Origin of the sequence: Nonomuraea sp. NPDC049152 (genome assembly GCF_040648355.1) — a bacterium.
In the GTDB taxonomy this organism is placed as follows: Bacteria; Actinomycetota; Actinomycetes; order Streptosporangiales; family Streptosporangiaceae; genus Nonomuraea.
In genome coordinates this window covers 112,547-226,816 of the sequence record NZ_JBEZDO010000006.1, presented here as the reverse complement: position 1 = coordinate 226,816, position 114,270 = coordinate 112,547, and the positions used below count along the sequence as shown (strand labels likewise).

General features: G+C 69.5%; 103 protein-coding genes and 2 pseudogenes (2 of these 105 only partly in view). 46 read left to right on the top strand and 59 right to left on the bottom strand.

Annotation, left to right across the window (positions count from 1 at the left end; translation table 11 throughout):
* The 5 genes in view from AB0B45_RS14305 to pcaC are tightly spaced (at most 10 nt apart) and all read left to right on the top strand, a layout consistent with a single transcriptional unit that may run on beyond the window.
* A protein-coding gene (locus AB0B45_RS14305; protein WP_358129945.1) for a thiolase family protein crosses the window boundary here: on the top strand, positions 1-537 show its 3' end. It extends 609 nt beyond the left edge of the window; only the last 537 of its 1,146 coding nucleotides appear in the window; the start codon falls outside the window, past its left edge; its stop codon occupies positions 535-537.
* Positions 538-547: 10 nt separating this feature from the next.
* A complete protein-coding gene (gene pcaH / locus AB0B45_RS14300) occupies positions 548-1,288 on the top strand; it encodes a protocatechuate 3,4-dioxygenase subunit beta (protein WP_358129942.1) in 741 nt (246 codons plus the stop codon).
* Positions 1,285-1,821 carry a protocatechuate 3,4-dioxygenase subunit alpha gene (gene pcaG / locus AB0B45_RS14295; RefSeq protein ID WP_358129940.1) on the top strand — a complete coding sequence of 179 codons (537 nt, stop codon included), beginning with the start codon at positions 1,285-1,287 and terminating at the stop codon, positions 1,819-1,821. Before pcaH ends, pcaG begins: the two co-directional genes overlap by 4 nt.
* Positions 1,808-3,100 carry a 3-carboxy-cis,cis-muconate cycloisomerase gene (gene pcaB, locus AB0B45_RS14290; protein WP_358129937.1) on the top strand — a complete coding sequence of 431 codons (1,293 nt, stop codon included), beginning with the start codon at positions 1,808-1,810 and terminating at the stop codon, positions 3,098-3,100. The genes pcaG and pcaB overlap by 14 nt, the downstream gene beginning before the upstream one ends.
* A complete protein-coding gene (gene pcaC, locus AB0B45_RS14285) occupies positions 3,097-4,200 on the top strand; it encodes a 4-carboxymuconolactone decarboxylase (protein ID WP_358129934.1) in 1,104 nt (367 codons plus the stop codon). The genes pcaB and pcaC overlap by 4 nt, the downstream gene beginning before the upstream one ends.
* On the opposite strand, the gene AB0B45_RS14280 is transcribed toward pcaC, so the two are convergent.
* From AB0B45_RS14280 to AB0B45_RS14215, 14 genes are all read right to left on the bottom strand, one after another.
* The gene (locus tag AB0B45_RS14280) at positions 4,182-4,760 is read right to left on the bottom strand and encodes a TetR/AcrR family transcriptional regulator (protein ID WP_358129931.1); all 579 of its coding nucleotides are present in this window, start codon (positions 4,758-4,760) and stop codon (positions 4,182-4,184) included. The two genes, pcaC and AB0B45_RS14280, sit on opposite strands and share 19 nt — an antisense overlap.
* 107 nt (positions 4,761-4,867) lie before the next feature.
* Positions 4,868-6,628: an ABC transporter substrate-binding protein gene (locus AB0B45_RS14275; RefSeq protein WP_358129929.1), complete on the bottom strand. Its 1,761-nt coding sequence runs from the start codon at positions 6,626-6,628 to the stop codon at positions 4,868-4,870.
* Positions 6,629-6,638: 10 nt separating this feature from the next.
* Positions 6,639-6,914 carry a DUF2160 family membrane protein gene (locus AB0B45_RS14270; RefSeq protein ID WP_358129926.1) on the bottom strand — a complete coding sequence of 92 codons (276 nt, stop codon included), beginning with the start codon at positions 6,912-6,914 and terminating at the stop codon, positions 6,639-6,641.
* Positions 6,915-6,916: 2 nt separating this feature from the next.
* Positions 6,917-7,720, bottom strand: coding sequence for a carbohydrate ABC transporter permease (locus tag AB0B45_RS14265; RefSeq protein WP_358129924.1), 804 nt, complete (start codon positions 7,718-7,720; stop codon positions 6,917-6,919).
* A complete protein-coding gene (locus tag AB0B45_RS14260; protein ID WP_358129921.1) occupies positions 7,717-8,655 on the bottom strand; it encodes a sugar ABC transporter permease in 939 nt (312 codons plus the stop codon). Before AB0B45_RS14260 ends, AB0B45_RS14265 begins: the two co-directional genes overlap by 4 nt.
* Complete coding sequence (locus AB0B45_RS14255) at positions 8,652-9,746, bottom strand: ABC transporter ATP-binding protein (protein ID WP_358129918.1); 1,095 nt, start codon at positions 9,744-9,746, stop codon at positions 8,652-8,654. Before AB0B45_RS14255 ends, AB0B45_RS14260 begins: the two co-directional genes overlap by 4 nt.
* The gene (locus AB0B45_RS14250; protein ID WP_358129915.1) at positions 9,739-10,803 is read right to left on the bottom strand and encodes an ABC transporter ATP-binding protein; all 1,065 of its coding nucleotides are present in this window, start codon (positions 10,801-10,803) and stop codon (positions 9,739-9,741) included. Before AB0B45_RS14250 ends, AB0B45_RS14255 begins: the two co-directional genes overlap by 8 nt.
* Positions 10,804-10,940: 137 nt before the next feature.
* Positions 10,941-12,047: a 2-hydroxyacid dehydrogenase gene (locus tag AB0B45_RS14245; RefSeq protein ID WP_358129913.1), complete on the bottom strand. Its 1,107-nt coding sequence runs from the start codon at positions 12,045-12,047 to the stop codon at positions 10,941-10,943.
* Positions 12,044-12,661: a histidine phosphatase family protein gene (locus tag AB0B45_RS14240; protein WP_358129912.1), complete on the bottom strand. Its 618-nt coding sequence runs from the start codon at positions 12,659-12,661 to the stop codon at positions 12,044-12,046. The genes AB0B45_RS14245 and AB0B45_RS14240 overlap by 4 nt, the downstream gene beginning before the upstream one ends.
* Complete coding sequence (locus AB0B45_RS14235; protein ID WP_358129909.1) at positions 12,661-14,166, bottom strand: FGGY family carbohydrate kinase; 1,506 nt, start codon at positions 14,164-14,166, stop codon at positions 12,661-12,663. The genes AB0B45_RS14240 and AB0B45_RS14235 overlap by 1 nt, the downstream gene beginning before the upstream one ends.
* Positions 14,163-15,599: an FGGY-family carbohydrate kinase gene (locus tag AB0B45_RS14230; protein ID WP_358129906.1), complete on the bottom strand. Its 1,437-nt coding sequence runs from the start codon at positions 15,597-15,599 to the stop codon at positions 14,163-14,165. Before AB0B45_RS14230 ends, AB0B45_RS14235 begins: the two co-directional genes overlap by 4 nt.
* 6 nt (positions 15,600-15,605) lie before the next feature.
* On the bottom strand, positions 15,606-16,871 hold the full coding sequence (locus AB0B45_RS14225) for a sugar ABC transporter permease (RefSeq protein ID WP_358129903.1): 1,266 nt from the start codon (positions 16,869-16,871) through the stop codon (positions 15,606-15,608).
* Between the two features lie 64 nt (positions 16,872-16,935).
* Entirely contained in the window at positions 16,936-17,703 is a 768-nt protein-coding gene (locus AB0B45_RS14220; protein ID WP_358129901.1) for an ATP-binding cassette domain-containing protein, read from the bottom strand.
* A complete protein-coding gene (locus AB0B45_RS14215) occupies positions 17,704-18,768 on the bottom strand; it encodes a substrate-binding domain-containing protein (protein WP_358129898.1) in 1,065 nt (354 codons plus the stop codon).
* Between the two features lie 192 nt (positions 18,769-18,960).
* On the opposite strand from AB0B45_RS14215, the gene AB0B45_RS14210 reads away from it, so the two are divergent.
* Together AB0B45_RS14210 and AB0B45_RS14205 are read left to right on the top strand one after the other, a co-directional pair.
* The gene (locus AB0B45_RS14210) at positions 18,961-19,746 is read left to right on the top strand and encodes a DeoR/GlpR family DNA-binding transcription regulator (protein WP_358129895.1); all 786 of its coding nucleotides are present in this window, start codon (positions 18,961-18,963) and stop codon (positions 19,744-19,746) included.
* 81 nt (positions 19,747-19,827) lie between these two features.
* On the top strand, positions 19,828-22,479 hold the full coding sequence (locus tag AB0B45_RS14205; protein WP_358129892.1) for a DUF6493 family protein: 2,652 nt from the start codon (positions 19,828-19,830) through the stop codon (positions 22,477-22,479).
* A gap of 5 nt (positions 22,480-22,484) precedes the next feature.
* Here the strand turns inward: AB0B45_RS14205 and AB0B45_RS14200 are convergent, their stop codons facing one another.
* From AB0B45_RS14200 to AB0B45_RS14165, 8 genes are all read right to left on the bottom strand, one after another.
* Complete coding sequence (locus AB0B45_RS14200; RefSeq protein WP_358129890.1) at positions 22,485-23,294, bottom strand: SAM-dependent methyltransferase; 810 nt, start codon at positions 23,292-23,294, stop codon at positions 22,485-22,487.
* A 49-nt stretch (positions 23,295-23,343) separates the two neighbouring features.
* The gene (locus tag AB0B45_RS14195; protein WP_358129887.1) at positions 23,344-24,231 is read right to left on the bottom strand and encodes an NAD-dependent protein deacetylase; all 888 of its coding nucleotides are present in this window, start codon (positions 24,229-24,231) and stop codon (positions 23,344-23,346) included.
* Between the two features lie 66 nt (positions 24,232-24,297).
* Positions 24,298-26,478, bottom strand: coding sequence for an RICIN domain-containing protein (locus AB0B45_RS14190; protein WP_358129885.1), 2,181 nt, complete (start codon positions 26,476-26,478; stop codon positions 24,298-24,300).
* Between the two features lie 9 nt (positions 26,479-26,487).
* Positions 26,488-27,849, bottom strand: a complete 1,362-nt coding sequence (locus AB0B45_RS14185; protein WP_358129882.1) for a ricin-type beta-trefoil lectin domain protein — start codon at positions 27,847-27,849, stop codon at positions 26,488-26,490.
* Positions 27,850-27,969: 120 nt separating this feature from the next.
* On the bottom strand, positions 27,970-29,145 hold the full coding sequence (locus AB0B45_RS14180) for an ROK family protein (protein ID WP_358129879.1): 1,176 nt from the start codon (positions 29,143-29,145) through the stop codon (positions 27,970-27,972).
* Positions 29,146-29,217: 72 nt separating this feature from the next.
* Positions 29,218-29,433 carry a DUF6817 domain-containing protein gene (locus AB0B45_RS14175; RefSeq protein ID WP_358129876.1) on the bottom strand — a complete coding sequence of 72 codons (216 nt, stop codon included), beginning with the start codon at positions 29,431-29,433 and terminating at the stop codon, positions 29,218-29,220.
* A 274-nt stretch (positions 29,434-29,707) separates the two neighbouring features.
* A complete protein-coding gene (locus tag AB0B45_RS14170) occupies positions 29,708-30,325 on the bottom strand; it encodes a TetR family transcriptional regulator (RefSeq protein WP_358129873.1) in 618 nt (205 codons plus the stop codon).
* Positions 30,326-30,545: 220 nt separating this feature from the next.
* Positions 30,546-32,315, bottom strand: coding sequence for an MOSC and FAD-binding oxidoreductase domain-containing protein (locus AB0B45_RS14165; RefSeq protein WP_358129871.1), 1,770 nt, complete (start codon positions 32,313-32,315; stop codon positions 30,546-30,548).
* Between the two features lie 354 nt (positions 32,316-32,669).
* Here AB0B45_RS14165 and AB0B45_RS14160 point away from each other — a divergent pair, with 354 nt between their 5' ends.
* Together AB0B45_RS14160 and AB0B45_RS14155 are read left to right on the top strand one after the other, a co-directional pair.
* A complete protein-coding gene (locus AB0B45_RS14160; protein ID WP_358129868.1) occupies positions 32,670-33,674 on the top strand; it encodes a zinc-binding alcohol dehydrogenase family protein in 1,005 nt (334 codons plus the stop codon).
* A gap of 107 nt (positions 33,675-33,781) precedes the next feature.
* The gene (locus tag AB0B45_RS14155; RefSeq protein WP_358129866.1) at positions 33,782-35,791 is read left to right on the top strand and encodes a glycosyl hydrolase family 28-related protein; all 2,010 of its coding nucleotides are present in this window, start codon (positions 33,782-33,784) and stop codon (positions 35,789-35,791) included.
* A gap of 44 nt (positions 35,792-35,835) precedes the next feature.
* Here the strand turns inward: AB0B45_RS14155 and AB0B45_RS14150 are convergent, their stop codons facing one another.
* A complete protein-coding gene (locus AB0B45_RS14150) occupies positions 35,836-37,257 on the bottom strand; it encodes a glycoside hydrolase family 6 protein (protein ID WP_358129863.1) in 1,422 nt (473 codons plus the stop codon).
* 33 nt (positions 37,258-37,290) lie between these two features.
* Positions 37,291-39,468: a glycoside hydrolase family 9 protein gene (locus AB0B45_RS14145; RefSeq protein WP_358129861.1), complete on the bottom strand. Its 2,178-nt coding sequence runs from the start codon at positions 39,466-39,468 to the stop codon at positions 37,291-37,293.
* Between the two features lie 223 nt (positions 39,469-39,691).
* Here AB0B45_RS14145 and AB0B45_RS14140 point away from each other — a divergent pair, with 223 nt between their 5' ends.
* The 7 genes from AB0B45_RS14140 to AB0B45_RS14110 all read left to right on the top strand — a co-directional run bounded on the left by AB0B45_RS14140 (position 39,692) and on the right by AB0B45_RS14110 (position 46,729).
* Complete coding sequence (locus AB0B45_RS14140) at positions 39,692-40,990, top strand: extracellular solute-binding protein (RefSeq protein ID WP_358129858.1); 1,299 nt, start codon at positions 39,692-39,694, stop codon at positions 40,988-40,990.
* A 73-nt stretch (positions 40,991-41,063) separates the two neighbouring features.
* The gene (locus AB0B45_RS14135; RefSeq protein WP_358129855.1) at positions 41,064-42,017 is read left to right on the top strand and encodes a sugar ABC transporter permease; all 954 of its coding nucleotides are present in this window, start codon (positions 41,064-41,066) and stop codon (positions 42,015-42,017) included.
* Positions 42,014-42,835, top strand: a complete 822-nt coding sequence (locus AB0B45_RS14130; protein WP_358129852.1) for a carbohydrate ABC transporter permease — start codon at positions 42,014-42,016, stop codon at positions 42,833-42,835. The genes AB0B45_RS14135 and AB0B45_RS14130 overlap by 4 nt, the downstream gene beginning before the upstream one ends.
* The gene (locus AB0B45_RS14125; protein WP_358129849.1) at positions 42,832-44,157 is read left to right on the top strand and encodes a GH1 family beta-glucosidase; all 1,326 of its coding nucleotides are present in this window, start codon (positions 42,832-42,834) and stop codon (positions 44,155-44,157) included. Before AB0B45_RS14130 ends, AB0B45_RS14125 begins: the two co-directional genes overlap by 4 nt.
* 79 nt (positions 44,158-44,236) lie before the next feature.
* Positions 44,237-45,238: a LacI family DNA-binding transcriptional regulator gene (locus AB0B45_RS14120; RefSeq protein ID WP_358129846.1), complete on the top strand. Its 1,002-nt coding sequence runs from the start codon at positions 44,237-44,239 to the stop codon at positions 45,236-45,238.
* Positions 45,239-45,241: 3 nt separating this feature from the next.
* A complete protein-coding gene (locus AB0B45_RS14115) occupies positions 45,242-46,240 on the top strand; it encodes an aldo/keto reductase family protein (RefSeq protein ID WP_358129843.1) in 999 nt (332 codons plus the stop codon).
* 69 nt (positions 46,241-46,309) lie between these two features.
* Complete coding sequence (locus AB0B45_RS14110) at positions 46,310-46,729, top strand: MmcQ/YjbR family DNA-binding protein (RefSeq protein WP_358129841.1); 420 nt, start codon at positions 46,310-46,312, stop codon at positions 46,727-46,729.
* Positions 46,730-46,822: 93 nt separating this feature from the next.
* Here AB0B45_RS14110 and AB0B45_RS14105 read toward each other — a convergent pair whose 3' ends face one another.
* From AB0B45_RS14105 to AB0B45_RS14065, 9 genes are all read right to left on the bottom strand, one after another.
* Positions 46,823-47,407: a hypothetical protein gene (locus tag AB0B45_RS14105; RefSeq protein ID WP_358129838.1), complete on the bottom strand. Its 585-nt coding sequence runs from the start codon at positions 47,405-47,407 to the stop codon at positions 46,823-46,825.
* A 39-nt stretch (positions 47,408-47,446) separates the two neighbouring features.
* Positions 47,447-48,430 (bottom strand): galactofuranose ABC transporter, permease protein YjfF, encoded by a 984-nt coding sequence (yjfF, locus tag AB0B45_RS14100; protein WP_358129836.1) that lies wholly within the window; start codon positions 48,428-48,430, stop codon positions 47,447-47,449.
* The gene (locus AB0B45_RS14095) at positions 48,427-49,440 is read right to left on the bottom strand and encodes an ABC transporter permease (protein ID WP_358129833.1); all 1,014 of its coding nucleotides are present in this window, start codon (positions 49,438-49,440) and stop codon (positions 48,427-48,429) included. The genes yjfF and AB0B45_RS14095 overlap by 4 nt, the downstream gene beginning before the upstream one ends.
* Positions 49,437-50,999: a sugar ABC transporter ATP-binding protein gene (locus tag AB0B45_RS14090; RefSeq protein WP_358129831.1), complete on the bottom strand. Its 1,563-nt coding sequence runs from the start codon at positions 50,997-50,999 to the stop codon at positions 49,437-49,439. The genes AB0B45_RS14095 and AB0B45_RS14090 overlap by 4 nt, the downstream gene beginning before the upstream one ends.
* A gap of 118 nt (positions 51,000-51,117) precedes the next feature.
* Positions 51,118-52,083 carry an ABC transporter substrate-binding protein gene (locus tag AB0B45_RS14085; protein ID WP_358129828.1) on the bottom strand — a complete coding sequence of 322 codons (966 nt, stop codon included), beginning with the start codon at positions 52,081-52,083 and terminating at the stop codon, positions 51,118-51,120.
* Positions 52,084-52,157: 74 nt separating this feature from the next.
* Positions 52,158-52,373, bottom strand: coding sequence for a hypothetical protein (locus AB0B45_RS14080; protein WP_358129826.1), 216 nt, complete (start codon positions 52,371-52,373; stop codon positions 52,158-52,160).
* Positions 52,374-52,594: 221 nt separating this feature from the next.
* On the bottom strand, positions 52,595-53,734 hold the full coding sequence (locus AB0B45_RS14075) for a LacI family DNA-binding transcriptional regulator (RefSeq protein WP_358129823.1): 1,140 nt from the start codon (positions 53,732-53,734) through the stop codon (positions 52,595-52,597).
* A gap of 109 nt (positions 53,735-53,843) precedes the next feature.
* Positions 53,844-55,574 (bottom strand): ABC transporter family substrate-binding protein, encoded by a 1,731-nt coding sequence (locus AB0B45_RS14070; protein WP_358129820.1) that lies wholly within the window; start codon positions 55,572-55,574, stop codon positions 53,844-53,846.
* A gap of 71 nt (positions 55,575-55,645) precedes the next feature.
* Positions 55,646-57,247, bottom strand: coding sequence for a D-aminoacylase (locus tag AB0B45_RS14065; RefSeq protein WP_358129817.1), 1,602 nt, complete (start codon positions 57,245-57,247; stop codon positions 55,646-55,648).
* A gap of 293 nt (positions 57,248-57,540) precedes the next feature.
* Between AB0B45_RS14065 and AB0B45_RS14060 the strand changes: the two genes are divergently transcribed.
* The 9 genes and pseudogenes from AB0B45_RS14060 to AB0B45_RS14020 all read left to right on the top strand — a co-directional run bounded on the left by AB0B45_RS14060 (position 57,541) and on the right by AB0B45_RS14020 (position 64,569).
* Positions 57,541-58,521 (top strand): ABC transporter permease, encoded by a 981-nt coding sequence (locus AB0B45_RS14060; RefSeq protein ID WP_358129814.1) that lies wholly within the window; start codon positions 57,541-57,543, stop codon positions 58,519-58,521.
* Positions 58,514-59,428, top strand: a complete 915-nt coding sequence (locus AB0B45_RS14055) for an ABC transporter permease (RefSeq protein WP_358129812.1) — start codon at positions 58,514-58,516, stop codon at positions 59,426-59,428. Before AB0B45_RS14060 ends, AB0B45_RS14055 begins: the two co-directional genes overlap by 8 nt.
* Positions 59,425-61,535: pseudogene (locus AB0B45_RS14050) on the top strand (ABC transporter ATP-binding protein). The gene AB0B45_RS14055 and the pseudogene AB0B45_RS14050 overlap by 4 nt, the downstream one beginning before the upstream one ends.
* 180 nt (positions 61,536-61,715) lie before the next feature.
* Positions 61,716-62,078: a DUF4345 family protein gene (locus tag AB0B45_RS14045; RefSeq protein ID WP_358129809.1), complete on the top strand. Its 363-nt coding sequence runs from the start codon at positions 61,716-61,718 to the stop codon at positions 62,076-62,078.
* 74 nt (positions 62,079-62,152) lie between these two features.
* Positions 62,153-62,560, top strand: coding sequence for a hypothetical protein (locus AB0B45_RS14040; protein ID WP_358129806.1), 408 nt, complete (start codon positions 62,153-62,155; stop codon positions 62,558-62,560).
* A gap of 122 nt (positions 62,561-62,682) precedes the next feature.
* Complete coding sequence (locus tag AB0B45_RS14035) at positions 62,683-63,423, top strand: acyl-CoA thioester hydrolase/BAAT C-terminal domain-containing protein (RefSeq protein ID WP_358129803.1); 741 nt, start codon at positions 62,683-62,685, stop codon at positions 63,421-63,423.
* A gap of 77 nt (positions 63,424-63,500) precedes the next feature.
* The gene (locus tag AB0B45_RS14030; protein WP_358129801.1) at positions 63,501-63,761 is read left to right on the top strand and encodes a hypothetical protein; all 261 of its coding nucleotides are present in this window, start codon (positions 63,501-63,503) and stop codon (positions 63,759-63,761) included.
* Between the two features lie 53 nt (positions 63,762-63,814).
* Positions 63,815-64,144 (top strand): leucine-rich repeat domain-containing protein, encoded by a 330-nt coding sequence (locus AB0B45_RS14025; protein WP_358129799.1) that lies wholly within the window; start codon positions 63,815-63,817, stop codon positions 64,142-64,144.
* Positions 64,141-64,569, top strand: a complete 429-nt coding sequence (locus AB0B45_RS14020; RefSeq protein ID WP_358129796.1) for a leucine-rich repeat domain-containing protein — start codon at positions 64,141-64,143, stop codon at positions 64,567-64,569. The genes AB0B45_RS14025 and AB0B45_RS14020 overlap by 4 nt, the downstream gene beginning before the upstream one ends.
* 159 nt (positions 64,570-64,728) lie before the next feature.
* Here AB0B45_RS14020 and AB0B45_RS14015 read toward each other — a convergent pair whose 3' ends face one another.
* The 5 genes from AB0B45_RS14015 to AB0B45_RS13995 are packed head-to-tail and all read right to left on the bottom strand — an operon-like array spanning position 64,729 to position 70,305.
* On the bottom strand, positions 64,729-65,691 hold the full coding sequence (locus AB0B45_RS14015) for a dipeptide ABC transporter ATP-binding protein (protein ID WP_358130278.1): 963 nt from the start codon (positions 65,689-65,691) through the stop codon (positions 64,729-64,731).
* Positions 65,688-66,632, bottom strand: coding sequence for an ABC transporter ATP-binding protein (locus tag AB0B45_RS14010; protein ID WP_358129793.1), 945 nt, complete (start codon positions 66,630-66,632; stop codon positions 65,688-65,690). Before AB0B45_RS14010 ends, AB0B45_RS14015 begins: the two co-directional genes overlap by 4 nt.
* Positions 66,622-67,614: an ABC transporter permease gene (locus AB0B45_RS14005; protein ID WP_358129790.1), complete on the bottom strand. Its 993-nt coding sequence runs from the start codon at positions 67,612-67,614 to the stop codon at positions 66,622-66,624. Before AB0B45_RS14005 ends, AB0B45_RS14010 begins: the two co-directional genes overlap by 11 nt.
* Positions 67,611-68,570, bottom strand: a complete 960-nt coding sequence (locus AB0B45_RS14000) for an ABC transporter permease (RefSeq protein WP_358129787.1) — start codon at positions 68,568-68,570, stop codon at positions 67,611-67,613. The genes AB0B45_RS14005 and AB0B45_RS14000 overlap by 4 nt, the downstream gene beginning before the upstream one ends.
* A gap of 25 nt (positions 68,571-68,595) precedes the next feature.
* The gene (locus tag AB0B45_RS13995) at positions 68,596-70,305 is read right to left on the bottom strand and encodes an ABC transporter substrate-binding protein (protein WP_358129785.1); all 1,710 of its coding nucleotides are present in this window, start codon (positions 70,303-70,305) and stop codon (positions 68,596-68,598) included.
* A gap of 214 nt (positions 70,306-70,519) precedes the next feature.
* On the opposite strand from AB0B45_RS13995, the gene AB0B45_RS13990 reads away from it, so the two are divergent.
* The 4 genes and pseudogenes from AB0B45_RS13990 to AB0B45_RS13975 all read left to right on the top strand — a co-directional run.
* The gene (locus tag AB0B45_RS13990) at positions 70,520-72,847 is read left to right on the top strand and encodes an immune inhibitor A domain-containing protein (RefSeq protein ID WP_358129782.1); all 2,328 of its coding nucleotides are present in this window, start codon (positions 70,520-70,522) and stop codon (positions 72,845-72,847) included.
* A gap of 211 nt (positions 72,848-73,058) precedes the next feature.
* Positions 73,059-75,404, top strand: a complete 2,346-nt coding sequence (locus tag AB0B45_RS13985; protein WP_358129780.1) for a M9 family metallopeptidase — start codon at positions 73,059-73,061, stop codon at positions 75,402-75,404.
* 238 nt (positions 75,405-75,642) lie between these two features.
* The gene (locus AB0B45_RS13980) at positions 75,643-76,122 is read left to right on the top strand and encodes a hypothetical protein (RefSeq protein WP_358129778.1); all 480 of its coding nucleotides are present in this window, start codon (positions 75,643-75,645) and stop codon (positions 76,120-76,122) included.
* A 323-nt stretch (positions 76,123-76,445) separates the two neighbouring features.
* Positions 76,446-76,625 (top strand): annotated as a pseudogene (locus tag AB0B45_RS13975) (IS5/IS1182 family transposase); the annotation flags it as partial.
* Between the two features lie 12 nt (positions 76,626-76,637).
* On the opposite strand, the gene AB0B45_RS13970 reads toward AB0B45_RS13975, so the two are convergent.
* Positions 76,638-76,865, bottom strand: coding sequence for a hypothetical protein (locus AB0B45_RS13970; RefSeq protein WP_358129776.1), 228 nt, complete (start codon positions 76,863-76,865; stop codon positions 76,638-76,640).
* A gap of 136 nt (positions 76,866-77,001) precedes the next feature.
* On the opposite strand from AB0B45_RS13970, the gene AB0B45_RS13965 reads away from it, so the two are divergent.
* The 3 genes from AB0B45_RS13965 (at position 77,002) to AB0B45_RS13955 (ending at position 80,288) form a co-directional block, all read left to right on the top strand.
* Positions 77,002-77,541 carry a hypothetical protein gene (locus AB0B45_RS13965; protein ID WP_358129774.1) on the top strand — a complete coding sequence of 180 codons (540 nt, stop codon included), beginning with the start codon at positions 77,002-77,004 and terminating at the stop codon, positions 77,539-77,541.
* A gap of 140 nt (positions 77,542-77,681) precedes the next feature.
* Positions 77,682-79,061, top strand: a complete 1,380-nt coding sequence (locus AB0B45_RS13960) for a PepSY domain-containing protein (protein WP_358129771.1) — start codon at positions 77,682-77,684, stop codon at positions 79,059-79,061.
* A gap of 741 nt (positions 79,062-79,802) precedes the next feature.
* Positions 79,803-80,288 carry a GNAT family N-acetyltransferase gene (locus tag AB0B45_RS13955; protein WP_358129768.1) on the top strand — a complete coding sequence of 162 codons (486 nt, stop codon included), beginning with the start codon at positions 79,803-79,805 and terminating at the stop codon, positions 80,286-80,288.
* A 78-nt stretch (positions 80,289-80,366) separates the two neighbouring features.
* On the opposite strand, the gene AB0B45_RS13950 is transcribed toward AB0B45_RS13955, so the two are convergent.
* The 5 genes from AB0B45_RS13950 to AB0B45_RS13930 all read right to left on the bottom strand — a co-directional run bounded on the left by AB0B45_RS13950 (position 80,367) and on the right by AB0B45_RS13930 (position 84,354).
* Positions 80,367-81,788, bottom strand: coding sequence for a PLP-dependent aminotransferase family protein (locus AB0B45_RS13950; protein WP_358129765.1), 1,422 nt, complete (start codon positions 81,786-81,788; stop codon positions 80,367-80,369).
* 384 nt (positions 81,789-82,172) lie between these two features.
* Positions 82,173-82,304 (bottom strand): hypothetical protein, encoded by a 132-nt coding sequence (locus AB0B45_RS13945; protein ID WP_358129762.1) that lies wholly within the window; start codon positions 82,302-82,304, stop codon positions 82,173-82,175.
* Positions 82,305-82,558: 254 nt separating this feature from the next.
* Entirely contained in the window at positions 82,559-83,011 is a 453-nt protein-coding gene (locus tag AB0B45_RS13940; RefSeq protein ID WP_358129761.1) for a DUF1801 domain-containing protein, read from the bottom strand.
* Between the two features lie 144 nt (positions 83,012-83,155).
* On the bottom strand, positions 83,156-83,821 hold the full coding sequence (locus tag AB0B45_RS13935) for a glyoxalase (RefSeq protein WP_358129758.1): 666 nt from the start codon (positions 83,819-83,821) through the stop codon (positions 83,156-83,158).
* Positions 83,822-83,997: 176 nt separating this feature from the next.
* Positions 83,998-84,354 carry a VOC family protein gene (locus AB0B45_RS13930; RefSeq protein ID WP_358129756.1) on the bottom strand — a complete coding sequence of 119 codons (357 nt, stop codon included), beginning with the start codon at positions 84,352-84,354 and terminating at the stop codon, positions 83,998-84,000.
* Positions 84,355-84,499: 145 nt separating this feature from the next.
* Between AB0B45_RS13930 and AB0B45_RS13925 the strand changes: the two genes are divergently transcribed.
* The gene (locus AB0B45_RS13925; RefSeq protein WP_358129753.1) at positions 84,500-87,298 is read left to right on the top strand and encodes a LuxR C-terminal-related transcriptional regulator; all 2,799 of its coding nucleotides are present in this window, start codon (positions 84,500-84,502) and stop codon (positions 87,296-87,298) included.
* A gap of 181 nt (positions 87,299-87,479) precedes the next feature.
* Here AB0B45_RS13925 and AB0B45_RS13920 read toward each other — a convergent pair whose 3' ends face one another.
* The gene (locus AB0B45_RS13920; protein WP_358129751.1) at positions 87,480-88,430 is read right to left on the bottom strand and encodes a winged helix-turn-helix domain-containing protein; all 951 of its coding nucleotides are present in this window, start codon (positions 88,428-88,430) and stop codon (positions 87,480-87,482) included.
* 58 nt (positions 88,431-88,488) lie between these two features.
* Between AB0B45_RS13920 and AB0B45_RS13915 the strand changes: the two genes are divergently transcribed.
* From AB0B45_RS13915 to AB0B45_RS13905, 3 genes are all read left to right on the top strand, one after another.
* On the top strand, positions 88,489-89,670 hold the full coding sequence (locus AB0B45_RS13915; RefSeq protein WP_358129748.1) for an MFS transporter: 1,182 nt from the start codon (positions 88,489-88,491) through the stop codon (positions 89,668-89,670).
* A 414-nt stretch (positions 89,671-90,084) separates the two neighbouring features.
* Positions 90,085-91,278, top strand: a complete 1,194-nt coding sequence (locus AB0B45_RS13910) for a hypothetical protein (RefSeq protein WP_358129745.1) — start codon at positions 90,085-90,087, stop codon at positions 91,276-91,278.
* Between the two features lie 720 nt (positions 91,279-91,998).
* Positions 91,999-92,736: a serine protease gene (locus tag AB0B45_RS13905; protein WP_358129743.1), complete on the top strand. Its 738-nt coding sequence runs from the start codon at positions 91,999-92,001 to the stop codon at positions 92,734-92,736.
* Between the two features lie 18 nt (positions 92,737-92,754).
* Here AB0B45_RS13905 and AB0B45_RS13900 read toward each other — a convergent pair whose 3' ends face one another.
* The 4 genes from AB0B45_RS13900 to AB0B45_RS13885 all read right to left on the bottom strand — a co-directional run bounded on the left by AB0B45_RS13900 (position 92,755) and on the right by AB0B45_RS13885 (position 95,798).
* A complete protein-coding gene (locus AB0B45_RS13900; RefSeq protein ID WP_358129740.1) occupies positions 92,755-93,006 on the bottom strand; it encodes a hypothetical protein in 252 nt (83 codons plus the stop codon).
* Between the two features lie 33 nt (positions 93,007-93,039).
* Complete coding sequence (locus tag AB0B45_RS13895; RefSeq protein ID WP_358129737.1) at positions 93,040-93,888, bottom strand: M55 family metallopeptidase; 849 nt, start codon at positions 93,886-93,888, stop codon at positions 93,040-93,042.
* Between the two features lie 2 nt (positions 93,889-93,890).
* A complete protein-coding gene (locus tag AB0B45_RS13890) occupies positions 93,891-95,324 on the bottom strand; it encodes an MFS transporter (protein WP_358129735.1) in 1,434 nt (477 codons plus the stop codon).
* Positions 95,325-95,387: 63 nt separating this feature from the next.
* Positions 95,388-95,798 (bottom strand): hypothetical protein, encoded by a 411-nt coding sequence (locus tag AB0B45_RS13885; protein ID WP_358129733.1) that lies wholly within the window; start codon positions 95,796-95,798, stop codon positions 95,388-95,390.
* 66 nt (positions 95,799-95,864) lie between these two features.
* Between AB0B45_RS13885 and AB0B45_RS13880 the strand changes: the two genes are divergently transcribed.
* From AB0B45_RS13880 to AB0B45_RS13870, 3 genes are all read left to right on the top strand, one after another.
* Positions 95,865-97,184 carry a M14 family zinc carboxypeptidase gene (locus AB0B45_RS13880; RefSeq protein WP_358129730.1) on the top strand — a complete coding sequence of 440 codons (1,320 nt, stop codon included), beginning with the start codon at positions 95,865-95,867 and terminating at the stop codon, positions 97,182-97,184.
* 328 nt (positions 97,185-97,512) lie between these two features.
* Positions 97,513-97,818: a sensory rhodopsin transducer gene (locus AB0B45_RS13875; RefSeq protein WP_358129727.1), complete on the top strand. Its 306-nt coding sequence runs from the start codon at positions 97,513-97,515 to the stop codon at positions 97,816-97,818.
* Positions 97,819-98,313: 495 nt separating this feature from the next.
* Positions 98,314-98,625 (top strand): AbfB domain-containing protein, encoded by a 312-nt coding sequence (locus tag AB0B45_RS13870; protein WP_358130275.1) that lies wholly within the window; start codon positions 98,314-98,316, stop codon positions 98,623-98,625.
* Here AB0B45_RS13870 and AB0B45_RS13865 read toward each other — a convergent pair.
* A complete protein-coding gene (locus AB0B45_RS13865; protein ID WP_358129724.1) occupies positions 98,600-98,941 on the bottom strand; it encodes a hypothetical protein in 342 nt (113 codons plus the stop codon). The genes AB0B45_RS13870 and AB0B45_RS13865 overlap by 26 nt on opposite strands.
* A 671-nt stretch (positions 98,942-99,612) precedes the next feature.
* Here AB0B45_RS13865 and AB0B45_RS13860 point away from each other — a divergent pair.
* Both AB0B45_RS13860 and AB0B45_RS13855 read left to right on the top strand, forming a co-directional pair.
* Positions 99,613-99,849 carry a hypothetical protein gene (locus tag AB0B45_RS13860; RefSeq protein WP_358129722.1) on the top strand — a complete coding sequence of 79 codons (237 nt, stop codon included), beginning with the start codon at positions 99,613-99,615 and terminating at the stop codon, positions 99,847-99,849.
* 127 nt (positions 99,850-99,976) lie between these two features.
* The gene (locus AB0B45_RS13855) at positions 99,977-101,200 is read left to right on the top strand and encodes a serine hydrolase domain-containing protein (RefSeq protein ID WP_358129719.1); all 1,224 of its coding nucleotides are present in this window, start codon (positions 99,977-99,979) and stop codon (positions 101,198-101,200) included.
* 215 nt (positions 101,201-101,415) lie between these two features.
* Here AB0B45_RS13855 and AB0B45_RS13850 read toward each other — a convergent pair whose 3' ends face one another.
* The 3 genes from AB0B45_RS13850 to AB0B45_RS13840 all read right to left on the bottom strand — a co-directional run bounded on the left by AB0B45_RS13850 (position 101,416) and on the right by AB0B45_RS13840 (position 104,834).
* Positions 101,416-102,255, bottom strand: coding sequence for a hypothetical protein (locus AB0B45_RS13850; RefSeq protein ID WP_358129717.1), 840 nt, complete (start codon positions 102,253-102,255; stop codon positions 101,416-101,418).
* 1,033 nt (positions 102,256-103,288) lie between these two features.
* On the bottom strand, positions 103,289-104,401 hold the full coding sequence (locus AB0B45_RS13845) for an ABC transporter substrate-binding protein (RefSeq protein ID WP_358129714.1): 1,113 nt from the start codon (positions 104,399-104,401) through the stop codon (positions 103,289-103,291).
* A gap of 121 nt (positions 104,402-104,522) precedes the next feature.
* The gene (locus tag AB0B45_RS13840) at positions 104,523-104,834 is read right to left on the bottom strand and encodes an HAD hydrolase-like protein (RefSeq protein WP_358130272.1); all 312 of its coding nucleotides are present in this window, start codon (positions 104,832-104,834) and stop codon (positions 104,523-104,525) included.
* On the opposite strand from AB0B45_RS13840, the gene AB0B45_RS13835 reads away from it, so the two are divergent.
* Positions 104,757-104,990, top strand: a complete 234-nt coding sequence (locus AB0B45_RS13835; RefSeq protein WP_358130270.1) for a UTRA domain-containing protein — start codon at positions 104,757-104,759, stop codon at positions 104,988-104,990. The two genes, AB0B45_RS13840 and AB0B45_RS13835, sit on opposite strands and share 78 nt — an antisense overlap.
* Positions 104,991-105,121: 131 nt before the next feature.
* Positions 105,122-105,598 carry a hypothetical protein gene (locus tag AB0B45_RS13830; protein WP_358129711.1) on the top strand — a complete coding sequence of 159 codons (477 nt, stop codon included), beginning with the start codon at positions 105,122-105,124 and terminating at the stop codon, positions 105,596-105,598.
* A 298-nt stretch (positions 105,599-105,896) separates the two neighbouring features.
* Here AB0B45_RS13830 and AB0B45_RS13825 read toward each other — a convergent pair whose 3' ends face one another.
* The 4 genes from AB0B45_RS13825 to AB0B45_RS13810 all read right to left on the bottom strand — a co-directional run bounded on the left by AB0B45_RS13825 (position 105,897) and on the right by AB0B45_RS13810 (position 111,286).
* Complete coding sequence (locus tag AB0B45_RS13825; RefSeq protein ID WP_358129710.1) at positions 105,897-106,721, bottom strand: hypothetical protein; 825 nt, start codon at positions 106,719-106,721, stop codon at positions 105,897-105,899.
* Positions 106,722-107,552: 831 nt separating this feature from the next.
* Positions 107,553-108,764, bottom strand: a complete 1,212-nt coding sequence (locus tag AB0B45_RS13820) for an acyl-CoA dehydrogenase family protein (RefSeq protein ID WP_358129708.1) — start codon at positions 108,762-108,764, stop codon at positions 107,553-107,555.
* Between the two features lie 440 nt (positions 108,765-109,204).
* Complete coding sequence (locus AB0B45_RS13815; protein WP_358129706.1) at positions 109,205-109,954, bottom strand: helix-turn-helix domain-containing protein; 750 nt, start codon at positions 109,952-109,954, stop codon at positions 109,205-109,207.
* A 153-nt stretch (positions 109,955-110,107) separates the two neighbouring features.
* Entirely contained in the window at positions 110,108-111,286 is a 1,179-nt protein-coding gene (locus AB0B45_RS13810) for an MFS transporter (RefSeq protein ID WP_358129704.1), read from the bottom strand.
* Positions 111,287-111,359: 73 nt separating this feature from the next.
* Here AB0B45_RS13810 and AB0B45_RS13805 point away from each other — a divergent pair, with 73 nt between their 5' ends.
* Entirely contained in the window at positions 111,360-111,935 is a 576-nt protein-coding gene (locus tag AB0B45_RS13805; RefSeq protein WP_358129701.1) for a TetR family transcriptional regulator, read from the top strand.
* 13 nt (positions 111,936-111,948) lie between these two features.
* On the opposite strand, the gene AB0B45_RS13800 is transcribed toward AB0B45_RS13805, so the two are convergent.
* Both AB0B45_RS13800 and AB0B45_RS13795 read right to left on the bottom strand, forming a co-directional pair.
* The gene (locus AB0B45_RS13800; RefSeq protein WP_358129699.1) at positions 111,949-112,539 is read right to left on the bottom strand and encodes a class I SAM-dependent methyltransferase; all 591 of its coding nucleotides are present in this window, start codon (positions 112,537-112,539) and stop codon (positions 111,949-111,951) included.
* Positions 112,540-112,608: 69 nt separating this feature from the next.
* The gene (locus tag AB0B45_RS13795) at positions 112,609-113,535 is read right to left on the bottom strand and encodes a glucosyl-3-phosphoglycerate synthase (RefSeq protein ID WP_358129696.1); all 927 of its coding nucleotides are present in this window, start codon (positions 113,533-113,535) and stop codon (positions 112,609-112,611) included.
* Positions 113,536-113,723: 188 nt separating this feature from the next.
* Between AB0B45_RS13795 and AB0B45_RS13790 the strand changes: the two genes are divergently transcribed.
* Both AB0B45_RS13790 and AB0B45_RS13785 read left to right on the top strand, forming a co-directional pair.
* A complete protein-coding gene (locus tag AB0B45_RS13790; RefSeq protein WP_358129693.1) occupies positions 113,724-114,224 on the top strand; it encodes a methylated-DNA--[protein]-cysteine S-methyltransferase in 501 nt (166 codons plus the stop codon).
* A gap of 30 nt (positions 114,225-114,254) precedes the next feature.
* A protein-coding gene (locus AB0B45_RS13785; RefSeq protein WP_358129690.1) for a 2OG-Fe(II) oxygenase crosses the window boundary here: on the top strand, positions 114,255-114,270 show its beginning. Its footprint extends 695 nt past the window's final position; the window shows 16 of its 711 coding nt (coding positions 1-16); its start codon is at positions 114,255-114,257; its stop codon lies beyond the right edge, outside the window.

Genomic DNA, 114,270 nt, shown 5'->3' with positions numbered 1-114,270 from the left:
GTCGGCGAGGTGGTGCGGGACGAGTCGATCCGCGACGACACCTCGATGGAGGCGCTGGCCGGGTTGAAGCCCGCCTTCAGGCAGGGCGGGACGGTCACGGCGGGCAACTCCTCGCCGCTCAACGACGGGGCGGCCGCCCTGCTGCTGTGCGATCGGGAGGGGCTGGCGCGCATCGGGCGCGAGCCGCTGGCCAGGATCACCGCGAGCGCGGTCAGCGCCATCGAGCCGCAGTACTTCGGCCTGGGGCCGGTCGAGGCGATCAGGAAGGCGCTGCGGGGCCGCGAGCCGTCCGTCGTCGAGCTGAACGAGGCGTTCGCCGCCCAGGTACTCGGCTGCCTGGCCGAGCTGCCCGAGTTGGACCCCGAGATCGTCAACCCGCGCGGCGGCGCCATCGCCGTCGGGCACCCGCTGGGCGCCTCGGGCGCGAGGATCACCGGCGCGGTCGCCCACCAGCTGGCCGCCCGGGGCGCGGGCGTCGGTGTCGCGGCGCTGTGCATCGGCGTCGGCCAGGGCCTGGCCGTCGTACTGGAACGCTGAGGAGCCCCCTATGACGCAAGAGCGGATCTCCGCGGAGATCGCCGACCTGCACGAGGCGTATCTCAAGGAGGGCGTCGAGCGGCACCACTCGGCGCGCGACTTCGCCCCCTACCGCAGCAGCGCCCTGCGCCACCCGCACCAGCCGCTGGTCGTGGTCGACGATCCCGACGCCGCCGAACTGGCGGGCCCCGTCTTCGGCGTGACGGACGTGACGGCGCTGGACGCCGACCTGACCCGTCAGCACCTTGGCGAGCCGCTGGGTGAGCGCATCACGATCACGGGGCGGGTGCTGGACAGGTCGGGCCGTCCCGTGCGCGGCCAGCTGGTCGAGGTGTGGCAGGCCAACGCCTCTGGCCGGTACGCCCACCAGCGCGACGACCATCCGGCCCCGCTCGACCCCAACTTCACGGGGGTGGGCCGCTGCCTGACCGACGACGAGGGCCGCTACTCCTTCACCACGGTCAAGCCCGGCGCCTATCCGTGGCGCAACCACCTCAACGCGTGGCGGCCCGCGCACATCCACTTCTCGCTGTTCGGCACGGCGTTCGCGCAGCGGCTGATCACGCAGATGTACTTTCCCGACGATCCGCTGTTCCCCTACGACCCGATCTTCAACTCGGTGCTGGACGAGCGGGCCCGCCGGCGGCTGATCGCCGCCTACGAGCACGACCTGTCGGTGCCCGAGTGGTCGCTCGGCTACCGGTGGGACATCGTGCTGGACGGCCCCTCTGCCACCTGGACGGAGTCATGACGCAGCCCACGCCTTCGCAGACCGTCGGCCCTTTCTACGGCTACGCGCTGCCGTTCGCCGGCGGCGGTGACGTCGCGACCGGCGGCATCGTCGTCCACGGTCACGTCTACGACGGCGCGGGCGAACCCGTGCCCGACGCGCTGCTGGAGTTCTGGCAGGCCGATCCCGCAGGGGGGTTGAGCGGCGCGCCCGGAACGCTGCGCCGCGACCCCGTCACCGGCCGGATCATCGGCAGGCACGGGCTGGACTTCACCGGGTTCGGCAGGGTCGCCACCGACGCCGACGGCCACTGGATACTGCGCACGCTCGCGCCGGGCCTGCCGTACATCTCGGTGTGCGTCTTCGCGCGCGGGCTCGGCCACCACCTGTACACCCGCGCCTACCTGCGCTTCGACGAGTCGGACCGGCTGCTGGCCGGGCTGAGCCCCGAGCGGAGGGCGACGCTGCTGGCGCGGGAGGAGCGGCAGGGCGTGTACGTGTTCGACGTGCGCCTGCAGGGCGCGCGGGAGACGGTGTTCCTTGACTTCGGCTGATCTGGGGCTGCTGTCGGCGGGGCGCGCGGGCTCGGCCGCCGAGGCGGCGACGGGTGACGCGGCGCTCCTGCAGGCGCTGCTGGACGCCGAGGCCGCGCTCGCCCGCGCGTGGGCCGCGGTCGTGCCCGCAGTCCCGTCAGGCGCGGCGCGCGCGGTGTCGGAGGCGGCCCGCGCCGACCGCTTCGATCTGGCCTCGCTCGTCCTGCGCGCCCGCGAGGGCGGCAACCCGGTGATCCCGCTGGTCGCCGACCTGAGGTCCGCAGTGGGCGCGCCGGCCGCGCCCTACGTGCACCTCGGCGCGACCAGCCAGGACATCATGGACACCGCGCTGATGCTCGTCGCGCAGCGCGCGCTCGGGCCCGTGCTCGCCGACCTCGGCCGTACGGCTGCCGCGCTCGCCGCACTGGCCGCCGAGCACCGCGCCACGCCGATGCCCGGCCGCACGCTGACGCAGCACGCGGTGCCGACGACGTTCGGGCTGAAGGCGGCGGGGTGGCGGGCGCTGACCTTGGACGCCCTCGACCGCCTCGCCGCCGTGCGAGCCGCGCTGCCCGCCCAGCTCGGCGGCGCGGCGGGGACGCTGGCCGCCTTCCACGCCCACGCGCTTGCGCTCTCCCCCTCCTCGCCGCCCGCGCCGGACGTCGGGCTCACGCTGGCCGGGGCCTTCGCGAGGGAGGTGGGGCTGGCCGAGCCCGCGCTGCCGTGGCACGTGCTGCGCACGCCGGTCGCCGACCTGGGCGGCGCGCTCGCCTTCACCGCGGGGGCGCTCGGCAAGCTCGCCGCCGACGTGCTGGTCCTGTCCCGCACCGAGCTCGGCGAGGTGTCGGAGGGCGCGGGAGGAGGCTCCTCGGCCATGCCGCACAAGAGCAACCCGGTGCGCGCCACCTGGATCGCCGCCGCGGCCCGCCAGGCGCCGTCGCTCGCCGCCATCCTGTACGGCTCGCTCGCCGCCGAGGACGAACGGCCCGCGGGCGCCTGGCACGCCGAGTGGCAGCCGTTGCGCGAGCTCCTGAGAGTCGCCGGCGGCGCCGCGCGGGACGCGGCCGACCTGGCCGAGGGCCTGCGCGTCCACCCGGAGCGGATGCGCGCCGATCTCGACGCGACAGGTGGCCTGATCGTCTCCGAACGCGTCGCCGCCGTCATGGGCAGGGAGCCGGCCGAGTCCAAGGACCTGCGGCAGGTGGCGGACGCCGACCTGCTCGACCCCACGACCTACCTGGGCTCGGCGCCCGAGCTCGTCGACAGGGCGCTGCGCCGTACCGCGATGGAGACCCCTTGATCCTCCCGCACCACCTGCTCGACGGCCCCGCCGGCGGGCAGCCGATCATCCTCGGCCCCTCGCTCGGCACGTCGCTGCGCGTGTGGGAGCCGCAGGTGACCGCCCTCGCCCGCCGCCACCGGGTCCTGCGCTACGACCTGCCGGGTCACGGCGGGTCCGCGCCCGCTCCCGTGGACGGCGTCGCGGGCCTGGCCGGCCTCGTGCTGCGGCTGGCCGACCACCACGGCTGGGACCGCTTCCACTACGCGGGGATCTCGCTCGGCGGCGCGATCGGCGCGCACCTCGCCCTCCACCACCCCGCCAGGGTCACGACGCTGACGCTCGTCTGCTCCTCGGCCAGGTTCGGCGAGCCCGCCGGCTGGCGGGAGAGGGCCGCCCTGGTACGGGCGCACGGCACCGCTCCCCTGTTGGAGGGCGCGGCCGCCCGCTGGTTCGCGGGCGAGCCCTTCCCCGCGCTCCTCGACGACCTGGCCGCGGTCGACCCCGAGTCCTACGCGGCCTGCTGCGACGCGCTGGCCGGCTACGACCTGCGGGCCGACCTGCCGGGGATCGGCGCGCCGACCCTGGTCGTCGCGGGGCGCGCCGACCCCGCGACCCCGCCCGTCCACGCGAGGGAGCTGGCCGACGGCCTGCCCGACGCCACGCTGGTCGAGCTGCCGCGCGCCGCCCACCTCGCCAACCTCGACAGGCCCGAGCACGTCACCGCCGCGCTCGAGGCGCATCTGGGCAGGGCGAACGGCATGGAGGTACGGCGGGCCGTGCTCGGCGACGAGCACGTCGACCGGGCGATCGCCCGCACCACCCCGTTCACCCGCGACTTCCAGGACCTCATCACCCGTTACGCGTGGGGCGAGATCTGGACCAGGCCGGGGCTCGACCTGCGCACCCGCAGCTGCGTCACGCTCACCGCCCTCGTGGCGCGCGGCCACACCGAGGAGCTGGCGATGCACGTGCGCGGCGCGCTGCGCAACGGGCTGACCCCGGACGAGATCGGCGAGGTGCTGCTGCAGAGCGCCGTCTACTGCGGCGTTCCCGCGGCCAACGCCGCCTTCGCCGTCGCCCAGCGGGTCCTTCAGGAGCTTCAGGAGGAGGGCCTGTAGCCCACCTGCCTGAGCACCGCGTCGAAGTAGGCCTTGATGTCGGCCATGCTGTCGGTGTCGGGACGCGAACCAAGGTGCTGCAGGATCGAGCCGTTGAGCACCTGCTGGAGGATGCCGAGATCGGTGTCGCGCGGCAACTGCCCGCTGTCGAGTGCGGCGGCCAGCGTGGCGTGCTCGGCCGCCGCCCGCCGCAGGCCGTTCTGGTCGCGGTAGGCCTTGAGCAGCTCGGGGTAGTCGTCGGCCGCGCCGTACAGGCGGCGCAGCATCCTGCGGTTGCGCGGATCGCTCAGGTAGCGCGCCCAGTCGGTCAGCATCGCGTCGACGCTCGGCCAGTCGATCGCGCCGGGCTCGTGGTCCTGGTGCACCGACTCGATCGCCTGGACCAGGAGCGCGGTCTTGTCGGCGAACCTGCGGTAGACCGTGGCCCTGGTCACGCCCGCCCGCTGGGCGACCTGCTCGATGCTGGTCTGGCTCGCGCCGTACTCGATGAGCAGGTCGAGCGCGGCGGCGAGGATGGCCGCGTCGACCTCCTGGCTGCGCGGCCTTCCCGGTGCTCTCACCACTCGTCCGCCCCCGACTACTCGCTGGTAGCCGACAGGGTAGCGCGGTCCGGGCGGCTTCGATGCCTGCCGTAGCCCGCTCGGGGGCTACGGCAGGCGATCCGGCGTCAGTCGGCGTTCTTCCACTGGGCGAGCAGCTTGTCGTAGTCGAGCGTCTCCGGCTTGCCCCGCTCGTCGGCGAGCTTCGGCGCGGGCGCGCCCGGCTGGTCGAGCCAGTACTGGGCGTCCCTCTCCTGGTTCAGTTTGGGCGCGCAGGCGCCGCCGTACCCTCGCCGCTCCAGCCTCGACAGGATGTCGTCCTGCTGTTTGGCCAGGTTGTCCATCGACTGCTGGGCGGTCGTCTCGCCGGTGACGGCGGTGGCGACGTTCTGCCACCACAGCTGGGCCAGCTTCGGGTAGTCGGGCACGTTCGTACCGGTCGGCGTCCACTGCTCGCGGGCGGGCGAGCGGTAGAACTCGATCAGCCCGCCGTACTTGGCGGCGTTGTCGGTGAAGTAGTCGCTCCTGATGTCGGAGTCGCGGATGAAGGTGAGGCCGGTGATGGACTTCTTCAGCGAGACCGTCTTCGAGGTGACGAACTGGGCGTACAGCCAGGCCGCCGCCCGCCGTTCCTGGGGCGTGTTCTTCAGCAGGGTCCATGCCCCGGCGTCCTGGTAGCCCAGCTTGTTGCCGTCCTTCCAGTACGCGCCGTGCGGGCTGGGCGCCATCCGCCACTTCGGCGTCCCGTCGGCGTTGACGACGGGCAGGCCCGGCTTGGTCAGGTCGGCGGTGAACGCCGTGTACCAGAAGACCTGCTGGGCGATGGCGCCCTGCGCGGGCACGGGGCCCGATTCGCTGAAGTTCATGCCCGCCGCCTCCTTCGGCGCGTACTTCTTCAGCCAGTCCACGTATTTGTTCAGCGCGTAGACGGCCGCGGGGCCGTTGGTGTCGCCGCCACGGGTCACCGACGAGCCGACGGGCCTGCAGTTCTCCACCCTGATGCCCCAGTCGTCCACCGGCAGGCCGTTGGGGATGCCGGGGTCGCCGTTGCCCGCCATCGACAGCCACGAGTCGGTGAAGCGCCAGCCGAGCGACGGGTCCTTCCTGCCGTAGTCCATGTGGCCGTAGACCTTCTTGCCGTCGATGGTGCCGTCGCCGTTCACCTTGTTGGTGAAGAAGTCGGCGATGTCCTCGTAGGCGGCCCAGTTGACGGGGACGCCAAGGTCGTAACCGTAGGCGTCCTTGAACTGCTTCTTGATCTTCTCGTCGGTGAACCAGTCGTAGCGGAACCAGTAGAGGTTGGCGAACTGCTGGTCGGGCAGCTGGTACAGCTTCTTGTCCGGCCCGGTGGTGAAGCTGATGCCGATGAAGTCCTGCAGGTCGAGCGTGGGCGAGGTGACGGCCTTGCCCTCCTCGGCCATGTAGTCCGACAGCGGGAAGACGTAGTCGCCGCGCGAGTGGGTGCCGATGAGGTCGGAGTCGTTGACGTAGGCGTCGTAGATGTTCTGGTTGCCCTGGATCTGGGTCTGAAGCTTCTCTACGACGTCGCCCTCCTGGATCAGGTCGTGCTTGAGCTTGATCCCGGTGATCTCGGTGAAGGCCTTGGCGAGCTTCTGCGACTCGTACTCGTGGGTGGTGATCGTCTCGGAGACGACGTTGATCTCCATCCCCCTGTACGGCGCGGCCGCCTTGACGAACCAGTCCATCTCGGCCAGCTGCTGGTCTCGGGAGAGCGTGCTGGGGGTGAACTCCTCGCTGACCCATCGGCGGGCCGCGGCTCTGCCGTCCTCCTCCCTGAAGTCGCTCGCGCTCCCACCTCCCCCGCCGGTGCTGCAGCCCGCCACCAGCAGGATGAGTACCGCACCCACCCGGTTGAGCGTTGACGACATCGTCCCTCCTTCATCCCCAGATGCCGATGACCAGCGCCACCAGCAGCGCGCAGCCCAATGCCAGCCACATGGACAGGTCGGTGACGGCGATCCACCCGGCCAGCACGACGGCCGCGCTGATCAGGCCGATGTACAGCCGGTCGCCCCTGTCGGTATCGATGCGCAGGAATCCCCGGCGCGCCACGGGTGGCGAGAGCCTGGCCCACACCGCCATCCCGCACAGCAGCAGGCCGAGCCCGACGAACACCAGGGCTGTGGGCGGGGTCCACACCATCCACTCGAGCATGGTCAGACCCTCCCCATGGAGAAGCCCTTGGCGATGTAGTTCCTGACGAACCAGATGACGATCGCCCCAGGGATGATCGTCAGCACGCCCGCCGCCGCCAGCAGCCCCCAGTTGACGCCCGCCGCGCTCACGGTCCGCGTCATCGTCGCGGCGATGGGCTTGGCGTTGACGGAGGTGATGGTCCTGGCGATGAGCAGCTCGACCCAGCTGAACATGAAGCAGAAGAAGGCGGTGACCCCGATCGCCGAGCGGATCATCGGCAGGAAGATGCGTATGAAGAAGCGCGGCAGCGAATAACCGTCGATGGCCGCCGTCTCGTCGATCTCACGCGGAATTCCCGACATGAAGCCTTCGAGGATCCATACGGCCAGCGGCACGTTGAAAAGCATGTGCGCGATGGCGACGCCGAGATGCGTGTCGAACAGTCCCACGCTCTGGTAGATCTGGAAGAACGGCAGCAGGAAAACGGCGGGCGGCGCCATTCTGTTCGTCAGCAGCCAGAAGAACAAATGTTTGTCACCGGCGAATCTGAAACGCGAGAAGGCGTACGCCGCGGGCAGCGCCACGATCAGTGACATGACCGCGTTCATGGACGTGTAGAGGATCGAGTTGAGATAACTCGAATACCACACCGAGTCGGTGAAGAACGTCTCGTAGTTCTCCAGCGTCACCCGCTGCGGAATGAGCGAGAAACTGCCGAGGATGTCCTCGTTGGGCCTGATGGACATGCCGAACATCCACAGCAGCGGCAGCATGAGGGTGGCGGCGTAGAGCCAGAACACGGCGCGCGCCCATGGCAGCCTCATCGGCCGCTCCTCGTCAGCACGGTGAAGAAGACGTACGAGATGATCTGGACGATGAGGAAGTAGAGCAGCGAGAACGCGCCCGCGGGACCCAGGTCGAACTGCCCGACGGCGATCTTCGACAGCAGGATGCTGAGGAACGAGGTGGCGTTGCCGGGACCGCCGCCCGTGACCACGAACGGCTCTGTGTAGATCATGAAGCTGTCCATGAAGCGCAGCAGGATCGCGATCGTCAGCACGCCGCGCAGCCGGGGCAGCTGGATGTGGCGGAAGGTCGCCCACGCGGAGGCGGCGTCGATCTGCGCGGCCTGGAAGTAGGGGTCGGGGATGGAGCGCAGTCCCGCGTAGGCCAGCAGCGCGACCAGTGGCGTCCAGTGCCAGACGTCCATGAGCAGGACGGTGATCCAGGCGTCGGTGGAGTCGAGGGTGTAGTTGAAGCCGATCCCGAGGACGTTGTTGATCGTCCAGCCGCCCAGCCCGATGTCGCCGCGGGCGAAGATCTGCCAGATGGTTCCCACCACGTTCCACGGGATGAGCAGCGGCAGCGCGACGACGACCAGGGCCACCGACACCCAGAAGCCGCGGCGCGGCATGCACACCGCGATCGCCACGCCGAGCGGGATCTCCACCAGCAGCACCTGGGCGGAGAACAGCAGGGTCCGCACGAAGGCGGCGCGGACCTCGGGGTCGCGGGAGACGGACCTGAACCAGTCGAGGCCCACGAAGATCCGGTCGGTGGGGGTGAAGATGTCCTGCACGGAGAAGTTGACCACGGTCATCAGCGGGATCACCGCGGTGAACGCGACCGACACCACGACGGGGAGCACGAGGAGCCAGGCGCGGTTGTTCTTCGGTTTGAGGTCGGCCTGTCTGACGCTCTCCTTCTCGCGCGGCGCGCCCGCCGCCGTCACGGACTCGTCGGCCACCTGGCTGGTCACGGTTCCCGCCTCCCTTCGAGCGGCGCGATCGACCCGCACCTGACCTCGTCCCTGAACAGGAACGCCGCATCGGCGGCGAAGTGGAAGAACTCGATCGCGCCGGTCGTGTGCGCGGAGCCCGCGTCCACCTTCGCGACCAGGTCGTGGCCGCCGACCTCGGCGTGGACCAGGTGGTAGGCGCCCATGCGGTCCACCCCCGTGATCCTCGCCTTCAGGCCTGGCGGGTCCTGGGCGGCGGTGATCCGTACGAACTCGGGCCTGACGCCGACGCGCACGGGACCCGCGGGCAGCTCGCCCACGGCCCTGCCGACGACCGCGTCGCCGACCCTGACCAGCCCGTCGGCTATTTCGGCGGGCAGCACGTTCATTCCGGGCGAGCCGATGAAATGGCCGACGAACTCGTGCGCGGGCGACAGGAACAGCTCGGCGGGCGTGCCCGACTGGACGATCTCCCCGTCCTTGAGCACGACCACCTCGTCGGCGAACGTCAGCGCCTCGGTCTGGTCGTGGGTGACATAGACGAGGGTGTGCCCGGTGTCGCGGTGGATCTCCTTCAGCTTGCTGCGCAGCGTCCACTTCAGCGCGGGGTCGATCACCGTGAGCGGCTCGTCGAGCAGCACCGCCGCGACCTCCGAGCGGACCAACCCGCGGCCGAGGCTGACGATCTGCTGCCTGCCCGGGTCCAGCCTGCGCGACCTGCGGCCGAGCTGGTCGTCGAGGCCGAGCAACCGCGACACGGTGCGGACCCGCTGATCGACCTCTGCCTTCGGGTACCTGCGGTTGCGCAGCGGGAAGGCGAGGTTGTCGTAGACCGACATCTCCTCGTACAGGACGGGGAACTGGAAGACCTGCGCGATGTTACGGCCGGCCGTCGGCACCGCGGTCACCTCGCGCTCGCCGAACCAGATCCGCCCCACCGTCGGCGAGAGCAGGCCGGAGATGATGTTCAGGAGCGTGGTCTTGCCGCAGCCGCTCGGCCCGAGCAGCGCGTAGGCTCTGCCGTCCCGCCAGGTCCAGGTCAGCGGCTTGAGCGCCCACGTCCGGCCGCCGTCGTAGCTGTGCCCGACGCCTTCGAGGCGGATGTCAGCCATGCAGATCGACCTCCGTCGCCGAGCCCGCCAGCAGGCCGCCGCCCGCCTCGTCGAAGACCAGGACGTGGGCGGGGTCGACGTAGGCGGTCGCCTGCTCGCCCGGGGTGAACAGGCGCGTTCCCTTCAGCTGGGCGACGAGATGCCTCTCGCCCGGCAGCAGCAGGTGCAGGAACGTGGCGCTGCCCGTCACCTCGGCGAGTCTGATCTCCGCGGGGAAGGCGAGCGCGCCGGGCCCCGCGCTCTCGATGCACACCTGGTGCGGGCGCACGCCGAGGACGACATGCTGGCCAGGGGCCTGCGCCCGGGGAGCGGGAAAGGAGGCGCCCATGCACTCGATCCAGCCGTCGCGCACGACCCCCGGCAGGAGGTTCAGCGGCGGGTCGCTGAGCGTGGCGGCGACGGCCAGCGTCGGCGGGCTGTCGTACATGTCGGCCACGTCCCCGACGTGGCGGACCCTTCCCTCGCCGAGGACCACGGTCGGCGCGGCGAAGCCGAGCGCCTCGGCGGGGTCGGCGGTGGAGTAGACGACCACGCTCGGCGAGCGCGCGAACATGCTTTTGAGGTCGCCCCTGAGCTGCTCTCTCAGCTTGTAGTCGAGGTTGGCCAGCGGCTCGTCGAGCAGCAGCACGTCGACCGGCCTGGCCAGCGCCCTGGCGATGGCGGTGCGCTGCTGCTGGCCGCCGGACAGCTCGGCGGGCCTGCGCCCGAGCAGGTCGCCGATGCCCATGAGCTCGGCGACCTCACGCACCCGGCGTTCGACGTTCTCCTTCGGAAAGGCGGAATCGAGCCGGAGCGGAGAGGCGATGTTCTCATGGACCGTCAGCGACGGATAGTTGATGAATTGCTGGTAGACGAAGGCCACCGAGCGCTTTCGCACCGAAATGGTGGCCACGTCTTTTCCATTGACAATGACACGACCCGTGGTAGGGGGATGCAGGCCGGCCATGACGCGCATCAGCGTCGTCTTGCCCGCGCCCAGTGGTCCGATGAGGACCGTCATTCCACTGGATAATTCCAGGTCAATGCCGTCGAGCCAGATCTCGTCACGTCGTCGCACGCCAACACCGTCAAGAACCAGCGCCATCCTGCCCGGTCCTCTCTCCCGGTGCGTGATCGTTTACCGCGGTGGCTCCTCCATCTAACATGACAAGTCAGTGCGTGCCTAGAGTAAATGTCTGGTACGAATTCCGCGGTTTAACGGAGCCGGAATACCTCCGGGTTCGCGCAGTGGGCGAGCGGCTCTCCGCGCAGGTGGCGGCCCACGTCGGCGGCCACGATGCGCGCGGCCTTCTGCGCCGTCTCCTTGCTCGCGCCCGCCAGGTGCGGGGTCATGACCACGTTCGGCGCGGTGAGCAACCGCGAGTCCTTCGGCAGCGGCTCCTCGGGGAAGACGTCGAACGCCGCCCCGAACAGGTGGCCCGACTCCAGCGCGTCGCACACCGCCTCGTAGTCGACCAGGCTGCCGCGCGCGCAGTTGACCAGGACCGAGCCCGCGGGCATGGCGGCGAGCTGCGCGGCGCCGATCATGCCGCTGGTCTCCGCGGTGGCGCGGGCGTGCAGCGAGACCACCGTCGAGCGCGACAGCAACTCGTCGAGCGAGGAGACCCGCTCGGCGTACCCGTCGTCGGCTGCGTAGGGGTCGAACACCAGCACCCGCGCCCCGAACCCGGCCAGCATCCTGGCCACCTTCCCGCCGATCGCGCCGTAGCCGACCAGGCCGACGGTGCCGCCGTCCAGCTCGGGGCCGACGCTGTCGTAGGTGTAGTAGTCGCCGCGCCACACGCCGGACATGAGCTCGCCGTGGGTGGAGGGGATACGGCGGACCGCGGCGAGGATCATACCGAGCGTGTGCTCGGCGGTGGCGGTGGCGTTACGGCCAGGCGCGAACGTGACGGCCACGCCGTGCGCGGTGGCGGCCTCCAGGTTGGCGTTGACGGGGCCGCCGCGGCTGACGCAGAACAGGCGCAGGTCGGGGCAGGCGGCGAGCACTCGCTCGGTCAGCGGGGCCATCTGGGTGAGGCAGATCTCCGCCCCGCGCAGCGCCTCGATCAGCTCGTCCTCGCTGCCCGACGCCTCGCGGACCTCGGCGACGGGACCGAACGGCTCGACGGGCCACGGCAGGGTGAGCTCGGCGATGTCCAGCCCGGTGACGTCCAGCTCGGGGAGCCCCGGCTCGCGGAGGCCCGGCGCGGGGAGGCCCGGGTTCGCGGGATCCGCGGGGGCGCCGAGCTCCCGTAGGGCGTCGACGAACAGGCGGTTCAGGACGAAGTGGTCGCCTGCGGCGAGGATGCGGACGGTCATGAGGGGGCTCCGGGAAGCGGCGAGTTGAACTCGAGGACGGCGGTGTGGTCGTCGTACAGGCTGATCTCGGTCAGCGCGCAGTTGCGCAGGAAGGGGAACAGCCGCCGATACTCCCGCAACGGCACCCCGATGAGCTGGCACAGCGCGAGCCTGATGACCGTGGTGTGCGCGACGACCAGCACACGCTCGCCGGGATGCTCGGCGGCGATGTCGCGCAGGCACTCGGTGAAGCGCGTGGCCGCCTTGACCGGGTCCTCGCCGCCCGGCAGGTGGTGGGCGACGGGATCGGCGCGGAAGTCGTCGCGCGCCTGCGGGAAGCGCAGGCTCATCTCGTCGGCGGTCAGGCCTTCCGCGTCGCCGAAGGCCAGCTCGCGCAGCCGTTCGTCGGTTCGCAGCGGCGCGCCGACCGCCTGCGCGCACGGCTCGGCGGTGCGGATCGACCTGGACAGGGTGGAGGCCCACACGCTCGACAGGCCCGCCTCTCCCGCCCATCCGGCCAGCCAGTCGGCCTGCCGGACGCCCAAGGGGGTCAGCGCGATGTCGCTGATCCCCGCGTAGCGGTTCTCGGCGTGCCACACCGACTCACCATGACGGACCAGGACCAGGCGGGTCATCATGTTGTCCTTTCGTGTGCGTGGGCGGCCACCGCCGCGGGAAGCCACTGCCGGTGCGCCAGCTCGTCGATCAGGCGCAGGTAGGCGTCGTCGAATCGCCCCGAGGAGCCTGGCCTGGGGTCGATCCTGTCGCGCACGCGCACCATCTCGGCGGCGACGTCGGCGATCCTGCGCCCAGGCGAGGCTGCCAGGACCGCCATGCCGAGGGCGGGTTCGGCGTTCTCGGGGAGCGTCACCTGGCGGCCGAGCACGTCGGCGCGCAGCCCGCACCAGTACGCGCTCCTCGTCGCGCCGCCGGTCAGCGTGAGCGGCCCGTCGACGGGCGCGCCCAGCAGGTCGAGGTAGTCGAAGCAGAGCCGCTCGACGAAGGCGACGCCCTGCAGGAGAGCGGCGAAGTGTTCGGCCTCGTCGGTCGCATCGCCGAGCAGGAAGCCCCTGGCCTGCGGCGCGACGAAGGGGAAGCGCTCACCCGCCGAGACGAGCGGGTAGGCGACGGGCCCCGCGGGTTCGTGCGCGGCGGCTCTGGCGGTCAGGTCGTCGAGGTCGCGGTCGGGGAAGTCGCGGGCGATCACGCCCGAGCCCGTGCTGGACGCGCCGCCTGGCAGCCAGTCGCCGTTGGGCGCTTTGTGGGAGTAGACGGCGCCGAGCGGGTCCATGACCAGGTCGCGGGTCACGCCCTTGAGCACCAGCGTGGTCCCGAGCACCGAGTTCCAGCTGCCTGGCGTCAGTGCGCCGGCGCCGAGCTGCGCGGCGCAGCCGTCGGTGGCGCCCGCGATCACCGGCGTGCCCTCGGGCAGGCCGGTGTCCCGCGCGGCGATGGCGCAGACCTGGCCGATCACCGTTCCCGAGCGCACCAGAGGAGGCAGCGCCTCGGAGGGGACGCCGAGCACGTCGAACACGTCGGCGGGCCAGGCCTCGTCGATGAGGTGAGCGCCGGTCTTGAGCGCGCTGCTCAGGTCGCTCGGTACCGCGTGCCCTGTCAGGCGGGTGTTGACGAAGTCGCTCTGGTGCAGCAGCCGAACATCGCGCGTCTTCTGAACGGCGTGCATTCCGTGCTCACCGCCCGAGCCGCAGACGCCGAACTCCTTGAGGAGCCACAGCAGCTTCGGCAGCGCCCACGCGGCCTGCATGCGCTGGTAGCCGAGCCTGGCCCAGACCGCTCCCCCGACGTCGTTGATCCGTTCGACCTCGTCGGCGGCGCGGGTGTCGTCGTACATCAGACCAGGGGTGAGCGGGCGGCCTGCGGCGTCGGCGAGGAGCACGGTGCCCGAGGTGGCGTCCACCGCCACTCCGCGCACCGCGCCTGCGGGGACCTCGCGCAGCGCCTCGGCGCAGGCCGTGGCGACCGCGCTCCACCACTGCTCGGGGTCCTGCTCGTGCCGCACCCCTTCGCGCCTGCTGGTCAGCCTGCGCGTGCCCATGCCGACGACCTCGCCTGAGCCGGTGACGGCGAGCGCCCTGACGCTCTGCGTGCCGAGGTCCAGGCCGACCCACACCTCGTTCATCGCTTCCCCCAGGTGGTCGCGACGCTCTGCCTGACCTCGAGGAACCGGTCGAAGAGCTCGTCGTACGGCCCCGCCGCGGGCTCGAGCGCCTGCCGTACCCGGGCGGAGGGGATCTCGGTCAGCGCGCCCGTGGCCAGTCCGCCCAGGACGTAGGCGCCCCTCGCGCCCGCCTCGGCGTCGGCCGAGCGCAGCACCGGCAAGCCGACGACGTCGGCGATGAGCTGCGACCAGACCTCGCTGGCCGCGCCGCCGCCGCAGACCCGCAGCTTGGTCGGCCTGACGAGGGAGGCGGTCAGGCAGTCCCTGATGACCATGGTGAGTCCTTCGAGCACCGCACGGGCGAGGTGCTCGCGGCGGTGCTCGAAGGACAGGCCGGCGAACGCGCCCCGCGCGGAGGGGGCGAGGAACGGCGCGCGCTCGCCGGCGGGAGAAAGGTAAGGAAGGAACACCAACCCTTCGGCGCCTGGCGACGCCCGCATGGCGAGCTCACCCAGTTCGCCGGGAGTGTCCAGGCCGAGCATCTCGCACGCCCATCCGATCACCTCGCCGCCGGCGAGCGTGGGGAAGGCCCGCAGCCGCAGGCCAGGCAGCCCGAGGGCCACGGTCAGCCCCGACGCCCGCTCCCCCAGCGAGACGGAGTCGGTGACGACCTCGGTGCACAGCGTCGTGCCGAGGATCGTGCAGGCCTGGCCAGGGCTGACCGCGCCCACGCCGATCGCGGTCGAGGCGATGTCGTAGGAGGACATGACGACAGGGGTGCCGACGGGAAGGCCGAGGCCGTCCGCAGTCAGCGGGGCGGCGCGGGCGTCGTCGTCGAGCAGGCCGGGCAGCAGGCGACCGGCCCACTCCAGGTCGTAGAGGGCCAGCAGCTCATCCGAGTAGCGCCCGGTGGCCAGGTCGGCGAACGGGGTGGAGGCGTCGGAGCTGTCGGCGGCGATCCTGCCGGTGAGCCTGGCGAAGATCCAGCCGCCGCAGGTGAGCGCGGCGGCGGAGCGTTCCAGCCGGTCGGGGTCGTGGACGCGCAGCCAGGCGAGGACGGCGTTGGGCAGCCCCGCGAAGGCGAGCGAGCCGTTCACTCGGAAGGCCTCCTCCAGCACGCCTGCCGCGGTCCACTCGGCGACGAAGGCCGCGGCGCGGCCGTCGTTCCAGAGGACGGCGGGGCCCGTGGGCTCGCCCGCCTCGTCGACCAGCCAGCAGCCGTCGCCCTGCGCGGTGACGGCCACGTAGTCGACGGGCGCGTCCATGGCGGCGACGACCTCGCGCACGCACGAGGCGACCGCCTCCCATACCGCGGTCATGTCCTGCTCGGCCCAGCCGGGGTGAGGCCGGGCCACGGTGGTGGCCCTGCGCGCCACCACCGCCTCCGCGCCCGCCTCGTCGTAGCCGACTGCTTTGATCATCGTGGTGCCCGCGTCGACGCAGACGACTGCCATCGGCCCCTACGCCCTTCCGTGGGAGACCCGCGACCTGCGTGCCACCGAGTCCACGGCCACGGCGAGCAGCAGGACCGCGCCGGTGACCATGAAGCGGAAGGAGGAGTCGAGGTTGAGCAGGGTGAGCCCGCTGGAGATGGACTGGATGACCACGATGCCCAGGAGAGCGGCGAACGCCGTACCCCTGCCGCCGAACAGGCTCGTGCCGCCGATCACCGCCGCCGCGATGGCGTTGAGGTTCACGTCGCCGCCGCCGCTGCTCTGGTTGACGGCCGCCAGTCTGGCGGCGGCCAGCACGCCGCCGACGGCGGCGAGCGTGGTGCACAGCACGAACGCGGAGGTGTAGACGGCCTTGACGTTGATGCCCGCGCGGCGGGCCGCCTCGGCGTTGCCGCCGACCGCGTAGATCGACTTGCCGAACCCGGTGCGGGCGAGCACGTAGTGGACCACCAGCACCAGCGCGAGGAACAGGACGAACATCCAGCCCACACCCCTGGTCTGGTTGAGGTACCAGACCACGACGCCGAGCCCCACGAGCACCAGCGCGCTCCTCGCGATCAGCAGGCGGGTGGAGGTGGCCGACAACGACGCCTGCCTGCGCCGCCTGGCATGGGCGTAGCCGCTGGCGAACAGCGCGGCGGCGGCCGCGACGACGAACACGTAGGACAGCCACGCGGGCACGAAGTCGAGCTGCGCGAAGGCGACCAGCCCCGAGTTGAACGGCAGGTTGATCGAGCCCTTGGCGCCGAGCATCCACAGCTGAACGCCGAGCAGACCGAGCAGACCCGCCATGGTGATGACGAAGCTCGGCACGCCGAACCTGTTGAACACCTGCCCGTAGATCCAGCCGATCGCGCACCCGAGCACGATCGCGCACAGGATGGCCAGCCAGGCCGGCAGGCCGCGGTCCACGAACAGCACCGCCATCACGGCGGAGGTCAGCCCGCTGACCGAACCGACCGACAGGTCGATCTGGCCGACCAGCAGGACGACGACCACGCCGAGCGCGATGATGCCGACGGGCGCACACTCCAGCGTGAGGTTCACCAGGTTCACGCTGGACAGGAAGATCGGGTTGAGCGCCTGGAACACCGACCAGATGACGATCAGGCCGATGACGACGGGCAGCACGCCCAGGTCGCCGCCGCGGATCCGGTCGAGCAGGCCCTCGGCCGCGCCGCGCAGGCCCTGCCTGCCGATCAGGCGTTCGTCCCGCAGATCCGCTGGCGTGTCGAGGTCGGTCTGCTTGATGACCCCACCCCTGTCGGTCATGAGTCCTCCTTCGTCGGCCTCATGACCAAGGTGCTGTGTCTATTGATGACCTCGGCAAGCTCGGTCATGAACGAAGCCTCTCCTGCGATTGCGCGCGGCGCGTCACCACGTTGTCGGTGGCTCCGGTGATCGCCGCGACGATGTCCTCCTGGGACACCTCGCCGACGGCGAAGGTCCCGTTGTTACGGCCGAGCCGCAGCACCGCCACCTTGTCGGCGACGGCCTTCACGTCGGCCATGTTGTGGCTGATCATGATCACGCCGAGTCCTCGGTCGCGCAGCCGTTCGATCAGGTTCAGCACCTCGGCGGTCTGCGCGACGCCCAGGGCGGCGGTCGGCTCGTCCAGGATGACCACCTTGGGGTCGGCCAGCAGCGACCTGGCGATCGCGACGGTCTGCCGCTGGCCGCCGGACAGCGAGGCGACGGGGGTGCGCACCGAGGGGATCTTCGCCGAGAGCTGGCGGAGCAGTTCCCAGGAGCGCACCTCCATGGCCACGTCGTCCAGGCGCAGCTGGCGCAGTTCCTGGCCGAGGAAGAGGTTCTCGATCACGTTCAGGTTCTCGCACAGCGCCAGGTCCTGGAAGACCGTGGCGATGCCGAGCCTGTGGGCGTCGGCGGGGCTGGAGATGTCCACCGCGGCCGACTCGAAGGAGATCGTCCCCGAGTCGGCGGTGTGGACGCCTGAGAGGATCTTGACCAGCGTCGACTTTCCCGCGCCGTTGTCGCCGACGATCGCGACGACCTCACCCGAGTCGATGTCCAGCTCGATGTCGGTGAGCGCGGCGACGGCGCCGAACGTCTTGGTGATCCCGCGCAGCGACAGGATGGTCATCTACTTGATCCCGAGCTTGTCGCAGGCCGCCTTGTAGGCGTCGGTGCAGACTTCGGAGACCTTGAGCGCTCCGCCGGGGCCGAGCAGTTCCTTCTGCGCGTTCTCCCGCGTGACGACCGTCGGGGTGAACAGCTCCGAGGGGGTGTCGAACAGCATGGTCTTCGCGGCGGGCTTCTTGCCCTGGGCGAAGTCGTTCGCGATCACCGCGGCGGCCTCCGCCACGATCTTGATCGGCTTGGAGATCGTGTTGTACTGGTCACCGTTGATGACCCGCTGCACCGCCGCGAGCTCGGCGTCGTTGCCGCTGACGGGCGGCACAGGCGTGTCGGCGGCCTTGAACGCGGCGATCGCGCCGCCGCCCGTGCCGTCGTTGGCGGCGACCACTCCGGCGATCTGTCCGGGGAACTGGGCGATCTGACCGCTGACCCACTCCTGCGCCTTGTTCGGCTGCCATCCGGGCGTGTCGTACTCGGCCAGGAGTTTGAGGCCGCTGGCGTCGACCGCGGTGTGGATGCCCTTCTTGATCAGGCCGGCGGCGGCGTCGGTGGGTGAGCCGTTCACCACGAGCAGGCCGCCCTTGGCGCCCTTCTTCTTCACCTCGTCCACCAGGGACGTGGCGATGAGCGAGCCGATCTTCTCGTTGTCGAAGGAGACGTAGTAGTCGGCCTTGGCGGCGGGAATCGGCCGGTCGTAGGCGATGACGGGCACCTTCTGCGCCTGCGCGGACTGCACGATCGTGGCGGCGGCCGCCGAGTCGACGGGGTCGATCACGATCGCCTTGACGCCCTGGGCCAGGGCGGAGTTGGCCTGCTGTTGCTGCTTGGCCGCGTCGGCGCCCGCGTTCTGGTAAAGCACCTCGCAGGTCGGGCAGAGCTCCTTCATCTTCGCCTTGAACAGCGGCGCGTCATAGAGCTCGTAGCGGGTCGAGGCGATGTCGGGCATGAGGAAGGCGATCTTCGCGCCCTGGGCGGCGGCGCTCTCGCCCTGGCCTGCCGACGTGGTGTTGGACGAACAGGCGGTAGCCGCCGCCAGCGCGACCACCACCGCGAGGGGAAACCTCTTCATGGCTGCTCCTTGGCTCATCGACGAGAGGTCGTCGATGTGAGGAACAAAACACCCAGCGGCCCAAAGATGTCAAGAGTTTGATAACTACAACAGCCCAGGGTGTGAGAATTTCCGCGACTCTCTCGACAAACCTGCCGACAAAGGGGTGTTATCTTTAGCACCGACTTCACACTGATCGGGAGGCGACACAACGTGGCAGACGGCGACCCGGCTCCGAATCCAAGGGAACGCCGCGACCAGATCCGCCAGTTCGTGGCCAGCGAGGGCTTCGTCCGCATGGAGCAGCTCGCCGAGGCCCATGGCGTCAGCCTCATGACCATCCACCGCGACCTCGACGTGCTGCAGAGCGAGGGATGGCTGCGCAAGGTGCGCGGCGGCGCGACGGCGCAGCCGTCGGCGCTCTACCACGGCGACGTGCGCCACCGCATGCAGGCGATGTCCGAGGCGAAGCGCAGGCTCGCCGAGGAGGCGGTGAAGCTGGTCGAGCCAGGGTCGTCCGTCATGATCGACGAGAGCACGACGGGGCTGGCGGTGGCGGGACTGCTGCCCGCCAAGGGGCCGGTGACCGTGATCTCCAACTTCCTCGCCGTGGTCAACCTGCTGGCAGGCGAGGCGGCCGTCGACCTCATCGGGCTCGGCGGCGCCTACTACCCCGCCTACGACGCCTTTCTCGGGATGCGCACGACCGAGGCGATCCGGTCGTTGCACGCCGACGTGCTGTTCATGTCGACGACGGCGGTGACCAACGGGCACTGCTACCACCAGTCGCAGGAGACGGTCGCGGTCAAGCGGGCGCTCATGGAGTCGGCCGGACGGCGGGTGCTGCTCATCGACCACAGCAAGTTCAGCAAGCGAGGGTTGCACCAGCTGGCACCGCTGACCTCGTTCGACCTGGTCATCGTGGACGCCGACACCGCCGAGGCCGACCTCGCCCCGCTGCGCGCGGCAGGCGTCCCGCTCCGCGTCGCCGCCTCCTGACGCCGCGTCAGTCCCGCGACGCGGCTCTGTCCGGCGGCCGCCGAGGGATTCTGTCGGAGGTGATCTCTATGGTTCCCAGCCATGACGCAGGACACAGGAACCCCCGCGGCCGCCTGGGGCGGGATCCGCGACCTCATCGACGCAGGTGAAGCGGACCCTCTCGTGCGACGGCTGCTCGCACTCGACGACGGCGAGCGCAAGCTGGTCGCCGGCGAGCTGCGCGGCCACATCGCGGTCATGCGGGCGCGCACCGAGGCCAGGGAGAGCACCCGCTGGACGGAGGACGGGTGGGACCAGGTGGACCAGCCGTGGGAGAAGTGGCCCGACCTGGTACGGCTGGCGGGCGCGGGCACGCTCAGCGCCGTCTCGGCCGTGGCGTCCTGGGTGACCAGGCGTGACCTGACCCGCCGGCGGCCGTTCTCCGGCCGCGACGGCTTCGGCGACCCCGCTCCCCTCCTCCGCCTGCTGAGTGTCAGGCCCGCCGCGTGGCAGGCCGAGCTGGCCGTACGGCTGGCGGCCAGGCTGCGCGGCCCCCGTGACACGGGCGTCCCGCTCGCGTTGGCGCTGCTGCGGAGCACGGGAGCGCCGCCTCCCGAGCACGATCCGCTGGTCGTGGCGTGGGTGTCGGAGGGGTCGAGGCCTCGTCCCGATCCGCTGCTGCCCGCGCTGATGCCGAGGCTGTTCGAGGCCGAGGGCGTCGGCCGGGTGCTGCGGCACGAGCGCATCGAGCCGCTGTCACCGTGGCTGCGCAGATTACGCGGCCACGGGGACAGGAAGCTGCTGCTCGACGGGTGCGTGCGGCGCTTCCTGCGCGGCGGCAGCGCCCAGGACCTGCGCTTCTTCGTCCGCCTGCACGAGCTGCTCGCCCCCTCGGAGGCCGAGGTGGCCGAGCGGGCGCGCGACTACCTGCGGTTGCTGCCGGCCTCGCCAGGACCTGTCGCCGAGCTCGCGCTGCGCCACCTGCGGCGGATGTCGGCGCACGAGCCCGGCGACGTGGTCGAGGCGATCGAGGGGCTGATGTTCAGGGCCGAGGCCACGCTCGCCCGCACCGGCCTGACCTGGCTGGACCAGAGCGTACGGCAGGCCGTGGTCCACCCCGACGAGATCGCCCCCGCGCTCGCCTCAGCCTTCCACCACGCCTCCTACGAGGTGCAGGGCCGCGCCGCCCAGCTCGCGCTCAAGCACGCCGAGCGGTTCGGCCCGCTGGGCGCCGAGCAGATCGGGAACGCGGTCCCCGCCCTGCCTTCCGCGCTGGGTCAGCGGCTGGTCGCGCGGTTCGGCGGGCAGGCCGCCGTCGAGGAGCCGCCCCAAACCCCCTCGCCGCTTCCCCCCGCTCCCACGCCGCGGGCCTTCCCGCCGGTTCCCGCGACTCCCGGCGAGCTGCGATCACTGGACTGGCCGACGCGGAGCGTGGAGGACGGCGAACGCTGGATGGCGGGCTTCGTCCGGCTCGCGAGCCGTGACAGGCAGGGGTTGTGGTCCGCGCTGGCCCCCGTGGTCGGCTCCGGCCATCCGCACCTGTACGAGATGCGGTGGTGGACCCATGTCGACAACTGGCTCGCCGCGATGGCCATGGAGCTCATCGCGCCCGGCGGCGGCCTTCGTCCCGAACCCGTCCCCGTGCCGCCACGGGACCGGCTGCCCCGGCGGCGAGACGTCTCATCGCCGCACCTGTTCCTGCTGCGCAGGTGCGCGGAGATCCTGGTCGCGCTCAAGGACGGCGCGCTGCCGCCCGTCCTGCTGGCCACGCCGACCCATTCGACCGGCCTGCTCGACCCCGATGTGCTGGTCGCCAGGCTGGAGGAGTGCGAGGCGGCGCAAGCCGTACCGCTGACCGCCGATCTTCTGCAGGCGCTGCTGCGCCTGCCCAGAGGCGCCCACCCCGAGGCCGCGGCACGGGCGGCGACGCTCACCTCGCGGGCCGCTGGTACGGCGGCGCGGTGGCTGGCGGACGGCGGTCCGCCCGACCCGGAGACGGGGGTTCGCTGGCGGTACATCGAGGACTCACGCGAGCGCTTCTTCGACGAGCGGCCCCCTCGCCACGTCGACCACGTCGTGCCCTCGCCCCGGCTGAGCGCGCCGCCGACGGGGTTCGACCTCCTCGACGACCTGCTCGCCCCGCCGCTGGAGTGGAGCTGGAACGAACACGGCCGCTGCATGGACTGGTGGGCGTCGACGCTGCCGTCGCATCGTGAGGTCGTGGCCGTCAACCTGCTGCCCCATCTGATTTCTCTCTGGAACGGCGGTGGCGTCCACTCCTCGCAGGCCTGCCGCCTGGCCGCCGCCGACGGGCCCCCGGGCGCGGCGACGGCGCTCGTCATCGCCTTCTTCCTCGGCCGGCGCGACAGCGCGGACGGCGTGTCGGCCTTCCTCACCATGGCGGCCCGCGGCGATCTTCCGGCCGCCGGCATCGGCGCCCAGCTCGGCATGCTGGTCAGGTGGACCGGGGTGAAGCTGCGGCACGTCGTCGGCGCGCTGGAGAGCGCCGCGGCCGGCGGCGCGCACCGCGAGGTGTGGCAGGTGCTGAGGGCGCTCCTGCCGACCCTCCTGCCCGCGGCGGGTGAGAGGCCGCAGGCCGACCTGGCCAAGGCCGTCGAGCTGGCCGTCACGGTGGCGGGCCCGGCAGGGGCGCGGGAGGAGATCCCCGAGGTGGCGGCGATCGCCGCGCGCAGGAGCGACAGCAGGCTCACCCACGAGTGCCGCCGGCTGCACGAACGCCTCAGCCGCGCCTGACGGCGCTACGGGATCCTGGCGACGCCGCCGAGCAGGCCTGGCTTGGCGAAATCCGGCTTGAGGTCGGGCCATTCGGAGCGCCACGCGTCGATCGGCACCACGCCGGGCTCCAGTAGGTGGAGGCCGTCGAAGTAGGCGCTGACCTGCTCGGTCGTGCGGGGCGTGAGCGAGCCGGCGCTTGCCGCTCGATAGACCGACCTGCCCGTCCTGATCGTCTCGCCCGCCAGGTCTCCGGCGTAGCTGTGCGACAGGGCCAGGTGGCTGCCGCTGACCAGCGGGGCGCGCAGCCGGTTGACGAGCTCGACCGACTGCCTGTGGTCGGGGACGAAGTGGAGGATGGCGAACAGCAGCACGGCCACCGGACGGGTGAAGTCGATGTGGGCGCGGACCTGGGGATCCTCGAGGATCGACGCCGTGTCGCGCAGGTCCGCGCGCACCACGATCGTCTGAGGGGTCTCGGCGAGCAGCGCCCTGGCGTGCACGAGCACGATCGGGTCGTTGTCGACGTAGACGATCCTGGAGTCGGGCGCCGCCTCCAGGGCGACCTCGTGGACGTTCTGCCTGGTGGGCAGCCCGGTGCCGATGTCGATGAACTGGCGCACTCCCGCCGCGGCCAGCATGCGCACCACCCTGATCAGGAAGTCGCGGTTGTCGCGGGCGATCTGCGTGACGTTGGGGACGAGCTGGATGATCTTCTCGGCGGCTTCCCTGTCGGAGGGGAAGTTGTCCTTGCCACCGAGGTAGTAGTCGTACATGCGCGCCACGCTCGGCGTGTTCGGGTCGATGACCGACGGCACCTGTTCGTCGCGCTCCACACCCTCGCCCTTCCTTGGTTCCAGAGGATCGTATGGCAGAGCCGACCCGCTATAGATCGTCTTCGGGATATTTCCTGATCCCTGGCTTATCGGGGAGCTCGTCCAGCAGCGCGGTGAGCGTCGGCCCGAGCGGTGCGTCGAGCGCCACGTGGGCGTCGTCGTCGCCTCGGGTCGGACCCTGGTTGACGATCGCGACGGGGATGGCGTGCTCGACGGCCCGCCGGACGAACCGGTAGCCGGACATCACAGTCAGCGAGGAGCCGAGCACCAGCAGCAGGTCGGCGTCCTCGGTCAGCTCGAAGCAGTCGGCGACGCGGGGGCGCGGCACGTTCTCGCCGAAGAACACCACGTCGGGCTTGAGCACGCCGCCGCAGGAGAGGCAGTCGACGATCGTGAAGGCGTCGATGCGGTCGTCGGAGAGCACCGCGTCGCCGTCGGGGTTGATCGTGCCCTCCGCGCCCTCCCAGCCGGGGTTGGCCACGCTCAACCGCTGGTCGAGCCGCTCGCGAGGGGTGCGCTCGCCGCAGGACAGGCAGCGCACGCGGTGGAGGCTGCCGTGCAGTTCGACCACCCGTTCGGCGCCGGCGGCCTGGTGCAGGCCGTCCACGTTCTGCGTGATGATCCCGGTGACCAGGCCTCGCGCCTGCAGCGCGGCGACGGCGTGGTGGCCGGCGTTGGACGTGGCGTGGGCGATGTGCCGCCAGCCCACGTGGCTGCGGGCCCAGTAGCGACGGCGGGCGGCGGCGCTGCCGACGAACGTCTGGTAGGTCATCGGCTCGGCCTTGCGCATGCGCCCGGTCTCGCCTCGGTAGTCGGGGATGCCCGACTCCGTGGACAGTCCCGCCCCGCTCAGGACCACGACCCCACCGTCGCCGACGAGCTCGACCAGCCTGTCGAAGGATCGGATGCCCGGCCCGTTCTGTCCCACCTGCGTCACGCTTCCATAGTGCCCGACGCCGTCGGCGGGTCCGCGCCCCCGGCCGGGCAGGGGGCGCGGCCCGGTTCACGGATAGCCGACGACGTTGGCGACGTTGGTGCTGGAGTTGGACGGGCCGCCCGTCGTGTTGATGACGTTCCTGATGGTGCCGGTGCCGCCCAGCGAGACGGTCACCATGTCGTGGAAGCGTACGCCGGGGGTGTTGGGCACCTCGAACGCGCGCGCCGCCACCACGCCCGGGTTGACGTTGAAGTAGCAGTAGCTGCCAAGGCCCCACGCCTCGTGGCTGGTCACCGCGTTGGCGACCTTGTAGGCGGCGTAACCCTGGGTGCCGCCGTTCATCCACGCCGCCTGGTTGGGCGGGTCGTAGGGCATCTCGTTCTGGTAGAAGTAGGTCCGCCCTCGCTCGCCGTTCCAGATCGTCTGGTACTTCTGGTAGTGCTCGACGAACAGGCCGTACATGGTCACGTCGGCGCCGTTGACGATGAGGCCGGTGTCGGCGGTGTTGGTGTTCCAGCCGACGCCCGAGCCGTGGTCGGCCCGCCACAACCACAGGTGGTCGCCGATGACGTGCGAGCTGTTGACCACCAGGCTCTGCGTGGCCTTGCCGACCCCGGGGCCGCCGATCCTGATGAACACATCGTGCAGCGAGGTCGGGTTGGCTGCGTGGTTCTGGCTGGAGCCGGCGGCGCCGACCTGCATGAGCACGGGCGAGTTGACGGGGCCGGCGTCGATGAGGACGCCCGCGACCTTGACCCCGTCGACATCGGCGACGCTGAGCGCGGTGACGCCGTTTTCCGGGGTGAGCGTCGCCAGGCCGAGGCCGAGCACGACCGTGTCGGGCCTGGTCACCCTGATCGTGTCGGTGAGGTGGTAGACGCCTGGGGTGAGCAGCAGGTTCCTGCCCTGGGAGAGAGCGGCGTTGATGTCGGCCGCGGTGTGTCCGGGCTTGGCGATGAAGAACTGCTCGATCGGCAGCGAGGCACCATGCGGGTTGCCGCCCGTCCAGGTGGCGCCCGAGGCGTTGGTCCGCAGCGCGGGCACGAAGACCTGGTACTTGCCTGCCTGGTCGATGTACAGGAACGGCTTCTCCCTGATCACGGGGGCCGAGCCGACGCGGGTGTAGGGCGGGTTGGGGAAGTTGCCACCCGGCGGGTTGTTCACTCCGACGAAGACCATGTTCCAGTTGGAGCCCGTCCAGCTGCCCCACTCGGTGTTGCGGGACAGCCACTGCTGCTGCGAGCCCGACCGCACCTGGCCGTCGATCTTGGAGTCGGCGATGAAGCCGCCGCTGGACCAGCCGCCGTCGTCGAGCTGCAGGTTGCCGCGCAGGTGCATCCGCCGGTACGGCGCCGCCTGCGACACGGCCCAGCGGTCGTTCCCTCCCGGCGGGTTGACCGACATGTTCTCCGCGGCCCGCCAGAAGTTCTGGGTGGCGTTGCCCTGGAACCAGTCGGCCTCGACGTGCACGGGGCCGTTGATCGTCACGTCGTCCGGCGTCTTGCCGAGGCCGAGCACCTGGGTGAAGAAGCCGACGTTGACGTCGACGTCGTAGCTGCCGGGCTTGAACAGCAGCGCGAACCTGTTGCCGCCGAACTGGTTGGTCTGCTGCTGGTTGAAGACCGTGTTCAGCCGGTTCTGGATCGTGGCGGCCGGCATGGACGGATCGAAGATGCTGACGTTGGGGCCCAGGTCGGGGTTGTCACCCGAGGGCGGAGGGCCGCCGGACAGGGTGAAGGACTGCGCGGCGGTGCCGTTGCAGGTGTACTGCTGCAGCTGGACGCCGTCGGCGGTGGAGGCGCCCGGCACGTCCAGGCATTTGCCGCTGTGGCGGTTGACGAAGTGGTAGGCGCCGCCCGGCTCCTCGACGGGCTGCCACTGCTGGTTGTCGCCCCCGCCGTACGCCCACAGCTGGACGAGCGCGCCGTCGGCGGTGGAGACGTCGGTGACGTCCCAGGTCTGGGTCTGGCCCGAGACCGCGTTGACGCGGTGGAAGCCGCCGCCGGTGGCCTGGAACTGCCAGCTCTGGGCGCCGGTTCCGTTGCAGGCGTACTGCTGGACGGCGGTGCCGTTGGCGGTCCCCGCCGCGCGGGCGTCGACGCACTTGCCGCTGTTCTTGCTGACGACGGTGACGGGGCCCGCGGGCGGCGCGGCGCTCGCGGGGGTCGCGGCCACCACGCCGAGACCGGTCATCGTCAGGACGAAGGCCGACATCGCGGCGACGGTTCTTGCCCGTAATGCACGCATGTGCGCTCCCTAGAATCCGGCCGTGATGCGGGTGAAGTCCCAGTTGCCCTGGGGGATGCCGCCGCAGCTGTCGGCGACGCCGCCCGAGCATGGGCGGTCGCGGTTGACCGACCAGAAAGCGAACCTGGTCAGCCCCCTGGCCTTGGCCCAGTCGCGGATCTGCGTCCAGGTGCCGGTGGAGGTGACCTCCTGCTGGTCGGACAGGCCGTTCATGCCGGAGATGCCCATGCGGGCGTACGCCTGGGCGTCGCTCCAGCCGAAGGCGTTCTTCAGGGCGTTCTTGAGGCCCTCGGCGGCGTTGACAGTGCTCTGATACATGTTGGCGCCGCCGCCGAAGTTGAAGGGCATGATCGTGTAGTTGTCGATCGGCACGGTCAGCTCACGCGAGCGGTTGATCAGCCTGATCCCGCTGCCGTCGGGCCCTCCCGTGCCGGCGCCGAAGGTGACGGCGATCTTGACGTTCGGGTTGTTCTGCTTGACGATCTTCAGGCCGTTGAGGATGCGGTCCTGGACGGTGTAGTTGTGGTACTCGTCGTTGTTCTCGATGTCGAAGTCGACGACGGCGGGCCCGACGGCGTTGATGACCTGCTGCACGGCGCCCGCGTACGCCTCCGGGGTGGCGCAGTTGGGGCCGAGCTTGTTGCCCGACCAGCCGCCGAAGGACACCTGCACGCTGCCGCCCGCGGCCTTGATCTGCGAGATGGCGGCGGCGTCGGCTCCCCCGGTGAGCGGGCGCGAGCCGTCCCATCGCGGCGTGCAGCCGCCGCCGGACAGGATGAACGCCATGGTGAACGACTTCACCCCGGTGGCGTTCATGACCGTGGCGGGGCTCGGCGGGTTGCCCCAGCCCATGTAGAGGTACGGCGCGCCGGGCATCTTGCCGGCCGGAGGGGTGGGCGGGTCGCCGCCCGGCAGGGTCCACCGCTGGTTGGCGCCGCCCGAGCAGTCCCAGATCTGGAGCGGGGTCCCGTCGGCCGAGCTGACGCCGGTGGCGTCCAAGCACTTGCCGAGCGCGCGGAGCGTGCCGTCCGCCTGGGCCGTCCACTGCTGGGCGGCGGTCCCGTTGCAGTCCCACAGCTGGACCTTGGTGCCGTTGGCGCTGGAGGCGGCCGCGACGTCCATGCACTTGCCCAGCGCGCGGACGGTCCCGTCCGTTTCCGTCGTCCAGGACTGGGCGGCGGTGTCGTTGCAGGTGTAGAGCTGGATCTGGGTGCCGTTCGCGGTCGCGGCTCCCGCGACGTCGACGCACTTGCCGCCGTAGCCGGTGATGCGGCCGGTGGCGGCGGAGGCCGCCGGGGTGACGGCGAGGGCGAGCAGGGCGACGCCCACGAGTAAGGGGATGGTGCGGCGGCCGGAGATGACCGGTGTCATGGGGGGTGTGCCTCTCTCTGAGCAGGGCGAACTCGCCGGACAGCCTTAAGTCCAGCCTTAATTTATGTGTTGATTTAAAACTTCTCACAAGGCTCAGTCAAGACGCGTGACGCCGTTCGTCTACGAACGGGTGCCGCCGCTGAGGAAGTCGTCGAGGACAAGGGCGGCGGCACCGAGCGAGACCGCCTCGGCGCCGAGCCTGCCCCGCTCGATCGAGGCGTGGGCGAAGTGGTACGGCAGTGCGATCTCCCCCGCCGCCTCCCTGAGCTGAGGGAGGAACTCCATGCCGAGCAGCAGCCCCGCCCAGCCGCCCAGCAGCACGCGCTCGGGGTTGAACAGGTTGATCAGGTTGCCGATGCCCCTGCCCAGATGGCGCACGGCCTCCTCCAGCACGGGCCGCGCGGCAGGATCGAACAGCAGCGCGGCGAAGGCGCTGCGCTCGTCGGCGCCCTCCACCGACCTGCCCGCCGCCCGCAGGATGGCCTGGGGCCCCGCGTACGCCTCCAGGCAGCCACGGCCGCCGCATCGGCAAGCGAGCCCGTTGCGCACGACCTTGGTGTGACCCCACTCCCCCGCGCCGCCCATGCTGCCCCGGTAGGTGACGCCGTCGGAGATGATGCTCGCCCCGATGCCGGTGCCGACCAGCGCCATGATCAGGTCTTCGGCGCCCCTGCCCGCGCCGAACCACGACTCGGCCAGGCCCAGCATCTTCGCGCCGTTGTCGATGACGAAGGGCGGCGTGCGGGGGCCCGCGAGCATGGCGCCCAGCGGCACCGCCTTCCAGCCGATCGTCGGGGCGTGCACGAGGGAGGCGGGCTGCCTGCTCACCGTGCCGGGCACGCCGACGCCGACGCCCATGAGCCCGCCCGGCTCCAGCCCCGTCAGCTCGAGCAGACCGTCGAGAGCGTGGACGATGTGCCGCGCGACCTCCTCGGGATCCTCGCCGCCGGGCCGCAGCGGCACCTCGGTCTTGGCGAGCCCGCGCAGCCCGAGGTCGAACAGCTCGACACGGACGCGGCTCTCGCCGACATCGACGCCCGCGAGGTGACCGTGGGCGACGTTGATCGCCAGGAGGATCTGGGGGCGCCCTCCGTCGGAGTCCTTCAGACCCGCCTCCACCACCACGCCCTCGCCCATCAGGTCGGCGACGACGTTGCCCACGGTGGCGGGGCTGAGGCCGGTCAGCCTGGCGAGCTCGAACCTGCTGGCCTCGCGGGCGAAGAAGAGGGTGCTGAGGATGACGGACCTGTTGTTCCGCCGGACGTCACGGACAGTCTCCCGTCGCGGCCGGCTCATGCGCCCCCATCCCCATAATTAGGACCTTAAACTAAATACTGGCACGATGATCGGCCCGGCGGGTAGCTTCCGTCAGGGCGCCGCCGGGATCGTCCGGCAGTCCGCCCGCACGGCTTCTGACAGCAGCGCCCTGGAGAGTTCCAGCAGGGCGGTCGGGAAGCCGTCGGAGCCGTAGAAGGCGTGGCACAGGCCTGTCGCCTGGAGCGCGGGGGCGGCGTTTCCAGCGGGCAGGCGGTCGAACAGGGTGCCGCTGGAGTGGCGGACGGTCTCCCTGCCGAGGTGGGCCACCGCCCACCGGGTCGGATCACCGGGTGGCGCTGGCCCGCACGGTGCTCGACTTCCTGGAGCGGCACGCCGAAGTCGGCTGACCCGCGCAACCGGGCGGAGAGGCCGAGACCGCGGCCCCTGGAGGGAGGCGTCAGGCGGAGAGGTCAAGGCCGGTGACAGGGGACCGCCAGGCGGAGAGGTCGAGACCGGTGACAGGGGACCGCCAGGCGGAGAGGTCGAGACCGGTGACGCGGGACCGCCAGGCGGAGAGGTCGAGACCGGTGGCCGGGGACCGTCAGGCGGACAGGTCGAGGCTGGCGGGGATGGCGCCGAAGGCCCCTTCCAAGCGGTCGACGAGGGCCTGGCGGCCGCCCTCCCCGCCACGGCGGACCCAGTCGCGGCCCGAGACGCTCCAGGCGGTGGTGGTCAGCTCGGCCAGCACGTGAAGCCGGAGATCGTCGGCGTTCAGGCCGAGTTTGTCCGCCAGGCAGTCGATCACCTGCCGCCTGACCCCTCCGCGGTAGTGCTCGACGTAGGCCAGCAGGGCGGGGGCGGTCATGACGAGCCGGCGGGTCGCGACGTAGCGCTCGTCCCACCCGGGCTCCAGCGCGGCGGCCGTCGCGGTGAGGGTGTCACGCAACTCGCCCAGGACGACGCCGGACAGCTCCCGCTCCTGCATCGCGGCCACGTAGGCCGACCAGATCTCGGCCTCGGCCTCGATCGCCACCGCCTCCTTGCACGGGTAGGCGCGGAAGAACGTGCTCTTGGAGACCTCGACCTCCTCAACCAGTTCCTCCAGCGTCACCCCGTCGAAGCCCTTCTCCCCGAACAGCCGCAACGCGGCGTCGGCCAGCGCCCTGCGGGTGCGGAGCTTCTTGCGTTCACGGAGCGGGAGCGCGCGGTCGTCGGTCATGCCGCCATGCTAGCCGAGCTGACCCTCAGGTTCTAAGCAGTCAACGCCTCTTTTAGGGCTTGATAGCAAATGGAACTCAGTCTGACCTAGCGTCGAGACAGCTCGGGACACGCCGGTCAGATCCGGTTGCCGAGGGTGCGGAGCAGCACGGAGCGTCCCGTGATCGGCTCCCATCGCCGCACGGCCCGGCGGCGCCGACGGAGGAGCACCGTCGAGTGGTTCACAGATCGAGGACGACGGCCTCGCTCGGCCTGGAGCAGCAGATCAGGATGTCGCCCTCGGCCGGCGGCTCGACGGGGTCGGGCGAGTAGCTCACCGCGCCCGACATCAGGGCGAGCTCGCAGGTGTGGCAGACGCCCGTACGGCACGACCACCGCACGGGGACGTCGCACGCCTCGGCCAGGTCGAGCAGGGAGCCCTGGTCGTCGTTCCACGGGACGGTCAGGCAGCTGCGGGCGAAGGAGACCGGCGGGCCCTTACCTGCGGCCCCGGCGGGCTGGTGCGGGGCCCGCGCCGAAGTGGCGGACGTGACGCCCGGAGTGAGCGAGGCTCCCGCCCCGAAGACCTCGGTGTGGACCCGCGAGCGCCGCAGGCCGGCGGCCACCAGCGCGTCGGTGACGCCCGCCATGAAACCCACGGGGCCGCAGAGGTAGACGTCGGCGTCGGCAGGCAGGCCTAGCCCGGAGATACGCTCTGGCGACAGCCTGCCGACATCGGTGTAGTCGGTGCCCGCGCGATCCGCGGACGTCGGCCGGCTGTAGTAGACGCGGGTGTGCGCGTGAGGCAGACCGTCGAGCAAGTGACGGCTCTCCGCCGCGAAGGGATGTTCGGTTCCGTTGCGCGCTCCGTGCAGCCACCACACCTGCCGGGGAGAACCCGCACGCGCGAGGGCGTGCAGCATGGCCAGCACGGGCGTCACGCCGACTCCCGCGGACAGCAGCACCACCGGGTTGCTGTCGTCCGTCAGGTAGAACGTGCCCCGGGGGGCGGCGGCGTCGAGGGTGCCGCCGACGCGGGCACGGGCGCGCAGGTAACCGCTGGCCGCGCCGTGGAGTTCCTGCTTCACGCTGATCCGGTACGTGCCCGCGCCGGGCTCGCCGGACAGCGAGTAGCTGCGGATCAACGGCGGTACGCCGCCGTCCGCCTGAACCTTCACCGTGAGGAACTGCCCCGGCAGTGCCGGCGGCAGCGGCGCACCGTCGGCGGCGGCCAGGAACAGGGAGAAGACGCTACGGCTCTCCGGTTGGACGCGCGTGATCGTCAGGGGGCGAAAGCCCGGCCATGCGGGCGGCGGGGCCGTCGCGGCCACGGTGAGGCCCGCGTTGCCCGACTCGGCCGTCCCGCCATCGGCCGCGTCCAGAAGGGTGCGCATGGATCCCTGCCATCCCGGGCTCAGCGCCGGGATGCGCAGTGCCCGCTCGACCTGCTCGCGCGTGCGTCTCTGCAGATAGAGGACCGCGTCGATCTCGGCGACCGTCATCCCCTCAGGCCCCGAGGAGACCTTGACGATCTCCTGCCCGGCCTCGACCTCGCCCTCCTCGATGACCCGGAAGTAGAAGCCGGGCCGCCGACGGGACACCAGCAACGCCGCCATCTGCGGTTCTCCCAGACGGAGCCCCACCCGGTAGCACGTCACGCGTGGCTGCGTCACCTCGAAGAGCGCACCGCCGATGCGGTAGCGGTCGCCGATGCAGACCTCGTCATCGGCGAGGCCGTCGACGGTGAAGTTCTCCCCGAAGTGGCCGGGCCTCAGGTCGTCGCGCCCCAGTTCCTTCTCCCAGAAGCGGTAGGACTCGCTCTGGTACACCAGCACCGCCCGCTGCTCGCCGCCGTGACCGTCCAGGTCACCCTGGCCGTCGCCGTCGATGTTGAGCCGCCGCACCATCCTGGGCCCGGTCACGGTGTGCTTCCACACGCCGGTACGCACGTGCTTGCCGCGCCAGGGGACGTCCTTGGGCAGCCCGACGTTCACGGCGATCAGTGTGGCCAACGTCCTCACCTCGTTCGTCCGTCGCTTTCCACGCCGGCCGGGCTGGACGTCGCGCCGGGCCACACGGCATGCTCCTTGCCATGTGTTCGCGGGGGGCGGTGGACGCTTGCGGGTCCTGGCCCGCAAACCGGGATCGACGGGGCAGCGAACACGTGCGGACGGTTCATGGTGCTCGCGCATCAGGCCGTTCGCCTGTGGATCGACGCGTGTCACGTTACGGAACGAGCCGGTTCCCTGCGTCTTGCCCACGTACACATCCGGTCGATTCTTGGCATGCCCGTCAATCTTCGGCCGGCGCGTGCTGGACCGGCATTCTCGATCGCCCCGTGTGACGATGGGGTGATGGGAGGCACGATGACGGCCTGGGTGGTGCGACGCCCCGGCCCCATGGCGACAGGACCGCTGGAGAAGGTGCGCCTGCCCGTGCCCGAGCCCGCCGCGGGCGAGGTGCTCGTCAAGGTCGAGGTGTGCGCCGTCTGCCGTACCGACCTGCACCTGGCCGAGGGAGACCTGACCCCCCGGCGGCCGGGTACGGTCCCCGGGCACGAGGTGGTCGGGCGGGTCGTGGCCCGCGGCCCCGGCGCCGACCTGCTCCCGGACGGCGCGCGCGTGGGCGTCGCATGGCTGCGCGCCGCCTGTGGAAGGTGCCGGTATTGCCTCCGCGGCGCCGAGAACCTGTGCCCTTACTCGCAGTACACCGGCTGGGACGCCGACGGCGGTTACGCCGAGTACCTGGTCGCTCCGCAGGACTTCGTCTACCGGCTGCCCGAGGAGCGGCCCGCCGACGAGCTGGCCCCGCTCCTGTGCGCGGGCATCATCGGCTACCGGGCGCTGGTCCGCGCCGACCTGCCGCCCGGCGGGCGGCTGGGCGTGTACGGCTTCGGCGCTTCCGCCCACCTCACCACCCAGGTCGCCCTCGCCCAGGGAGCCACGGTGCACGTGATGACGCGGGCCGGCTCCGCCCGGCGGCTCGCGCTGGAACTCGGCGCGGCCTCGGCGAGCCCCGCCTACGACGCTCCGCCCGAGCCGCTGGACGCCGCCATCCTGTTCGCCCCGGTCGGGGATCTGGTGCCGGTGGCGCTGGCGGCGCTCGACCGCGGCGGCACCCTGTCCGTGGCGGGGATCCACCTCAGCGACATCCCGCCGCTGGTCTACCAGGACCACCTGTTCCAGGAGCGCACGCTGCGCAGCGTCACCGCCAACACCCGCGCGGACGGCCGCGCCCTGCTGGCCTTCGCCCACCGGCACCCATTGCGCGTCACCACCGTCCCCTACGGGCTCGACGAGGCCGACCGAGCCCTGTCGGACCTGGCCGCCGACCGCGTGACCGGTGCCGCCGTCCTTCACCTCGGCGACTGACTGCTCGCAAGAAAACAGCAAAGCTATGAGAATATCTGGCAGGGCCTTGTGAATTCTCGAGTGACGGATCTACTGTCACCTCACCCCCCGAGAGAAACGAGCCCTCGATGTCACGGAGCATCACAGCAGCCCTGGCCGCGGCAGCCGTCGCCGTCAGCACGGTGCTCGGCGGCGGGACGGCAGCCCTGGCCCAGAGCGGCGCGACACCCGTCGTCACCCGTGCCGCCCTCGACCCGTCGCTCGTCTGGGGCCGGGGCGCAGCCGTCGGCTTCGTCGAGCAGGAGGCGGAGAGCGCCACCACGAACGGCACCGTCATCGGCCCTGACCGGAACGCGTACACGCTCCCCGCGGAGGCGTCAGGCCGCAAGGCGGTCAAGCTGACCCCGGGGCAGTACGTCGAGTTCAGCCTGCCGAGCGCGGCCAACGCGATCACCGTGCGCTACAGCATCCCCGACGCGCCCGGCGGAGGCGGCATCACCGCGCCGCTCCATGTCACGGTGAACGGCGGCGCCAAGAAGGCCATGACGCTCACGTCGCGGTACTCCTGGCTGTACAACCAGTATCCGTTCACGAACGACCCGAACGCCGATCTGCTGCATCCCGACTGGTGGATCACCGAGTGCTCCTGCGTGCCGGACGCCACGACGCCCGCTCCGACGATCACGAAGCCGTTCCGGCCGTTCCACTTCTACGACGAGCAGCGGCTGCTGCTCGGCAGGCCGTACCGCGCGGGTGACAGGGTGCGGCTCACCGTCCCGGCCGCGAGCCCTGCCGCCTGGACGGTCATCGACCTGCTCGACTCGGAGCTCGTCGGCGCGCCGCACGTCAGGCTCGCCGCGGCGAACGTGCTGGCGTTCGGCGCCGACCCGCTCGGCCGTCGCGACTCCGCCGACGCGTTCGACCGGGCGATCGCCTTCGCCAAGCGCAAGCACCTCAAGGTCTACCTCCCGTCCGGCACCTACCAGGTGAACCGTCACATCGTCGTCGACGACGTGACGATCGAGGGCGCGGGCAGCTGGTACACGATCGTCAGGGGCCGGGAGATCGCCCTCGAGACCCCGGCGCCCGACGGCTCGGTGCACACCGGGGTCGGCTTCTACGGCAAGGCCGCCTCGGCCGGTGGCAGCAGGAACGTCCACCTGTCGGGCTTCGCGATCGAGGGCGACGTCCGCGACCGCGTCGACACCGACCAGGTGAACGGCATCGGCGGCGCGATGAGCGACTCGACCGTCGACGGCCTCCACCTGCGTCACACCAAGGTGGGCATGTGGTTCGACGGGCCGATGACGAACCTGCGGATCACGAACAACGTCATCGTCGACCAGATCGCCGACGCCCTCAACTTCCACGCCGGCGTCACGAACTCGGTGGTGTCGAACAACGTCGTCCGCAACACCGGCGACGACGGCCTGGCCATGTGGTCCGAGAAGAACGCGAACTCCGGCAACATTTTCGACCACAACACCGTGCAGTCGCCGGTGCTCGCGAACGGCATCGCGATCTACGGCGGCGCCGGCGCCACGGTCTCGAACAACCTCGTCGCCGACCCGGTCCGCGAGGGCAGCGCCATCCAGGTCGGGTCGCGCTTCGGCGCCGAGCCGTTCACCGGGCGCCTGTCGATCAGGGACAACACCACGGTCAGGGCGGGCACGTTCGAGCTGAACTGGAAGATCGGGCTGGGCGCCATCTGGTTCTACGCGCTCGACAGGAGCATCGACGCCGAGATCCAGGTGAGCGGTGACCACTACCTCGACAGCACCTACAACGCGATCATGCTGGTCAGCGAATGGTCGGTGAAGGACCTGTACTCGATAGCGAACGTCCGCTTCAAGGACATCAGGGTCGACGGCACAGGCACCTCGGTGGTCAGCGCGCGGGTGAAGGGGTCGGCGTCCTTCGAGAACGTGGACGCTCGCAACGTCGGCGCGGTAGGCGTCAACAACTGCGGGTCGTTCAACTTCCCGCCCACCGGGTCGGAGTTCTCGCTGACGGACCTCGGCGGCAACGACGGCGGCGGGACGACGGGGCCGTGGCTGGCCGCGTGGGAGCTGCCGAACACCATCACCTGCGACGACCGTCCGCCGGTCGTCGTGCCGCCCGCGCCGTCCCCTTGGTAGATGCCCGAGTGGGGCGTCCCCTGCCGGGGGGACGCCCCTGTTGCTCAGGGGCTGCCGTTGATCAGCGCCATGGCGAGGTCGGGGCTGAAGGTTCCGGCCGGGATCGTGCCGCCGATGCCGCACGGGCCGTCGGAGTCACCGGGCACCTTGACCCAGAAGAGGTACTCGGCGCCGGTCGTCTGCTTGACGGGCGGGGTGCCGAGCTTGCGCTGGGGCGGGTTGCACCAGTTGTCCTCGGGAGTGGGGTCCACGTAGGGGCCGTTGCCGTTGCGGCTGGTGTCGATCACGTACGGCTTGGCACCGTACGTGGCGGACAGCTTGTCCTTGACCTGGCCGCCATAGCTCTCGGTGACCGCGGTGGTGTTGTAGTTGGAGACGTTCAGCGAGAAGCCGCGGGTGTTGGCGATGCCCGCCAGACCCAGCCGCCTGGCCGTCTCGTCGGCGGAGTGCCAGGTGGCGTTGCCCGCGTCGAGGTAGACCCAGGCGTTGGGCGCCTGCGCCTTGAGCACCTGGGTGGCGTCCACCAGCATGGCGTACTGGCCGGCGGGGCCGCCGTTCTCCGGCTTCACGCACTCGGCTGCGGGGACCGCGTCGGGCTCCAGCACGACGATCGCGTGCCGGTTGCCGATCGCCTTGGCGAAGTCGGTGATCCACGCGTGGTAGGCGTCCTTGTTGCCCGCGCCGCCGCCCGAGTGGCCGGCGCACGCGTCACGGTTGGGGATGTTGTAGGCGACCAGCATCGGCAGCTTGTCCTGTGCCTGGGCCGCGCCGACGTAGGAGTCCACGGCCAGCGTGATGTCGGTGAACCAGCCGCCGAACCACTCGAAGATCGGCTTGCCTGCGATACTGGTGGAGATGGGCTGCGCCCTGGAATCGCCGGAGTTGGCGGCCGCCCACTTGGCCGGGTTCGACTGGTTGGACACATACAGCGCGGTCGGCCTGGCCGACTGCGTCTCCATCAGCGACACGTTGTCGAAGCGGACCGTGGGGGTGCCGCCGGAGCCGCCGACCTGGAAGGTGACCTCGGCCTTCGTGTCGGTCCCGGCCGTGGCCACGAAGGGGAAGCTGTAGCGCCTGCTGGAGGTGGTGAGGTTGACGTCCTGGGCCAGCGACTGGTTCGTGCTGGGGGTGGCGAGGTACTGCACGGTGGTGACGGCCTTGAAGGCCGTGGTGGAGTAGGCGTCGAAGGAGAGCGTGTAGCTCCTGCCGGGGGTCAGCGTGATGGCGCTGATGGTCGCGACCATGGCCTCCCACGGCTTGGTCGCGCCCGTCCCGACGCTCACCCGCATGCGACCGGACTCGGCCGTCATGGTCGCCTTGTCGATCTGCTTCCAGCCGTTGGTGTTGCTGGTGAAGGTCCCGTTCGCGATCAGCTGGGTCGCGGCCGAGGCGGGTTGCGGGGCGATCAGGACGGCCGCCACGACGGCGGCTAAGGCTGCTGCGGCTTTCCCTGCGATAAATCGCACTGAATCACCTTTCAGTGGGTGGTGTCGTCGGTTTCAGTGGGTGGTGTCGTCGGCGAAGGCGGTGAGCCAGGCCAGGGCGGAGTTCCAGTTGACGGCGACCTCGTTGGTCGCGTAGGAGCCGATGTCGTCGATGTAGCACTTGGCGGGGACGCATCCCTGCAGGTTGCGCTGGGCGACGGGGTCCTGCAGGCCCGAGTTCGGGCCGCCCGCGAGCGAGCCGGGCGCGGGGTACGGCAGGGCCGGGTCGAGCTGGTGTGCCCAGAAGCGGTGGTGCTGGTTCCTGCTGGCGCGCTCGCCGTACCCGGTCACGTAGGACTGGTTGAGGGCGTTGCGCCCGAGCAGGTAGTCGAGCGACTCCACCGCCGCGTCACGATATTTCGGGATCCGGGTGAGGTCGTAGGCGTAGGCCAGGACCAGCGCGGTGTTGGCCGTGGCGCTGCTGGAGCCCCAGACGTACTTGCCGTCGGCGGGCAGGAACGGGTTGGCGTACCCCTGCTCGCGCAGGTCGCTCAGATGCCGGTCGGCCACGCCGGTGACGCGGCGGACGAGCTTGAGGCGATCGAGCGGGCCGAGCCGGTCCCGCACCCTGGCCAGCGCGAGGTCGCCCAGCCCTCCGGTGTCCTTCCACGAGAAGTTCTCCGCGGTCAGGCCGGTGGTGACCTCCTTGAGGTAGGAGCGCCTGCCCGTGGCGGCGAACAGCTCGGCGGCCGCCCAGGAGAACTCGTCGCTCACCTTGGTGTCGTCGTACGGCCCGCCGCCGACGCTCTCCGCCGGCGCGAACAGGGCCGGGTCGCGGTGCGCGGCGGCCCACGCCTTCTCGGCGGCGCCCAGGCACGTCTTGGCGAAATCCCGGTCGAAGGACCGATAGACCCGCGCGCAGCGGGCCCCCACGGCGGCGAGATTCAGGGTCGCGGCCGTGCTGACGGGGAAGAGCAGGCGGGCCTGCGGGTCGGCGTCGGGGCGCAGCGGCAGGCCGGTCCACGCGGCGTCATGGATCTTGTGGTGCACCAGGCCGTCCGGCCGCTGCATGCGCAGGAGGAAGTCCAGCTCCCACCTGGCCTCGTCGAGGACATCGGGCAGCCTGCCGCCCGACTCGGGGATGCGCAGCCGTACGTCGCCGGACTGCTCGTAGGCGTCGATCAGCTGCCAGGCGGCCAGGGCGCCGTTGACCACGTACTTGCCGTGGTCGCCCGCGTCGTACCAGCCGCCGCGAACGTCCATCCGGTAGTCGCAGGCGCCCGGGGCGCAGGGGACGTCGAGGTCGCCCTGGTTGGGCGCGACGCCGAGGTGCCCGGCCGGGCGGGCGTGGTCGGCGCCGACGTACCTCGCCTCGATGGGGGTGCCGGAGCGGTTGTGGTAGAAGTACGCGAGCGCGTCCACGCGCAGCTTGCCGTACAGCTCCTTGCTGATCTCGAACGGCTCACTGACCTCCTCGCCGACCGCCAGCCGGTAGGTGCCGTTCGCGCGGTATCCCGTGAAGTCGGCGAGGTGGACGTGGTCGCCGGACATCGCGTCGTCGCCGTGGACCCGCGTTACGCCGGTGGCGACGGCCCTGCCCGCGGCGTCGAGCAGGCGCCAGGCGAGCGGGCGCGTGGCGGCGGTGACGATGGTGGCCCGCTTGGGCCCGCCGGGCAGGTAGCCGAGCTGGTTGACGCGGACGGGTGAGCCCAGGTCGCGCACGCCGCCCGGCGGGATCACCCCACCGGTGAAGGAGATGTCGTCCAGGCAGAGCGTGTAGGCCTCGGTGGCGCCGCCCATCTGGAAGGCGATCTGCGACTTGGGCTCGGCGATGGTGGATGTGCCGGTGATCTCGAAGGTCCGCGGGGCGGTGGTGACCTGCGCCGAGCCCGCGATCGGCGTCGTGTACGGCGGGCCGCTCATCTGGGCGATGGCCGTGATCGTGACGTCTTTCGTGGCCACCGCCGTGAACGACAGCTTGTACGGCTGGCCGTTCTCCAGCGGGATGTCGTTCTGGCCGATCATCGAGTCCCACGGGTTGGCGGTGCCCGCGGGGACGTCCGCGCAGAGCCTGCCGCCCTCGACCCGGGAAGGGGTGGTCTCGCTGCTCCACCACGGCTCCTTGGAGCCGCCGTCGAACGTGCCGTTGAGCACGCGTTCATAGGTCGCCTCCGCTTCCGCCTGCGAGGGAAGGGCGGGGAGGGTCACCGCCACCGCGGTCAGCGCGCACGCCATCCGCCATCGAAAAGTCATACCGGACCTCTCTCGGTGCGGTCCGGCGGCGTCGGCGCCGATCATTACTGACGGGCAGGGTCATGGTCAAGGTGTGTCGGCTCTGTAAATTTTCTGTGGGGCCTGCCTCTTTTGCTCGGGCTGGATCATGCTCTACCTTCATGGGAGCGCTCCCAATGGAGCTAAACACCGGCCGGCGGCGTCAACACAGGTCAGGTGCTTTCTTCTAGAGAGGTTCCCCCACATGACGACTCAGGTTCGCCGTGGCCTCTTCGCAGCGGTCGCCCTCGCAGGCCTCGTGGCCACGGCCGCCTGCGGCGGTGGCTCCCCCGCGGGCGAGGCCCCCAAAGCCGGCGAGAAGATCGAGCTGGTCGTCAAGACCTTCAGCAAGTTCGGCTACACCGAGCTGTACAAGAAGTACGAGGCCGCGCACCCGAACATCACGATCAAGGAGGAGAACATCGCGCAGCTCGGCGACTACCTGCCGAAGCTGCAGCAATGGATCGCCACGGGCAGCGGTGCGGGAGACGTGGTGGCGCTGGAGGAGGGCATCCTGGTCCAGTTCATGGCCAAGCCCGACAACTTCGTCAACCTCCTCGACCACGGCGCGGGCTCCCTTCAGGACAAGTTCCTGGAGTGGAAGTGGAAGCAGGCGCTCACCCCGGATGGCAAGACGCTGGTCGGCCTCGGCACGGACGTCGGCGCCCAGGGCATGTGCTACCGGCGCGACCTGTTCGAGAAGGCGGGGCTGCCCACCGACCGCGAGGAGGTCGGCAAGCTCTGGCCCACCTGGGAGGCCTACACCGAGACCGGCAAGAAGTTCGTGGCGGCGGCCGGCAAGGACGCCAGGTTCTTCGACTCGGCGGGCAACATCTTCCAGAACATCCTCATGCAGCAGGGTGACCACACCTACTTCGACACCGCCGGCAAGCTCGTCATCGACACCAATCCGGGCGTGAAGGCCGCATGGGACACCACCACGGCCATGGTCGGCGCCGACCTGTCGGCCAAGCTCCAGATGTGGGGCCCGCAGTGGAACGCCGGCTTCAAGACGGGCTCGTTCGCGACCATCGCCTGCCCCGCTTGGATGCTCGGCCTGATCAAGGAGCAGGCGGGGGCCGGTCTGACCGGTCAGTGGGACGTGGCCCGCGTGCCGGGCTCGGGAGCGGTGCGCGGCGGTTCGTTCCTCGCGGTGCCCAAGCAGAGCAAGCACCCGAAGGAGGCCGCCGAGCTGGCCACGTTCCTGACCAGCCCGGAGGGGCAGCTGGCGGCCTTCAAGGCCGAAAGCAACTTCCCCTCCTCGCCGCAGGCCATCGACGACCCCGCGGTGCAGTCCTTCACCAACGCGTACTTCAACAACGCCCCGGTCGGCAAGATCTTCGGCGAGTCGGCCAAGACGCTGAAGCCGGTCTACCTCGGCCCGGACAACCAGGCCGTCGGCGACCGCGTCGGTGAGGCGCTGCTGGCCCTGGAGCAGGGCAAGCTCGACGCCGGGGCCGCCTGGACCCAGGCGATCGAATCCGCCAAGCGCACCGCCAAGTAGCCGCATCGTCAGTTGTCGTACGGCGGGGCCGACGAACGTGCCGACCCTGCCGTACAGCAGCGAGTGAGGGATCGTGAGTATCGAGCTAGGCATGCGGCCCAAGGGCGGGCACGCGAAGAGGGTGGCCGCGTCCAGCCTGCGGTCGCGGATGGACAAGAGCGTCTCGCCCTATATTTACATCGCGCCGTTCTTCGTGCTGTTCGCGATCTTCGGGCTGTTCCCCTTGGGTTACACCGCCTGGGTGTCGTTGCACGACTGGCAGCTGGCAGGCGACAGCACGTTCGTCGGGCTGGACAACTTCGCCGCGCTCTTCGCCGACCCGGACTTCTGGAACGCGGTGGCCAACACTCTGGGCATGTTCGTGGTGGCCAGCGTGCCCCAACTGCTCATCGCGCTGCTGCTGGCGAGCCTGCTGAACCGGCCGCTGCGCGGGCTGACGTTCCTGCGGATGGGCGTGCTGGCACCGATGATCACTTCGATCGCCGCGGTGGCCATCGTGTTCTCGCAGCTGTTCTCGCGGGACGCGGGGCTGGCCAACTGGATGATCGGGCTGGTCGGCGTGGAGCCGATCGACTGGCAGGCCGACAAGTGGTCGTCGTGGACGGCGATCGCGGTGATGGTCGACTGGCGGTGGACGGGCTACAACGCGCTGATCTACCTGGCGGCCATGCAGACGATCCCGCGGGACGTCTATGAGGCCGCCGAGCTCGACGGGGCGTCGAAGGCCAGGCAGTTCTGGCGGATCACGATCCCGATGATCAAGCCAGCGGTGATCTTCACGGTGATCATGTCGACGATCGGCGGCATGCAGCTGTTCACCGAGCCGCTGCTGTTCGGCCAGGGCGAGCTTTCGGGCGGCAGCCTGCGGCAGTTCCAGACGGTCGCGATGTACATGTTCCAGCAGGCCTTCGAGGAGTTCGACTACGGGTACGGCTCCGCCGTCGCATGGATGATCTTCATTCTGATCGTGCTGGTCGCCCTGGTGAACTTCCTGGTGTCGCGCAGGATGAGCGGAGTCGACAAGTGATCAAGCAGAACCGGCTGGTCTACCTGACGCTGCTCATCGCCATCGTGATCTCCGTCTTCCCGCTCTACTGGATGTTCGTCATCGCGACCAGGACCAACGACGTGGTCGGGCAGTATCCGCCGCCGATGACGCCGGGCGGCGAGCTGGGCGCCAACGTCGCCCGGCTGTTCGAGGCCGAGCAGGCCAACTTCGCGCTGGGCATGGTCAACTCGGCCATCGCCTCCGTCGCCGTGACGGTCTCGACCGTGTTCTTCTGCTCGCTGGCGGGGTTCGCCTTCGCCAAGCTGAGGTTCCGCGGGCGCAACGCGCTGCTCGTCCTCATCCTCGGCACGATGATGATCCCGGTCCAGATGGGGATCATCCCGCTCTACATGGTGATGGTGAAGCTGGGCTGGCAGAACACTTTGCAGGCTGTGGTCGTGCCGTTCCTGGTGTCCGCGTTCGGGGTGTTCCTGATGCGGCAGTACGCGCTCAGGGCGGTCCCCGACGAGCTCATCGAGGCGGCCATCGTCGACGGCAGCTCCAGCTTCCGCATCTACTGGAGCGTGGTGCTGCCCGCGCTCCGGCCCGGCGCCGCCGTCCTGGCGCTGTTCACGTTCATGGGGACCTGGAACGAGTTCATCTGGCCGCGGGCCGTCCTCGAGGCGGACAACCCGACGGTCCAGTTCTCGCTCAGCCAGCTCGCCACGGAGTACTACACCGACTACACGCTCATGTTCGCGGGGACGCTGGTGGCGACACTGCCGCTGCTCGCCGTGTTCATCGTGTTCGGCCGCCAGATCATCGGCGGCATCATGGAAGGGGCCGTCAAGGCATGAGTTTTCTTTGGGGCGCCGCGACGTCCAGCTATCAGATCGAGGGCGCGTTCGCGGATGACGGCAGGGGGCCGTCCATCTGGGACACCTTCAGCCGCACTCCCGGCAAGGTGCGGAACGCCGAGAACGGTGACGTGGCCTGCGATCACTACCACCGCTACCTCGACGACGTGCAGCTGATGTCGGGGCTGGGGCTGCAGGCCTACCGGTTCTCGGTGGCGTGGCCGCGGATCGCGCCGGAGCGCGGGGTGGTGAACCAGAAGGGGCTGGACTTCTACCGGCGCCTGGTCGACGCGTTGCTGGAACGCGACATCCTGCCGTGGCCGACGCTCTATCACTGGGATCTGCCGCAGTACCTGGAGGACGCGGGCGGGTGGCCCAACAGGGACACCGCGTACCTGTTCGCGGAGTACGCCGAGGTCGTGCACGCGGCCCTCGGTGACCGGGTGGCCAATTGGACGACGCTGAACGAGCCGTGGTGTTCCGGTCTGCTGGGTTACGCCAACGGGGAGCACGCGCCGGGGCGCAGGGAGCCGTCAGAGGCGGTCAAGGCGGTGCACCATTTGCTGCTGGGGCACGGCCTGGCCGTACCCCATTTGAGCGGAAATATCGGCATTACGTTGAATATGACCCATGTGACGCCCGCCACCACCGCCGCCGCGGACGTGGACGCGGCGCGGCGCATCGACGGCATCCAGAACCGGCTGTTCATCGACCCCGTGCTGCTCGGTTCCTACCCTGCCGACGTGGTCGGGGACCTGGCCCACCTCAGCGACTTCGGCCACGTCCGCGACGGAGACCTGGAGATCATCTCCACGAAGATCGACATGCTGGGCGTCAACTACTACTCCCCCGCCCTGGTCGCCGCCGGCGACCCCGTCCCCTCGGACAGCACGCCGTGGATCGGCGCCGAGTCGGCCCGCTGGGTCGACGGCGGCCGCCCGCGCACCACGATGGGCTGGGAGATCGACGAGAACGGGCTCCTGGAGCTGCTGCAGCGCGTCCACAAGGACTATCCGGCCATCGACCTCTACATCACCGAGAACGGCGCCGCGTTCGCCGACGAGGTGAGCGAGGACGGGGCGGTCCACGACGCGGGCCGGATCGACTACCTTGAGCGGCACATCTCCGCCTGCGCCGAGGCGGTGAACAGGGGCGTGCCGCTCAAGGGGTACTTCGCCTGGTCACTGCTGGACAACTTCGAGTGGGCGCACGGGTACGGTCAGCGGTTCGGGATCGTGCACGTCGACTTCGGCACGCAGAAGCGCACCCCCAAGGACTCGGCGCTCTGGTACGCGGCCCGCATCCGCAAGGGCGGCCTGTAGTGCCTGTCCTTCCGCCGGGGACGGCGCCCCGCGGAGCGGGGTCCCGGGGGCGGGCGCGGGTCTGGGCGGGAGCCCGGCGATGAGCACGCCGCGCAAGCGGGTCACGCTCGACGAGGTCGCGGCCCACGCAGGTGTGGGCAGGGGCACGGTCTCCCGGGTGATCAACGGGGCGGAGAACGTCAGCCCCGAGACCAAGGAGCTGGTCGAGCGGGCCATCGCGGAGCTCAACTACGTGCCCAACCACGCCGCCCGATCGCTGGCCGCCAGCCGTACCGACAGCATCGCCCTGGTGATCGCCGAGCCGGAGGCGCGGCTGTTCTCCGACCCGTTCTTCGCCGGGATCATCCGCGGGATCACCTCCGAGCTGACCGCCACCGGCAGGCAGTTGCTGCTCACCATGGCCGGCACGCCGGAGGAGCGGGCGAACCTGGAGGGCTACCTGTCGGGCGGGCACGTCGACGGCGTGCTGCTGCTGTCCCAGCATCGCGACGACCCGCTACCCGGATTCCTGGTCGACACCGGCGTGCCCACCGTGCAGGGCGGCCGGTCGATAGGTCCGCAGACGGTGCCGCAGGTGGTCGACGTCGACAACCACAGCGGCGCGCACATGGCGGTCAACCACCTCGTCGAGCGCGGCCGGCGCCGGATCGCGACGATCTCCGGGCCGATCGACATGATCGCCGGGGTGCACCGCCTGGGCGGCTACCGGGAGGCGCTGATGCTGGCCGGGCTGCCCGAGTTCATCACCCATGGCGACTTCACCGAGCTGAGCGGCGCCCGCGCGATGAAGGAGCTGCTGCGGCACGACGTGGACGCGGTGTTCGCGGCCTCGGACCTGATGGCGGTCGGCGCGCTGCGCGTCCTGGCCGAGGCGGGCCGCCGCGTGCCGCAGGACGTGGCGGTGGTCGGATTCGACGACTCCAGCCACGCGCAGTTCACCGGGCTCAGCTCGGTGCACCAGCCCATCGAGGACATGGGCAAGGAGATGGTCAGGCTGCTGACCTCCCTCATCTCGGGCGAGCGGCCGTCCAGGGCGGCGCTGGTCCTCACCCCTCATCTGGTCATTCGTGAATCGAGTTGAAGCATGGAATTCCGTCATCTTGGACGCAGCGGCCTCATGGTCAGCGAGATCGCCTACGGCAACTGGATCACCCACGGGTCGCAGGTCGACGAGGACAGAGCCAAGGCCTGCGTCCGCGCCGCGCTGGACATGGGCATCACCACCTTCGACACCGCCGACGCCTACGCCGAGGGCAGCGCGGAGGAGGTGCTCGGCCGCGCGCTGAAGTCCGAGCGCCGCGACGAGGTCGAGATCTTCACCAAGGTCTACTGGCCCACCGGCGACGGCATGAACAACCGCGGCCTCAACCGCAAGCACGTCATGCGGTCCGTCGAGGGCTCGCTACGCCGCCTCGGCACCGACTACATCGACCTGTACCAGGCGCACCGCTACGACTACAGCACCCCTCTCGAGGAGACGCTGCGCGCCTTCGACGATCTGGTACGGCAGGGCAAGGTGCTCTACGTCGGCGTGTCCGAGTGGACGGCCCAGGAGATCGCCGAGGCGCTGCGGATCGCCCGGGACCTGGGCCTCGACCGGATCGTGTCGAACCAGCCGCAGTACAACATGCTCCGCAGGGTGATCGAGCCGGAGATCATCCCCCTGTGCGAGAAGGAAGGCGTCGGCCAGGTCGTCTTCCAGCCGATGGCCATGGGCGTGCTGACCGGCAAGTACCTGCCCGGCGCGGCCGTCCCCGCGGGAACCAGGGCCACCGACCCGGTGGGCGGCCAGTTCGTCACGCGACTGCTCACCGACGACGTGCTGACCCGCGTCCAGAACCTCAAGCCGATCGCCGCCGACCACGGCCTCACCCTCGCCCAGCTGTCGGTGGCCTGGACCCTGGCCAACCCGAACGTCTCCTCCGCCATCATCGGCGCCTCCAGGCCCGAGCAGATCGCCGACTCGGCCAAGGCCGCAGGGGTGAAGCTGGACGCCGACGCCCTGAAGGCCGTCGACGACGTGCTCGGCGACATCGTCGAACGCGACCTGGAAGGCCCTCTCAGCCCCACCGGCCGACCCTGACCCGAAGCCCGTTGACCGATTGCCGGAATCCCGGCCAACTCGGCGGCCGTGCCCCTTAGGCTGGCGACCGTGGCCGGCGGTTGGACGGACACAGACGTCGAACGGGTGCGCGGGCGACTCGTCGAACTGGTCGCCCGCCTGCCTGGGGTGACCACCGAGGACTCCTTCGGGCACATCTCCTTCATGCTGGAGCGCAAGCGGCTCGCATGGCTGTTCATCGACCACCACGGCGATGGAAGGCTCGCCCTGTGCGTGAAGGCGCCGCGTGGCGAACTGGAGACACTGATCGCCGCCGACCCTGACCGGTACTTCCGCCCTGCCTACGTCCACGGGTGGGTCGGCGTCGAACTCCACGACGTCGAGCCGGACTGGGCGGAGATCGGCGCGCTGCTGGAACAGGCCTGGCGCATGCTGGCGAGCAAACGCGCCGTGGGCGCCTACGACGCCGCACAGCAGGGCCGCGCATCGGCGTCGGGCGGAGACCGCTGACCCGTTCTCCGCCTGACGTCCGTATGTGCGCCCGCCGGCCCCGCCGGCTGGGAGTGTGTGGCGGCACGGGCGAGGCCCGGCGAGGTCGGCCGTCTACCGCTGGGAAACGCGGGTGAAGCGGAGGTCGGCAGCCGTGGTGATCTTGCGATAGGTGCGCTTGTCGACGAACCGCATGCTGTCACCCGAGCAGGTGAAGGCCGCGTTCTTGACCAGCGGCGCATCGTAGAGCCCGTCCTCCAGCCCCGACAGGAGAGGCACGGGATCGCCCACCGGCTGCGTGGTGGGGATGAAGTTCCCCGCCTTGCCGGCGTTGCCCGAGGCCCCCTTGGCGATCATGGCTACCCTGCCCTTGGTGTCGCCGACCACCTTGGCACCCATCGTGAGCACTCCCGAGTACTGATGCCAGCCCCGCAGATCCTGCCCGCCACCGGTCCGGGTGAAGGAGGTCTTCTTCGACCCGGTGAAGGTGTACGTCACGCTGGTCGCGGAGAGCACCATCTTGATCAGCGGCTTACCCTTGTGCACGGTCGTCTCGACCCCGCCCTCGGGCAGCGTCTCCCTGTCCACGACCTTCATGGCCGTCAGCGTCCACGTCCCGGCGTAGCAGCCGGTCGCGGCCTCGGCGGGAGCAGCCGTCAACACCCCGGCGACCAAGGCCGCACACATCACGATCTTCATGATCGGATCCTAGAGGCCGCCGCGCGCGGCCCAGCCCCCTCATGTAGGGCTTCGGGCCGAGACCAGGCGCTGGAGCAGGATGAAGACGAAGAGGAGAAGGCCAATGAAGATCTTGGTCCACCAGGAGCTGAGCGTGCCCTCGAAGCTGATGACCGTCTGGATCAGGCCGAGCACCAGCACGCCGAGCACGGTGCCGAACAGGAAGCCGGACCCACCGGTCAGCAGTGTGCCGCCGATGACGACGGCCGCGATGGCGTCCAGCTCCATGCCGACGGCGTGCAGGCCGTAACCCGACAGCATGTAGAACGACAACAGCACCCCGCCGAGCGCCGAGCAGAAGCCGCTGATCGTGTAGACCGCGATCTTCGTCCTGCCCACGGGCAGGCCCATGAGCAGCGCCGACTGTTCGCTGCCGCCGGTGGCGTAGGTGGAGCGGCCCAACCGGGTGTAGTGCAGGACGTAGGCGGCCGCGAGCACGACCACCACCGCGATGATCACGCTCGGTGAGATCCACAGGTCGGCGCCCAGGTCGACCCTGGTCTGCGCGAACGCGGTGAAGGTCGGGTCGTCGATCGGGATCGAGTCGGTCCCGATCGTGTAGCACAGGCCGCGGGCCAGGAACATCCCGGCGAGCGTGACGATGAACGGCTGGATGTCGAAGGCGTGGATGATGGAGCCCATCAGCGCCCCGAGCGCGGCGCCGATGAGCAGCACCAGCGGGATCACCAGGTACGGCGGCCAGCCCGGCCCTGCCATCAGGCTCGCCGAGATCATCGTGGACAGCGCCACGACCGAGCCGACCGACAGGTCGATGCCGCCGGTGAGGATCACGAACGTCATGCCGACCGCCACCACCAGCAGGAAGGCGTTGTCGACGAAGACGTTCAGCAGGACCTGCCCGCTGGCGAAACCCTCGTAGCGGATGCCGCCCGCGACGAACATCGCCACGAACAGGCAGCCGGTGACGAGCACGGGGACGTACTTGGCGGGAACGGACCTGGCCGCGCTCACCAGCGTGGTCATGCGATCACCCTCGCCTTCTCCTCGGCCGCGGGGGCCGGCACGGCCGTACGCCCGCGGCGGGTGAAAGCCTTCGCGCGGAAGGCCGGGGACTGAATCAGGCAGACCACGGTCACCACGAGCGCCTTGAACAGCAGCGTGGTCTCCGGCGGCACGCCGACCGAGTAGATGGTCGTGGTCAGCGTCTGGATGACCAGGGCGCCGAGCACCGTCCCGCCGAGGGAGAAGCGTCCGCCCGACAACGACGTCCCGCCGATCACCACGGCGAGGATGGCGTCCAGCTCGATCCACAGCCCGGCGTTGTTGCCGTCGGCGCTGGAGACGTTCGAGCTGATCATCAGCCCGGCGATGCCCGCGCAGAGCCCCGCGAAGGCGTAGACCACGACGATGATCCCGCGCGCCCTGACGCCGGCGAGCCTGCTGGCCTCGGCGTTGCCGCCGACGGACTCGATGAGCATGCCGAGGGCCAGCCGTCTGGTGAGGAAGGCGGTGACCGCCAGCACCGCCAGCACGAGCAGGATCCCGAAGGGCACGGTCAGCCAGTAGCCGCCGCCGATGAGCTTGTAGGAAGGATCGTTGATCGTGATGATCTGACCGTCGGTGATCAGCTGGGCCAGGCCGCGCCCGGCCACCATGAGGATCAGCGTCGCGATGATCGGCTGGATGCCGACGCCCGCGACCAGGAACCCGTTCCACGCGCCGAGACCGGCCGACAATGCCAGCGCGAGCACGACCGCGCCGAACACGCTCGCGTCCTGGCTGATCTGCAGGCAGGCCAGCGCCCCGGAGATCGCCACCACCGAGCCGACAGACAGGTCGATGCCTCCGGTCGCGATGACCAGCGTCATCCCGAGCGAGACCAGGATCAGCGGGGCGCCGAACCGCAGGATGTCGATCAGGCTCCCGTAGAGGTGACCGTCGCGCAGCTGGATCGACAGGAAGCTCGGCGTGAAGAACACGTTGACGATCAGCAGCACGGCCAGCACGACGAGGGGCCAGAGCAGGCGTCTCACCGTGCCCCTCCGTCCGCATGGCCGGGTCGGCCATGCCTCGCGTCGGCGGCCGCGGCGTCCCCTCCGATCGCGATGGTCTCCATGAGGACCTCCGTGGTCAGGGTGTCGTCGTTGGGCAACTGGGCGACCAGCCGCCGATCGCGCAGGACGCCGACCTTGTGGCTGAGCCGGAGCACCTCCTCCAGTTCGGCGGAGATGAACAGCACGGCCATGCCGCCGTCGGACAGCTCGGCGACCAGGCGCTGGATCTCGGCCTTGGCGCCGACGTCGATGCCGCGGGTGGGCTCGTCGAGGATGAGCAGCCTGGGCTCCAGGATCAGCCACCTGGCCAGCACGACCTTCTGCTGGTTGCCGCCGCTGAGGTTGCGCACCAGGTGCTCGGGGTCGGCCGGGCTGATCTTCAGTGCCTTGATGTACCTGGCCACGAGGTCGTCCTGCTGGTCGCGCGGGACCGGCCTGGTCCAGCCGCGGGTGGCCTGCAAGGCCAGGATGATGTTCTCCCTGACCGTGAGGTCGGCGATCAGCCCGTCCCGTTTGCGGTTCTCCGAGCAGAAGGCGATCCCGTGACCCATCGCGGCTCGCGGCGTGCGCAGCGCGACCGGCGTGCCGCCGACCGCCACCTCGCCGCTCCCCGCGTGATCGGCGCCGAAGAGCAGGCGCGCGACCTCGGTACGGCCGGAGCCCAGCAGCCCGGCGAGCCCGACGACCTCGCCTTCGTGGATGGTCAGCGTGAACGGCTCGACGGCTCCGTCGCGGCCGAGCTCGCGGGCCTCCACGAGCGGCCGGTCGAAGACCTTGACCTGGCCATGGAGCTTCTCGAGGTCCGCGAGCTCCTGGCCGATCATCTTGCCGACGAGCTCGACCTGGCCGAGCTCACTGGTGAGATACTCGCCGACGCGCTTGCCGTTGCGAAGAATCGTCATACGGTCCGAAATCTCGTAGATCTGGTCAAGAAAGTGGGAGACGAAGAGGATCGCGATTCCCTCGCCCCTGAGCCCGCGCATCACCCTGAACAACTGCTCGACCTCACCGGCGTCCAGGCTGGAGGTCGGCTCGTCGAGGATCAGCACGCGGGCGTCGATGTCGATCGCGCGGGCGATGGCCACCATCTGCTGGACGGCCAGCGAGAAGTCCGACAGCGGCGCGGACACGTCGAGTTCGAGCTCCAGCCTGGACAGCAGCTCACCGGCCCTGGCCCGCATCCGCTTCCAGTCGATGCGCCCCATGCGGCGCGGCTCGCGGCCGATGAAGATGTTCTCCGCCACCGAGAGGTTCGTGCAGAGGTTGACCTCCTGGTAGACCGTGCTGATGCCGGCCTGCTGCGCTTCCAGCGGGCCGGCGAAGGCGACGTTCCTTCCGGCCAGCTCGATGGTTCCCGCGTCGACGGGGTGCACGCCGGTCAGCACCTTGATCAGCGTGGACTTGCCCGCACCGTTCTCGCCCATCAGGGCGTGCACCTCGCCCGGCAGCAGCCGGAAGTCGACGCCGTCCAGCGCCTTCACGCCGGGAAACTGCTTGCCGATCCCGCTCATACGCAGGATCGGCGTGGATTCGGCCATCCTCTCCTCTTTCCTCGACTCCGGCCCGGCGCCATGGGACGGCCCCGCCCCGACGCGGGGCGGGGGTCTCACGGCATGCCGTACCTTCATGTCGTCGCCCGCACGGCGGCGGAAGGCGTCAGTACTTACGGCCGGGCAACGCGGTCTTGGCCTGTTCCTGGGTGAACGTCGTCTCCTCGGTCACCACGCGGGCCTCGATGGTCTCCCCCTTGAGTACCTTCTTGGCCAGATCCATCAGCTGCGGGCCGAGCAGCGGGGAACATTCGACGATGTAGTTGATCTTCCCGTCGGCGAGCGCCTGCATCCCGTCCTTGACGGCGTCGATCGTGATGATCTTGATGTCCTTGCCCGGGACCTTGCCCGCGCCCTCGATCGCCTCGATTGCGCCCAGGCCCATGTCGTCGTTGTGCGCGTACAGCACGTCGATGTCCGGGTTGGACTTCAGGAAGGCCTCCATGACCTCCTTGCCCTTGGCCCTGGTGAAGTCGCCCGTCTGCGAGGCGACCACCTTGAACTTGGGGTCGGCCGCGATGACCTCGGCGAAGCCCGCCTTGCGGTCGTTGGCCGGCGCCGAGCCAGTGGTGCCCTGCAGCTCGACGATGTTCACCGGGTCGGTGGCGGACTTGTACTCCTCCACCAGCCACGTGCCCGCCTTGCGGCCCTCCTCCACGAAATCCGAGCCGAGGAAGGTCTTGTAGAGGCTGGTGTCCTTGGAGTCCACCGCCCTGTCGGTGAGAATGACCGGGATCTTGGCGTCCTTGGCCTCCTTGAGGACGGTGTCCCAGCCCGACTCCACCACCGGCGAGAAGGCGATGACGTCCACCTTCTGCTGGATGTAGGAGCGGATCGCCTTGATCTGGTTCTCCTGCTTCTGCTGCGCGTCGGAGAACTTCAGCGTGATCCCGGCCTCCTTCGCCGCCTCCTGGACGGACTTGGTGTTGGCCGTGCGCCAGCCGCTTTCCGCTCCCACCTGGGCGAAACCCATCGTGATCGAGCCGTCGCCCGAACCGCCGCCGGAGCCGCACGAGGCGACCGACATCGCGGTCAGCCCGGCGAGCACCAGCACCGAGATCCTCTTCAACACGTGGGGGGTCCTTTCTGATGTGAGCGCTAACGCTCGCCGTCGGCGAGCCGCGCCCTCCTGCCGATCCTGTACGGCTACCGCCGGGCCACGCCGCCCCTGGAGGCCGGCGCCTGGGTCGCCGTCCGCTGTGTGGCGACCACGATGATGCCGTCGACGCCCTGATCGGCCAGGCAGTCGAGAGGGTCGCGCATCCCCGGCCTGTCGATGGACTTGAGGCTGACGAAGTAGCCTCCCGCCTCCTTGGCCACGTCGGCCATCACGGGCGGACGGCGCCCATGCGTCGATGCCACAGCGTTGCTCCTCGCTTGCTTTGGCACAGACTGTGAACGCTAACAACAGGTGTCGTCAAGAGCCTGTTGGATTACGGTCCGATCACACGAAACCTAGAGGAAACACCCCTTGACGCGGCGACCGCCAGCAATCTTAACTAGTCCTGTTAACGCTAACATTCTCCGAGGAACCATGCTCGCCTTACCTGCAGCCGTGCGCCGCCCTCACCTCGGGGGGCGGGTCATCGAGAGGACGCCGGTGATGACACGCTGGAGGTCACCGCCCGCGGGATCAGCGGCGCCGCTCCACCAGGTGGACGCTGAAGGGCTTGTGGTTCCGACACCCAGGCTCGGGCTCGGTGACGCCCGCGCGCCGCGTGGCGGTCATGACAGGGTGCCATGCCCTGGGGCGCGGTGGAGTCGCGGATCACCAGGGTGCAGGGCACGCGGTGCACGCCTGGCGTCGCCCTGCCCTCGATGGCCGCGAACAGGTGCTGGGCAGCGGTCCTGCCGAGCGACTCCAGGTTCATGTCCACCGTCGTCAGGGCAGGACGCGTCTCGGTGGACAGGACCTCCCAGTTGTCGTAGCCCACCACCGCGATGTCGTCGGGCACCCGCCGCCCCCGCTCCCGCGCCGCCTCCACGAACCCGGCCGCTATCTGGTCGCTGCCGCAGAACACGGCGTCGATGTCAGGCTGGGCCATGAGCAGCATCTCCGCGGCGTGGCGCCCCCACCGCTGCGACCACGCGCCGAAGAGCGCCTCCCCTGCCTGCGCCAGCCCCGCCTGCGCCAGCGCCAGCGCCAGCCGTACCCCCTCGGCCCTGTCCTGGGCGGCCTTGTAGGTCGCAGGGCCGGTGACGTGCGCGATCCCGCTCCTGCCCATGGCGAGCAGATGCCGTACGGCCATGACGGACGCGCCCACGTCGTCGGGTACGAACGAGACGTCGGCCGGGTCGTCCGACGGCCCGTAGGCGTAGACCACGGGCACCGGCAGGTTCTTGCTCACCGACGGACGCGGATTGGTGCTCTCCCCCACCACGATCAGCCCGTCGACCCTGCGCGACAGGAGCGCGCGCAGGTGATGCTGCTCCCTGATGGCGTCACCGCGGGCATCGCACAGCAGAACGGCCATCTCGCCGGCGCCGAACGCGTCCTCCGCGCCGAGCAGCACCGGGATGCCGAACCGGCCCACGCTGTCGGAGGGCAGCAGCCCCACGGTTCGCGTCTGGCCGGACAACAGGCCCCTGGCGAGGGCGTTCGGCTGGAAGGCGAGCTCCTGCGCCGCCGCCGGGACCCGATCGCGGGTCGAGGCCCGCACGTCCTGGCTCCCGTTGAGCGCCTTGGACGCCGTGGCGATCGACACCCCCGCAAGGGAGGCCACGTCGTTGATGGTCGCCCGCCTATCCTCGGCAACCGCGGCCCGGCGACCATGCGCGTCTGGCTGCCGACATGACCTCCCCCCGCTGAGCAGGTGAAGACCGGCGGCACCCTCACGACTCGCCCAGCAGTCCCCACTGCTCGGTGTTGTAGGTCGGGAATCCCAGGCTGTTGTCGCGGATGTTGCCGAGCTTCGCGTCGTAGGCGAGGAAGGACCTGTTCTGGTAGAGCGGCAGGATCGCGTAGTCCGACGAGACGATCGTGTCGGCCTCCTGCAGCTTCTTGGTCGCCGCCTCGGCGCTGGTGGCCGACAGGGCCTCGTTGAGCAAGGCGTCGACCTTGGGGTTGCGGTAGTTGTTGAGGTTGAACCGGCAGAAGGCGACGCCCTCGGGGCAGCTCAGGTAGTACGGGATGTTGCTGGTCGTCGTGAACGGCGACTGCGACACCGTGCCGACCGTCATCGCCCAGTTCCCTTCCTGCACGGCCTCGACCGTGTTGGACACCGTGGCCACCTGCACGTCCACACCCAGCGGCGCGAGTGCCGCCTTGACCAGCTGGGCCTCGCTGGCCCGCAGCTTGTCGCCCGCCTGCACCGCGAAGCGCAGGGAGGGGACGGACGTGCCGTCAGGCGCGACGAGCTTCGAGCCGGCACCGGTGTACCCGGCGTCGTTCAGGGTCTTCTTCGCCTTCTCCGCGTCGCCGATGCCGTACTCGAACGCGGTCACCGCGTCGGTGTAGCCGGGTGCGCCGCCGAGGAACATGTGGCTCTTCATGGGCTCCGCGGTGTCGTCGAACTGCCCGATCGTCTTGTCGATCAGCTCTTGGACGCTCACCGCCTGGAAGATCGCCTTGCGCAGGGCCACGTCCTTCAGCGCGGGGGCGTTGAGGTTGAGCCAGATCTGGTGGACCGACGCGCCCGGCGTCACCTGGTAGCGGATCCCTGGCAGTTCGTCGACCTGCTGGACGATGTCAACCTGGGGGTTGGGGTAGATCACGTCGACCTCCTCGTTCGCCAGCGAGGTCGGTTGCTGCGAGACGTCCGTGATGAGCCGGAATACGAGTTTGTCCAGGTTCGGCGGCTTGCCGTACCACTTCTCGTTGCGGACCATCACCACCGAACCGTCGGCGGTGAACTCCTCGATCCTGAACGGGCCCGCGGAGAACTTCGGGACCGACGTGGCGAAGCCCTCGTTGAAGCTCTTCTCCAGGCCCGCGGCGGTGTCGGTCGGTCCGTAGGTCTTCGCGACGTGGGCCGGGAGGAACGGCGAGAACAGCGCCTTCCAGTCCACGTACGGCTGGTCGAACACGACGGTGACGGTCCGGCCGCCGTCCGAACCGGTGACCGACTTGATCCGGTCGTATCCGGCGGTGTTGGCGGCCTGGCATTTCGGGCACTGGCGCGGGTCGAGCGCCCGCCAGGTGTAGACGAAGTCGTCCGCCGAGATCGGCCGGCCGTCGGACCAGACCGCCTTCGGGTCGATCGTGTACTTGATCGTCTGCGGTGAGTCGCCTACCTTCTCCGCGCTCGTCACGAGCGCCTCGTTGCGGACCGGCGACCCGTCCGGCCGCATCGTGAACACGCCGGGCATCAGCACGCCGGCGACGTCGAGCACCGAGTACGTCGCGCCGCCGGTGTTGAGCACGTTCCAGTTCGAGATCGGATATGTGATCGTGTAGGTCACCGTGCCGCCCGTGCCCACCTTCGCGCTGTTCGCGGTGTTCACGTCACCGGTGACGCGGCCGTCGCCGGATGTCGTCGCATCGTCTCCGCCCGCGCAGGCGGCCAGCAGCAGCGCCAAGGCGCCTGTCGTCAGAGCCAGTGAGGTTGTTCTGCGGAAGGCCATGGTCGGCTCCAGGGGGTGCGATGGATCAGGGGCGCTCGCCGCGCGGCCGCGCCGCGCGGTCTCCTGGCGTCTCAGCGTCCGCGGCGCAGTGCGCGGCCGGGAAGAAGTCCGGTGGGCACGCCGTCGGCGAACGCGGTCTGCCCGTTGACCACCACGTGCCGGACACCGGTGGCGTACTGGTGCGGCTCCTCGTAGGTCCCCAGGTCGCCGACCGTGTCCGGGTCGAACACCACGATGTCGGCGTAGTTGCCTGCGGCGAGCAGCCCGCGATCGCGCAGGCCGAGGTTGCCGGCCGGCAGGCTGGTCATCCGGCGTACGGCCTCGCCGAGCGTGAGCAGCGACTGCTCCCGGACGTACCTGCCGAGGATGCGGGCGAAGGTTCCGTAGGCCCGCGGGTGGGTGGGGGCGTCGGCGTACGGCGATTCGGTGGCGTAGGTCGGGGCGTCGGAGCCGACGGAGACCCACGGGTTGCGCAGGGCGGTGCGCAACGCCTCCTCGTCCATCATGAAGTACATGGCGTGCAGCGCCGGCTCCTGCTCGACCAGCTGCAACAGCATCTCCACCGGATCGGTGCCGTGTCCTTCCGCCGCCTGAAGAAGGCTGAGACCACGGTACTCGGCCGCCGGCCCGTTCGGGTCGGGGAGCAGCATCACCCCGCCCGCGCCGCCCGTGGCGAGATAGAGGTTCTCCCAGCGCTCCGACGGCGTCACGACGGCCTCGCGGATGCGGGCGCGTTCGGCCGGGTCGGCCAGCCTGGCCGCGAGCGCCTCGTAGCCGCCGTCGTGGAAGTCCGGCGGGATCGAGGCGGCGAGCTGGGTCTGCCCGGCGAGATAGGGGTAGATGTCGGCGGTCACCGGCTGGCCCGAGGCCCGTGCGGCCTCGACGCGTTCGACGGCGCGCGCCATCTTCGGCCAGTTGTGCCGTCCCGCGGCCTTGAGGTGGTAGATCTCGGCGCGCAGCCCGGCCCGGCGGCCGATCTCGATCAGCTCGTCGACGGCCTCGAGGAAGTGGTCGCCCTCGCTGCGCATGTGCGAGATGTACATGCCGTCGTGCCGGGCGACGACCTCGCACAGCGCGACCAGCTCATCGGTCGAGGCGAAGCACCCCGGCGGATAGATGAGCGCCGACCCCAGCCCCAGCGCGCCGTCGGCCAGTTCCTCGTCGAGGACGCCGCGAACGTGGGAGAGCTCGGTGACGGTCATCGGCCGGTCGTCCGAGCCCGCCCCGATCATGCGCAGGTTGTGCGCGCCCACGAAGCTCGCGACGTTCTGGACGACGCCCTTGCCCTCGAGGTGGGCGAGGAACTCCGACAGCCGGTCCCACACCAGCGGCGGATCGTCGGGCTCGAGTCCCGGTTCGACCTGTGTCCTGACCGCAGGGGTGAAGGGACCGATCGAGATACCTTCGCCGAAGACCTGGGTGGTGACGCCCTGGTAGAGATCGGACAGGCCGCGGCCGTCCCTCTCCAGGGTGAAGTAGGCGTGGCTCAGCACGTTCACGAAGCCGGGCGCGACCACCAGACCGGTGGCGTCGAGCACGGGCGCGTCGTCGCCGCCCGCGCCGGGGCCGACGGCGACGATCCGGTCACCGTTGACGAGGACGTCGGCGGCGCGGCCGGGGCCACCGCTGCCGTCATGGACTGTGCCACCGCGAATCACCAGGGTCGTCGACATGCGAGCATCCTGCGCCGCCGGAGCTTCCGAGAGTTCATCCGATCCGACGAACTCCTCGGTGAGGTTACGTCGCTTTCGACGAAGTGCCCGCGGGCACGAACGACTGCACTGGGCTACGAGGTCCGGTACGGCGACGCGGAGGTCGACCATGGAGAGCACACCCACGATACGGATGCCGTCGAAGGCGTCCCTGACCGGCGTGACCCGGGCGGCGAAGGACTCCGGGCCCGGGGGCGCCTCCGGCGCGTCGGCCTCCACGTGCGGCCGGCACCGCGCGAGCCGGTGATCCGATCGTGCTCGCCTACTCCTTCCGCCGCCTCCTGGTCTCCATTCCGGTGATCGTGGCGTCGACCTTCGTCGTCTTCCTGCTCGTGACGCTGTCCGGCGACCCGCTCGCCAACCTCAAGGGCCGCAACCCGCCCCCGTCGCCGGGGGTGATAGCGGTCGAGGCGCAGCGGCTACACCTGGACGAGCCTCCGTTGCAGCGCTACTGGACGTGGATCACCGGCGTGGTCCGGGGTGACTTCGGCCCTTCGGTGCGGACCAACCTGGACATCGGCCACGAGATCGTCACCAGGTTCGGCGTCACCGTCCGGTTGATCGCCGTGGCCGTCGTCCTGGCGCTCGCGCTCGCCGTCGTGGTGGGCGTGCTCAGCGCGGTGAAGCAGTACTCGGGGATCGACTACGGGTTCACGTTCGCCGCGTTCCTGTTCCTGTCGATGCCGTCGTTCTGGTTCGCCGTCCTGCTCAAGCAGGGCGGGATCTCGCTCAACAAGCTCGTCGGAGACCAGGTGGTGTACACGATCGGGGAGAGATCCGTCGTCGTCGAGGGTGGTGCCTGGGCCCAGCTGGCCGACACGGCGGGCCACATGGTGCTGCCGACGATCTCGCTGGCGCTGATCTCGTTCGGCGCGTGGAGCCGGTTCCAGCGTGCGTCGATGCTCGACGTGCTGAACAGCGACTACGTCCTGTTCGCCCGGGCCAAAGGACTCTCCAGGCGACGGGTGGTCGTGCGGCATGCGCTGCGGACGGCGCTGATCCCCATGACCACGGTCACCGCGCTCGACTTCGCGTCGCTGATCTCCGGCGCCGTGATCATCGAGACGGTCTTCCAGTGGCGAGGGCTCGGCGACTTCCTCGTCACCTCGGTCGACCAGCGCGACGCCTACGCGGTGCTCGCGTGGCTGCTGGTGGTGGCCGTCGCGGTCATCGTGTTCAACCTGATCGCCGACCTGCTGTACGCCCTCCTCGACCCCCGGATCCGCTATGAGTGACGACAGCGAGGCGGTGGTCCGCCGCATGTCGAAGCCGCCGGCAGCCGTCGTGGTACGGCAGCGCGGTCAGGGCGAGCTGGTGCTCCGCCGCTTCCTCCGGCACAAGGCGGCGGTGATCAGCCTGGTGCTGTTCGTCGCCGTCGTCCTGCTCGCCTTCGTCGGCGGCGCGCTCTGGCGCTACGACTACGCCGACATCACCTCCGCGGCCTCGGTCCCGCCCTCGCTCGAGCATCCCTTCGGCACCGACAACCTCGGGCACGACACGTTCGCGCAGGTGCTGCGCGGCACCCAGCGGTCGATCGAGATCGCCCTGCTCATCGCGTTCCTGGCCGGGCTGCTGGGCACCTTGTGGGGCGCGTTCTCCGGCTACTACCGCGGCATCACCGACAGCGTGATGATGCGGTTCGCCGACCTGGTCCTCACGCTGCCGCTGCTGGCGGTCGCCGCCGTGCTGACCCGCGCCACCTCGGGCTCCTGGTGGTTCGTCGCGCTCGTCATCGCGGCCCTCCAGTGGGCGTACGTGTCCCGCGTGGTGCGTGGCGTCGTGCTGTCGCTGCGGGAGAAGGAGTACGTCGAGGCGAGCCGCGCGCTCGGCGCCACCGACCGCTGGATCATCTTCCGGCACCTGATCCCCAACGCGTTCGGGCCCGTCATCGTCAACGTCACGATCCTCGTGGCCGCCGCCATCCTGGTGGAGACGGCCCTGTCGTTCCTCGGCCTGGGAGTGCAGCCGCCCGACACCTCGCTCGGCCTGCTGGTCAGCGAGGCCGACACCGCGGTCAGCACCCGGCCCTGGCTCTTCTACTTCCCCGGCGCGTTCATCGTGGTGATCGCCCTGACCATCAACTTCGTCGGCGACGGGCTGCGCGACGCCTTCGACCCGACCCAGCGGAAGGTGCGCGCATGACCGGACGCGAGACCGTGCTCGAGGTCGAGAACCTCACCGTGTCGTTCCCGACCGACGACGGCCTGGTCAGGGCGGTCCGCGGGGTCGGCTACGAGCTGCGGAGAGGCGAGGTGCTGGGCATCGTGGGCGAGTCAGGCTCGGGCAAGTCCGTCACGTCGATGGCGGTGATGGGCCTGCTGCCGGCCTCGGCGAAGGTCGGAGGCTCGGTCCGCTTCCGTGGTCAGGAGCTGATCGGCGCGCCGGATAAGGCGATGCGGGCCATCCGCGGCGGCCGGATCGCGATGGTCTTCCAGGACCCGATGACCTCACTCAACCCGGTCCACCCGGTGGGCGACCAGATCGCCGAGGCGGTACGGGCGCACAACGACGTCAGCGCCTCGGCGGCCCGCGAACGCGCCGTCGAACTGCTGGCGATGATGCAGATCCCACGGCCCAGGGAACGTGCCCGCGACTACCCGCACGAGTTCTCCGGCGGCATGCGCCAGCGAGTGGTCATCGCCACCGCGATGGCCAACGACCCGGACGTCATCATCGCCGATGAGCCGACCACCGCGCTCGACGTCACCGTCCAGGCGCAGGTGCTGCGGGCGCTGGAGACCGCGCGGGCCGCGACCGGCGCCGCCATGGTGCTGATCACCCACGACCTCGGTGTGGTCGCGGGGACGGCGGACCGGGTGCTCGTCATGTATGCCGGCCGGCCGGTGGAACTCGGAGGCGTCGACGACATCTACTACGAACCGCGGATGCCGTACACGCTGGGCCTGATCGGCAGCCTTCCCCGGCTCGACGACGCCCGCAGGGGTGACCGGCTGGTCCCGATCACCGGGTCGCCGCCGTCCCTGCTCGAGCCGCCGCGGGGATGCCCGTTCGCGCCACGTTGCCCGATGCGACAGGAGATCTGCGAGACGGTCGAGCCGGAGCTGCTGACCGCCTCCGCGTCGGGCCCCCCGCCCGCTTCCCCCTCGGGCCACCTGTCCGCTTCCGCGTCGGACCACCTGGCCGCCTGCCACTTCTCCGCCGACCTGGAGGGTCGACGGCCCGAGGACGTCTTCGCCCCGACCTCGGTCGACAACGCTGGAGGCGCACGATGAGCCCGCAGCCGCTGCTGTCCGTGCGGAACCTGGTCAAGCACTATCCGGTGCGCGGCAAAGGTCTGCTCCGGCGGACGACCGGGGACGTGCACGCCGTGTGCGGCGTGTCGTTCGATCTGCACAGGGGCGAGACCCTCGGGCTCGTCGGAGAGTCGGGCTGCGGGAAGTCGACCACCGGACGTGCCGTCCTCAACCTGCAGCCACCGACGTCCGGACAGGTGCTCTTCGACGGCCAGGACCTCGGCACCATCGGCGCCACGCGGATGCGCCGGCTGAGGCAACGCATGCAGATCGTGTTCCAGGACCCGTACGCCTCCCTCGACCCGCGGATGACGGTCGGCAACGCGATCGCGGAGCCGCTGCGCATCCACGGCACGTACGGCCAGGACGGGTCTGACCGGGTCAGGGAGCTGCTCGGCACCGTCGGGCTGAACCCCGAACACGGGAACCGGTACCCGCACGAGTTCTCCGGCGGTCAGCGGCAGCGCGTCGGCATCGCCAGGGCGCTTGCGATGCGGCCCGAACTGCTCGTGCTCGACGAACCGGTGTCGGCGCTCGACGTGTCGATCCAGGCAGGCGTGGTGAACCTGCTCGAAGACCTGCAGGAGCAGCTGGGTCTCGCGTACCTCTTCGTCGCCCACGACCTGTCGGTGGTCCGGCACATCGCGCACCGGGTCGCCGTGATGTACCTCGGCCGGGTCGTCGAGATCGGCGACAGGGACGCGCTGTTCGACCGGCCCGCCCACCCGTACACCCAGGCGCTCATCTCGGCCATCCCCCTGCCCGACCCGCGGCGTGAACGGATCAGGGCACGCGAGAGGATCGTCATCGGCGGGGACGTGCCCAATCCCGTCAACCCGCCGAGCGGCTGCCGGTTCCGCACCCGCTGCCCGAAGTTCGGACAGCTCACCGAGGCCGAGCGGACCGCCTGCGTCGAGCAGACGCCCGACCTGGTCGACCGCGGTCACGGCCACCCGGCCGCCTGCCACTACGCCGAGGTCGTCGCCGTCGTCTGAACGCTCGGCCGCGCGCTCTCGTTCTCCGACACCCGTGGATATCAGGGTGGCGTCCAGGATCGTGGGGGCCACCGAACGGCTTGGGAGACAACCCCGAAGGGGGCGGCACACGTCGCGCTCATCCGCCACTACCTGGGAGGTCGTCGACGGCCGACCGCTGTTCCCGTAATGCTGGAACCCATGAGCCAAGTGGTCATCGGCGTGGTGATGGTCTTCTTCGCTGGGATGGGGATCTATGGCCTGATCTGGCCCACCTCGCTGGTGGCCCCCTTCGGCACGGCGCTGCTGTCGGCCGACGGCCGCAACGAGGTCCGAGCCGTGTACGGCGGCTTCGGTCTGGCCGTGGCCGTGGCACTCGCCTTGGCCATGAACGACGTCGGGTTGCGTGACGGCGTCACAACGACCATCGCCCTGGCGCTCGCGGGTATGGCCGCGGGACGGATCGTCTCCATGGTCGTCGAGCGTCCGTCACGGTTCTATCCCACCGTCTTCTATCTACTCGTCGAGGCGGCTCTCGCCGCAGCTCTCTCCGCCGCCCACTGAGCGGAAGCCAGTGACGGGCGCTGATCGCGGCCACCAGCGTAGGCGGTGTCATCGGCGCCTTCTCCGCCCGCCCGATGGCGGCACGGCTGGGCAGCGCGCGGGCCGTCCTGCTGGGCAAGGCCGGACTGGTGCCGCTGGGCCTGCTGATCGCGTGCGCTGACCGCGGCGTGTGGCTGGTGCCGTTCGTCGCGGCCGGCATCGCGATCATCGGGGGCATCGTCGCAGGCAACGTGATCTTCTCTGGCTTCGTGCAGACGTACGTGCCCACCGACGTACTGGGCCGGGTGACCACCAGCGTCCAGGTGGTCAACTACGGTGCCATCCCACTCGGCGCCATGCTGGCGGGCACGCTGGCGACCGCACTCTCCGTACGGGCGGCCCTGTGGGTGATGCTGGGGATCTTCGCGCTGAGCGGATTGATCCTGCTGGCCAGCCCGCTCCGTCGCCTCCGGGACCTGCCCACCGGCCGCATGGGCGCGTAACGCATCGATACGGCGGTGTCCGCGCGAGCTGCCCCCGGGCCCCTGGGACAGCTGACTGATGAGTTGGCCATAATCCCAAGGTGGAGAAGTACCTAGCTGTTTCCGACAGCGCCGAGGTCGGGGTGCTCGTGCTGACCGGATCCAGCGGCCGGATCGACCCGGGGCGTTGTGATCTCTTGTCGGCGCACGGCATGACCGCGATGTCCATCCGGTGGTTCGGCGGGCCAGGTCAGCCGCCGGGGATCTGCGAGGTACCGCTGGAGACGTTCGTGTCCGCGCTCGACCTGCTGGCTGGGACAGGTGTGTCGCGCTTGGCCGTGCTGGGGGTGTCCAAGGGCGCGGAAGCAGCGTTGATGCTGGCGTGCGTCGAGCCGCGAGTGGAGGCTGCGATCGCCCTGTCACCCTCGTCTGTCGTCTGGGCCAATGTCGGGCCCGGACTCGATGGCGTGACAGAACCCTACCGGTCGTCCTGGATGTGGCAGGGCCAGCCGCTCCCGTTCGCCTCCTATCCCGCCGAATGGCCTGCGGAAGGGCCGCCCACGTCCTTCCGCGCGTTCTATGAACGCGGTCTCGCCGCCGCCCCTCCCGAGGCCGCCATCCCACTGGAACGGACCCGCGCCGAAGTCATGCTCGTGTCCGGTGGAGACGATCAGATGTGGCCGTCTCTCAGGTTCGCCGAGGCTCTCGCCGAGCGCCGCCACGTCCACATCGTCAGCCATCCGTCGGCAGGACACCGGCCCCGTTTCCCGGGCGAGTCTCCTGCGCAGCAGTCGCCGTCCTATCTGTATGGCGGCTCACCCCATGCCGACGCGGCCTTGGGAGCCGCGGCTTGGCCGCACATCCTCACCATGCTGAGCACATGACCAGGCTTGCGCGAAGATCCATGGGATGCTCAGTTCGTTGATCGCTCAGCGGGAGCTGGGGCTTAGGATGCCACAGCATGACGTCTCCGCAGCGAGCCGAGGAACCCCGACTGGCCTTACTGCGTCCGAAGGTGGCAACCGCCTCGCCCGCGCGGGCGTGGAAGGCCGTCCGGGAGCTCGTCCTTCATCCGCCGCCCGGCGGTAGCGTGCGCCAGGCGCTCGAACTGGCCTCCCAGTTCGCCGAGATCGCGCTGCCCTCCACCGACAAGCTCCTCAGGCTCTGGGCGGAGACCGAAGACCCTGGCGGCTTCGCCGAAGTCGTCCTGGCCCCTGCGTAGCAGTCACCGACCTGAAGCCGCTCTCTCAGTGCGCCGCGTTGAGAAGCGTCAACTTGAGCGGCTGCCGCCAGGTCTCCGACATCTCCCCGCTGATGGCGGCTTGCGGGCTGCGCCGTCTGGACCTCGAGAAGACAGCGGTGGCGCACCTGGACGGCATCACCGGGGCCCTCCCCGAGCTGGAATACCTCAACCTGCAGTACTGCCGGTCGCTTCAGAGCGTCAGCCCCCTGTCAGGGCTGAGCCGGCTGGCCGAGCTGTGGCTCACTGGCTGCACGAACCTGAAGGGTCTCGACGACCTCGGCCACCACCCCCACCTGACCGGCCTCGGCCTTCCGTCCTGCCCCTACCCGATCTGCGCCCCCTGTCGCGGCTGCCCGCGGTGACCGACATCATCATCACCGAGCCCAACAGGCTCACCTCGTTGGAGGGGCTTGAAGGGCATCCATCGCTCAAAAACGTCGACCTGGCCTTCACTCACCGCATACAGGACTTCTCCGCCCTGGCCCAGATGCCCGCGCTGCGCCAACTGACCCTTCACGGGCTGAACCAGCTCACCGACCTGACGCCCCTTCCCGGCCTGCCGTACGTGGAGAGGCTGGTCATCGCGAGTTGCCCGAACCTGCGGACCCTCGGCGCGCCCGACCTGCCGTCCTGGCGGTCCCTCAGCCTTTATCACTGCCCCTCCCTGGTCGATCTCGGCGAGATCCCCGACCTTCCCGCGTGTGCGAAGGTGTCGATACAGGGGTGTCCGGGGCTCCCGGACTCCACCGTCGCCGTACTCCGAGCCAGAGGAATCACGGTGAGATAGCGGTACGGGCCTCATGCCCGTCACCAGCCATGTCGCCGGCGCCCGCTGGGTGACTGTTCCATGCGCCGGGGGCACCGACCCGGCACCCGCCGGCTCCGCGACCATCAGCACGGAACCGAGCGGGTCCAGGCGTAGCGCCGCCCGGGATCACGCCCCGGCTCAATCGGGAAAGTGACAGGCCACCTGCCGTTTCGCGTGGATCCGCAGCACCGGACTCTCCTGCGCGCACAGCGGGGCGGCCTTCGGGCAACGGGGATGAAACGTACAGCCGGCGGGCGGGTTCGCCGGAGAGGGCAGATCTCCGCGCAGCACGATGCGCTCCCTCTTGCGCTCGATCTTCGGATCGGGCACGGGCACGGCCGAGAGCAGGGCCTGCGTATAAGGATGAGCGGGATGCCGGTAGACCTCGTGCTTGTCCCCTATCTCCACGATCCGGCCCAGATACATCACCGCGACCCGATCGCTGACGCGTCGCACGACGGACAGATCGTGAGCGATGAAGACGTAGGTCAGCCCGAGTTCGCGCTGAAGCTCCTCCATGAGGTTGACGATCTGCGCCTGTACGGAGACGTCCAGCGCCGACACCGGCTCGTCGGCGATGACCAGCTTGGGCCGGGTGGCCAGGGCCCGCGCGATGCCGATGCGCTGGGCCTGGCCTCCGGAGAACTCGTGCGGGTAGCGGTCGATGTGCTCGGGGATCAGGCCGACCAGGTCCAGCAGCTCCTTCACCTTCGCGCGAACCCCTGAGACGCCCTGGACGACCAGCGGGTTCGCGATGATCTGTCCGACGGTCTGCCTGGGGTTCAGCGACGAATACGGATCTTGAAAAATCATCTGAAGGTCGCGGCGGAGCGGGCGCATCTCCCCCTGGCTCACGTGGGTGATGTCCCTGCCCTCGAAGGTGATCGAGCCGGCGGTGGGTTCCAGCAGCCGGACGATCATGCGGCCTGTCGTGGACTTGCCGCACCCCGACTCCCCGACCAGGCCGAGCGTCTCGCCCTGCCGTACCTCGAAGGACACCCCGTCGACCGCCCGTACCGCGCGGCCGCGGCGGCGGGCGAAGGGGATCTTTAGGGGAAAGCTCATGCGCAGGTCGGATACCCGCAGCAGGTCGTCCATCAGGGGCTCCCAAGGTGACAGGCGGCGAGGTGACCGGGAGAGGTCTTGGTGAGGAGCGGCAGGTCCCGCTCGCAGACCTCCATACGCTGCGGGCACCGGGGATGGAAGGGGCAGCCGGGCGGCGGCGCCAGCAACGACGGCGGGGAACCGGGGATCGTGCGCATGGGCGTGTCGTCGTCTTCGTCCAGGCGGGGCAGCGAGTCGAGGAGGCCACGGGTGTAGGGGTGCCGGGAGCTGTCGAAGATCTCGTCGGCGGAGGCCTGCTCGGCGACGCGCCCGCCGTACATGACCAGCACCTCGTCGGTGACCCGCGCCACCACGCCGAGGTCGTGGGTGATCAGGACGACCGCGAGCCCGCGGTCGTCCTGGATCTTCTTGATCAGTTCGAGGATCTGGGCCTGCACGGTCACGTCGAGTGCCGTCGTCGGCTCGTCCGCGATGAGCAGGTCCGGCTCGCAGGCCAGGGCCATCGCGATCATCACGCGCTGGCGCATGCCCCCGGAGAACTGATGGGGGTAATCCCCCACCCGGTCCTTCGGCGAGGCGATGCCGACCTCGGCGAGCATCTCAACCGCGCGGATCCTGGCGGCCCGGCGCGAGGCCCCGAAGTGGAGCCGGTAGGCCTCGGCGATCTGCTCGCCCACGGTGTAGTGAGGGTGAAGCGACGACAGCGGATCCTGGAAGATCATCGCCATCCGGCGCCCCCGCAGCCTGCGGAGAGTCTCCTGCGGCGCCCCTACGAGCTGCTGCCCGTCGAAGAGGATCTCCCCGGAGACCTGGGCCTCCCGATGCAGGCCCATGATGGCGAGGCTGGTTACCGACTTGCCGGAACCTGACTCGCCCACGATGCCGAGCGTGTGGCCCTTGTCCAGGGAGAAGCCGACGTTCTCGACCGCCCGCAGGCCCCCGAAGGCCACCCCGAGGCCCTTGATTTCAAGCAGCATGTCTCACCCTGGGGTCCACGACGCCGTAGAGCAGGTCCACGACCAGGTTGGCGATGACGATGAAGAACGCGGCGAGCAGCGTCGTGCCGAGCACCACCGGGTGGTCCTGGGCGGTGATGCTGTTCACGGTGAGCTTGCCGATGCCGGGCAGGCCGAAGATGGACTCGGTGATGATCGCGCCGCCCATCAGTCCGCCGAGGTCCATTCCGAAGATGGTCACGATAGGGGTGAGCGCGGCCCTGAGCCCGTGCTTGACCACGACGGTCCGCTCGTGCAGGCCCTTGGAGCGGGCGGTGCGGATGTACGGCTCGCCCATCGTCTCGATCATGGAGGAGCGGCTCTGCCTGGCGTACATGGCGGCGGACAGGATCGCCAGCGCGATCCAGGCGAGCACCAGGTTCTGCGCCCAGGTCAGCGGGCCCTCGCCGAACGGGGTGTAGCCCGGGTACGGCATCAGCTGCAGCCCCTGGACCACCACGTAGAGGAGCATCGGCCCGACGAAGTAGATGGGCAGGGCCGCCGCGGCGACGGTCGACACGACCAGCGTCCGGTCCAGCAGGGTGTCCTTGCGCAGGGCCGACACGACGCCGACGCTCAGCCCGCCGATCATCCAGAGCGTGGCGGCCCCGACGGCCAGGGAGAAGGTCACGGGCAGGCTCTCCAGAAGGAGGTCCCAGACCGGCTGGCCGCTCTGCCAGGAGTAGCCGAGGCAGGGGAAGCCGCATTCGACCGCGTACTGGCCGGTGCCCAGGGTCCGCCCGGCGAAGATACCGGTCACGTAGTCGAAGAACTGGGTGGGAAGCGGCCGGTCCAGGCCCATCTGGTTGCGGATCTCGGCGATCCGCTCGGGCGAGCAACTCTTGCCGCAGGCGGTGACGGCCGGGTCGGTGGGCAGCAGGTAGAAGATGGCGAAGGTCACCGCGCAGATCACCAGCAGGACGCCGGCGACCGCGGCCAGCCGGCGCGCGAGGTAAATGATCATTTGCGGGCGCCCTTGGGATCGATGGCGTCCCTGAGCCCGTCACCGAGCAGGCTGAACCCCAAGACGACGAGGAACAGGCACAGGCTGGGGATGACGAAGTACATCGGGTCGACCTGGTAGTACGTCACCGCGTTGGAGAGCATCTCCCCCCACGAGGGCGTCGGCGGCCTGATGCCGATACCGAGGAACGAGAGCGCCGCCTCGGCGCTGATCAGCCCGGGGACGAGCAGCGTGGCGTAGGCGATGATCGGTCCGGAGACGTTGGGCAGGATCTCCTTCAGCAAAATCCTGTGATCGCGGGCGCCGCTGGTCCTCGCCGCGTCCACGAACTCCCGTCGCTTGACCGAGAGCGTCTCGCCCCTGACGATGCGCGCGATTCCGGGCCAGCTGAAGAAACCGATCACGGCGATGAGCAGGACGATCCGGTTGACGTCCGGGGTCACCGCCATGATGGCGATCATGAAGATGAGACCGGGGAAGGACATCAGCAGGTCGGTGAGCCGGCTGATCACCGTGTCGACCCAGCCGCCGAAATAGCCGGCCGCGATGCCGAAGAACGTGCCGAGCACCATCACGACCGCCGCGCTGGTGAAGGCGATGAACAGGGATACCCGGGCGCCCTGGACGATCCGGCTGAAGATGTCCCTGCCGCTGACCGGCTCGACGCCGAGCCAGTGCTCGGCGCCGATCCCGCCCAGTGCGCCTCTGGGGATCCCGGCGAGGTTGGCGTCGATGGCGGTCTTGTCGGGCTGGGCGGGATCCCAGCCGCTCAGCGCGGTGAGCAGCGGGGCCGCCAGTGCGACGACAAGGAAGAAGATCACGATACCGAGGCCGGTCATCGCGGCGCGGTTCGTCCGGAGACGGTCAAGGACGAGCCCCCAGGGGGAACGCCCTGCCGGGGTGGCGGTGTCACGCGCCGCCCCGGCCGTCTCCGCTGCGTCGAGCGGAGTCTTCATGCGTGTCCTCTTGCTGGGAAGCTCGTTACCGGGAAAGGCTGGGGTTCTTCAGGCCGATCACGCCGAGGTCGGGGTTGCCCTCCCAGATCGGGTGGCCTACGGCGCCCGCGACGTTGGAGCCGAACAGGTTGTTCTGCTTGGCCCACTGGTACGGCACGGCGGGCGACTTCGACATGATCAGGTCTTCGAGGCCGAGCCACGCCTTGTTCGCCGCCTCGGCGTCGGTCATCGCGTTGATCTCATCGATCTTGGCCATGACCTCCTTGTCCTTGAAGAAGGAGTTGTTGCCGCCGCCGGAGTTCTCGGTGATCGTGCGGCCGTCGAAGATGATCGGCAGGAAGGTCGAGCCCGACGGGTAGTCGGGGCACCAGCCACCGATCTGGATGTCCGGCGCCTTGGTGGGGTCACTGGTGATGCCGCCGACGGCCGAGGCCTCGACCAGGTCGATCTGCATGTCGATGCCGACTCGCTTGAGGGCGGTCTGGAGTGCCTCCGCTCCCGGCTTGCCACCGTTGGACGTCACCAGTCTGATCTTCAGACCGCCGCTGACGCCGGCTTCGGTGAGCAGGGACTTGGCCTTCTCAACGTCTCCGGTCGGCGGGATGCCTAAGATGTCGCGCTTGACGCCGCCGGTGAGGCCGGGCGGCAGGATGGCGCCCGCGATCTCGGCGATCTGGGGGCCGCCCGACGCCGTCTGCAACGCCTCCTTGTCGACGGCGTACTGCACGGCCATGCGGACCTTCGGGTTGTCGAAGGGGGCGCGCGAGGTGTTCAGGTACAGCATGCCCGTGCAGCCGTCCACCGAGCTGACCATCCGCTTCTGAACCTGCGGGTTGGACAGGACCTTGGGCAGGCTCGCGAGCGCGACGTCGACGTAGCCCACCGCCGAGCGGTCAGGACCCTGGTCGGCGATGAGCCGGGTGTCGATGCTCCCGCCGCCCACCGTCTGCTTGACGACGATCCTGTCGGGATAGGCCTTGCGCACCTCGTCGGTCGCGGGGTCCCAGTGCTCGTTGCGGACCAGGATCAGCTCCGCCTTGCGCTGGTACTTCTCGATCTTGTACGGACCCGAGGAGAAGGGGCGGCTGTCGTAGTCGACGCCCTTGTCCTGCGCCTGCGGCACCGGCGCGAATGTCGGCAGCGTCACCGTCTGGCCGAATTCGGCCACCGGGCGTTTGAGCTTGAAGATAATCGTCTTGTCGTCCGGGGTCTCGATCGAGGACAGGTGCTCGCCCTTGAACGGGCCCTTGTACTTCTCCCCTCCCGCGAGGTAGAGGATCGCGTAGTTGGGACCGCCGGGGAGCTCCGGAGAAAATGAACGTTCAACGTTATATTTGACGTCCTGCGCCTTTATGGGCGTTCCATCCTCATATTTCACGCCGTCCTTAAGCGTGAACTTCCAGACCTTGCCCCCCTCGGACGGCGTGCCGAGGTCGGTGGCCAGGTCGGGCACGATCTCCGCACTGCCCGCCTTGTATGTGGTCAGCGTGCGATACAGGAGCCGGGTGCCGAAGCCCATGTCCCGCATGGTCCAGTTGCGCGTGGGATCGAGATGGACGAAGTCCTGATTGGACAGGACGTAGAGGGTTCCGCCCTTGACCGGCCCCTGGTCCGAGGTCGTGGCTCCCCCGGCGTTGTTCTTACTCGCATTTCCCCCGCCGGAGCAGGCGGCGAGACCGAGCACGAGCGTGGTGGCGAGCGCGAGCATGCGTCCGCCGCCCTTGGTTCCAGCCATGTGTCACCTCAGTGGATCGCTCGAACGATCGAAGTGACCCGTAACATAATAATGTGAAATAGCACTAGCAAGTGGCGTTATCGACTCGTAGCCTGCGGATGTCAGCGGGTGCGATTGCTTCACATTACCCCTATCGCCCCATTACTAATATGTGACATATTACGCGCGACCGGTGCGGCCGGAGATCCGGCCCATGACGGAAGGAACCCCCCGCGTGCGTAAGCTCACCGCCATGCTCGCAATCGGGCTGGCCGGAACGGTCCTGGGCGCCTCGGCGCTGCCCGGACTCGCCTCCGCCGATCCGAGACCGGCGCCCACCCCCTCGACGAAGGTCACCGCCACCCCGCCGGGCGAGGGACGTCACCAGGAGGACGTCCGCAACCCGATCGCCGTGCAGGAACGTGCTCTGCGGGACAAGGCCATGGAGCAGGTGCTCTCGGGCCCCGGGGTGAGCGCGCGAGCCTCCGGCCGGGTGAAGATCGGCGACCAGTACGTCGAGCTGGCCCTCGAACGCAAGGACAAGGTCTTCACCGTCCTCGCCGAGTTCGGCGACAAGATCGACAACCGGACGCTGCACAACGGCCAGATCCGCTACGGCGGCGTGCCAGGACCGCTGCACAACCAGATCCCGAGACCGCAGCGAAGCTACGACAACCACACCCTCTGGCAGCGGGACTTCAACCGGGCCTACTACCAGGACATCTACTTCAACGACGCCGAGGGCGCCAACTCCCTGCGCAACTTCTACCGCCTGCAGTCCTCGGGTCGATACGACTTCGACGGCCACGTCTCCGACTGGGTGAAGGTGCCCTACAACGAGTCCCGGTACGGCACGCCCCGCTGTGACAGTGGCCTGGACTGCGACACGCCTCTGTTCGACTTCGTCAAGGACTCCGCCAACGCCTGGTACGACGCCGAACGCGCCAAGGGCCGCAGCGTCGAGGACATCACGGCGGAGCTCAAGAGCTTCGACGTCTGGGACCGATACGACCACGACTTCGACGGCAACTTCGACGAACCCGACGGCTACATCGACCGTTTCCAGGTGATCCACGCCGGCGTCGACCAGACCTGGGGCGGCGGCGCGCAGGGCGCCGACGCGCTGTGGGCGGTCAACCACGACGCCTACTGGAACCTGCGCGGGCGCACGGGCCCCGCGGGCAACCTGCGCGGCGGCACCCAGATCGGCGACACCGGCATCTGGGTCGGCAAGTTCCTGACCGCGGGCGAGAACAGCGGCGTCGGCCTGATCGCCCACGAGTACGGCCACGACCTGGGCCTGCCCGACCTGTACGACGGCGGCGGAACGAACAGCGTCGAGTTCTGGTCGCTCATGTCGAGCGGCTCCTACCTGGGCAAGAAGAACGGGCAGACCGGGGAGTTCCCCGGGGACCTGGACGCGTGGAGCAAGCTGCGGCTCGGCTGGCTCAGCCACGACAGGGCCAAGGCCGCCACCGCCTCCACCCACACCCTCGGGGTGAGCTCCTACAACACCGCCGATCCGCAGGCGGTCGTCGTCGACCTGCCGCCGCACACGATCACCACCGAGTTGGTCGACCCCGCGCAGGGGTCCTTCCAGTGGTGGAGCGGCAGGGGCGACTACCTCAACGAGACGCTCACCCGCGAGCTCGACCTCACCGGGCTGACGACGGCCAAGCTCGACGCCAAGGTCTGGTACCAGATCGAGCAGGACTTCGACTATCTCTACGCCGAGGTCTCCGAGGACGGCAAGTTATGGACACCGATCGGCGGCACCGTCGGCGGGCAGCCGATTCCCTCCGTCGACGGCGTCCCCGGGATCACCGGGCGCAGCGGCTGGACCGACCTCAGCCTTCCCCTGGACGCCTACACGGGCAAGAAGATCCAGTTCCGGTTCCGCTACTTCACCGACACCAACACCGTCGAGAACGGCTTCCTCATCGACTCCATGACCGGCGTCGTCCAGGACGACGTCGAAACCGGCGACAACGGCTGGACCGCCGTGGGCTTCAGCCGTACCGGGAAGATCGGTAAGAAGGACCACCCGCGCGCCTACATCGCCGAGAACCGGCGCTATGCCGGTTACGGCGCCTACCTCAAGACCGGTCCGTACAGCGCCGGCTTCTCCAACGACCCCGCGCGGCGGGAGATCTACGAGCACTACCCCTACCAGGACGGCCTGCTCGTCTGGCTGTGGGACACCTCCTACACCGACAACGCCACCCGCAACCACGTCGGCGAGGGCATGATCCTGCCGATCGACGCCCATGCCGTGCCGCTGCTGTGGAAGGACTACACCAGCGCCAACAGCCGGATCCAGGTGTTCGACTCGCCCTTCGGGCTGACCCCGACCGACCGGTGGGTGCTGCACAAGGACGGCGCGAAGACGGTCTTCCCCGCGCTGCCGGGGGTTTCCTCCTTCAACGACCACACCGGCGTCTACTGGTACAGCACCAACCCCCAGCAGGGCGTCCTCCCGCCCGACACCAACACCAGGATCGACGTGGTCAAGGAAGCGAACAAGGGCCTGCGGACCACTGTCAAGGTGGGTCCGGCCTCCTGAAGCACCCGGGTCCGCCGCGTCGACACCCCGTGGCGGACCCGGACCTCGCTGGGGACGACGACGTGGCCTGGCGCAAGCCCGCTGCGGCGGATGAACGTGAGCCTTGCGCATGTATGACTGTTGTGTCATTTTACATGTCATATAGCTAACAGCGGCTGGCCGAGAAATCGGGGGCCGGTCGCGCCGCTCCCAAACCCCCCAGGAGCTGGCAGTGCGAAAGACAGCGTTCTTACGCCAATCCGCGGCGAAGGCGGCACTGGTCGCCTTGATGCTCGGACTCGGAACAAGCACGCAAGCCGTGCTCGCGACGGCTTCCGCGGCCGAGACGACCTCCACCACGACTACCCTCAAGACCACGACAAGGGCCACCGAGCCGCCACCCACCCGCGACGTCACCGGCAGAGATCTGGGCCTGCCGGCCCACGAGCGGCACACCGCGCTCCCGATCGAGGAGCGCGCCCCCCTGCCCGCGTCGAAAGACGAGTTACGGCGAGACTACGACACCCCGGGCGCCTTGAAGATCACCCAGAAGAGGCCGTCCGACACCGGCCAGAAGGCCAAGACTGCGGCCCAGTTGGCGTCCGCGGTCGCCGAGACCTGCGACGTGTCCGACTTCACCGGCAACACCGGCGACGCCCTGGTCGCCGCCATCAAGGCGTCCGCGACGAGCTGCGTCAACACGCTGTTCACCCTGACGGGAACCGATGCCGCGGGCGCCTTCCGGGAGGCGCAGATGGTCACCGTGGCCAACGCCTACAGGACCAACGCGCTGTCCTACACCGGCGACAACAGCGCCGGCACCGCCCAGCTCGTGCTCTACCTGCGCGCCGGTTACTACGTGCAGTGGTACCACCAGCAGGACGTCGGCCCGTACGGCGACGTGCTGCGAGACGCGATCAGGCCCGCCCTCGACGCGTTCTTCGCCTCCAGCCACTCCCGCGACGTCAGCGACATCAACGGCGAGATCCTCAGCGAGTCCGTCACCCTGATCGACAGCGCCGGGCAGAACGCCCGCTACCTCGACGTCGTCAAGCGGCTGCTCAACGACTACGACAGCTCCTACGACAATTTCTGGTGGATGCGGAACGCGGTCAACGCCGTCTTCACGGTGCTGTTCCGCGGGCACTCGATCGCGGAGTTCGTCTCGAACGTGCAGTCCGACACCAGCGTGCTCGACACCCTCCAGTCGTTCGCGTCCCGTCATCTCGACCTGCTCGGCACCGGCTCGGCCTTCCTCACCAGGAACGCCGGCCGCGAACTGGCCCGCTTCCTGCAACACACCACCCTGCGGGACACGGTCCGGCCGAAGGTCAAGTCTCTGCTGGACCAGACCTCCATCACCGGCACGACGGCGCCGCTCTGGGTCGGTCTCGCCGAGATGGCCGACTTCTACGACCGGGCGAACTGCTCCTCCTACGGCGTCTGCGACCTGGCGAACCGGCTGAAGGCGGCCGCGCTGCCGGTCAGTCACACCTGCAGCCCCAGCCTCCGCGTCCTGGCCCAGGAGATCAACGCCGAGCAGCTCTCCGCGTCCTGCGCCAGCCTGCGGAACCAGGACGCCTACTTCCACAACCTCGTCGCTTCCGGCGGCCGGCCGGTGGCCGACGACAACAACACCACCCTCGAAGTGGTCGTCTTCGACTCCCCCGCCGACTACCAGACCTACGCGGGCGCGATCTACGGCATCGACACCAACAACGGCGGCATGTATCTGGAGGGCGATCCCTCGGCAGCGGGCAACCAGCCCCGGTTCATCGCCTACGAGGCCACCTGGGTGCGCCCGGCCTTCGAGATCTGGAACCTCAACCACGAGTACACCCACTACCTCGACGGCCGGTACGACATGTACGGCGACTTCGGCGCCGGGTCGACGACGCCGACGGTCTGGTGGAGTGAGGGCCTGGCCGAATACGTGTCCTGGTCCTACCAGAACCGGCCCAACACCACCGCCTACACCGAGGCAGGCAAGCACACCTACAAGCTCAGTCAGCTGTTCGACACAGTCTACGGCCAGGGCGAGACGCGCATCTACACCTGGGGCTACCTCGCGGTCCGCTACATGTTCGAAAGGCAGCGGGCCGAGGTCGGCACACTGCTCGGCAACTACCGCACGGGCAATTGGAACGCCGCCCGGACCTACCTCGCCTCACTCGACCACGACGCCGACTGGGAAGCCTGGTTGACCGCCTGCGCCGCGGGCGAATGCGCGTCCGCGCCCGTCCTGCCGGACTGCCCAGGCCAGGACATCCGCGCCATGGGCAAGAACTGCAAGCGCGCCAACGCCTCACACACCGTGCAGAACTACGCCTACTTCTACATCTGGCTTCCCCAGGGCACTACGCAACTCAAAATCACCGCGTCCGGCGGTACAGGCAACGCCGACCTCTACTTCAACAAGAACAACTGGGCGACGACCAACTCCTACACCGCGAAATCCACCAATTCCGGTAACAGCGAGACGCTGACCGTCACCGATCTCAACCCCAACGGCTGGAACCATCTCAGCCTCTACGGTGTCACCGACTTCAGCGGCGTGACCGTCACCACCGAATACTGATTCCTCCTCACTCCCCGGTGCGGTTCGGGCGCGATTTTCGCGCCCGAACCGCACCGGACCCATGTCCGCCCATCCCTTTCCCCTATTGCGGACTGTCCGATTTGAACGTTCCAAACTTTCCATGTGATTCTCGTGCAGTTTCCTTGGTGATCACTGTTAAGTCATGTCACGTGTGACATATTACAAATGTCAGGCGCGTGGCACGGGGCCGCGCGCTCGGTCATCAAAGGGGAACTCGTTGAAGCAGATCGTCAAGCGTGGAGCCGCAGTACTCGCCGCAGGTGTGGCGATGGCGGGGGCGCTCGCGGTGAGCAGCCCGGCATCCGCCGCCACGACCACGACCACCTGCAGTGACAGCATCCTGATCTCGGGCCTGCGCACCAAGGCCTGCGTGGATGTCACCGGCACCCAGGCGCGGTTCTACGGCACCGTCGGCGCCCCCGGCATCGCGGAGCCGGGGCCCGGCGGAGTCATCACCCCGCAGCGCGCAGAGGTGGAGGTGTCCGGCCAGATCGTCGGTGGCCTCTTCCTCGGCTCTCGGCGGCAGTCGGTGAGCATCTGGAACAACACCGTGACCGTCGAGGGCGTCACCGCGGCCGCACCCTGCGGATCGACGGTGCGCGCCGAGGTCAAGCTGTCGCAGGGCCCGGCGGGTCCCGGCCGGCCTGGTTTCCAGGGCCCGGCGTCCGTCACGGTGGACGTGCCGATCGGCTGCTGAAACAGGTCGGCGGCGTCTCGGCCAGGGAACGGGCTGAGTGCCCGCGACGCGGACCCTGCTTTCGCACTCCGCGTCTACCCACGCATGATGCCTGACTCCCATGAACGTCCCGGGCACGCGACCGACAACCGGCCGTTCGGGCCTCGGCCTGCCACCGCGAGCGCCGAGGCCTGCACGACAGGGAGCCGGCACTGTGTTCCCGCGTCGTTTCCTGCGTCGCGGAGGAGCGGCTGACGCTGTTGCCGGTGGTGATCGCGCTGGCGATCGCAGGACATCCGGCGCACCGGCGCCCTGCTCGTCTTCGCCCTCACCCTGCTACCCGCGCCGGCCGCCCGCCGGTTCGGCCCGTGGCGCGTGTGCCCCGGGAGTACGGCTTGTCGTACTCCCGGGGCAACCGCGCCTGACTGCGCAGTCGTGGTATCCGGGCGGTCATCCCAGAAGGGAGCGATCAGGCGGCCAACCGCAAGAAACGCGGCTCACGCGGAGGCCGCCCCATCCGCCACGCTGACCCGGCTCTAGTGGCCTGCATGCGTAGCGTGCTGCTGCGGCCTGTCCTTCACCCAGTGCAATGTCGTCTGGGTTCGATCGCGCAGCGAGGTGAGCACCGCCGCCAACCCCTCGTGATCCATATAGGCCGTGTCCTCGATGGAGGTCGCGTGTCGCATCGCCTGGCCTGTCAGCGTGTGCAGCTCCTCCAGAGCTTGGATGATGTCCCGGCTTTCCTGAGGATTCAGATCACACATGGCCTCGACCGTAAACGGCCTTCGGCAGCCTGCCCAGACACGTACCCGGTGGTGTTACCTTCCCTGGACGTGGTGTCCAGGGCCGCGCGCATGGCAGCATATGCGGGTGCATGTCGGTCGGCCTCTTCTGCGCGCTTTGCGTGCCACGGCGTTCGCCGTGGTCTGCGTGCTGGTGTCGGCGGCCCTCCACGTGCTGGCCGGGGGCACCGCCGTACGGCCGGGCATCCTGGCCGGGGCAGTGACGCTGACCTGGGCCGGAGCTTTCCTCCTCGGCCGGCGTCAGCGAGGCATGGGCACACTGCTCGCAGCGTGCTTCGCCGCGCAGTACGGCATGCACCACCTGTTCACCGCCGGTGCCGAGACCCTGCCGCCTGCCTCGCTCGACCACGCCCACGACGGCAGTGGCCTGAGCATGCTCCTGGTCCACGTCGCCGTCGCCGTCATGTCGTCCTGGTGGCTGGATCGAGGCGATACGGCCCTGGCCACCATCCTGCGCCTGGCCGTCACGTCGCTCGGTGCGCTCTGGGCAGGATTGCTCATCCTCGCGAGTGCGCCGGTCGAATCCCGCCTGCCGCGCCGTCCTCGGGTGGAGCACGAGACGGAGCGGCTGCGGCGCCTCCTGCTCGGCTCCGGCGTCAGCCGGCGCGGTCCTCCCACGCTTGTCTCCGTTCTCTGATCGGGCTGTAGCCCGACCCGCGGGCCGCGGCCGGCCTCTGCCGTCGCGCCCGTCTCCCGCCACGCCGTTGCGTGGCTGAACCCCCACTCGAGGTGGCGCGTACCTGTCGATGTGCGCGTCCCCCTGAACGGAGATCCCCCTTGACTTCTACCGACGTGCGCCCTGTCGCCGACCCTGAGCAGTCGCCCGGACGAGCGACCGCGTGGACCGCCCTCAAGCCTCTGGTCCTGCGGTTGCACTTCTACGCCGGGATCCTCATCGCTCCCTTCCTCCTCGTCGCCGCCACCACCGGCCTCCTGTACGCGGCGTCCTTCCAGATCGAGCAGGTCGTCTACCGGCACGAACTCACCACTCCGGTGGGCGAGTCCAGGCTGCCGCTCACCCAGCAGGTCGCCGCCGCGCGGACGGCCCGCCCGGACGGCAAGGTCACAGCGGTACGGCCGGCGGACGAGCGCGACTCCACCACGCGGGTGCTGATGGACGTGCCAGGACTGCCGGAAAGCACCCAGCTGGCGGTCTTCGTCGACCCGTACACCGGCCAGGTGCGCGGCATGCTGGACAGCTACGGCAGCTCGGGCGCGCTCCCTGTCCGCGCCTGGATCTCCGGCTTGCACCGTCACCTGCACCTGGGCGAACCGGGCCGGATCTACAGCGAGCTGGCGGCCAGCTGGCTGTGGATCGTCGCCCTGGGCGGCTTGGTTCTGTGGATCACCAGGCGCCGCCGCAACCGCCGCCTGCGCGGACTCATCGCTCCCGATCGCTCGCTTGCCGGAGCACGCCGCCGCCTGTCCTGGCACGGGTCGGTGGGCCTGTGGGCGGTGGTGGGCCTGCTCTTCCTCTCCGCCACCGGCTTGACGTGGTCGAAGTACGCCGGAGAGAACGTCGACGGGCTTCGCGCCGCGCTCGGCTGGACCACTCCCACGATCTCCACCTCCTCCGGCGACCACGCCGCCCACTCCGCAAGCGGCGGCCACCAGCACGGCGGTTCACGTGCGGACGTGGACCGGGTCGCCCGGGCCGCGGCAGGCAAGGGCCTGTCGGGCCCGCTGGAGATCGTCTGGCCCGCCGAGGCAGGCGCTCCCTACCTCGTCAAGGAGATCGACAAGAGCGTCCCCCAACGTCTGGACCAGGTGGCCGTCGACGCCACCACCGGCCAGGTGAGCGCCGAACTGCGCTTCGCCGACTATCCTCTCGCGGCCAAGCTCACCAGGTGGGGCATCGACGGTCACATGGGCCTGCTGTTCGGCCTGGCCAACCAGCTCCTGCTGGCCCTCCTCGCCAGCGGCGTGATCACGCTCATCGTGCTCGGCTACCGCATGTGGTGGCAGCGCCGCCCGACCCGCGGCTTCGGCAAGCCGTACCCGCGCGGCGGATGGCGGAAGGTGCACAGGGCCGTCCTGGTGCCGCTGTTCCTGCTCTCCGTGGCCGTCGGCTGGTTCCTGCCTCTGATGGGGATCTCGCTGGCTGTCTTCCTGATGATCGATGTCCTGCTCGGCGTTCATGCCCGGTTGAGATCATGAGGTTCGCGGGATCGCCTGCGCGCTGAGCTTCTCCCCTGGTGGGTCGTCTTGGGGTTCGGGTCGCCTTACTTTCCTTGACTTGCCCGATTGGCCTTGAAACGGTCACGTTGGGCAGGCGGGAGGAGGGTCCCGGTGTCACAGCAGGCGCCGAGATCGGCACGCTCTCGTGTCGGCGTGTTCGGCTCATGGGCCGAACACGTGGCGGGGTTCGCCTCGTTCGTGGTCGTTCCCGGAGCGTGGGCGTTGATTGGCTGGGCGTGGGCGGGCTTGGGCGGTGCCGTCGCAGGCGCCGCAGCCGGCTTCGTCACGGCCGGCATCCTCGCAACGGCGATCTACCGAACGTCCCAATGGCTTCACGGGTGAGTCACACGAACACGTCACCCGCGCAGCCGTAACCGCCGCCCGCCGCGGACCAGGCGCCCGGCGACATCGAACAGGCGCAGCCGCAGTCGCTTGGGCTCCTAGCGGCGGGTGGGCCCGTCCAGGACGATCATCTGCATCCAAACCGGCTCGGGGCCGTTCAGGCCCGTCCACAGCGAGCCCTTGCCCAGGCTGCGGCTACTGTCCAGGATCCAACGGCGTTCACCAGCAGGCACAAACGGTGCTCGTCCAGCCGAACGTTGATGTGGACACCGTCGGCCCACAGACATCCGATCTGAATCAGGCGTCAACCCCGATCTCGACATCCATGGGGCCGTCGACTGTTTTTTCACGAGGGAGTCCGGTGCCAGACTGCCGATCATGAATGGTGAACAGGCTTCTGTTGCGATCCGGCCCTACCGAGACGAGGATCGCGATGCCATCGTCACGCTGGCCCCACGCCTGACCGAAGGAGTCGCGGCCTGGCGGGATGCCGATGCCGTGGCCGTGGCTGTGCGCGGCTGGGTCACCGGTTCCCTGGAGGAGAGCGATAGTGATGATCACGGGGTGCTCGTGGCAGTCCGCCAGGGCTGCGTCGCCGGCTTTGTCACCGTGACCACCCGTCGGCACTTCACCGGCCAGGTGGACGCCTACATCGGCGAGCTCGTCGTCTCCGCCGAGGTGGAGGGCATGGGTGTCGGACGCGCTCTGGTGGACGCCGCCGAGTCCTGGGCGCGCGGGCGCGGGCGGTGTCCGGCGTCACCACCCCCGATCTCGGCTGGACGTCCCAGGGCAGGAAAGCGACCCGCTCGTCGTAAGGCGTGCGGTTCTGCACGCAGCGGAACAGGCAGCCGAGCATCCGATTGAAGGCATTGCGCAACGCGCCGGAATGCCGGTCACCCTCGGCGCGCTGGTCGGGGGCGTTTCCGCAGGTCGCGTTGCTTGCTACATGCGTTCCCGCAGAGCCCTGACGAGTGCGCTGAGGGCGCTGCTATAGGCGTGTTCGGCTGGGGTCGCGTAGCCGATGACGATGGCGAGTGGGGCCTCCTGCGGCCGGTGGTAGAAGGGCGAGATGCCTTCGACATGGATGCCGCGTTCGGCCAGAAAGCCGAGAAGCGGGGCCTCGTGGTCCGAATCGGCGGGGAGGCGGAGGACAGCGTGCAGGCCGGCGGCGATGCCGGAGAGCCGTCCGTGCGGCAGATGCCGGTTGACGGCCTCGCCGAGAAGATCCCGTCGCCGACGGTAGCGGGCTCGGCAGCGGCGCACGTGCCGGTCGAGTTCGCCGGTCTGTATGAGCCGCGCGAGCACGAGCTGGTCGATGACGTTGACGGAGGACTCGTCCCAGCGCGTTGCCTCCCGCAGCGGGGCGAGGAGGCTGCTGGGCAGGACGAGCCAGGCCAGACGCAGGCCAGGAGCGATGGTCTTGCTGGCGGTTCCGACGTAGATGACCCGGTCGGGAGCCATACCTTGGAGCGCGCCGACAGGTTGGCGATCGTAACGGAACTCGCCGTCATAGTCGTCCTCCATGATGAATCCGCCGGCTCGCCTGGCCCACGACACCAGCTCGACGCGCCGGGCAGGGCTCAGCGTGACCCCGAGCGGGTACTGATGGGCGGGAGTGACGACGACGGCGGTTTCGTTCGTGAGCTCCTCGACGATCAGCCCGTCCCGGTCGATGGGGATGCGACGCGCCCGGTGTCCCATCTGCTCGGCGAGCGCGGGGTAGTCGGGCTCGGTCGGGTCTTCGAAGGCGAGCGCGCCCGCAGAGCCGACGAGGTGTCGGAGGACCTGGCACACCAGTCGCAGCGCATGGGCATAGCCGGCACATACCACGATGTGGGCGGGCGTGGTGCTGACGCCGCGGGCCCGGCCGAGGTATTCGGCCAGCGCCTGCCGGAGCTCGATGATGCCCGTTCGCTCTCGGTAGCCGAATGCGGTGTTGGGGGCGGTCTGCATGATGTGCCGGGTGGCGGCGAGCCACTCGCGTCGCGGGAACGCGGCAAGGTCGGGAAAGCCGGACCGGAGATCGATCCCCCGCACGGGCCTCAGGGTGGTATGCGGCGGCTGTGCGGTCTCCACGGGCGGGGCGGCGGTGGGCTGAGGAGCGACGCGAATGCCCGACCGCGGCTTCGACTCCAGATATCCCTCGGCGACGAGTTGGTCCAGGGCTTGGGTGACGGTGCCGCGTGCGATCCCGAGATCACGAGCGAGCGCCCGCGACGAGGGCAGCCGTGTTCCCGACGGGAGCCGGCCACTTCGCACGGCGTCACGCAAGGCGTGTTCGAGCCCGGCCCGCAGGCCATGCCCTGCGCCGGGCCGGAGATGAACGTGGAGATCCAATCCCCATCTGGACCACTGATCCTCCATAGATCTGGACTATATCCCTGAGCCAGATGTTCTCTACGTTTTCAGGTATGAGACACCTAGCTGCGGCCGTCGGGCTCACGAACCATCTCCTCGGGCAGGCATCCCCCACGGCTTCGGGATCGCCAACCGGCGCGTCCCCGGAACGATCACGCGATGACCGGCTGTGGGGTATCGCGCGGTGGGCCAGAAGCACTGGTGGCGGGGGCGAGCCCGTCCCACGGGCGTGACGAATCCGGGTCCGGCTACGAGCCGCTGACCCTGTGCGGCGGGTGGGCTCGTCCTTCATCTCCTGCTGGAGACGTCAGCACGCAGGCAGAGCCGGGTGGGGTGTCCAGCGAGCTCGCCGAACATCACTTCGCGATCGAGGCGCTGTTCTGTTCCGGGTCACTCGATTGTCTGCTCAGACCAGCGGAGCAGGAACAGGACTCTGGCCTCACCCTCGGCGAGCTCGCCGCGTCGCTGCACGACGACCTCGGCCTCCAGCCCGGGACTCCCCACGAGCCCTCGGATCGCCACGGTGACCTCCATGGGTTCGCCAGTCGCTGTACCGCCGCCCGCGGCACCGACCGGATGTCGTCCGGTACGAACCCCAGCCATGGCAACGTGCACAGCTGAACCGCCAGCCCCAGGCGCGCCCCGCCCCGCCCCGCCCCGCCTCAAGTTGTCGATGAACCCAGATCCTCCCCCGTCAGCGTGAAGAACCCGCCCACCGCGGGGAGCCGCCGAGCATGTAAAAAAGCCACAGGCCCAGCCCGTTCACCGGGCACGCCTCAGCTCACCGCCTGCTTCACCAGCGCGCTGATTTGTGCCTCCACTTCGCCCGTCACCTCGGTCAGAGCGAATGCGGCCGGCCACATCGTGCCCTCGTCCAGCTTCGCCTGGTCACTGAACCCGAGCGTCGCGTAGCGCGTCTTGAACTTCTCCGCGCTCTGGAAGTGGCAGACGATTTTGCCGTCCAGCGCGTAGGCGGGCATCCCATACCAGAGCTTCGGCGCAAGGACCGGGGCGCTGGCCGTGATGACGGCATGGACGCGCTCGGCCATGACCCGGTCGGAGTCCTGCATCTCGGCGATCTTCGCGAGCACCTCCCGCTCCGCCTCCGCCGCCTTGTCCGCGCGCGAGCTGCGGCGCACAGCCGTCTTCCCCTCTTGGGCGCGGTCCTTCATCGCGGCCCGCTCCTCGGCCGTGAATCCCTCGTACGTGTTGCTTTCGGTGTTGCTCATGGCAGATTCATCCTTGAGGATCTTGTTGTGGTGGATCTTGAGAAGGGACTTTGTGGCCCTGTGCCTGGGTCGGTGCCACCGGTGCGTGGCGTCAGGCCTGCGAGAGCCGGGCGGCGATCGCGATTGCCGTCCGGCCGCTGTAAGTTACAGGACGACCTCGGCTTCGCCGGCATGCGCGATGAGGTGACCGTGCTGCTCGCGTGAGGCCGAGGCGGCCTCCCACTCGAACCCGTCCGGGTCGGTGGAGGTTCCGGCATCGCTGCCGATGACGATCCGGTGTGATCCGGTGCCGTCCGGGGAGACGCCGGCGTCCTTGGCAGCGGTACGGCGCCCGTAGAGCGCCAGCTTGACGGGCGAGGCGGCGAACTCGACGTACTTGCGGCCAAAGCTCTTGGCCACCGGCAGGCCACGCTCGACGTAGAACCGTTTGGTCGCGGCGACGTCAGCGACTCCCAGCAGGAGCACGATGTCGTCGATTTGCCGGGTGACCGGGCCGGTGTCCTTCTTCGACGACGACGCGATCTTCCAGATCGTGCCGTACGGGTCCAGTAGGACACCGCCGTAGCCCCAGAACCCCTTCGTGGCTGGCTTCAGTGTCGTCGCGCCGGCGTCGAGGGCGGTGCCGAAGAGGCTGTCCACGGTGCTCGGCTGGGACACCACGAGCGACATGGCGAACCCACGAAAGCCGGTCGTCGGTGCCTGCGAGGCGCGTGCGCGTACGTGGGTTCCCACACCGAAAGCGGTGGCGTAGAAGTCGTCTGCGACCGTGGGGTCGGGGACTTCGAGGGTGACAAAGGGGATGGAGGTCATAGCAGTCTCCTTCGCGAAAATGGGCTTGTCGTCCGGTCGGTGGCCATCACGCCGCGGATGTGGCAGGCGTGGGTTCGTCACCGGCAAAGATCCCGAGCCGTGTTCGATGTTCGCCGACGGGTCAGCGCCGCTCGCTCACGCGAACCATGTAGCCCGCGGGAGCGAGGAGCCGGCACTCATCGGTCCTGAAGCAGCCCGAGGACGTTGCCGTCGGGGTCTGTGACGGTGGCCACCAGGCGGCCGCCACCGACGTCGTGCGCTGCCTCCTTCACGACGGCACCGGCGGCGGTCACCTCGGCCAGCTTCGCCTCGATGTCGTTCACGTGCCAGTAGGCCACCGGCGAGGTCATACCCTGCGGCCCACCGCCCGGCACCAGCCCGATGTGCTGACCCCCGACCTCGAAACCGACGTAGTAGGACGAGTCACTCTCCGGTGGGACACCGAGCAGGGCCGCGTAGACCGCCTTGGCCTTCGCCAGGTCGGACACGGGATGCAGCACCGTCGTGATTCCCCGGGCGGAAGAGCCGGTCATGGTCACTCCTGAAGTCGTGGGCCGCAATCGACCCGGTCTGTACGTGTTCACAGCATGTCCTCCGGCGCGGCCGGTCCGCATCCGTGGCGACCACGGACCCCACCACGGATCCGGAGTACGGAGGGGTTTACGGCAGAATGGGACTGTGGGGGCAATAGTGGATATTTCGGCTCGGGAGACCGAGGTGCTGGAACTGGTCGGGGAGCATCTCAGCAACGCCGAGATCGGGGCACGGCTGTTCATCTCGGTGCGTACTGTGGAGAGCCACGTCTCCTCGCTCCTGCGCAAGCTGGAGATGCCGGACCGGCGGGCGCTCGCCCTGCGCGCGTCCGCGCCGACCCGCGACGACCGATCTCACCCGGCACCGGGACTGCCGGCTCCGCTGACGTCGTTCGTCGGCAGGGTGAGCGAGCGGGCCGAGCTGACCGACATGATCAAGGCACATCGGCAGGTGACCGCGGTCGGCCCCGGCGGAGTGGGCAAGACCCGGCTCGCGTTGACAGTGGCCGCGGAAGCGGCCGGCGAGTACGCCGACGGAGTATGGTTCGTCGACCTGGTCCCGATCACCGACCCGACCGCGGTTGCGACCGCGGTCGGCGCGGCGCTCGGCCTCGGCGAGCAGCCCGGCCGCAGTATGACCGAGTCGGTGATCGCCGCGCTGGCCGACCATCAAGCCTTACTGGTGCTGGACAACTGCGAGCAGGTACAGGACGGGGTGGCGCTGTTTCTCGAGCGGCTGCTCGCGACGTGCCCTCGCGTGACGGTGCTGGCGACCAGCCGAGCCCGCTTGATGGTGCCGTTCGAACGGGTGTACCCGGTCCCGCCACTGTCGCTGGCCGCAGACGGCGAGTCGGACGCGGTCGCGCTGTTCATGGAGCGGGCGGCAGCGGTCGGCTGGCCGCTCGATCCTCCACTGCGCGACCACATCGCCTCGATCTGTGAACGGCTGGACGGAATGGCGCTGGCGATCGAGCTGGCCGCCGCCCGGTACCCCACGCTCGGGCTGGACGGCCTCACCGCCGCCCTGTCCCACCCGCTCCGGATGCTCACCGGCGGCTCCCGTGCCGATGAGCGGCACCGCTCGGTGCGGGCGGCGCTGGACTGGAGCCACGCCCTGCTGGAGCCGGCCGACCGGGCGCTCCTGCGGCAGGTGTCGGTGTTCGTGGCGCCGTTCACCGCCCCGGCGGTGGCGGAGGTCGCCGGGTCCGAGGAAGGCATTGTCGCCGACGGACTGGCCCGGCTCGCCGAACAGAGCCTGCTGGTGGTGACGGCGTCCCCGGGCGGGACCACGTATCGGGCGCTGGAGACCATCCGCCAGTACGGAAGGGAACGGCTCACCGAGGCCGGTGAGCTGGTCGACGCTCGATCCCGGCATCTTCGCTGGTGTCTGGCCAAGGCCGCCGACCTGTCGGTGGTGGGAGCCGACTGGCGGGCCCGGTTCGACGCGGTTGCGGACGACCTCCGCGCCGCCCTGGCGTGGGCGGCAAACGAGCAGGAGCATCGCGCGGACGCGTACCGCCTCGCCCGACACCTGGCGGAGCTGACCTTCACCCGCAACCTGGTCGGCGAGTCCCAGCAGCGGTACGAGCAGGCGGCCGCGCTCGCCGACGACCCTGCCGCCACCACATCGATGCTCCGGCACGCCGCGAACGTGGCCGGCTGCCGGACGCGTGGTGATGACATGTACCGCCTCCACCAAGCCGCCGCGGACGCCGCCCGCCGATCCGGGGACACCGCCGGCGCCGCCTGTGACCTGGCGACCGCCGCCACCACCGCGTACCGGTTCTCGAGCAAGTTCGTGCGGGTCCCTCCCCAGGAGGAGGCCATCGCGCTGATCACCGAGGCACGTGAGCTGGCCGGCGACGACCCGGCCGCGCAGGCGGCGGTGGCGCTGGCCGAGGCCGGGGTGCTCACCGACGCGTTCGGCGCCGCTCAGGGCCCGCCCGACAACGCCGTCCCGGAGACGCTTGAGCGCGCCGAGCGGGCGGTCGAACTCGCCCGCCGTACCGGCGACCCGCTCGTCGAGTCCGCCGCACTCGACGCGCTCACCGCCGCCCAGAGCTGGGCCGGTGACACGTTCGCCACCGCCGCCACAGCCCAGCGCCGAATCACGCTGTTCTCCTCCACACCGGACACTCCGGCCGGCACCCACGAGTTGATCGACGCGCTTGGTATGGCCACCCAGACCAGCCTCGGCGTGGGGAACCTTCCGGACGCCCAACGGTGGGCGCGACAACTCGCCGACCATCCGTCACTGGCCGAGGTTGGCCACCGTGCCACGAGCTGGCTGCTGGTCGCCGACGCGTTGGCGGGCGACGTCGACGAGGTGCTCACCGGCAGCACCCGCTTCCTCGACGCGTGGCAGCGGGCCGGCAGCCCGGCCAGTTCGGCGCTCGGCCCGGCAGCGGCCGCGGTGGCGATGATCCACGACCTCCGCGACGACCACCCCGCCGAGCGTGAATGGCGGGCGGTCCTGGATCAGCTCGGCGACTCACCAGAGCGCACCTACGGCTACGGGGCGGTCTTCGACGCGATGACGATGCTCCACCGCGGACAGGTTGGGGAGGCCCTGGAGCGGATGGCGCCCGAGCCGGCCGAGGTGTGGAAATGGGTCACCTGGATCTGGCTCCACTGGTACGTAGCGCTACGCGCCGAGGCCAGCGCGCTCGCCGGGAGCCCCGACGCCCGCGGCCGCCTGGCCGACGCCCGGACCATCACGGTCGGCAACCCGGTCGCCATCGCCATCGTGGAGCGGGCCGAAGCACTGCTCGACAACGACCAGGAGCGAGTGCTCGCCACCGCAGACGCGTTCGACGCCGCCGGCTGCCGCTACCAGTCGGCGCGGACCATGGTGCTCGCCGGCGGCCACCACGCCGCCCGCGGCGCCGCCGCGCTCGCCGATCTCGGCCTCTCCCCGATGGCCCTGCCCCGACACCCGCGATGACCTCTCCTGGGCATCCGTTGCGCCGCTCTGGTCGGCGGCGCGGATGTGGCCGATCAGGCCGAAGCTGTCGACGTCGATCTCGCCGTCCGGGCCGTACAGGTGCCACTGGCCGTCGGTGCGCCACAGGCACACGTCGGTGTCGTCCCAGGCCCGGACGGGCCGTTGGCCGGCGGCGCGCTTGTCACCGGTCGGCCAGGTCGTCGCCCAGGGAGGTGCGCCGGTAGAGCACCCGGCGTCCCGAGCGGGCACGAGTGACGAGGCCGGTGGAGAGCAGCACGGCGAGATGGTCGCCGACGCCGCCCATGCTCAGCCCCAGCCTGGCCGCCAGGTGACTCGGGCTGGCGGGGGCGTCGAGCTCTCTCAGAAGCGCGGCCCTGGTACGGCCGAGCAGTCGGTCCAGATCGCCCGGACTGCCGCTGCCCGAGGGCGTGCGCAGCCTGGCACTGCCCCTCGCTGGGTAGATGAGCGCGTACGTGGGCGGGTTGAGCGACAGCCACTGCGCGCCGTACGCAATAGGCGTCAAGCGCAGGCCCGTCCCCTCGAGCCGCAGCGACGGCCCGTCCATGTCACGCATCTCGATCCAGCCCTGATCGCTCCAGCACGGGTCCGGGCCGATGTCCTGAAGCGCATGCGACCAGCCGTAGGCGGCCAGCTGCCCCGCACGGTGGATCACGTCGGCCTCCAGGACCGCCCGTGTCGCGTCCCAGTCCGGCTCGAACAGCTCGCGCCAGAGCACGCGCATGCCCTGCGCGACTCTCGCACCCACGGCGGGACCGGGCAGCTCGTCGCCCACGCCGTAGCGGCCGAGCTGGTCACGGGCCACCTCGTCCGGTGTCTCGGCGACCGCGGCGAGCTCGTCCTCGATCATCGTGGCCATGCTGTTCTGCGGCACCGCCAGGAAGTCGGGCACACCGTGGCATCCGCGCAGGACCCGGGCGATGCCCGCCGCCTCCGGGCACTGGCGCAGCAGGCAGCGATAGCGGCCGTCGGCCGCCGCAGCCCATCGGGCGACGCCGTAGACCCGCCTGCCGCGCTCGGCGGCCAGCAGGGCGCCCACGATGTTGGCGGCCGGCGACATCACGAACCGGCTGGCCGCGAGGTCCTGCGAGCTCACAGCGATCTGGACGACCACGATTCGCCTCCCGGCGAAAAGATATCGTTGCGTGCGTTGATCGTCGAAGCTGCGGTGCATGGCCACGTATCGGCAAGTCTTCGGGGTGACGGAGTTCCGGGCGTTGTTCGGGCACCACGCGCTCGGCATCGCCGCCACGACCATGCAGTCCCTTGGCATCTCCGCTCTCGTCTATGCGCTGACCAGGTCCGCGTACCTGTCGGCCATCGCTTATCTCGCCGGTTTCCTTCCGCACGCGGTCGGCGGCCTGACCCTGCTGTCCTTCGCCGACCGCCTGCCGCCCCGTGCGTTGCTGATCGGCTGGAGCCTCGCCAGCGCGCTGGGTGCGGGCGTGCTCGCGCTCGACCGCCTGCCGGTCTGGGCGATGCTGGCCATCGTCGTGGCGCTGGGAGTCACCACGCCGGTCGCCGGGGCGGCCAAGCTCGCGCTTGTGGCCGACATCGTGCCGGAGGGCACCTATGTGCTGGCCCGCTCCGTCCTGAACGTGGCCGTCGGGATCATGCAGATCGTCGGCTTCGCGATCGGCGGCTCCGTGCTCGCCCTCGTCTCCCCCTCGGGCGCGCTGTGGTGCACGGCCGGCCTGTACGCCGGGGCGGCCGTCATCCTGCGCCTGTGGTTACCGGCCAGGCCGGCCAGGGCCGAGGGGCCGGCGACCGTCGGCGCCACGTGGCGCGGCACCCGCGATCTCTTCGCCGTGCCTGCCATCCGCGCACTGCTGATCGCGCAATGGTTGCCCAGCGGGATCATCGTAGGCGCCGAAGCGTTGTTCGTCGCCTACGTGGGCAACGCGGCCGGAGCCCCGTACTTCGCCTCGGCGGCCGGGATGCTCATCGGTGACGTAGTGGTGGGCCGCGTCCTCTCCGCGCGGCTGCGCTGGGCGACCGTGGTCCCCCTGATGGTGCTGCTGGCCGTGCCGTACCTGCTGTTCGTGCTGGGTCCTGGCGTCGCGGTCGCGGCCGTGCTCGCGGGGATCGCCTCCATCGGCTACGGCCACCACCTCGCCCTGCAGGAGAAGTACCTGGAGGTCGTGCCGGAGGAGGTCCGCGGGCAGGCGCTCGGGCTGGCCAACAGCGGCATGATGACGGGGCAGGGCGTGACGGCCGCCATGCTCGGCGGCGCGGCGCAGCTGACCGGCGCGGGCCAGGCCATCGCGCTGGCCGGAGCGTTGTCGCTCGTGTCGGCGCTCGCGCTGGCGCCCTTCCTCCGCACGAGCCGGCTCCGCCGGATTGCCACCGAATAGGTGGGGGTAGTGCCGCTCCGATGCCGGGAGGGAGAAACTCCATCCCAGCGAAGGTGGCGCCACATGTCGATCATCCGCCAGGTTCCCGCCGTCGACGCCGACGCACCGGTTCGGCATTCGACGTCAAGCCAACCCGGGCCGCCGAGCCTGCCTACATGAGCCACCTCACCGGACGTCCAGAAGGCCGCCGACGTCATACCGGCCAGTTGTCTGAGCCACGCCGTTTCCAGGATGATCCAGACGTCGAGTGAGGTGCACCGAAAGGCAACGATGAAGGCATTGCTGGTTTTCCTGGGCGTCGCCGCGGTGGGTTCGTTGGTCGCGGTCTTCCTGTTATTGCGGAACCCGGCGGACGGCGGTCCGGGTGAGGAGCGCGTGGCCTCAGGTTCCACCGCAGCCGCCTCCGCTTCCCCCGTGGCCCGAACGAGCGTCCTTCTGGATGTCGAGGGCGCCGTCATCGAGGAGTTCTCCGGCTACTGCGCGGACAGCGGGTATCCCTACCTCTGCCGGTATGTCAGAGAGCGGCTTCTCGCCGAGGACCCGCGGCTGCTCAGCCGCGACGGCCTGACGATCCAGACGACAATCGACCAGAGGCTTCAGCGGGCGGCGCAGCGGGCCATCGACGCCTACGTCCATCGCGACGACCCGCAGGTCGCCACCCAGGTCATGATCGTCCCAGGCGAAGGCGCCATCAGGGCCCTGGCCACCAGCCGTGGGGCTGCCGACGGGGCGGCCTTCCAGCAGGGCACGACAGCGATGCCTTACACCCTGACCGCCGCGCTCGCCGCCGGTCTGCGGTACGGCGACGGCTTCCTCATCTCGGACGAGTACCGCGCCCAGGGCTCCGCGACGTTCAGGAACTGCGCGGGCCAGGCTGTCGGCAATCCGGCCTACGCCATCTCGAACCGGGAGAAGGGCGGGGAGCGGTTCGCCACCCTGCGATCGGGCACCCAAGACGCGGTGAACACCTTCTACATGCGCTTGGGGGAGAAGGTCGGCCTGTGCGAGACCGTCAGGATGGCCGAGCGGCTCGGGCTCAGGCACGCCGAAGGGACGCCGCTCCAGGAGGTGGAGACGTTCACGCTGGGAGTCAACGAGGCCGACCCCGTCTCGGTAGCCAACTCCTACGCGAGCCTCGCCGCCCGCGGCCGCTTCTGCGAGCCGACAGTGATCATGGAGATCCGCGACGGCTCAGGTGCCCCGCGCCTCTTCCCGCCGCGCTGCCGGCAAGTCCTGGACCCGGCGGTCGCCGACGCGGTCACCGGAGCGCTGTCGGACGTCCTGGCGAAGAGCACACTCAAGAGCGTCGGCCGCGAGGCGGCGGGCATGCCCGGTACAGCCGACAGCTTCACCGCCGCCTGGTACGCCGGCTACACCCCCGGCCTGGCCTCGGCCGTCAGCCTCGGCGACCCTCGCGGCGGGTACCCGTACCCGCTGATCGACGTCACCATCGGCGGCCGCCACTACCCGCAGGTGGACGGCACGTCGGTTCCTGGTCTGGTCTGGAAGGAGGCGATGGCCGAGGCGGTGCGCGGGACGCAGGAGACCGGCTTCGTCCGACCGGACGCCAAGCGCTTCGGCGCCTGCCGCGACGCCTGCCCGAACTGACCGCCACGGGCCCGACTCCCAAGAAGGCACAGAGGTCGAACACACCACATGACCGCGGACAACAGAAAGGTCCGCCGGTCCGGACTTCAAAAAGCCCAGATCATCGCGGACATGGCCTGGGCTTTCGTGTGGCGCGGCCGGAGGTACTCGAATCCCCGACCTTTTGATCCGTAGCCAGTTCGAGATCGTCCACGGACGTCTACCGCAGTCAGGAGCGCCTGCTTGGCGGTTTCTCCGGTGTGATCATCTTCCAGGGATGTGTACCGGCGTCCAGGGAGGTTGTTAGCAAGATCGGTTGGACGGTGACCGCCCCGGGGGCGACCTGCCAGTATTGCCGCTCTGTGATCAACCAGCCCGCTGAGCCGCGGGTACGAACGCGCGTAACCATTGGCGCCCCGCAGGCCGATCGAAACCAGGCGACGATCCACCGATCAACCGCTGGGTTCCGACCCGCTCATGAAACACGGCCCAGCCCGATCGCCGAGGGGCGATGCTCCAGGTCAGGCATGAATCCGCTGGAGTCCCGGCGATTGTTACCGGGAGCCCTCCCCGCATCGGAGGGTGGGCCCTACCACGCATTGACGTGCTGCCCGGATCGTTCCTTTTGTCCCAGATTTCTAGGGTTGAACACGTCTTAATCACCCGTTGAAGGGACCCTTTCCGATGTTTCTCCGTCGTACGGCCGTCGCTGCTCTGGCCGGTGCGGCATGTGTCGTCGCCATGACTGGCAGCGCGGGCGCGATCGTGGACGGCAAGAAGTCCACGCAGCGCTACGCGTTCATGGCGTCGATCCCGATCTCGGTGCCGGGCACGAAGCTCACCGGCGTGTGCGGCGCCTCGCTGATCGACCCGCAGTGGGTGCTGACCGCCGCGCACTGCGTCGATCTGGCGGTGGGATCGAAGCCGGACGGCATCGTCCGCATCGGCAGCCGCTACCGCACGTCCGGGGGCACGGTCCGCAAAATCGCACAGGTGGTCCCCCACCCGGGATACAAGCAGGGCAAACCCAACAAGAACGATATCGCCCTGATCCGCCTGGACCGCCCGGTCACCGAGAAGCCCATCCGCATCGCCAAGCGGCCCGGACGGCCCGGCACCCCCACCCGGCTGCTCGGCTTCGGCACCACCGTGGACACGACCGACCTTTCCAAGGCGGCCTTCCCCGACCGGCTGCGGCAACTCGAGACCCGCAGAGGTTCCGCCGCCGAATGCTCCCCCGGCTACGCGTCCGGCACCCGCCTGTGCACGGTCAGCCGGGTGCCGGACGCCATGGCCTGCATCGGGGACTCCGGCTCGCCGCAGATCCAGCGCGGCAAGCGCGGACGGTGGGAACTCATCGGCACCACCTCCGGCCCCGGCGACACGAACACGGTCTGCGCGGACGGACCGGGGCTCTACAGCAGTGTCCCCGCCTACGCGGGCTGGATCCGGAAGACGCTCAGCAGCTACCGGGCCTGACAGGTCGCGTGAGACCGGTCACGTGACGCACACGGGCCGGCCGACGGTGAACACCTCGAGGGCTTCCGGGCTCGGCGCGACGCCGATCCCGGGGCCCTCGGGCACCACGATGGCGTCGCCCTCCAGCTCGACCTGGGCCGTGGTCGCGCTCGTAGTAGCGGGCCCGTCCCTGGCCAGCGGCAGGCACGCGGCGGTGAACTGCTTGCTGATGGAGACGATGTCGAAGCGGGTGCGGGAGTCGATCGGGACGCCGAACTCGACGGTGGTCACGCCCTTGGCGCCGACCGCCAGGCCGGGGGCCGGCTAGCGCCTGCCGTACAGGGCCATTCGGCTGATCATGGCGTCGGCGGCGAGGTGGTAGCAGACCGTCACGCAGCCCAGCACCTCCGTGGGCGTGGCGAAGGTGGCGGCGAGGGTCTTGTCGGCGATCCTGCGCACGCCCGGGATCTGCGCGCCCAGCTCGGCCGCGGGAGTGCTCGGCATGTCGATCTCGAGCTCGAGCACCTCGGGCAGCCGGAGCGGCGCCAGCTGCCCGGCCCCTCGTACGGTCTCCGCCGCCGCCTCCCTGATCAGCCGTCTGGCCTCGGCCGGGGAGAGGCTGTCGGCGGCGGTGTGCCCGTGTGCGACCTTGACGGCGACCGTCCGCACGCCGGGGAAGGCCTTCTCCGCGACGCCGCAGATGACGTCGTCGCCGGTGAGCAGGCCCACCGGGACGCCGACCGCGGCCGCCTGCAGCGCGTTGACCTCCGCCTCCGACACCGGTATGCCGTTGAGCCGCACCCCGAGGAAGTGCGAGGAGAAGGTGTGGGCCAGCACGCCCGGCGAGCCGGCGGCGGCGTGGTAGCCGAGGAACATGGCCACGTCGTGCTCGGCCGAGACGCCCTCGGCCATGCAGTCCAGCTTGGGAGTGCCGAAGATCAGCCGGGCGCGCGGGTCGAGCTCCTCGTGCAGCAGGTTGTCCATGGTGCCGTGGCTGTCGTTGACCAGGACGCTGTCGGCCCCGGCCGCGAACGCGCCCTCGATGGCGGCGTTGGCCTCGGCGGTCATCAGCCGTTGCGATCGCGGATAGCCGTGGCCGCCGCGGACGACCTGGTCCATGGTGGCGGTGCCCGCCACGCCCTCCATGTCGATGGAGATGTAAACCTTTGCCATCGTCACAGGCTTTCACTCGGGTGTACGGCGGGCTTTGTCGCCGGGGCCGAAGCTGGGCGCCCGCCTTGGGCGTCCCGCACAGCGGCAGGGATCACGAAAGCGGCGCCGACGGCGAGCAGGCCGAGCGCCGCGGACAGCAGGTAGGTGTCGACGAAGCCGCGCTCGGTGGGCACCCCCGCCACCGCGCCGGCCGCCAGCACCATGGCGCCGAGCTGCGCCCCGAACGTGCCGCCGATGCTCTTGGCGACGAAGACCACGCCGCTGACCCCGGCCGCGCGGTCGGCGGGCACGTCGGTGGCCACGGCGTTGAGTCCGGCGGTCAGGCCGATGGAGCCGCCCAGCCCCATGACCGTCACCCCGGCCACGATCTGCCACGGGGAGGAGTGCCAGAAGGCGAGCATGGCGGTGCCGGCGCAGACGAGCGCGCTGCCGAGCACCAGCACGGTACGCCGCCCGAGCAGCCGGGTCATCGGCCCGACCAGCGGCGCGACCAAGGTGCCCGCGATGCCCATCGGGAACATGTAGATCCCGATCCACAGGGTGTCGGCGCCCAGGCCGTACCCGGTCTCGACAGGCGTGGCCAGCATCATCGGCAGGGCGACCACGAGCCCGAAGGAGGCGAAGCCGAACAGGACCCCCATCGCCGTCACCCCGGCCGGAGTGCGCCCGGCCAGCAGCCGCAGGTCCACCAGCGGGTCGGGGGTGCGCTGCTCGATGACGACCCACAGGCCCAGCGTCAGCACGGCAGCCGCGAACAGGGCGAGGGTGGCGGGAGCCGTCCAGCCCCAGCCGGAGGCGGCGGTCAAGCCCAGCATGAGCAGGGCGAGCCCGCCACCCAGCAGCAGCCCGCCCGCCCAGTCGACGCGCCCGGTGGCCGCACGGGGCGTGGCCGGCACCGCGTACCAGGCCCAGAGCCCGGCCACCGCCGCACCGGCCAGGGCGAGGAAGAACAGCCAGCGGTAGCCGAGCGCCGCGCTGATCGGTCCGGCCAGGATGAGGCCGAGCGCGCTGGCCAGGGCGGCGACGCCGATGACCAGGCCGTTGCCGGTGGCGGCCCGTTCGGGTTCGAGGGTGTCGCGGAACAACCCCACGGTCAGGGGCAGCATGCCCAGCCAGACGCCCTCCACCGCCATGCCCACGATCAGCACGGTGACGTTGGGCGCCAGGGCGGCGAGGAGGACTCCGGCGCTGCTGATCGCCATGAGCGCGAGCAGCAGCCGCCGCTTGTCGTACATGTCGGCCAGGCGGCCGATGATCGGGGTGCTGATCGCCGAACTGATCAGCGAGCCGGTGAAGATCCAAGCGAGCGCGCCCGGCGAGGCAGTCAGGTCCCGCTGGATGAGCGGGAGCGCGGGCGAGAGCGTCATCTCCATCGACTGGAGGACGCCGATGAACAACACCGGCGCGCCGATGATGCCGAAGCCGGATCTGGACATGGTTCTGCCTTTCGGGGTGGGGTGACGTGTGGCCGCGTGGTCCCCCGAACCCTCGGCCGTGATCTAGGCCGGGCCGAGCACCCTCGGCGTGGTCAGGGCCTGGGCGGTCTCGACGAAGAACTTCTCGCAAGCGTCGTGGGCGCCGAGCACGACGCCCTGGCCGAGCCCGGACAGCAGAGCCTTCAGCGCGCGGGTCAGGCGGAGCGCCTGCTCGTCCGTGACGGTGGACCCGCCGTGCTCGCGACCTGAGAACAGCGCGGCGAGCTCGACCTCGGTCGACCTGATCGAGGCGTTGAGCTTGCCGATCAGCTCCCGGTCGTTGAGCACGAGGTCGAGGACGCGCGTCTCGAACAGGAGCTTCCCGGCGGCCTGCGGGTCGGCCGACATGCGCAGGAACCGGCGGGCGACCTCGCGCGCCGCCTCGATCAGCGCACGCATGTTGGCCGCCTTGCTTTCCGTTCTGGTCAGCCGCATGACATCTCCTGCATGCCGTAAAGATAATCTGATTTACTAGAATAATCCAGATTATCAGGAGGCAAGATGGACGTCGCCCACCACATGAGCCGCGTGCCCGACTACACCGCGTTCCCCACCGTGGACCAGATGCACGCCGAGCTCGACGAGCTCGCCGCCGCCCACCCCGACCTGGTACGGCTGCGCCGCATCGGCACCTCCCGCCTGGGCGAACCGCTGCGCGTGGCGACCATCGGCTCCGGCCCCCACGACGCCGTGATCATCGGCGGCCCCCACCCCAACGAGCCGATCGGGGCGCTCACCGTCAGCAGCCTGCTGCGCCGGCTCGTCGAGGACGCCTCGCTGCGCGAGGACTTCGGCTACCGCTGGCACCTGATCCCGTGCGTCGACCCCGACGGCGCCCGCCTCAACGAGGGCTGGTACACCCGGCCGAGCGACCGCCGCGCCTACGCCGAGCACTTCTACCGCCCCGCCGAAGCCGACCAGGTCGAATGGACCTTCCCGCTGACCGGCGAGAACTACTTCTTCGACCGCACCCTGCCGGAGACCGAGGCGCTGATGCGGCTGATGGACGAAGTCAGGCCCGCCTTCGTCTACTCCCTGCACAACGGCGAGCTCCAGGGCGCGTTCTACTACCTCAGCAAGGACGACCCCGCGCTCGCCGCACGCCTGGTCGCCGTCGCGACCTCCGAGGGCCTGCCCCTGCACATGGGCCCGCCCGAGGTGCCGAGCGCCGTCCCGATCGGCCCCGCCGCCTACGTGACCCCCAGGGGTGCCAAGCTCGCCGCCACCTACGGCATCGGCGGCGGCAGCGTCGACTACGCCGACCGCTTCGGCGCCCTACACCTGGTCACCGAACTGCCCTACTGGGCCGACCCCCGCGTCGCCGACCAGACCCCCACCGACCAGGAGTACGGCGACTCGATCCAGGCCTGCCTCGCCGCGCAACGCGCCCTGATCGCCGATCTGGCGCAATCACTCGCCTCCGTCAGAGCCGATCTGACCGTCCACTCCCCCTTCCGCCGTGCCGTGGAGGACTTCGTCGGCTCTCACGACGAGTTCATCGGCGAGTGGGACAGCTTCCCCGGCACCGACCGGCCCGCCACCGTGGCCGAGGTGGTCGGCAACCGGCAGCTCGTGCACAGCATCCGGCTGAGGTACTGCGGCACCTACCTGCGCATGCTGGACGCCGAGCTCGCCGCGGGCAACCAGACGCCCGCCATCCGGGCCGAACGGGCCCGGCTCGGGGCGCGCTTCGACGAGTGGTTCACCCAGGCCGAAGCCGACGCGGAGGGCACGCCGATCCCGCTCCGCTCCCTGGTCGCCGTGCAGCTGGGCGCGGCACTGCTCGCGGCGGAGTCCGCCAAGCGGACAGATCTCTCCTGACCCCTGGCGCATGGGCTGCACGGTCTTGGCGGGTGTGGAGTCCGACATCCGGGGGTCCGTGACCTGGGTTGTTGCTGCTCCCCCTCGGGGACTGGGTGACGGTTGCGCGAATCTCGTCCCTGACCTGCGAGAAACACAGTTTTCGCAGGTCAGGGTTGTACCCGTGCGCGACAGGGCGGCGGTGCCGGCCGGTAGAGCCTGAAGCTGCGCCGGACGAGATCGGCTTGAGGTCGGCCGCCCCGGCGGGAATGACAAGCGTGACTCCGAGATAGATCCCGTCTTGTCGGGGTAGCGGGACGACTGCCGCAGCAGCAGACGGGAGTCGCACATGAGCACCATGGTGGGAATCTGGAAGATGGCGATCACCGACGGGTGCATGCCCGGCGACCAGCTCAGCCTGTTCAACATCAGCTCCGGCAACGCCCACGTCGAGCTGACGTTCTGCGCCGAGGGCGGGCAGCCGCTGGGGCCGTTCCGCCTGATCATTCCCGCGCAGCGTACACAGTCTCCAACCCTGGAGGACCTGGTCGATTCCGATGCCCCGCCTCCGAGCCTGCCGTACTCCGTCGTGGTGGTGTCGGACACCCCGGTGCTCGTGCAGCCCCACCCGGCGGACCACGACGTGCCGAAGTGACGGCGGCCGGCGGCCTGACTACTGAACGTGACGTCGGCTTTCATGGCGGTCACAGTTGACCGCGACTTGAGCAACTGACCACTGGGAGCGAGGTCGGTCAGGGTGGAATCCGCCACGAGCCTTCTCGATCGCTCCCCTAAGCCGTCCACCCGGCCGCCGGACCTGCACCCACCGCACTTGATGGGACAGTGGACCGTTGCCAGCGCGCTACTGATCGGCGCAGCAGCATGGGGCGTCATGTGCACTGGATCTTCCCGAGCTGATGGTCTGCGGTCCCGTTGGTGACGATCTCCACTTTCCAACCAGCTGCACGTAGGCGGGCGAGACCATCCAGCGCCTCAGATCGGCATCGGACGAGATAAGGCATACGTTTGCGCGGTACGCACTCCACAGTTGTGCAACGGAGTCGGATAAAGCGAATCTCTCGCGCACTCCGGCGATGGGCAGAACGCGAATCGCCTACGCGTTGACCGCCTCGGTCCACCCGCCCGCGGACTGTGGTACCGGCTGTTCTCTTTCAGGTCGTTCAATATCGATAACCACTACCTTCGGCATCAAGACTTTCGACTGAAGTTGCACAACCATGTGCCCGGCGACAGGCTCTTTGAGGAGGATGCGACGTTCGCCATTACGCCCTCTCTGGCCTTCATTGAAGAGCCAGACTTCATGCACTTCGTCTCATTCCGGCGGGCCTGCCCGAACCTCGGACAGGCCCGCCCAGTTTTGGCTCGAGAACCCTTACGGGATCATGAACCCCTGTACGGCTGCGATCCGGCAGCGGCTAGCACGCAGCCTTGCCCGCCTTGAACCCGGCGTTGAAGCCGAGTTCGTATGCGGCATCTTTCAGCTCGGGGGCGAGGCCCCGTGGCTGCTGTTGGCTCTCGCATGTGGCTTGCCCGGCCGTGTATCCCTCGCTCCAGCCTCTCGAGCACAGTCCCCTGAGCTGGCTGCCCTTCGCGAATTCGCGGTTGCACACGGGCGGCGCGACCTTCAAGGTCGCCGTGATATGACTGTCGCCGGCGCTTACGGACGTCGGAACGACCGAGGCTTGCGAGATATCGACCGTCCCCAACGCGAGGGTGGCGACCAGCGGACTGGCGATGAGTAGACATTTTCCGTACATCTTCGTCTCCTTCCTGATGAAGCCATCTCGACAACCGCGACTCCATCTGAGGAAGTGGCGCCAGGGATGGCTCAGGAGAGCCGACCTTGGGAATTTCTGCTTCCTTACCCTCTCAGAGGAGGGCATCTGGCTGTGGCCCCTGATTTCCGTCGCCGCCCATTGACGATGTTTTCCGACATCGCATGCCGGCTGGGGCGACGCGCTACCTCCAGCATGGGATTCGGTTTTTCGGCGTGTCCAGGCACTTGACCTCAATCTGAGCTCGGTTTTCACTGTTGCCCATAGATTTCCGAGGTCTTAACTAAACACGAAAGGGCCTGCCTGTTTGCACCAGGCTTCAGGTGGGCAGCGGAGACACCCCTACCCGTGAGCTGCCCCCAGACACGATGGACGTTCTTGCAGGTCGACCGGCTACCTCAACACCGACCCGAAGACCGCGCGGTTCATCAGCGTTCCCCCCAGGCACGCGCTCCTCCTCCATGCCTCCAGGTAACGTCACCGCGCTGTACGGCAGGCCCCCTTCATCTGTGACACAGAGCCGTAAAAGGTACAGCCTGCGCTACCTGGCCTCGGCAGCAGGCGGCATATGCGCGAGCCAGTTGCCTTCCTAGCGTGGAGCCAGTACGTAACCGCCATGGATCACATACCGACCAAGGACAGAGAGACAGCGCATGAGCGATCCCCGCAGCATCGCCCCGGCCACCGAGTTCACCAGGCCCCCGGAACGCCGCCGCGCTCATCGTGCACTGCGCGCCATCCCGTGGACCGCGCTGGTGCTTGCCGCCGCAGGCAATATGACCGCCTCACTGACTGGAATGAGCACGCTGGTTCGGCTGGCGTTCGGCTTGACCGCGCTGCTGTGCATCATCGTGCTGGTCGCCGACCACCTGCGCGGGCGGCGCCGGTGACACCTGGCACGCCGGGCGGCTGGTAGTGCCTGCACGAGAGCGGCAGCACGAGGGACGGGCCGCATGGGGCGAGATCCATAGCCTCGTATCACTGATCTGTTGTCACACGTCAAGAAGAGTTCGAAATATGCGACGCATCATGGCCCGCAGTCGGCTGACGGCGTTGATCGCCCTCGTCGTCGTTGGAGGGACGGGGCTGAGAACCCCGCCGGCTGCAGCGGCCGCGGCTGACGGTCCGGCACTCGTTGACCGGCGTGCTGTGCAGTCGGTGCTGGACCGGATGACGCAAGGCGATGGACTTCCGGGAGCGCAGGCGGTGGTAGCCGAGCGCGGCCGCGTCACGACCGTGAGCAGCGGTTTCGGTGACCTGGAGTCGCGGCGGCCGATGCCGGGACCGGACGGCCACCTGCGGATGGGCAGCAACGTCAAGACCATGGTCGCAACCGTGGTTCTCCAACTGGTAGAGGAAGGCAAGGTGTCGTTGGACGCGCCGTTGTCCAAGTACCTGCCCGCAGTGGTGCCCACCGCTGCCGGCGACGCCGAGAAGATCAAGGTCAGGCATTTGCTCCAGCACACCAGCGGCCTGCACAACTACACCGACGACGTCCCGGCCGCCTCGCGGTTCCAGCCGTTCGAGCACTACACCCGCCAGCGCCTGTTGAAGATCGGATTCGCCAGGAAGCCTAACTTCGAGCCCGGGACGAGCTGGAGCTACTCCAACACAGGCTACGTGCTGCTCGGCCTGGTTATCGAGAAGGTCACCAGGCGCCCCTGGCAGGAAGAGGTCGCCAAACGCGTCTTCGCGCAGGCCGGGATGCGTCACAGCTACTTTCCCCGGGAGTACGAGTACGGCCTCCGCCGCCCGCACGCCCGCGGGTATATGCAGCTCAAAGGCGCCGACGGCAGGATCAAGACGGCCGACGTCACCGAGTGGGATCCGAGCCAGGCCGATGCCAACGGAGCCGGCGTCTCCACCCCGGACGATCTGAACCGGTTCTACACAGCCCTGCTCGGTGGGCGCCTGCTCAAGGAAGCGACACTCACGCAGATGAAGAGAGTCATGCCAGTGCCCAACCCGCAGGTGAAGCCGGCCTACGGCTTCGGCCTAGGTCGCTACACCCTGCCCTGCGGCGGTTACGCGTGGGGGAACGGCGGCAACATCGAAGGATTCCAGAGCCTCACCGGTGTCATCACTGACGAACGCGGTCGGATAATCCGCACCGCCACCGTGGTCACCAACACCACGTTCACCGACGCCAACGTCAACGGGGGCGCCGATCACCTCAAGGCCCTGTTCGCCGCGCTATGCCCACACGCCCGCGACTCCGCCCCGAATGAGACCTGTAGGTAAGCTCGTCTGCCGGATCGTCTCCATTCGGGCTCGGAGCCCAAGAGGGCATCCAAGCACCGAAGTCAGCGATCGTCACGGCTCTGTCCGATGACCACTTGATCCATAGGAAAGGGCGGACACCTTGAACCGCCCCGGCTCTGGATGGGTACAGCTCCGCAAAAATGCGCCTGTCTGATGCCCGCACCAGAAGGCACGGGCATCGCAGACCGCATCCGTTACTGCCTGATCGCCTGCTGCGCGTCGGCGGGAGGGAGGCGCGGCACCTGTCCCAGCTCCTCCGATTCCGAGTGATAGTTCGCGCTCTGAAAGGCAGAGAGCGCGACGGCAGGATCCTTCTGGAGCGTGACGCTGGTGTGGTAGCTCCTTACCTGCGCAGCGGTTAGCTCCATAGCAAACGGGACGCCGTCGACCTTGGCGACATATAGGTTTCCGACGAGAGCGGAGCCGGTGGGCTCGTCCTTCATGGCCTCCAGCAGGGTAGCGACGGCCTCGGCGAGGGTTTTCGTGACAGCGGCTTGAGTCTCGGCGTAGACCTTGTTTCGCGCAGCGGCAAGCGCGTAGTCGCCTGCCTCCTCTAGCTGCTCCGGGGTAACTGTTCGTTTGAACGCCAGCGTAAACGCCTGCCAGATGCTGCCGTGGACGACCTCGGATTCGTCGACGATCTCGCAACCCAGGTCCCGGAGTGCAACCTTGATTCGGTTCAGCGTCACATCGGTGGCGGCCGAGGGAAGGTAGACGATCGCCAGGGCCTCATAGCTTTCCGGGCGTCGGAGGTCCGCGGTGCGCAACCGACCATATGTCCGCCACAGCAGGTCTTGCAGTCGCCGCTCGATCACCGACCATCCCGCCACCGACTCGGCACTCTTGAGGTAGGTGCGGTCGGCGAGCAGCTCCTGTTGGAGGGACATGAGGCTCGCGCTGCCGTCACGCGGTCCAATCGCGAAGGCCTCCTCGATATCAGGCGGAGGCGTCAACCAGTGAACCGCTTCCTCGTCGAACACGTCGTCACGGTCGCTATCGATCGGTTCGAGAGCGTCAGAGGGTCCCTGTGTCACCGGGGCTCCTGTGGGTGTTGGGAGAGGTTGATCACACCCTAGGAGCCCGGACTGACAAATCGGGCTGAATACTCGCAAGAGCCACGTAGAGGACCCACGGAAGATTGGCGAGTGCGTCGACGCCAGTAGATTGAGGCATGCTGTGATTACCGTGGGCGCAGGTCGTCTTGGTCGCGACGTTCCGTCCGGAATTCGTCCTCCACCATGTACGCAACTACGCCGCTCCATCGTCCGTCGTCCGAGCGGTGCCACTCGAGAAGACGCCCGGGTAGCCACTGCGTTCCGTCCCGAACGTTGCAGGGCTTGGCATGTGGCGGTAAGTAATCCGGGAAGCACGGGATGCAGGCCCCTCGGCCATCCGACTGGGCTATTCGTAGGGCCACTGGCTGGGGATCGTGGATCTGCTGGCCAAATCGTAGGGCCTTTCGTTGCCCCTCCGATAAGGCCGAACAGTCCGGTTGCCGATGGAAGACCGAGCCGCCCTTCGTGACGTAGACCATTTTGGTGAGGCCGCGCGGGATCGGCGCGCAGTCGACGCATTGGCCCAGGATGAGTTCATGGATACAGCGCTCGTCCGTCACTTCATCAGCGTCTCCCAAGATCGTCCGCTCGTCTACAGATGATCTCGTTCGCCCTTGGAAGGTCCGGCTACAGCCGGAGGCAGCCGCGCGCGCGATGTCACCGATGCGGCTCGGGCTGAGGGTCGCCCGATCAGCGTGCCGTCGAGGATCACGTAGGTCATGCCGGCGCGTCGGCAGCGGTCCAGGACCTCACGTCTGTCTCCACCCGGGTGCGCCTTGTCCGTCTGCCGCACATGGGGTGGTCCATGTCGCTTTGCCTAGACGAGTCCTGTTGCGGCGAAGGGCGACGCCGCCACAAACTGCCGATCAGGTGGCTGCTGAACAGGAATCCGAGCGCAGACGACATGGCCCGCGGCCGCAGGAAGGCCCGTGGGGCGCGCCCAGTGATTGACACGTAGACAGGTAGACAGCCTCAAGTTCGGACAGATCTGGGCAGTCGGACCTCCGCGCTCTCAGCCGGCATGGAGGATCCGCAAGCGATCGGGTTCCGCCGGATCTCGATCAACGACTTGGATTGGCGTCCAAGCCCATTGCCAAACGCTGATGCCTGGCGTGCGGGAGAACTGGATCTGCCCGCGGGTGCCTTCGACTGCAACGCGCGGCCAGGATTCGGCAATGCGCGCCCGGTCCGCGCCGCGAGAACGCAGCACCTCGGCGAGGACGGCGACCGTGTCGTAGCCCTCGAAGGCGACGAAGGAGGGCGCTTCCGCTAGCCGCTCACGGAGGGCCGTCTCGACTCGTGCACCGAGTGGGCTGAGGCGCTCGGGCAGGTAGCGCAAGAACGGGATCGCGGCGCTGTCGTCGCCCAGCAACGTCGCCCATTCGGCGAACTCCGGTTGCCCGGCCGGAGCACCAATCATGATCTCGGCGAGGCGCTGGTCACGGCGGACAGACTTGACGATCGACACTGCCGGCTCCGGGTGGCCGACCAGAAGAAGGAGGGCTGTCGCGCGATTGTCGACGAGTTCGTCGCACACCGCCGTGGGGGCGAGCGCGCGCACGTCGAGTTCGATGACGGTGCCGCCGCGTGGAGCGAGGTAGTCCCGCAGAATGCGGGCCCCAGAGGCCCAGTAGACACTCGACTCGGCTGCAACGGCGATTCGACTGTGGCCCGCGCCAAGGAGGAAGTCTGCGTAGATCTGCCAGCCGTGGGACTGCGCCGGGGCGAGGCGCGCGACCCATTCCGTTGGCTGTTCGGTGAGCGCGTCGAGAACCGCTGACGAGCAGAGGAACGGCAGGCCGAGGGCGTCGGCCCTGGCGGCAGCGGCGCGAGCGACGACGCTGTGATACTCCCCCGCCAAGGCAGCCACGCCCAGGCGAGCCAATTCATCTACGGCCGCCGCGGCCCTCTGTGGATCAGCCGCGGTGTCTCGGACCACCAGCTCGAGTGGTCTTCCGACGATCCCGCCGGCGTCATTGACTTCGCGAACGGCCAGCTCGAGTCCAGCGAGCAAGTGTTGGCCTGCCTCGACCCAGCCAGGCCGAGTCAGCGGAACGAGAGCGCCGATCTGGACGGCTGATTCGTCAGTCCGCTCCGCTCCTGGTGGCGATGGTGGCGTATTCATGCTTCGGCGTCTCCCGAGTGACGATTCGGCTGCAGTTTGCCCGGATCGCAGAGTGAACGTCAGTGACGCCGAGAGTAGCCGAGCCGAGAATGGCCAGCGTCGGCGCCCCGTCCCGTGGCCGTCAGCCGGCCCTCGCGCCGCCGATCGAGCCTGAGGGGCTTCGGGCAGCTCTGCCGTAGCAGATCCCCCAGGAGTTGGCGGAGCTGGTGGCCGAGATCGGGCCGCTATGGGATGCCCAACGGCAGGCTGAGCTGCGGCCGCCTGCGATGTCGGCGCCGAGACGGTCACCGACCATCCATCCGCCGTCCGCGAGACTCACGCCGCATCGCCGAGCGGCGATCTCGAACAAGCCTCGATCAGGCTTGCCGACTCCTTCAAGCTCGGCATTGGACCAGATGAGGCATACGTCGGCGGTAGACCTTCCACAAATCAAGCATCCAAGCTCAAGGTCAGCCGCGGCAGCCCCCTGCTGGAGGTCACCCGCATCACCTACGACGACACCGGCCAGCCGCTTCATCTGCTGCGCCGCCTCGTCAACCCGCAGCGGGTCCACATCACCGACCAGCGCCTACCGATCACGTCGCCCTGAGCTCCCAACCGGCGCGCTACCTGGCTAGTGCCGTGACTGGAAACGTTCGCTACCAAGAAGCAGGCCTTGCGATCGGATGGATCCGCACGGATCATCAACGAAACGGGAGGACATCCATGATCAGTACAGTCATGGCACGACTCGCTTCAGCGGCCCTGCTCGCGACCACCCTCACCGCGTTACCGGCTACCGCCACCGCCGCCGCGAGCGCCGGGTACACCCCTGAACAGGTGTGCGGCAGCGGCTTCGGGAGGGTGAACGGCGGCACCCAGCCGGCGACCGACCACAAAGGCATCATCCAGGGCTATGTCTACCTGCTCTACAACGCGCGTACCGGGGAGAACTGCGTCGTCACGATCAAGTCCAACTTCGTCGGCCAGCCCACCCTGACCAGGGCGACCCTCTTCCGCCAGATCATCGGTCAAAACCCCGACAAGTTCGAGGACGAGGGGGCCTACAAGTACTACGCGGGTCCGGTGAAGGCGCAGGCCAAGGGCAGATGTGTCATCTTCCACGGGCTGATCACCAACATGCGTGCCGGCGAACGCTCTTCGGCTTCCAGTATCCAAGCGTTCGGCGGCTCAAGGGATTACGGCAACTGCGGCTGATCTCGGCAAGCAGAACTGCCCTTCGCGGGTTCCGGGTGGGCGGAACGGTGGACAACCGGGAGAGAACCCCCGCGCCATGCCCCGATCAAGGAGCCGCCACCTCGACAGCGGCCGGCAGGGCGGATGTATGCCTGGGCGGCGACGGATCTCAAGTCGGGAAGGAGCTGCCGGGGAACCTGAGAGCCGAGCAGCCGGCGACATGACTCGACGATCGGCGCGAGCACCAGCTGCAGCCGCACGAACGGGATACTGCCGACTTGACCGTTCACGGTGGAGACGGCATCGCGCATTGCCGCGATCAGCCCCTCGTCGAGACGGGACGCGTCGGCCAGGGCGACCGAGAGTGTGCGCTGCATTGGCGTGCCAAGCAGCGCGAGCAGACCCCCGCCAGCGTCGGTAGTGGTGCGTAGGAGGAGCGTGCGCAGCTCGCCGAGTCGCCGCTCGCTCTCCCCGGCTGATCGAGGGCATCGAGCGGTTCGGCGAAGTCGCTGCCAGCTCCGAGGGATGTCTGCCCGTCAGTGCCGCGTGCGTACAGATGCGCAAGGAGCAGCTGAGCGTCCTCCAACGTGCCATCGTCGGGCGCTTCGGCGATGTCGCGGCCGTACCGCAGGTCCACCGGAGCGGCCCCGGACGCCAGGTCGCGCTCCATCGTGGTGTCGGCGTTGAACACCTGGACGGTGCGGCCGGAGACGCGGTAGTCGCACACGCCCTGCTCGGCGAGGTTCTGCAGCGCCGTCAGCGCGTCCATACCGGGCTGGTAGTAGATAGTGAGGACCTTGTCCCACGCCGCGCCGGCGCTGTCGGTGTCCGGGTCGAAGTCCCAGTTCAGGCTGGGCACCGAGCCGCGTCCCTTGGCCTCGGCGATGAACGTCTGCTGGATCGCCCCAGCGGTCGCCGCCAGGAACGGCCGCTTGCCGTCCACCAGCGGCGCCGTACCGGGGTAGAGCACGATCTTGCGGAGCATCCACACGAAGCCGGGCAGCTCGAAGCTGACCAGCCCGGTCGGGTCGGAGCCGTTGCCGCGACGCTTGATGCGCAGGAACCGAGAGTCGGGCGCCTCGGTCCACACGGTGCCGTCCACGCTCCACTGGACGGCGATCTCGCACGGCTTAGTGCTAGACATGGGGCACAGATGGTTCTCTCCCATAGGGCAGAGAACCCGTTTCACCCTCTTCTGTTAGCCGATACGGGATTTCGTAAGAACCTCTGGTGGCCAGCGCTTACCGATGGCTCGCCATAATGACCAAGAGAGCGATGATGCCCACGATTGAGACTATGACCCCAAACGGGCCCATATCCTCCCACGCAGTCGGCGTGCGACCCTTATCGGACCTTTCGGTTGTCCTCCGGACCATCTGCTGGTGCTCGTAATCCCGTTGGTTCTTGCGCATCCTGTCGATGTCATCGAAGGGCACTGGACTGTCCCCCTTCCACTCGACGCCACTGGGTGTAGCAACCATGGCACAGTAAGTCGTCACTTGGGGGTAATACCGTCGTTCCATTCGCCCGTCACCCGAATGATCCTGACCTGCGATAATCGTGCACATCGTGACCGCTCTCACCTCACGGCCCCCGATCGACGTCCATGTGACTCCACGCGGCCGCATCATCGTGCTCCCGGCCGTGTGGCCGCCGGAGCTCGACGCCGATGACGTCGAGCTCCTGGTACAGCGGCTGACGGCCGCCGAGCAAAGCCGCGCGAGGGCCGTCATAGCTCCGCCACTACTTCGCCAGCCGCCGACCCGGCGCTTACTCTCCGTGTCTACGCTCACATGCTGCCCTCGTCGCACGACCGGGTACGCGAAGCCATCGACCGGCAGTTCCGGGGGCCGGGATCTTCCTGAGGTAGAACTGAGACAGAACTGAGGTCTGACGCCTAATGATCTGTCGGCTAGGGAAGGCGTGGTGCGACAACTGCCCTATGGCCACGCCATCCCTTTGACCTGCGAAATTCTTACCTCACCGGCAGGCCGGTGACCGCGCGGCCGATGATCAGACGCTGGATCTCCGAGGTGCCCTCGAAGATGGTGTAGATCTTGGCGTCGCGGTGGAAGCGCTCCACCGGGTGCTCGCGCGTGTATCCGGCCCCGCCCAGGACCTGGATCGCCTGCTCGGTCACCCACACCGCCGTCTCGCCCGCCACCAGTTTGCACATCGAGCCCTCCGCGCGTTCGAACTGCCGGCCGTTTCTCGCCATCCACGCCGCGCGCCATGTCAGCAGGCGGGCGATGTCGACGCGGGTCGCCATGTCCGCCAGGAGGAAGGCGATGGCCTGGTTCTCGCCGATCTTGCGGCCGAACTGCTCGCGTTCGCGGGCGTAGTCGCGGGCGTACTCGTAGCCGGCGCGCGCGATCCCGACGGCCATGGCGGCGACGGACGGGCGGGTGGTCTCGAACGTGCGCATGGCGGCCTGCTCTCCCGCTCGCTCGCCGTTGCGGACGCGCGCCAGGCGGGCGTCGAGCTTGTCATGGCCGCCGAGCAGGCACGAGGCGGGGACGCGGACGTTGTCGAGGACGACCTCGGCGGTGTGCGAGGCGCGGATGCCGTGTTTCCGGAACTTCTGCCCCATGGACAGGCCCGTGGTGCCCGGCGGGATGATGAACGAGGCCTGGCCACGGGTGCCGTGGTCCGGGTCGACCGAGGCGACGACGACGTGCACGTTGGCGATGCCGCCGTTGGTGGCCCAGGTTTTGACGCCGTTCAGGATCCAGTCGCCCGAGGGATCCCGTACGGCACGCGTGCGGATGGCGCCGACGTCGGAGCCGGCGTCGGGCTCGGAGGCGCAGTAGGCGCCGAGCTTGACGTCGTTCTCCGTGCCGAACATCTGGGGCAGCCACTCCCCCATCTGCTCCGGGGTGCCGCCCGAGGAGAGGGCGGCGGCGGCCAGGCCGGTGCCGACGATGGACAGTCCGATGCCCGCGTCGCCCCAGAAGATCTCCTCGAACGCCACGGGCAGGGCCAGGCCGCTTTCCTCGAACCATTGGGTGGCGAAGAAGTCGAGGGAGTACAGGCCGATCTTGGCGGCTTCCTGGATGATGGGCCAGGGGGTCTCTTCTCGTTCGTCCCATTCGGCGCCGGCGGGGCGGATGACATCGCGGGCGAACGCGTGGACCCAATCGCGCACGTCAAGGACGTCGGCGCTGGGCTCTGGACAGAAGCCGCTCATACCGCTACTCCCGCTCCCATGGTGATATTTCCGGCCGCGCCTCGGTTGGCGTTACCGGTGGTAACACTCCCTGATTTTACTCTTCCGTACGGCGGAGCCGCCACCACGCCAGGGCAGTCGCCCCCGACCAGGCCGCCGACGCCGTCGAGCGGCACGACTGCCCACATGTGAGGTGATGACGCCCTCGCCGTGCCCTACCCGTGGCGGGAAGGTCGCGTGGGTAGCCGACGGGCGAACGCTGCTGCGCATGATCAACAGATGGAACGCGGGTCAGCGCTTGGCCGTGATCGACGCCGCAGAGCGGTTCTGGCCCTGTCAGATGAAACTGCTGGGCACTATGAGGACGACCTTCGCAAAGTCGGACTGTTGCCCTCGCCGTCCGGAAAGGGCGATACGTCCCGCCACGAACCTACGTCCTGAGCCCACGTCGGGGAGAGGGGTCATTGGAAGGTGCGGCGGTAGCTCTGGGGGCTGACGCCGGTCACCTTCTTGAACCGCTCGCGGAACGCCGTCGCCGACCCGAACCCCACCTGGGACGCGATCCGCTCCACCGAATGTCCCGTGGTCTCCAGGGGGTGCTGAGCCTGCCGTACCCGCGCCCTGGGCAGCCATTGCAGCGGGCTCGTCCCGGTCTGCTCCCGGAAGCGGCGCATCACCGTGCGGGTGCTCATCCCCGCCCGTTCCGCGATGTCGTGGAGAGCCAGTTCCCGCCCCGCGTTCTCCTCCATCCATCGCATCACCGGCTCCAGGGCCGACCCCTTGGGCGTGGGCGGCTGTTCGTGGACGATGAACTGGGCCTGCCCGCCCTCCCGTTCCAGCGGCATCACCGACAGCCGGGCCGCGTCGGCCGCGACCGCCGAGCCGTAGTCGCGGCGGATCAGGTGGAGGCACAGGTCCAGGCCGGCCGCCGCGCCCGCCGAGGTGAGGGCGTCGAGCACGTCGGGCGGCGGCCGGCGCGACACGTCGGCGACGCCGGGCACGATGATCGTGTCCGCGTCGGCGAGGGCGTCCAGCCCCCACGGCGCCTGAATGGTGAACGGCCCGGCGTCGACCGACGGGGAGGGGGCGCAGACGCGCACCCGGTACCCGGGCCGCCCGCCGGGGAGCCTCGTGCGGCCGAACACTTCGATGGGGGTGGACAGGTCGAAGGGAATCACCTGGTCCAGCGCGAGAACGGCCACGGTGTGCATGGCCATAACGTACGCGCGACCTGGCGAGGTGGCTGTGTTCGCCGGCGTACTCGATGGGCACGCCGCCCTCCGGGTGCGAGCCGCTGCTCGAACCGCTCAACGGGGTGGGCGAGGCGCTGAACAGGGTTCGGCTCGACACCTCCGCGCCCGATCTCACGCTCGGCGGCCTGCTGCCACCACCCGCGAGGCCAGTACGGCCAGCGCCCCGATGACCATCGCGCCCGCCAGGCCGTACATCAGCAGGTCGAAGCCGGGGAACGCGGCGGCGGCCAGCGGGCCGAGGCTGCTGCCGACGGCCAGGAAGAAGGAGAAGAGCGCCAGCGCGGTGCCGCGCGAGCCCTCGGCGAGCATGGCGATGGACTCGTTCAGCGCGGGCAGGCCCGCCGTGATCGCGGCGACGTAGAGAGCGAGCAGGACGGCCAGGCCCACGGCGCCGGGCACGGTCGCGCCGGTGACGGCGAGCACCATGGCGGCGAGCAGCAGGAAGAGGATCGCGCGGACGGGCGCGCTCAGGCGGGCGAGCCAGGGCGTGAGCAGCGGGACCAGCAGGATCGAGGGCAGGCCGCCGGCGCGCAGGCCGAGCAGCTCGGCCGACGAGGTGACGATGCCCGAGAGCTGCAGCCCCGTGTAGACGGCGACGAAACCGCCGAGCAGCACGAGGACGGCCAGGTAGCGCAGCACCAGAGCGGGCTTCATCAGCAGGGACGGCACCGCGCGGTAGACCGAGGCGAGCGAGGCGGCCCGCTCCCGCGGCGCGTCGGGGATCATGACGGCGCGCAGGCCGAAAGCCGCCGCCACGAAGCCCGCGGCCGAGAGGACGAACAGGCCGCGCCAGCCGAGCGCGTCGACCGTGAGCTGGCCTGCGACCTGCAGCAGGACGGCGGAAGCCAGGAAGGCGCCGGTGATCGCGCTGATCGCGACGACCCTGCGGCGGGGTTCGACGCTCTCGCCCAGGTAGGCCATGCCCGCCGGAGGGAAGGTCGCGACGGCGATGCCCTGGACGAAGCGCAGGGCGATGGCGACGGCCGGGTTCGGGCTGACGGCCACCAGCGCGGTCGCGGCGGCCGCGACGGGCATGCCGATCAACAGGAGCCGCCGCCTGCCGTACTGATCGGAAAGCGGGCCGAACAGGAGGAATCCCAGCCCGTAGCCGATGGCGAAGGCGGTGACCAGCCAGGTCAGCGCGCTCTGGTCGGAGCGCCAGCCGACCGCCATGTCGTGCAGGAGCGGGATCACCACGTAGAGCTGGCCGCTGACGAGCAGGGCGGTCAGCACGAAAACGGTCAAGGTGGGAGCGAAGGCAACGGGACGGGTCAACGTCAGTGTGCTCATGACCGGACCGTAGCCAACCAACTAGTTGGGTGTCAACCAACTAGTTGGTGGCTCAGGAGGTAGGATGCGAGGCATGGCAACGAAGGACTCGACCGCCGCCACCCGCGCCGCCCTGCTGAAGGCCGCGCGGGAGGAGTTCGCCGCGTACGGCCTGGCCGGGGCGCGGGTGGACCGCATAGCCGAACGGGCGGGCGTCAACAAGGAACGCATCTACGGCCACTTCGGGACGAAGACCGATCTTTTCGACGCCGTGGTCGGCGACGCGCTCAACGACCTCACCGAGCGGATCTCGCTGCCGAGCGACCCCGTCGAGTACGTGGCCAAGCTGACCGACTACTACCGCGAGCATCCCGACCTGGTGCGGCTGCTGATGTGGGAGGCGCTGAACTTCCGCGGCCCCGAGCTGCCCGGCTTCGACGCGCGGGTGGCGCGCTGCGGGCGGAAGACCGAATCGCTGGCCGCGGGGCTGGGCAGGGAGGCCTCGCCCGAGGTGGCGCGGCTGCTGTTCACGCTGACCGGGCTGGCGCTGTGGCCGTCGATGATGACGCAGCTCGGACGCATCATGCTGGGCGACGACGCGGACGACGCGGAGGCGGGGCGCGACCAGACCGCCGCCTTCGTCGCCGCGGCGCTCAAGGGCGGCGCCTGACCCTCCTGACCGCTCAGCGGCGGTGGACGCTCACCGCGTAGCCCCCGTCCCGGTACGGCTCGCCGTCCCAGGTGGCGAAGCGCTCCTCCAACCGCAACCCCGCCGCCTCGCACCAGGCGTCGTAGTCGTCGAGGGTGAAGGCCGGCCGGACCGGCAGGTGCCTGGCGTCCAGCCCGAACCCGGCCACCAGCACACCATCCGGCGTGAGCGCGTTCGCGAGGTTCCGGATGGTCCGCGGCTCGGTGCCCTCGGCGAGCAGGGGGATCACGTTGCCGGCTGCGACGACGAGGTCGAAGGTCGTCCCGAGGTCGAGGGTGGCGAGGTCGGATTCGATCCAGGTCAGGCCGGGGCCCCGGTCCTTGGCGACGGCGAGCATCGAGGCGTCCAGGTCGACGCCCACCACGTCGTAGCCCTGCTCGGCCAGCCGGATCGCCACCCTGCCCGTGCCGCACCCCGCGTCGAGGACCCGCGATCCGGAGGGGACGAGGGCGGCGCAGAAGCTGGCCTCCCCGTGGACGTCGGCACCGCTGGCGGCCAGCGCGGCGAACCGGCCGTCGTAGGTCTTGCCCAGGTTTCCGCCGGTCAGGTCGCGCCATCTGCTCATGCGCCCCATTCTGTACGGCACGCCTCCGTGCCCGGCACACCGGCGCCTGACAGGACGACGCCCGTGCGGCTAGCCGACCTGGGTGATCATCGGTGGGCGTTCGGCGATCGCGACGTTCCTCGTCAGCACCTGGTGGCCGATCTCCGTCCGGTGGAACTGCGTGAGCCGTACCGAGGGCTGGTGGAGGGGGATCATCTTGCCCTGCCGTTCGAGGCGGGACCAGGCGGCCAGCATGATCTGGCCCGCCATGCCGCCGAGCGCCTCGGTGGACTGGTGGGAGTGTTCGCGGGAGCCGAGGTCGACCTGGGCGAGGGCGTCGAGGCCCGCCAGGTCGTGCAGGTCGAGGAGCAGGCCGAGCTCGACGCCGTAGCCGGTGAGGAAGGGGACGCGTTCGAGTGCGGAGCGCCGTCCCGCGTACTCTCCCGCCAGTGGCTGGACGAAGCCTGCCAGTTCGGGCCAGTGCAGGTTGATGAGGGGGCGGGCCACCAGCTCGGTCACCCTGCCGCCGCCGGTGGGAGCGCCGAGCAGGGGGCGGTCGTAGCTGCCCTTGACATAGGCCACCGACGGGTCGGACAGCAGCGGGCCGAGCAGTCCCGTCACCATGGAGGCGCGGAAGTCGCGCAGGTCGGCGTCGACGAAGGTCAGCAGCTCGCCCGAGGTCACCGCCAGCGACTTCCACAGCGCCTCGCCCTTGCCGTCGAGGGGTTTGAGGTCGGGCAGGATCTCGTCCTGGGCGTGGACGGAGGCGCCCGCCGCTCTCGCCACGGCCGCGGTGTCGTCGGTCGAGCGGGAGTCGATCACGACGACCTCGTCGACCAGGGCGTGCAGTTCCCGCCGGATCACCCCGACGATCTCGCCGACGGTCTCGCGTTCGTCGCGCGCGGGCAGGACGACGCTGATCGTGGTGGCGCCCTTCCGTTCGAGGAGCGCCTCGAGAGGCCAGTCGGCGGCCGAGGACGTACGGCTCCGCAGCCACGCCTCCACCTCAGGCAGCACGCGCCCCTCCCCCGTCATCGTCACCGGTCATCAGCTTAGAGTCCCGCGGCGGGGCGACCGGACGACGGGTCCGCCATGGCCGTCGGGGGGCCGGATCCGAGCTCAGCGCGACGTCCGAAAACCGCTCATCCTTTCGGCACGCTCCGGTGTTCTACAGAACGGAGACACCACGAAGGAGGGTGCGGACCATGAGCATCTACACCACGATCGACAGCCCGGCCGGCGAGCTGCTGCTGGTCGGAGAGAGGTCCGAGGCGGCGAGGGGCGGGCTCGCCCTGTTGTCCGTGTCGTTCGCCGACATGGGGGGCGCGACGGACGGGCGGCGCGATCCCGAGGCGTTCGCCGAGGTCGAGCGCCAGCTGCGCGAGTACTTCGCGGGCGAGCGGACCGCGTTCGAGCTGGACCTCGTCCGGCGCGGCACCGCGTTCCAGGAACGCGTGTGGGCCGCGCTGGAGGGCCTCCCCTACGGCGCCACGACCACGTACGGCAGGCTCGCCGAGCAGGTGGGAGCGCCACGCGACCGGATCCGCGCGGTGGGAGGGGCGATCGGCGCCAACCCGCTGCTGATCGTCAGGCCGTGCCACCGGGTGATCGGCGCGAGCGGATCGCTGACCGGTTACGCGGGCGGAGTGGAGCGCAAGCGGTTCCTGCTGACGCACGAGGGCGCGCTGCAGCCGCTGTTCGCGTGAGGCGACAGTCCGACACGAAGGAGGAGCATCATGCCCAAGCCATCCG

Excerpts from the sequence above, each read along its gene's own strand:
- pcaH (WP_358129942.1), top strand. The coding sequence starts at position 548 with ATGACGCAAGAGCGGATCTCCGCGGAGATCGCCGACCTGCACGAGGCG.
- pcaG (WP_358129940.1), top strand. The coding sequence starts at position 1,285 with ATGACGCAGCCCACGCCTTCGCAGACCGTCGGCCCTTTCTACGGCTAC.
- AB0B45_RS14275 (WP_358129929.1), bottom strand. The coding sequence starts at position 6,628 with ATGTCGTCAACGCTCAACCGGGTGGGTGCGGTACTCATCCTGCTGGTG.
- AB0B45_RS14270 (WP_358129926.1), bottom strand. The coding sequence starts at position 6,914 with ATGCTCGAGTGGATGGTGTGGACCCCGCCCACAGCCCTGGTGTTCGTC.
- AB0B45_RS14265 (WP_358129924.1), bottom strand. The coding sequence starts at position 7,720 with ATGAGGCTGCCATGGGCGCGCGCCGTGTTCTGGCTCTACGCCGCCACC.
- AB0B45_RS14255 (WP_358129918.1), bottom strand. The coding sequence starts at position 9,746 with ATGGCTGACATCCGCCTCGAAGGCGTCGGGCACAGCTACGACGGCGGC.
- AB0B45_RS14245 (WP_358129913.1), bottom strand. The coding sequence starts at position 12,047 with ATGACCGTCCGCATCCTCGCCGCAGGCGACCACTTCGTCCTGAACCGC.
- AB0B45_RS14240 (WP_358129912.1), bottom strand. The coding sequence starts at position 12,661 with ATGACCCGCCTGGTCCTGGTCCGTCATGGTGAGTCGGTGTGGCACGCC.
- AB0B45_RS14235 (WP_358129909.1), bottom strand. The coding sequence starts at position 14,166 with ATGAACGAGGTGTGGGTCGGCCTGGACCTCGGCACGCAGAGCGTCAGG.
- AB0B45_RS14230 (WP_358129906.1), bottom strand. The coding sequence starts at position 15,599 with ATGGCAGTCGTCTGCGTCGACGCGGGCACCACGATGATCAAAGCAGTC.
- AB0B45_RS14225 (WP_358129903.1), bottom strand. The coding sequence starts at position 16,871 with ATGACCGACAGGGGTGGGGTCATCAAGCAGACCGACCTCGACACGCCA.
- AB0B45_RS14220 (WP_358129901.1), bottom strand. The coding sequence starts at position 17,703 with ATGACCATCCTGTCGCTGCGCGGGATCACCAAGACGTTCGGCGCCGTC.
- AB0B45_RS14215 (WP_358129898.1), bottom strand. The coding sequence starts at position 18,768 with ATGAAGAGGTTTCCCCTCGCGGTGGTGGTCGCGCTGGCGGCGGCTACC.
- AB0B45_RS14205 (WP_358129892.1), top strand. The coding sequence starts at position 19,828 with ATGACGCAGGACACAGGAACCCCCGCGGCCGCCTGGGGCGGGATCCGC.
- AB0B45_RS14190 (WP_358129885.1), bottom strand. The coding sequence starts at position 26,478 with ATGCGTGCATTACGGGCAAGAACCGTCGCCGCGATGTCGGCCTTCGTC.
- AB0B45_RS14185 (WP_358129882.1), bottom strand. The coding sequence starts at position 27,849 with ATGACACCGGTCATCTCCGGCCGCCGCACCATCCCCTTACTCGTGGGC.
- AB0B45_RS14180 (WP_358129879.1), bottom strand. The coding sequence starts at position 29,145 with ATGAGCCGGCCGCGACGGGAGACTGTCCGTGACGTCCGGCGGAACAAC.
- AB0B45_RS14170 (WP_358129873.1), bottom strand. The coding sequence starts at position 30,325 with ATGACCGACGACCGCGCGCTCCCGCTCCGTGAACGCAAGAAGCTCCGC.
- AB0B45_RS14160 (WP_358129868.1), top strand. The coding sequence starts at position 32,670 with ATGACGGCCTGGGTGGTGCGACGCCCCGGCCCCATGGCGACAGGACCG.
- AB0B45_RS14155 (WP_358129866.1), top strand. The coding sequence starts at position 33,782 with ATGTCACGGAGCATCACAGCAGCCCTGGCCGCGGCAGCCGTCGCCGTC.
- AB0B45_RS14145 (WP_358129861.1), bottom strand. The coding sequence starts at position 39,468 with ATGACTTTTCGATGGCGGATGGCGTGCGCGCTGACCGCGGTGGCGGTG.
- AB0B45_RS14140 (WP_358129858.1), top strand. The coding sequence starts at position 39,692 with ATGACGACTCAGGTTCGCCGTGGCCTCTTCGCAGCGGTCGCCCTCGCA.
- AB0B45_RS14125 (WP_358129849.1), top strand. The coding sequence starts at position 42,832 with ATGAGTTTTCTTTGGGGCGCCGCGACGTCCAGCTATCAGATCGAGGGC.
- AB0B45_RS14120 (WP_358129846.1), top strand. The coding sequence starts at position 44,237 with ATGAGCACGCCGCGCAAGCGGGTCACGCTCGACGAGGTCGCGGCCCAC.
- AB0B45_RS14115 (WP_358129843.1), top strand. The coding sequence starts at position 45,242 with ATGGAATTCCGTCATCTTGGACGCAGCGGCCTCATGGTCAGCGAGATC.
- AB0B45_RS14105 (WP_358129838.1), bottom strand. The coding sequence starts at position 47,407 with ATGAAGATCGTGATGTGTGCGGCCTTGGTCGCCGGGGTGTTGACGGCT.
- yjfF (WP_358129836.1), bottom strand. The coding sequence starts at position 48,430 with ATGACCACGCTGGTGAGCGCGGCCAGGTCCGTTCCCGCCAAGTACGTC.
- AB0B45_RS14090 (WP_358129831.1), bottom strand. The coding sequence starts at position 50,999 with ATGGCCGAATCCACGCCGATCCTGCGTATGAGCGGGATCGGCAAGCAG.
- AB0B45_RS14070 (WP_358129820.1), bottom strand. The coding sequence starts at position 55,574 with ATGGCCTTCCGCAGAACAACCTCACTGGCTCTGACGACAGGCGCCTTG.
- AB0B45_RS14065 (WP_358129817.1), bottom strand. The coding sequence starts at position 57,247 with ATGTCGACGACCCTGGTGATTCGCGGTGGCACAGTCCATGACGGCAGC.
- AB0B45_RS14055 (WP_358129812.1), top strand. The coding sequence starts at position 58,514 with ATGAGTGACGACAGCGAGGCGGTGGTCCGCCGCATGTCGAAGCCGCCG.
- AB0B45_RS14045 (WP_358129809.1), top strand. The coding sequence starts at position 61,716 with ATGAGCCAAGTGGTCATCGGCGTGGTGATGGTCTTCTTCGCTGGGATG.
- AB0B45_RS14040 (WP_358129806.1), top strand. The coding sequence starts at position 62,153 with ATGGCGGCACGGCTGGGCAGCGCGCGGGCCGTCCTGCTGGGCAAGGCC.
- AB0B45_RS14030 (WP_358129801.1), top strand. The coding sequence starts at position 63,501 with ATGACGTCTCCGCAGCGAGCCGAGGAACCCCGACTGGCCTTACTGCGT.
- AB0B45_RS14010 (WP_358129793.1), bottom strand. The coding sequence starts at position 66,632 with ATGCTGCTTGAAATCAAGGGCCTCGGGGTGGCCTTCGGGGGCCTGCGG.
- AB0B45_RS14005 (WP_358129790.1), bottom strand. The coding sequence starts at position 67,614 with ATGATCATTTACCTCGCGCGCCGGCTGGCCGCGGTCGCCGGCGTCCTG.
- AB0B45_RS14000 (WP_358129787.1), bottom strand. The coding sequence starts at position 68,570 with ATGAAGACTCCGCTCGACGCAGCGGAGACGGCCGGGGCGGCGCGTGAC.
- AB0B45_RS13995 (WP_358129785.1), bottom strand. The coding sequence starts at position 70,305 with ATGGCTGGAACCAAGGGCGGCGGACGCATGCTCGCGCTCGCCACCACG.
- AB0B45_RS13970 (WP_358129776.1), bottom strand. The coding sequence starts at position 76,865 with ATGTGTGATCTGAATCCTCAGGAAAGCCGGGACATCATCCAAGCTCTG.
- AB0B45_RS13955 (WP_358129768.1), top strand. The coding sequence starts at position 79,803 with ATGAATGGTGAACAGGCTTCTGTTGCGATCCGGCCCTACCGAGACGAG.
- AB0B45_RS13950 (WP_358129765.1), bottom strand. The coding sequence starts at position 81,788 with ATGGAGGATCAGTGGTCCAGATGGGGATTGGATCTCCACGTTCATCTC.
- AB0B45_RS13940 (WP_358129761.1), bottom strand. The coding sequence starts at position 83,011 with ATGAGCAACACCGAAAGCAACACGTACGAGGGATTCACGGCCGAGGAG.
- AB0B45_RS13935 (WP_358129758.1), bottom strand. The coding sequence starts at position 83,821 with ATGACCTCCATCCCCTTTGTCACCCTCGAAGTCCCCGACCCCACGGTC.
- AB0B45_RS13930 (WP_358129756.1), bottom strand. The coding sequence starts at position 84,354 with ATGACCGGCTCTTCCGCCCGGGGAATCACGACGGTGCTGCATCCCGTG.
- AB0B45_RS13915 (WP_358129748.1), top strand. The coding sequence starts at position 88,489 with ATGGCCACGTATCGGCAAGTCTTCGGGGTGACGGAGTTCCGGGCGTTG.
- AB0B45_RS13905 (WP_358129743.1), top strand. The coding sequence starts at position 91,999 with ATGACTGGCAGCGCGGGCGCGATCGTGGACGGCAAGAAGTCCACGCAG.
- AB0B45_RS13895 (WP_358129737.1), bottom strand. The coding sequence starts at position 93,888 with ATGGCAAAGGTTTACATCTCCATCGACATGGAGGGCGTGGCGGGCACC.
- AB0B45_RS13890 (WP_358129735.1), bottom strand. The coding sequence starts at position 95,324 with ATGTCCAGATCCGGCTTCGGCATCATCGGCGCGCCGGTGTTGTTCATC.
- AB0B45_RS13885 (WP_358129733.1), bottom strand. The coding sequence starts at position 95,798 with ATGCGGCTGACCAGAACGGAAAGCAAGGCGGCCAACATGCGTGCGCTG.
- AB0B45_RS13880 (WP_358129730.1), top strand. The coding sequence starts at position 95,865 with ATGGACGTCGCCCACCACATGAGCCGCGTGCCCGACTACACCGCGTTC.
- AB0B45_RS13875 (WP_358129727.1), top strand. The coding sequence starts at position 97,513 with ATGAGCACCATGGTGGGAATCTGGAAGATGGCGATCACCGACGGGTGC.
- AB0B45_RS13865 (WP_358129724.1), bottom strand. The coding sequence starts at position 98,941 with ATGTACGGAAAATGTCTACTCATCGCCAGTCCGCTGGTCGCCACCCTC.
- AB0B45_RS13860 (WP_358129722.1), top strand. The coding sequence starts at position 99,613 with ATGAGCGATCCCCGCAGCATCGCCCCGGCCACCGAGTTCACCAGGCCC.
- AB0B45_RS13855 (WP_358129719.1), top strand. The coding sequence starts at position 99,977 with ATGCGACGCATCATGGCCCGCAGTCGGCTGACGGCGTTGATCGCCCTC.
- AB0B45_RS13845 (WP_358129714.1), bottom strand. The coding sequence starts at position 104,401 with ATGAATACGCCACCATCGCCACCAGGAGCGGAGCGGACTGACGAATCA.
- AB0B45_RS13830 (WP_358129711.1), top strand. The coding sequence starts at position 105,122 with ATGGCACGACTCGCTTCAGCGGCCCTGCTCGCGACCACCCTCACCGCG.
- AB0B45_RS13825 (WP_358129710.1), bottom strand. The coding sequence starts at position 106,721 with ATGTCTAGCACTAAGCCGTGCGAGATCGCCGTCCAGTGGAGCGTGGAC.
- AB0B45_RS13820 (WP_358129708.1), bottom strand. The coding sequence starts at position 108,764 with ATGAGCGGCTTCTGTCCAGAGCCCAGCGCCGACGTCCTTGACGTGCGC.
- AB0B45_RS13815 (WP_358129706.1), bottom strand. The coding sequence starts at position 109,954 with ATGCACACCGTGGCCGTTCTCGCGCTGGACCAGGTGATTCCCTTCGAC.
- AB0B45_RS13810 (WP_358129704.1), bottom strand. The coding sequence starts at position 111,286 with ATGAGCACACTGACGTTGACCCGTCCCGTTGCCTTCGCTCCCACCTTG.
- AB0B45_RS13805 (WP_358129701.1), top strand. The coding sequence starts at position 111,360 with ATGGCAACGAAGGACTCGACCGCCGCCACCCGCGCCGCCCTGCTGAAG.
- AB0B45_RS13800 (WP_358129699.1), bottom strand. The coding sequence starts at position 112,539 with ATGAGCAGATGGCGCGACCTGACCGGCGGAAACCTGGGCAAGACCTAC.
- AB0B45_RS13790 (WP_358129693.1), top strand. The coding sequence starts at position 113,724 with ATGAGCATCTACACCACGATCGACAGCCCGGCCGGCGAGCTGCTGCTG.